Annotated in this window: 111 protein-coding genes, 1 rRNA gene and 3 pseudogenes (1 of these 115 cut by a window edge); 70 read left to right on the top strand and 45 right to left on the bottom strand. The window is 70.3% G+C overall.

Features of this window, described 5'->3' with window-relative positions; translation table 11 throughout:
* Window positions 1-145: 145 nt before the first annotated feature.
* The 9 genes from rrf to ACTMVF_RS32565 all read left to right on the top strand — a co-directional run bounded on the left by rrf (window position 146) and on the right by ACTMVF_RS32565 (window position 7,797).
* A 5S ribosomal RNA gene (gene rrf, locus ACTMVF_RS32525) occupies window positions 146-262 on the top strand.
* 75 nt (window positions 263-337) lie between these two features.
* Entirely contained in the window at window positions 338-982 is a 645-nt protein-coding gene (locus tag ACTMVF_RS32530; RefSeq protein ID WP_441274674.1) for an HAD family hydrolase, read from the top strand.
* Window positions 983-1,135: 153 nt separating this feature from the next.
* Window positions 1,136-2,371 (top strand): MFS transporter, encoded by a 1,236-nt coding sequence (locus tag ACTMVF_RS32535; protein ID WP_441274675.1) that lies wholly within the window; start codon window positions 1,136-1,138, stop codon window positions 2,369-2,371.
* Window positions 2,322-3,494, top strand: coding sequence for an acetoin utilization protein AcuC (locus ACTMVF_RS32540; protein ID WP_441274676.1), 1,173 nt, complete (start codon window positions 2,322-2,324; stop codon window positions 3,492-3,494). The genes ACTMVF_RS32535 and ACTMVF_RS32540 overlap by 50 nt, the downstream gene beginning before the upstream one ends.
* Before the next feature lie 416 nt (window positions 3,495-3,910).
* The gene (locus ACTMVF_RS32545) at window positions 3,911-4,726 is read left to right on the top strand and encodes a phosphatase (RefSeq protein WP_441274677.1); all 816 of its coding nucleotides are present in this window, start codon (window positions 3,911-3,913) and stop codon (window positions 4,724-4,726) included.
* A gap of 129 nt (window positions 4,727-4,855) precedes the next feature.
* Window positions 4,856-5,068, top strand: a complete 213-nt coding sequence (locus tag ACTMVF_RS32550; protein WP_004984898.1) for a helix-turn-helix domain-containing protein — start codon at window positions 4,856-4,858, stop codon at window positions 5,066-5,068.
* A gap of 157 nt (window positions 5,069-5,225) precedes the next feature.
* Window positions 5,226-5,324 carry a 30S ribosomal protein bS22 gene (locus ACTMVF_RS32555; protein ID WP_003948845.1) on the top strand — a complete coding sequence of 33 codons (99 nt, stop codon included), beginning with the start codon at window positions 5,226-5,228 and terminating at the stop codon, window positions 5,322-5,324.
* Between the two features lie 344 nt (window positions 5,325-5,668).
* A complete protein-coding gene (locus ACTMVF_RS32560; RefSeq protein ID WP_403338792.1) occupies window positions 5,669-6,730 on the top strand; it encodes an NAD-dependent epimerase/dehydratase family protein in 1,062 nt (353 codons plus the stop codon).
* 14 nt (window positions 6,731-6,744) lie between these two features.
* Window positions 6,745-7,797 carry a lysophospholipid acyltransferase family protein gene (locus ACTMVF_RS32565; protein WP_441274678.1) on the top strand — a complete coding sequence of 351 codons (1,053 nt, stop codon included), beginning with the start codon at window positions 6,745-6,747 and terminating at the stop codon, window positions 7,795-7,797.
* Between the two features lie 111 nt (window positions 7,798-7,908).
* Here the strand turns inward: ACTMVF_RS32565 and ACTMVF_RS32570 are convergent, their stop codons facing one another.
* From ACTMVF_RS32570 to ACTMVF_RS32580, 3 genes are all read right to left on the bottom strand, one after another.
* A complete protein-coding gene (locus ACTMVF_RS32570) occupies window positions 7,909-9,156 on the bottom strand; it encodes a DUF5667 domain-containing protein (RefSeq protein WP_441274679.1) in 1,248 nt (415 codons plus the stop codon).
* A gap of 251 nt (window positions 9,157-9,407) precedes the next feature.
* A complete protein-coding gene (locus ACTMVF_RS32575) occupies window positions 9,408-10,184 on the bottom strand; it encodes an ECF subfamily RNA polymerase sigma factor, BldN family (RefSeq protein ID WP_441274680.1) in 777 nt (258 codons plus the stop codon).
* A 903-nt stretch (window positions 10,185-11,087) separates the two neighbouring features.
* On the bottom strand, window positions 11,088-12,008 hold the full coding sequence (locus ACTMVF_RS32580) for an HAD family hydrolase (RefSeq protein ID WP_441274681.1): 921 nt from the start codon (window positions 12,006-12,008) through the stop codon (window positions 11,088-11,090).
* Window positions 12,009-12,151: 143 nt separating this feature from the next.
* On the opposite strand from ACTMVF_RS32580, the gene ACTMVF_RS32585 reads away from it, so the two are divergent.
* The 5 genes and pseudogenes from ACTMVF_RS32585 to ACTMVF_RS32605 all read left to right on the top strand — a co-directional run bounded on the left by ACTMVF_RS32585 (window position 12,152) and on the right by ACTMVF_RS32605 (window position 17,905).
* Window positions 12,152-12,439 carry a glutaredoxin family protein gene (locus tag ACTMVF_RS32585; protein WP_441274682.1) on the top strand — a complete coding sequence of 96 codons (288 nt, stop codon included), beginning with the start codon at window positions 12,152-12,154 and terminating at the stop codon, window positions 12,437-12,439.
* Between the two features lie 281 nt (window positions 12,440-12,720).
* A pseudogene (locus ACTMVF_RS32590) lies at window positions 12,721-13,501 on the top strand (redox-sensing transcriptional repressor Rex).
* Complete coding sequence (locus ACTMVF_RS32595; protein WP_441274683.1) at window positions 13,498-15,243, top strand: glutamyl-tRNA reductase; 1,746 nt, start codon at window positions 13,498-13,500, stop codon at window positions 15,241-15,243. The pseudogene ACTMVF_RS32590 and the gene ACTMVF_RS32595 overlap by 4 nt, the downstream one beginning before the upstream one ends.
* Window positions 15,240-16,199, top strand: coding sequence for a hydroxymethylbilane synthase (gene hemC, locus ACTMVF_RS32600; protein ID WP_441274684.1), 960 nt, complete (start codon window positions 15,240-15,242; stop codon window positions 16,197-16,199). The genes ACTMVF_RS32595 and hemC overlap by 4 nt, the downstream gene beginning before the upstream one ends.
* The gene (locus tag ACTMVF_RS32605) at window positions 16,196-17,905 is read left to right on the top strand and encodes a uroporphyrinogen-III synthase (protein WP_441274685.1); all 1,710 of its coding nucleotides are present in this window, start codon (window positions 16,196-16,198) and stop codon (window positions 17,903-17,905) included. The genes hemC and ACTMVF_RS32605 overlap by 4 nt, the downstream gene beginning before the upstream one ends.
* Window positions 17,906-18,056: 151 nt before the next feature.
* Here the strand turns inward: ACTMVF_RS32605 and ACTMVF_RS32610 are convergent, their stop codons facing one another.
* Window positions 18,057-19,445 carry an FAD-binding oxidoreductase gene (locus tag ACTMVF_RS32610; protein WP_441274686.1) on the bottom strand — a complete coding sequence of 463 codons (1,389 nt, stop codon included), beginning with the start codon at window positions 19,443-19,445 and terminating at the stop codon, window positions 18,057-18,059.
* Window positions 19,446-19,690: 245 nt separating this feature from the next.
* Here ACTMVF_RS32610 and hemB point away from each other — a divergent pair, with 245 nt between their 5' ends.
* Both hemB and ACTMVF_RS32620 read left to right on the top strand, forming a co-directional pair.
* Window positions 19,691-20,683 (top strand): porphobilinogen synthase, encoded by a 993-nt coding sequence (gene hemB / locus ACTMVF_RS32615; protein WP_441274687.1) that lies wholly within the window; start codon window positions 19,691-19,693, stop codon window positions 20,681-20,683.
* Between the two features lie 344 nt (window positions 20,684-21,027).
* Window positions 21,028-21,384 carry a DUF805 domain-containing protein gene (locus ACTMVF_RS32620; RefSeq protein ID WP_441274688.1) on the top strand — a complete coding sequence of 119 codons (357 nt, stop codon included), beginning with the start codon at window positions 21,028-21,030 and terminating at the stop codon, window positions 21,382-21,384.
* A gap of 25 nt (window positions 21,385-21,409) precedes the next feature.
* On the opposite strand, the gene ACTMVF_RS32625 is transcribed toward ACTMVF_RS32620, so the two are convergent.
* On the bottom strand, window positions 21,410-21,625 hold the full coding sequence (locus ACTMVF_RS32625) for a hypothetical protein (protein WP_441274689.1): 216 nt from the start codon (window positions 21,623-21,625) through the stop codon (window positions 21,410-21,412).
* A 316-nt stretch (window positions 21,626-21,941) separates the two neighbouring features.
* Here ACTMVF_RS32625 and ACTMVF_RS32630 point away from each other — a divergent pair, with 316 nt between their 5' ends.
* Together ACTMVF_RS32630 and ACTMVF_RS32635 are read left to right on the top strand one after the other, a co-directional pair.
* Window positions 21,942-23,150, top strand: coding sequence for a PLP-dependent aminotransferase family protein (locus ACTMVF_RS32630; RefSeq protein ID WP_441274690.1), 1,209 nt, complete (start codon window positions 21,942-21,944; stop codon window positions 23,148-23,150).
* A 71-nt stretch (window positions 23,151-23,221) separates the two neighbouring features.
* Window positions 23,222-24,055 (top strand): arylamine N-acetyltransferase family protein, encoded by an 834-nt coding sequence (locus ACTMVF_RS32635; protein WP_441274691.1) that lies wholly within the window; start codon window positions 23,222-23,224, stop codon window positions 24,053-24,055.
* 10 nt (window positions 24,056-24,065) lie between these two features.
* On the opposite strand, the gene ACTMVF_RS32640 is transcribed toward ACTMVF_RS32635, so the two are convergent.
* From ACTMVF_RS32640 to ACTMVF_RS32650, 3 genes are read right to left on the bottom strand one after another with little or no spacing between them, the layout of a single operon-like run.
* Entirely contained in the window at window positions 24,066-24,884 is an 819-nt protein-coding gene (locus ACTMVF_RS32640) for a DUF4253 domain-containing protein (RefSeq protein ID WP_441274692.1), read from the bottom strand.
* A 43-nt stretch (window positions 24,885-24,927) separates the two neighbouring features.
* Window positions 24,928-25,818 carry a helix-turn-helix domain-containing protein gene (locus ACTMVF_RS32645; RefSeq protein ID WP_441274693.1) on the bottom strand — a complete coding sequence of 297 codons (891 nt, stop codon included), beginning with the start codon at window positions 25,816-25,818 and terminating at the stop codon, window positions 24,928-24,930.
* Window positions 25,818-26,618 carry a peptidoglycan-binding protein gene (locus tag ACTMVF_RS32650; protein WP_441274694.1) on the bottom strand — a complete coding sequence of 267 codons (801 nt, stop codon included), beginning with the start codon at window positions 26,616-26,618 and terminating at the stop codon, window positions 25,818-25,820. The genes ACTMVF_RS32645 and ACTMVF_RS32650 overlap by 1 nt, the downstream gene beginning before the upstream one ends.
* Before the next feature lie 316 nt (window positions 26,619-26,934).
* On the opposite strand from ACTMVF_RS32650, the gene ACTMVF_RS32655 reads away from it, so the two are divergent.
* Window positions 26,935-27,387 (top strand): peptidoglycan-binding domain-containing protein, encoded by a 453-nt coding sequence (locus tag ACTMVF_RS32655; RefSeq protein ID WP_441274695.1) that lies wholly within the window; start codon window positions 26,935-26,937, stop codon window positions 27,385-27,387.
* An 85-nt stretch (window positions 27,388-27,472) separates the two neighbouring features.
* On the opposite strand, the gene argS is transcribed toward ACTMVF_RS32655, so the two are convergent.
* Entirely contained in the window at window positions 27,473-29,233 is a 1,761-nt protein-coding gene (gene argS, locus ACTMVF_RS32660; protein ID WP_441274696.1) for an arginine--tRNA ligase, read from the bottom strand.
* A 283-nt stretch (window positions 29,234-29,516) separates the two neighbouring features.
* Here argS and lysS point away from each other — a divergent pair, with 283 nt between their 5' ends.
* Window positions 29,517-31,259 carry a lysine--tRNA ligase gene (gene lysS / locus ACTMVF_RS32665; RefSeq protein ID WP_441274697.1) on the top strand — a complete coding sequence of 581 codons (1,743 nt, stop codon included), beginning with the start codon at window positions 29,517-29,519 and terminating at the stop codon, window positions 31,257-31,259.
* A gap of 65 nt (window positions 31,260-31,324) precedes the next feature.
* Here the strand turns inward: lysS and ACTMVF_RS32670 are convergent, their stop codons facing one another.
* The 3 genes from ACTMVF_RS32670 to ACTMVF_RS32680 form a co-directional block, all read right to left on the bottom strand.
* Complete coding sequence (locus tag ACTMVF_RS32670) at window positions 31,325-32,623, bottom strand: DUF2637 domain-containing protein (RefSeq protein WP_441274698.1); 1,299 nt, start codon at window positions 32,621-32,623, stop codon at window positions 31,325-31,327.
* Between the two features lie 194 nt (window positions 32,624-32,817).
* Window positions 32,818-33,723, bottom strand: a complete 906-nt coding sequence (locus tag ACTMVF_RS32675; protein WP_441274699.1) for a DUF3558 family protein — start codon at window positions 33,721-33,723, stop codon at window positions 32,818-32,820.
* A gap of 137 nt (window positions 33,724-33,860) precedes the next feature.
* Window positions 33,861-34,724, bottom strand: coding sequence for a DUF3558 domain-containing protein (locus tag ACTMVF_RS32680; RefSeq protein WP_441274700.1), 864 nt, complete (start codon window positions 34,722-34,724; stop codon window positions 33,861-33,863).
* A gap of 216 nt (window positions 34,725-34,940) precedes the next feature.
* Here ACTMVF_RS32680 and ACTMVF_RS32685 point away from each other — a divergent pair, with 216 nt between their 5' ends.
* Entirely contained in the window at window positions 34,941-36,134 is a 1,194-nt protein-coding gene (locus tag ACTMVF_RS32685) for an RtcB family protein (protein ID WP_441274701.1), read from the top strand.
* Between the two features lie 179 nt (window positions 36,135-36,313).
* Here the strand turns inward: ACTMVF_RS32685 and ACTMVF_RS32690 are convergent, their stop codons facing one another.
* Window positions 36,314-37,150, bottom strand: a complete 837-nt coding sequence (locus tag ACTMVF_RS32690) for an alpha/beta hydrolase (protein ID WP_441274867.1) — start codon at window positions 37,148-37,150, stop codon at window positions 36,314-36,316.
* Window positions 37,151-37,482: 332 nt separating this feature from the next.
* On the opposite strand from ACTMVF_RS32690, the pseudogene ACTMVF_RS32695 reads away from it, so the two are divergent.
* A pseudogene (locus tag ACTMVF_RS32695) lies at window positions 37,483-37,871 on the top strand (IS630 family transposase); the annotation flags it as partial.
* Between the two features lie 25 nt (window positions 37,872-37,896).
* Here ACTMVF_RS32695 and ACTMVF_RS32700 read toward each other — a convergent pair.
* Both ACTMVF_RS32700 and ACTMVF_RS32705 read right to left on the bottom strand, forming a co-directional pair.
* The gene (locus ACTMVF_RS32700) at window positions 37,897-38,046 is read right to left on the bottom strand and encodes a hypothetical protein (protein ID WP_441274702.1); all 150 of its coding nucleotides are present in this window, start codon (window positions 38,044-38,046) and stop codon (window positions 37,897-37,899) included.
* Window positions 38,046-38,822 (bottom strand): SDR family NAD(P)-dependent oxidoreductase, encoded by a 777-nt coding sequence (locus tag ACTMVF_RS32705; RefSeq protein WP_441274703.1) that lies wholly within the window; start codon window positions 38,820-38,822, stop codon window positions 38,046-38,048. Before ACTMVF_RS32705 ends, ACTMVF_RS32700 begins: the two co-directional genes overlap by 1 nt.
* A 177-nt stretch (window positions 38,823-38,999) precedes the next feature.
* On the opposite strand from ACTMVF_RS32705, the gene ACTMVF_RS32710 reads away from it, so the two are divergent.
* Entirely contained in the window at window positions 39,000-39,437 is a 438-nt protein-coding gene (locus ACTMVF_RS32710; RefSeq protein WP_441274868.1) for an ester cyclase, read from the top strand.
* A gap of 10 nt (window positions 39,438-39,447) precedes the next feature.
* Here the strand turns inward: ACTMVF_RS32710 and ACTMVF_RS32715 are convergent, their stop codons facing one another.
* On the bottom strand, window positions 39,448-39,786 hold the full coding sequence (locus ACTMVF_RS32715) for a YnfA family protein (RefSeq protein ID WP_441274704.1): 339 nt from the start codon (window positions 39,784-39,786) through the stop codon (window positions 39,448-39,450).
* Window positions 39,787-39,900: 114 nt separating this feature from the next.
* Here ACTMVF_RS32715 and ACTMVF_RS32720 point away from each other — a divergent pair, with 114 nt between their 5' ends.
* Window positions 39,901-40,389 carry a hypothetical protein gene (locus ACTMVF_RS32720; RefSeq protein WP_441274705.1) on the top strand — a complete coding sequence of 163 codons (489 nt, stop codon included), beginning with the start codon at window positions 39,901-39,903 and terminating at the stop codon, window positions 40,387-40,389.
* Between the two features lie 5 nt (window positions 40,390-40,394).
* Here the strand turns inward: ACTMVF_RS32720 and ACTMVF_RS32725 are convergent, their stop codons facing one another.
* Window positions 40,395-41,219 carry an AraC family transcriptional regulator gene (locus ACTMVF_RS32725; protein WP_441274706.1) on the bottom strand — a complete coding sequence of 275 codons (825 nt, stop codon included), beginning with the start codon at window positions 41,217-41,219 and terminating at the stop codon, window positions 40,395-40,397.
* 79 nt (window positions 41,220-41,298) lie between these two features.
* Here ACTMVF_RS32725 and ACTMVF_RS32730 point away from each other — a divergent pair, with 79 nt between their 5' ends.
* The 4 genes from ACTMVF_RS32730 (at window position 41,299) to ACTMVF_RS32745 (ending at window position 45,354) form a co-directional block, all read left to right on the top strand.
* Window positions 41,299-41,892, top strand: a complete 594-nt coding sequence (locus ACTMVF_RS32730; protein ID WP_441274707.1) for a TIGR03086 family metal-binding protein — start codon at window positions 41,299-41,301, stop codon at window positions 41,890-41,892.
* A gap of 72 nt (window positions 41,893-41,964) precedes the next feature.
* On the top strand, window positions 41,965-43,041 hold the full coding sequence (locus ACTMVF_RS32735; protein ID WP_441274708.1) for an LLM class flavin-dependent oxidoreductase: 1,077 nt from the start codon (window positions 41,965-41,967) through the stop codon (window positions 43,039-43,041).
* 162 nt (window positions 43,042-43,203) lie between these two features.
* Window positions 43,204-43,932 (top strand): response regulator transcription factor, encoded by a 729-nt coding sequence (locus ACTMVF_RS32740; protein ID WP_441274709.1) that lies wholly within the window; start codon window positions 43,204-43,206, stop codon window positions 43,930-43,932.
* Window positions 43,933-45,354, top strand: coding sequence for an ATP-binding protein (locus ACTMVF_RS32745; protein ID WP_441274710.1), 1,422 nt, complete (start codon window positions 43,933-43,935; stop codon window positions 45,352-45,354).
* 211 nt (window positions 45,355-45,565) lie between these two features.
* Here ACTMVF_RS32745 and ACTMVF_RS32750 read toward each other — a convergent pair whose 3' ends face one another.
* Window positions 45,566-46,162 carry an ABATE domain-containing protein gene (locus ACTMVF_RS32750; RefSeq protein WP_441274869.1) on the bottom strand — a complete coding sequence of 199 codons (597 nt, stop codon included), beginning with the start codon at window positions 46,160-46,162 and terminating at the stop codon, window positions 45,566-45,568.
* Between the two features lie 185 nt (window positions 46,163-46,347).
* Entirely contained in the window at window positions 46,348-46,932 is a 585-nt protein-coding gene (locus tag ACTMVF_RS32755) for a TetR/AcrR family transcriptional regulator (protein ID WP_441274711.1), read from the bottom strand.
* Window positions 46,933-47,079: 147 nt separating this feature from the next.
* Between ACTMVF_RS32755 and ACTMVF_RS32760 the strand changes: the two genes are divergently transcribed.
* From ACTMVF_RS32760 to ACTMVF_RS32770, 3 genes are all read left to right on the top strand, one after another.
* The gene (locus tag ACTMVF_RS32760) at window positions 47,080-47,520 is read left to right on the top strand and encodes a tautomerase family protein (RefSeq protein WP_441274712.1); all 441 of its coding nucleotides are present in this window, start codon (window positions 47,080-47,082) and stop codon (window positions 47,518-47,520) included.
* Window positions 47,513-48,523: a zinc-dependent alcohol dehydrogenase gene (locus tag ACTMVF_RS32765; RefSeq protein ID WP_441274713.1), complete on the top strand. Its 1,011-nt coding sequence runs from the start codon at window positions 47,513-47,515 to the stop codon at window positions 48,521-48,523. Before ACTMVF_RS32760 ends, ACTMVF_RS32765 begins: the two co-directional genes overlap by 8 nt.
* Before the next feature lie 65 nt (window positions 48,524-48,588).
* Window positions 48,589-49,275, top strand: a complete 687-nt coding sequence (locus ACTMVF_RS32770; protein ID WP_441274714.1) for a PaaI family thioesterase — start codon at window positions 48,589-48,591, stop codon at window positions 49,273-49,275.
* Window positions 49,276-49,300: 25 nt separating this feature from the next.
* On the opposite strand, the gene ACTMVF_RS32775 is transcribed toward ACTMVF_RS32770, so the two are convergent.
* The 5 genes from ACTMVF_RS32775 to ACTMVF_RS32795 form a co-directional block, all read right to left on the bottom strand.
* Window positions 49,301-50,404, bottom strand: a complete 1,104-nt coding sequence (locus ACTMVF_RS32775; protein ID WP_441274870.1) for an ABC transporter ATP-binding protein — start codon at window positions 50,402-50,404, stop codon at window positions 49,301-49,303.
* 20 nt (window positions 50,405-50,424) lie between these two features.
* The gene (gene modB / locus ACTMVF_RS32780; protein ID WP_441274871.1) at window positions 50,425-51,270 is read right to left on the bottom strand and encodes a molybdate ABC transporter permease subunit; all 846 of its coding nucleotides are present in this window, start codon (window positions 51,268-51,270) and stop codon (window positions 50,425-50,427) included.
* A gap of 92 nt (window positions 51,271-51,362) precedes the next feature.
* On the bottom strand, window positions 51,363-52,166 hold the full coding sequence (gene modA / locus ACTMVF_RS32785) for a molybdate ABC transporter substrate-binding protein (protein WP_441274715.1): 804 nt from the start codon (window positions 52,164-52,166) through the stop codon (window positions 51,363-51,365).
* Window positions 52,167-52,599: 433 nt separating this feature from the next.
* Complete coding sequence (locus tag ACTMVF_RS32790) at window positions 52,600-52,995, bottom strand: TOBE domain-containing protein (protein WP_441274716.1); 396 nt, start codon at window positions 52,993-52,995, stop codon at window positions 52,600-52,602.
* A 201-nt stretch (window positions 52,996-53,196) separates the two neighbouring features.
* A complete protein-coding gene (locus ACTMVF_RS32795) occupies window positions 53,197-53,634 on the bottom strand; it encodes a hypothetical protein (protein WP_003974483.1) in 438 nt (145 codons plus the stop codon).
* Window positions 53,635-54,276: 642 nt separating this feature from the next.
* On the opposite strand from ACTMVF_RS32795, the gene hemL reads away from it, so the two are divergent.
* The 10 genes from hemL (at window position 54,277) to ACTMVF_RS32845 (ending at window position 64,066) form a co-directional block, all read left to right on the top strand.
* Window positions 54,277-55,611 (top strand): glutamate-1-semialdehyde 2,1-aminomutase, encoded by a 1,335-nt coding sequence (gene hemL / locus ACTMVF_RS32800; protein ID WP_441274717.1) that lies wholly within the window; start codon window positions 54,277-54,279, stop codon window positions 55,609-55,611.
* Window positions 55,608-56,327, top strand: coding sequence for a histidine phosphatase family protein (locus ACTMVF_RS32805; RefSeq protein WP_441274718.1), 720 nt, complete (start codon window positions 55,608-55,610; stop codon window positions 56,325-56,327). Before hemL ends, ACTMVF_RS32805 begins: the two co-directional genes overlap by 4 nt.
* A 110-nt stretch (window positions 56,328-56,437) precedes the next feature.
* Window positions 56,438-57,736: a hypothetical protein gene (locus tag ACTMVF_RS32810; protein ID WP_441274719.1), complete on the top strand. Its 1,299-nt coding sequence runs from the start codon at window positions 56,438-56,440 to the stop codon at window positions 57,734-57,736.
* 66 nt (window positions 57,737-57,802) lie between these two features.
* Complete coding sequence (locus ACTMVF_RS32815) at window positions 57,803-58,420, top strand: TlpA family protein disulfide reductase (RefSeq protein ID WP_441274720.1); 618 nt, start codon at window positions 57,803-57,805, stop codon at window positions 58,418-58,420.
* Window position 58,421: 1 nt separating this feature from the next.
* Window positions 58,422-59,186: a cytochrome c biogenesis CcdA family protein gene (locus ACTMVF_RS32820; RefSeq protein WP_441274721.1), complete on the top strand. Its 765-nt coding sequence runs from the start codon at window positions 58,422-58,424 to the stop codon at window positions 59,184-59,186.
* A gap of 3 nt (window positions 59,187-59,189) precedes the next feature.
* Entirely contained in the window at window positions 59,190-60,929 is a 1,740-nt protein-coding gene (gene resB, locus ACTMVF_RS32825; protein ID WP_441274722.1) for a cytochrome c biogenesis protein ResB, read from the top strand.
* Window positions 60,926-62,026: a c-type cytochrome biogenesis protein CcsB gene (gene ccsB, locus ACTMVF_RS32830; RefSeq protein WP_441274723.1), complete on the top strand. Its 1,101-nt coding sequence runs from the start codon at window positions 60,926-60,928 to the stop codon at window positions 62,024-62,026. Before resB ends, ccsB begins: the two co-directional genes overlap by 4 nt.
* An 80-nt stretch (window positions 62,027-62,106) precedes the next feature.
* Window positions 62,107-62,712 (top strand): RNA polymerase sigma factor, encoded by a 606-nt coding sequence (locus tag ACTMVF_RS32835; protein WP_441274724.1) that lies wholly within the window; start codon window positions 62,107-62,109, stop codon window positions 62,710-62,712.
* Entirely contained in the window at window positions 62,709-63,623 is a 915-nt protein-coding gene (locus ACTMVF_RS32840; RefSeq protein WP_441274725.1) for a CU044_5270 family protein, read from the top strand. The genes ACTMVF_RS32835 and ACTMVF_RS32840 overlap by 4 nt, the downstream gene beginning before the upstream one ends.
* A 38-nt stretch (window positions 63,624-63,661) precedes the next feature.
* Window positions 63,662-64,066, top strand: a complete 405-nt coding sequence (locus tag ACTMVF_RS32845) for an SRPBCC domain-containing protein (protein ID WP_441274726.1) — start codon at window positions 63,662-63,664, stop codon at window positions 64,064-64,066.
* 28 nt (window positions 64,067-64,094) lie between these two features.
* On the opposite strand, the gene ACTMVF_RS32850 is transcribed toward ACTMVF_RS32845, so the two are convergent.
* The 6 genes from ACTMVF_RS32850 to ACTMVF_RS32875 form a co-directional block, all read right to left on the bottom strand.
* Window positions 64,095-65,474: a condensation domain-containing protein gene (locus tag ACTMVF_RS32850; protein WP_441274727.1), complete on the bottom strand. Its 1,380-nt coding sequence runs from the start codon at window positions 65,472-65,474 to the stop codon at window positions 64,095-64,097.
* Window positions 65,475-65,563: 89 nt separating this feature from the next.
* Window positions 65,564-66,538 carry an isopenicillin N synthase family dioxygenase gene (locus tag ACTMVF_RS32855; protein ID WP_441274728.1) on the bottom strand — a complete coding sequence of 325 codons (975 nt, stop codon included), beginning with the start codon at window positions 66,536-66,538 and terminating at the stop codon, window positions 65,564-65,566.
* Between the two features lie 16 nt (window positions 66,539-66,554).
* Window positions 66,555-67,013, bottom strand: a complete 459-nt coding sequence (locus tag ACTMVF_RS32860) for a nucleoside deaminase (RefSeq protein WP_441274729.1) — start codon at window positions 67,011-67,013, stop codon at window positions 66,555-66,557.
* Window positions 67,014-67,086: 73 nt separating this feature from the next.
* Window positions 67,087-68,046 (bottom strand): transglutaminase domain-containing protein, encoded by a 960-nt coding sequence (locus ACTMVF_RS32865; protein ID WP_441274730.1) that lies wholly within the window; start codon window positions 68,044-68,046, stop codon window positions 67,087-67,089.
* A gap of 112 nt (window positions 68,047-68,158) precedes the next feature.
* Window positions 68,159-68,518, bottom strand: a complete 360-nt coding sequence (locus tag ACTMVF_RS32870) for a hypothetical protein (protein ID WP_441274731.1) — start codon at window positions 68,516-68,518, stop codon at window positions 68,159-68,161.
* A complete protein-coding gene (locus ACTMVF_RS32875; protein ID WP_441274732.1) occupies window positions 68,515-69,120 on the bottom strand; it encodes a DUF6232 family protein in 606 nt (201 codons plus the stop codon). Before ACTMVF_RS32875 ends, ACTMVF_RS32870 begins: the two co-directional genes overlap by 4 nt.
* Window positions 69,121-69,294: 174 nt before the next feature.
* Between ACTMVF_RS32875 and ACTMVF_RS32880 the strand changes: the two genes are divergently transcribed.
* Window positions 69,295-69,912, top strand: a complete 618-nt coding sequence (locus ACTMVF_RS32880; protein ID WP_441274733.1) for a hypothetical protein — start codon at window positions 69,295-69,297, stop codon at window positions 69,910-69,912.
* 40 nt (window positions 69,913-69,952) lie between these two features.
* On the opposite strand, the gene ACTMVF_RS32885 is transcribed toward ACTMVF_RS32880, so the two are convergent.
* Window positions 69,953-70,288 (bottom strand): PLD nuclease N-terminal domain-containing protein, encoded by a 336-nt coding sequence (locus tag ACTMVF_RS32885; RefSeq protein WP_403338997.1) that lies wholly within the window; start codon window positions 70,286-70,288, stop codon window positions 69,953-69,955.
* Between the two features lie 88 nt (window positions 70,289-70,376).
* Here ACTMVF_RS32885 and ACTMVF_RS32890 point away from each other — a divergent pair, with 88 nt between their 5' ends.
* From ACTMVF_RS32890 to ACTMVF_RS32900, 3 genes and pseudogenes are all read left to right on the top strand, one after another.
* Window positions 70,377-71,834, top strand: coding sequence for a menaquinone biosynthesis decarboxylase (locus ACTMVF_RS32890; protein ID WP_441274734.1), 1,458 nt, complete (start codon window positions 70,377-70,379; stop codon window positions 71,832-71,834).
* Window positions 71,831-72,733: a menaquinone biosynthesis prenyltransferase MqnP gene (mqnP, locus tag ACTMVF_RS32895; RefSeq protein ID WP_441274735.1), complete on the top strand. Its 903-nt coding sequence runs from the start codon at window positions 71,831-71,833 to the stop codon at window positions 72,731-72,733. The genes ACTMVF_RS32890 and mqnP overlap by 4 nt, the downstream gene beginning before the upstream one ends.
* Window positions 72,734-72,735: 2 nt before the next feature.
* Window positions 72,736-73,182 (top strand): annotated as a pseudogene (locus ACTMVF_RS32900) (Uma2 family endonuclease); the annotation flags it as partial.
* Here ACTMVF_RS32900 and ACTMVF_RS32905 read toward each other — a convergent pair.
* Window positions 73,160-73,801: a rhomboid family intramembrane serine protease gene (locus ACTMVF_RS32905; RefSeq protein ID WP_441274736.1), complete on the bottom strand. Its 642-nt coding sequence runs from the start codon at window positions 73,799-73,801 to the stop codon at window positions 73,160-73,162. The pseudogene ACTMVF_RS32900 and the gene ACTMVF_RS32905 sit on opposite strands and share 23 nt — an antisense overlap.
* 91 nt (window positions 73,802-73,892) lie before the next feature.
* Here ACTMVF_RS32905 and ACTMVF_RS32910 point away from each other — a divergent pair, with 91 nt between their 5' ends.
* The 9 genes from ACTMVF_RS32910 to ACTMVF_RS32950 all read left to right on the top strand — a co-directional run bounded on the left by ACTMVF_RS32910 (window position 73,893) and on the right by ACTMVF_RS32950 (window position 81,874).
* Window positions 73,893-74,567, top strand: coding sequence for a UbiX family flavin prenyltransferase (locus ACTMVF_RS32910; RefSeq protein WP_441274737.1), 675 nt, complete (start codon window positions 73,893-73,895; stop codon window positions 74,565-74,567).
* Between the two features lie 68 nt (window positions 74,568-74,635).
* The gene (locus ACTMVF_RS32915) at window positions 74,636-75,097 is read left to right on the top strand and encodes an Lrp/AsnC family transcriptional regulator (RefSeq protein WP_441274738.1); all 462 of its coding nucleotides are present in this window, start codon (window positions 74,636-74,638) and stop codon (window positions 75,095-75,097) included.
* A 74-nt stretch (window positions 75,098-75,171) separates the two neighbouring features.
* Window positions 75,172-76,335 (top strand): aminofutalosine synthase MqnE, encoded by a 1,164-nt coding sequence (gene mqnE, locus ACTMVF_RS32920; protein ID WP_441274739.1) that lies wholly within the window; start codon window positions 75,172-75,174, stop codon window positions 76,333-76,335.
* Window positions 76,336-76,368: 33 nt separating this feature from the next.
* Window positions 76,369-77,028 carry a UdgX family uracil-DNA binding protein gene (locus ACTMVF_RS32925; protein ID WP_441274740.1) on the top strand — a complete coding sequence of 220 codons (660 nt, stop codon included), beginning with the start codon at window positions 76,369-76,371 and terminating at the stop codon, window positions 77,026-77,028.
* Between the two features lie 16 nt (window positions 77,029-77,044).
* Window positions 77,045-77,569, top strand: a complete 525-nt coding sequence (locus tag ACTMVF_RS32930) for an N-acetyltransferase family protein (RefSeq protein ID WP_441274741.1) — start codon at window positions 77,045-77,047, stop codon at window positions 77,567-77,569.
* Window positions 77,570-77,667: 98 nt separating this feature from the next.
* Window positions 77,668-77,982 carry a DUF4229 domain-containing protein gene (locus tag ACTMVF_RS32935; RefSeq protein ID WP_441274742.1) on the top strand — a complete coding sequence of 105 codons (315 nt, stop codon included), beginning with the start codon at window positions 77,668-77,670 and terminating at the stop codon, window positions 77,980-77,982.
* Window positions 77,983-78,169: 187 nt separating this feature from the next.
* Window positions 78,170-79,819: an SPFH domain-containing protein gene (locus ACTMVF_RS32940; RefSeq protein WP_441274743.1), complete on the top strand. Its 1,650-nt coding sequence runs from the start codon at window positions 78,170-78,172 to the stop codon at window positions 79,817-79,819.
* Window positions 79,816-81,156 carry an SPFH domain-containing protein gene (locus ACTMVF_RS32945; protein ID WP_441274744.1) on the top strand — a complete coding sequence of 447 codons (1,341 nt, stop codon included), beginning with the start codon at window positions 79,816-79,818 and terminating at the stop codon, window positions 81,154-81,156. The genes ACTMVF_RS32940 and ACTMVF_RS32945 overlap by 4 nt, the downstream gene beginning before the upstream one ends.
* A 55-nt stretch (window positions 81,157-81,211) precedes the next feature.
* On the top strand, window positions 81,212-81,874 hold the full coding sequence (locus ACTMVF_RS32950) for a TetR/AcrR family transcriptional regulator (protein ID WP_441274745.1): 663 nt from the start codon (window positions 81,212-81,214) through the stop codon (window positions 81,872-81,874).
* 4 nt (window positions 81,875-81,878) lie between these two features.
* On the opposite strand, the gene ACTMVF_RS32955 is transcribed toward ACTMVF_RS32950, so the two are convergent.
* Both ACTMVF_RS32955 and ACTMVF_RS32960 read right to left on the bottom strand, forming a co-directional pair.
* Window positions 81,879-82,736: a MaoC family dehydratase gene (locus ACTMVF_RS32955; protein ID WP_441274746.1), complete on the bottom strand. Its 858-nt coding sequence runs from the start codon at window positions 82,734-82,736 to the stop codon at window positions 81,879-81,881.
* Window positions 82,736-84,055 (bottom strand): 3-oxoacyl-ACP reductase, encoded by a 1,320-nt coding sequence (locus ACTMVF_RS32960; protein WP_441274747.1) that lies wholly within the window; start codon window positions 84,053-84,055, stop codon window positions 82,736-82,738. Before ACTMVF_RS32960 ends, ACTMVF_RS32955 begins: the two co-directional genes overlap by 1 nt.
* 87 nt (window positions 84,056-84,142) lie before the next feature.
* Here ACTMVF_RS32960 and ACTMVF_RS32965 point away from each other — a divergent pair, with 87 nt between their 5' ends.
* The 4 genes from ACTMVF_RS32965 to ACTMVF_RS32980 all read left to right on the top strand — a co-directional run bounded on the left by ACTMVF_RS32965 (window position 84,143) and on the right by ACTMVF_RS32980 (window position 89,291).
* On the top strand, window positions 84,143-85,429 hold the full coding sequence (locus tag ACTMVF_RS32965; RefSeq protein WP_441274748.1) for an acetyl-CoA C-acetyltransferase: 1,287 nt from the start codon (window positions 84,143-84,145) through the stop codon (window positions 85,427-85,429).
* 232 nt (window positions 85,430-85,661) lie between these two features.
* Window positions 85,662-87,590 carry an AMP-dependent synthetase/ligase gene (locus tag ACTMVF_RS32970; protein WP_441274749.1) on the top strand — a complete coding sequence of 643 codons (1,929 nt, stop codon included), beginning with the start codon at window positions 85,662-85,664 and terminating at the stop codon, window positions 87,588-87,590.
* A 113-nt stretch (window positions 87,591-87,703) separates the two neighbouring features.
* Window positions 87,704-88,351 (top strand): RNA polymerase sigma factor, encoded by a 648-nt coding sequence (locus tag ACTMVF_RS32975; protein WP_441274750.1) that lies wholly within the window; start codon window positions 87,704-87,706, stop codon window positions 88,349-88,351.
* Window positions 88,344-89,291, top strand: a complete 948-nt coding sequence (locus ACTMVF_RS32980) for a CU044_5270 family protein (protein WP_441274751.1) — start codon at window positions 88,344-88,346, stop codon at window positions 89,289-89,291. Before ACTMVF_RS32975 ends, ACTMVF_RS32980 begins: the two co-directional genes overlap by 8 nt.
* 8 nt (window positions 89,292-89,299) lie before the next feature.
* Here ACTMVF_RS32980 and ACTMVF_RS32985 read toward each other — a convergent pair whose 3' ends face one another.
* Together ACTMVF_RS32985 and ACTMVF_RS32990 are read right to left on the bottom strand one after the other, a co-directional pair.
* Window positions 89,300-89,818 (bottom strand): hypothetical protein, encoded by a 519-nt coding sequence (locus ACTMVF_RS32985; protein ID WP_441274752.1) that lies wholly within the window; start codon window positions 89,816-89,818, stop codon window positions 89,300-89,302.
* Window positions 89,819-89,944: 126 nt separating this feature from the next.
* Window positions 89,945-90,439 carry a hypothetical protein gene (locus ACTMVF_RS32990; protein ID WP_441274753.1) on the bottom strand — a complete coding sequence of 165 codons (495 nt, stop codon included), beginning with the start codon at window positions 90,437-90,439 and terminating at the stop codon, window positions 89,945-89,947.
* A gap of 272 nt (window positions 90,440-90,711) precedes the next feature.
* On the opposite strand from ACTMVF_RS32990, the gene ACTMVF_RS32995 reads away from it, so the two are divergent.
* Window positions 90,712-91,227 carry an EF-hand domain-containing protein gene (locus ACTMVF_RS32995; RefSeq protein WP_441274754.1) on the top strand — a complete coding sequence of 172 codons (516 nt, stop codon included), beginning with the start codon at window positions 90,712-90,714 and terminating at the stop codon, window positions 91,225-91,227.
* 8 nt (window positions 91,228-91,235) lie between these two features.
* On the opposite strand, the gene ACTMVF_RS33000 is transcribed toward ACTMVF_RS32995, so the two are convergent.
* Window positions 91,236-91,886 carry a dihydrofolate reductase family protein gene (locus ACTMVF_RS33000; RefSeq protein WP_441274755.1) on the bottom strand — a complete coding sequence of 217 codons (651 nt, stop codon included), beginning with the start codon at window positions 91,884-91,886 and terminating at the stop codon, window positions 91,236-91,238.
* Window positions 91,887-92,198: 312 nt separating this feature from the next.
* Between ACTMVF_RS33000 and ACTMVF_RS33005 the strand changes: the two genes are divergently transcribed.
* A complete protein-coding gene (locus tag ACTMVF_RS33005) occupies window positions 92,199-93,335 on the top strand; it encodes a sugar ABC transporter substrate-binding protein (protein WP_441274756.1) in 1,137 nt (378 codons plus the stop codon).
* Here the strand turns inward: ACTMVF_RS33005 and ACTMVF_RS33010 are convergent.
* Window positions 93,332-94,246: a LysR family transcriptional regulator gene (locus ACTMVF_RS33010; protein WP_441274757.1), complete on the bottom strand. Its 915-nt coding sequence runs from the start codon at window positions 94,244-94,246 to the stop codon at window positions 93,332-93,334. The two genes, ACTMVF_RS33005 and ACTMVF_RS33010, sit on opposite strands and share 4 nt — an antisense overlap.
* 186 nt (window positions 94,247-94,432) lie before the next feature.
* On the opposite strand from ACTMVF_RS33010, the gene ACTMVF_RS33015 reads away from it, so the two are divergent.
* Together ACTMVF_RS33015 and kstD are read left to right on the top strand one after the other, a co-directional pair.
* Window positions 94,433-95,059: a DUF6817 domain-containing protein gene (locus ACTMVF_RS33015; RefSeq protein WP_441274758.1), complete on the top strand. Its 627-nt coding sequence runs from the start codon at window positions 94,433-94,435 to the stop codon at window positions 95,057-95,059.
* Complete coding sequence (gene kstD / locus ACTMVF_RS33020) at window positions 95,049-96,812, top strand: 3-oxosteroid 1-dehydrogenase (RefSeq protein ID WP_441274759.1); 1,764 nt, start codon at window positions 95,049-95,051, stop codon at window positions 96,810-96,812. Before ACTMVF_RS33015 ends, kstD begins: the two co-directional genes overlap by 11 nt.
* Window positions 96,813-96,852: 40 nt before the next feature.
* Here kstD and ACTMVF_RS33025 read toward each other — a convergent pair whose 3' ends face one another.
* From ACTMVF_RS33025 to ACTMVF_RS33035, 3 genes are read right to left on the bottom strand one after another with little or no spacing between them, the layout of a single operon-like run.
* The gene (locus ACTMVF_RS33025) at window positions 96,853-97,500 is read right to left on the bottom strand and encodes a class I SAM-dependent DNA methyltransferase (RefSeq protein ID WP_441274760.1); all 648 of its coding nucleotides are present in this window, start codon (window positions 97,498-97,500) and stop codon (window positions 96,853-96,855) included.
* Between the two features lie 52 nt (window positions 97,501-97,552).
* Window positions 97,553-97,867 (bottom strand): AzlD domain-containing protein, encoded by a 315-nt coding sequence (locus ACTMVF_RS33030; RefSeq protein ID WP_441274761.1) that lies wholly within the window; start codon window positions 97,865-97,867, stop codon window positions 97,553-97,555.
* The gene (locus tag ACTMVF_RS33035; RefSeq protein WP_441274762.1) at window positions 97,864-98,526 is read right to left on the bottom strand and encodes an AzlC family ABC transporter permease; all 663 of its coding nucleotides are present in this window, start codon (window positions 98,524-98,526) and stop codon (window positions 97,864-97,866) included. The genes ACTMVF_RS33030 and ACTMVF_RS33035 overlap by 4 nt, the downstream gene beginning before the upstream one ends.
* A gap of 132 nt (window positions 98,527-98,658) precedes the next feature.
* On the opposite strand from ACTMVF_RS33035, the gene ACTMVF_RS33040 reads away from it, so the two are divergent.
* Window positions 98,659-99,207 (top strand): helix-turn-helix domain-containing protein, encoded by a 549-nt coding sequence (locus ACTMVF_RS33040; protein ID WP_441274763.1) that lies wholly within the window; start codon window positions 98,659-98,661, stop codon window positions 99,205-99,207.
* Between the two features lie 106 nt (window positions 99,208-99,313).
* On the opposite strand, the gene ACTMVF_RS33045 is transcribed toward ACTMVF_RS33040, so the two are convergent.
* Window positions 99,314-99,517: a cold-shock protein gene (locus ACTMVF_RS33045; RefSeq protein WP_003992177.1), complete on the bottom strand. Its 204-nt coding sequence runs from the start codon at window positions 99,515-99,517 to the stop codon at window positions 99,314-99,316.
* Window positions 99,518-99,827: 310 nt separating this feature from the next.
* On the opposite strand from ACTMVF_RS33045, the gene ACTMVF_RS33050 reads away from it, so the two are divergent.
* Window positions 99,828-100,676, top strand: a complete 849-nt coding sequence (locus ACTMVF_RS33050; protein ID WP_441274764.1) for a menaquinone biosynthetic enzyme MqnA/MqnD family protein — start codon at window positions 99,828-99,830, stop codon at window positions 100,674-100,676.
* An 81-nt stretch (window positions 100,677-100,757) separates the two neighbouring features.
* A complete protein-coding gene (locus ACTMVF_RS33055; protein WP_441274765.1) occupies window positions 100,758-102,467 on the top strand; it encodes a serine/threonine-protein kinase in 1,710 nt (569 codons plus the stop codon).
* Between the two features lie 33 nt (window positions 102,468-102,500).
* Here ACTMVF_RS33055 and ACTMVF_RS33060 read toward each other — a convergent pair whose 3' ends face one another.
* Window positions 102,501-104,027, bottom strand: coding sequence for a hypothetical protein (locus ACTMVF_RS33060; RefSeq protein WP_441274766.1), 1,527 nt, complete (start codon window positions 104,025-104,027; stop codon window positions 102,501-102,503).
* A gap of 193 nt (window positions 104,028-104,220) precedes the next feature.
* On the opposite strand from ACTMVF_RS33060, the gene ACTMVF_RS33065 reads away from it, so the two are divergent.
* The 4 genes from ACTMVF_RS33065 (at window position 104,221) to ACTMVF_RS33080 (ending at window position 107,811) form a co-directional block, all read left to right on the top strand.
* Window positions 104,221-104,967: a prepilin peptidase gene (locus ACTMVF_RS33065; protein ID WP_441274767.1), complete on the top strand. Its 747-nt coding sequence runs from the start codon at window positions 104,221-104,223 to the stop codon at window positions 104,965-104,967.
* Window positions 104,968-105,086: 119 nt separating this feature from the next.
* Window positions 105,087-106,286, top strand: coding sequence for a cyclic dehypoxanthinyl futalosine synthase (gene mqnC / locus ACTMVF_RS33070; protein WP_441274768.1), 1,200 nt, complete (start codon window positions 105,087-105,089; stop codon window positions 106,284-106,286).
* A 7-nt stretch (window positions 106,287-106,293) separates the two neighbouring features.
* Complete coding sequence (locus ACTMVF_RS33075; protein WP_441274769.1) at window positions 106,294-106,899, top strand: imidazolonepropionase-like domain-containing protein; 606 nt, start codon at window positions 106,294-106,296, stop codon at window positions 106,897-106,899.
* A 216-nt stretch (window positions 106,900-107,115) separates the two neighbouring features.
* Entirely contained in the window at window positions 107,116-107,811 is a 696-nt protein-coding gene (locus ACTMVF_RS33080) for a demethylmenaquinone methyltransferase (protein ID WP_441274770.1), read from the top strand.
* A gap of 10 nt (window positions 107,812-107,821) precedes the next feature.
* Here ACTMVF_RS33080 and ACTMVF_RS33085 read toward each other — a convergent pair whose 3' ends face one another.
* Together ACTMVF_RS33085 and ACTMVF_RS33090 are read right to left on the bottom strand one after the other, a co-directional pair.
* Window positions 107,822-108,133 (bottom strand): PASTA domain-containing protein, encoded by a 312-nt coding sequence (locus ACTMVF_RS33085; RefSeq protein ID WP_441274771.1) that lies wholly within the window; start codon window positions 108,131-108,133, stop codon window positions 107,822-107,824.
* 195 nt (window positions 108,134-108,328) lie between these two features.
* Window positions 108,329-108,835 (bottom strand): GNAT family N-acetyltransferase, encoded by a 507-nt coding sequence (locus ACTMVF_RS33090; protein ID WP_441274772.1) that lies wholly within the window; start codon window positions 108,833-108,835, stop codon window positions 108,329-108,331.
* A 98-nt stretch (window positions 108,836-108,933) separates the two neighbouring features.
* Here ACTMVF_RS33090 and ACTMVF_RS33095 point away from each other — a divergent pair, with 98 nt between their 5' ends.
* A protein-coding gene (locus tag ACTMVF_RS33095; RefSeq protein WP_441274773.1) for a geranylgeranyl reductase family protein crosses the window boundary here: on the top strand, window positions 108,934-110,098 show its 5' portion. 155 nt of this gene lie beyond the right edge of the window; only the first 1,165 of its 1,320 coding nucleotides appear in the window; its start codon is at window positions 108,934-108,936; its stop codon lies beyond the right edge, outside the window.

A 110,098-nucleotide genomic window follows, 5' to 3' on the forward strand; every position in this document is an offset into this window, starting at 1 on the left:
GAAGCACCGCAAGGTGTGGAGGTGACCGGTACTAATAGGCCGAGGGCTTGTCCTCAGTTGCTCGCGTCCACTGTGTTGGTTCTGAAACCACGAACAGCCCCATGCCAAGGTCACGGCATGGTGCGGCTGGACAGTTTCATAGTGTTTCGGTGGTTATAGCGTGAGGGAAACGCCCGGTTACATTCCGAACCCGGAAGCTAAGCCTTACAGCGCCGATGGTACTGCAGGGGGGACCCTGTGGGAGAGTAGGACGCCGCCGAACAAATTTTGAGAAAGCCCCCGGCCGGGGATACCGGCACGGGGGCTTTCTGCATTTCGGGGTCGATAGGGTCTGGGTATGCGCTATGACCTCGTTATCTTCGACAACGACGGTGTGCTTGTCGACAGCGAGCCCATCTCCAACAGGCTCCTCGCCGGCTATCTCACCGAGCTCGGGCATCCGACCTCGTACGAGGAGTCCCTGCGTGACTACATGGGCTCCGCCATGCACCGGATACACGATCTGGTGGAGGAACGGACCGGGCGGCGGTTGCCGGAGGACTTCGACGACGTCTTTCATGGGCGGGTTTTCGCCGCTTTCGAGCGGGAGTTGGAGCAGGTGGCCGGGGCTGTCGGGGTGCTGGAGAAGTTGGCTGCGGACGGGGTGCCGTACTGTGTCGCCTCCTCCGGAAGCCATGAGCGGATTCGGGTGGGGCATCGGACGACCGGGCTGGACCGGTGGTTCGATGACGGGCGGATCTTCAGTTCGCAGGATGTGGGGCGGGGGAAGCCGGCGCCGGATCTGTTTCTGTATGCCGCCGAGCGGATGGGGGTCGTACCGGCTCGGTGTGTGGTGATCGAGGACAGTCCGTTGGGGGTGAGGGCGGCTGTCGCGGCCGGGATGGATGTGTACGGGTTCACCGCGATGACGCCGACCGAGAGGCTGGTGGGGGCCACTCAACTCTTCTCTGACATGGGGGAGTTGGTTGACCTGCTGGTCTGACAGTGAGTGCGCGGCGAGGGCGGGGACCGTTCGGCCGTCGGCCCTGTTCCCGTGGCTGTGGGGGCCGTTGTCGAGTGGGTGACGTGAAGCTGAGGAGAATTCATCTTTGGCTGGATCTACCCACCAGTACGCCGGAGCCCTACGCTCGCCGCCATGACTGATGTGCTGCGGCGCGGTAGGGCCTCGTTGGCGTTCAGCTTCTTCGCTCAGGGCGTTGCCTTCGCGCTGCTCGTGACCCGGATCCCGGCCATCCAGGACCGGTACGGGGTCTCCGACGCGCTGCTGCCCGCCTTCCTCGCCGCAGTCCCGATCCTGGCCGGCGTCGGGAGCGTGACGACCGAGCGGCTGGTGAAGCGGATACCGCCCAGCCGGCTGCTGCGGTGGTCCCAGCCCGTCGTGCTCCTGGCCCTGCTCGGGGTCGGGGCGGGGGACCGGATGGTCGAACTGGGGATCTCGCTCGCGGCGTTCGGGCTGGCCGTGGGTGCGCTCGACGCCTCGATGAACATGCTCGGAGTGAGCCTGCAGCGGTCGTACGGGCGCAGCATCATGCTCAGTTTTCATGCGGTGTACAGCCTGGGCGGGATTGTGGGGGCCTCGCTGGCCTGGGTGGGAGCGCACTGGGATCTGGCGCTGGTCGTGTCGTATCTGCCGGTCGTCGTGGTGTTGTTGCCGGCCGCGTTGGTGGGGAGTCGGTGGTACGTCGACCGGGGGTCCGTGGCCGTACGTGTGGAGGGTGAGGGTGCGGCCGCGGGGCGGGCCGTCGCTTTCAAGGCGTTGTTGCCGCTGTGTCTGGTGATGACCTTCGCGTATATCGGGGATTCGACCGTCTCCAACTGGAGCGCGAAGTATCTGCAGGACGTGCTGGGGAGTTCGGAGCAGTTGGCGACCGTGCCGTACAACGTCTACATGGTGACCACGCTGCTGGGGCGGGCCATCGGGGACTTCGGGGTGCGGAAGTTCGGGGCTGTGGCCGTAGTGCGGGTGGGGGCGCTGGTGGCGGCCGTGGGGTTCGCGGTGGTGGCCGGGGCGCCCGGGGCGTGGGTCGGGATGCTGGGGTTCACGCTGCTCGGGCTCGGGCTGTGTGTGCTCGTGCCGCAGACGTTCGCGGCGGCCGGGCGGCACGCTGCTGAGGCGGGCGGGCCGGGGGCTTCGGATGCGGCCATTGCGCGGCTCAATGTGTTCAATTACGTAGGGTTTTTGATCGGTTCGCCCTTGGTGGGTGCGCTGGGCGATGCCTGGAACTATCGCGGGGCCATGCTTGTGCCGATGGTGTTGGTGCTGGTGACGCTTGTGTACGCCCGGTCGTTCGCCGCTCAACCGGACCGATACGGTGACGGGCATGAGCGGCCGCGCACAGCTGATGTGGGACGAGGCAGTAACGGGCTATGACTTCGGTCGGGACCATCCGATGGACCCGGTCCGGCTGGCCCTGACCAGGAGGCTCGTCGACGCCTTCGGGCTGGACAAGGACGTGGACGTCGTCTCGGCGCAGCCGGCCGGGGAGTCGACGTTGCGGCTGGTCCATCGGCAGGACTACATCGAGGCCGTGAAGGCGGCCTCGGTGGATCCGGGGGCGGCTGATCAGTCGTACGGGATCGGGACGCTGGATGATCCTGCGTTCGTGGGGATGCACGAGGTGTCCGCGCTCATCGCCGGGCAGTCGGTGGGGGCTGCGGAGGCCGTGTGGCGGGGGGAGGCGCTGCATGCGGTGAACTTCGCGGGCGGGTTGCACCATGCGATGCCGGGGGGTGCGTCGGGGTTCTGTATCTACAACGATGCCTCGCTGGCCATTGCCCGGCTGTTGGAGCTGGGGGCCGAGCGGGTCGCCTACATCGATGTGGATGTGCATCACGGGGATGGGGTGCAGGCCGCCTTCTGGGAGGATCCGCGGGTGCTGACGGTTTCGCTGCATGAGCATCCTCGTACGTTGTTTCCGCAGACCGGGTGGCCGGAGGAGACCGGCGGCGAGTCCGCGGAGGGTACGGCCGTGAATGTGGCGTTGCCGGCCGGGACCGGGGATGCGGGGTGGCTGCGGGCGTTCCATGCGGTGGTGCCGGAGGTGATCGCTGACTTCCGGCCGCAGGTGTTGGTGACGCAGCATGGGGCCGATACGCACTTCGAGGATCCGCTGGCGCACCTTGCCGTTTCGCTGGACGCGCAGCGGGCCGTGCAGGTGGCCTGTCATGATCTGGCGCACGAGTACGCCGACGGGAAGTGGGTCGCGCTGGGTGGGGGCGGGTATGCCGTGGTGGAGGTTGTGCCGCGGTCGTGGACGCATCTGGTGGGCGTCGCGGCGGGGCGGGCGATTGAGCCCGCGGCGATGATTCCGGAGGGGTGGCGGCAGGAGGTTTTTGCGCGGACTCGGCAGTTGGGGCCGGCGCGGATGACCGATGGGCGGTGGCCTGTGTCTTGGGCTGGTTGGGAAGCGGGGTATGACCCTGCGGATCGGCTGGATCAGGCGGTGTTGGCGACTCGGCGGGCTGTGTTTCCGTTGCGGGGGATGTTGGCGTAGGTGGGGGTGGGTGCTGGGTGGGGTTTCGCCCCCGCCGCCCCTACCCGTCCCATCCTGAAGGGGCTCCGCCCCTTAGACCCCGCCAGGGGGCTGGCGCCCCCTGGACCCCTGCTGCGGCCCTGAACGGGCCTCGTCCTCAAATTCCCCCAGGGGGCACCCCCAGACGGGCTGAGATGCCTGGACCGGCCTCAAGAGGTGAAGCCCCCCGTGGGTGGGTGGTGGGGCTCGGGACGGTGCGGCCTTGGTCTCGGACGCCGGGCGGGCTGAAATGCCTGGACCTGTGCTGGGAAATGATCGTTCGTGGTGCGTGGGTGTCGTGCTGGGAGGTGCAGCTCGGACCGGGCTCATTAGCCCAACTGTGCGGTGTTTTCCCGTTCCCATGCCTCCGTGCCCTCCCGTGCGTCACCATCGCTCTCGTGCTGAGTACCGGAGCCCTTCGTGCCCATCTTCTGGCCGCTCGGCTTGCCGGGACCGTGGCTACTTCTCGGGAGGAGAGCCTCAGGAGTTATCGGCTTTTCGCTGCTCGCGACCCTCGTGTGCTCATCGGGCTCGATCCGGAAGGGGCTTGGCGGCAGCGGGATTTGATCGAGTTGATGGCGGCGAAGTGTGGGGTTTCGGCCGATCCAGAGTGTGTCTCCGGCCGTGATGTGATCGATCCGGAGCGGACTTTGACCGCTCTGGATGCCTTCGCCGACCGGGTCGCGGCTGCCGCCCAGCGCGGCGAGGCCGTGCTGCTGGGAACCGGGCATCCGCATCGGCTGCTCGGTTTCTACGCCGCCTTGGCGGACGCGTTGTCGGCGGCGGGGTGTGCCGTCCTCAGTCCCGCGCATGGTCGCTGTGTCGACATAACGACCCGGTTCGGCCTACGCACGTACAACCTTGACTACGTACGAGGAGTCGCGTTGGTGCGGGAAGCCGGCGTTCCGAGCACCCGGCGTGAGCCCGGCGCACACACGCATTCTCCCCTCCCGGTTCGTGTCGCGCTCGCCGCCGCCGCGGAGGTCGGCGGGCCGTTGCCTGAGCTGGTGATCGGGGACCACGGTTGGGTCTGCGGGGCAGGTCAGCTGGGGTTTGAGGCCATTGGTCTTGCCGATACGAATGACCCGGCGCTCTTTGTGGGGGAGGCGGAGGGGGTTGTGTCCGTCGTCGTTCCGGTTGATGACGGTGTGCGGTCTGATTACTACCGGCCGCTTACCCGCTACGTACTCAATCGAGCGTGTCTGTCACAGTAGGCCGTTGATGGGTGCACCTCTTCCCCACTCGCATCACCCGCCCCTACATTGGGGAGTGAGCACGCAGCGACGAAGAGTCACCGGAAGGGGAAGCCGGTGGCCGTCGAGTGCGGAAGGTTCAGGTGTGTCATGGCTGCAGCTGGCGAGAGGCCTCTGAACGAGGTTCAGTTCCTTACCGTGGCGGAAGTCGCCTCGGTGATGCGAGTGTCGAAGATGACCGTGTACCGGCTGGTGCACAGCGGTCATCTGCCCGCGATCCGGGTGGGGCGGTCGTTCCGCGTCCCCGAGCAAGCGGTTCACGAATACCTCCGCGAGAGCTATGTGGGGGTGGAAACCGCCTGACGGCAGTGGGTGAGGGGGAGCCTCAGGGCTGTTCAGGATTCCCCCTCACCGCTCTCGATTACGACCTCAGCGCTCGGGCGGGTAGGCTAGCCCCTCGTAGGTCGTGTGGGCCCATGGCGCCCAAACACCGAGTGATGAGAAGTGAGCGAGGGTAGTCGTGGGCTCTGTTATCAAGAAGCGGCGCAAGCGGATGGCCAAGAAGAAGCACCGCAAGCTGCTCAAGCGCACGCGCGTTCAGCGTCGCAACAAGAAGTAAGCGCGGCGCGCCGCGAAAGTGGCGTGCTTTGTGGCCCCCCACCAGATCCGAGATCCGGTGGGGGGCCACATGTGTATCGCGTGTGTATCGCGGTCACGTGGACCGGCGGCTGTGGAGGTTGCGTGTCGCGTGGATCTCTCGCGGATGCGTGTGTCGAGGTCGTTGTGCGAAGGTTCGAACGCTGTGCATATGACTGGACAGAGACGTGAGCCGTCTGGTCGTACGCATGGAATTCTCGTCACTTCATGCATTGGGCGGTCATCACAGCGCAACACCGAACCGCTAAGTTGGCCGCACACGGGGAACTCGGCAGGGGTACGAGTGCTGGAAGGAAGGCGCTGATCTTGGGCAAGGTCGTGCTCGTGACCGGAGTGGCCCGTCAACTGGGGGGCCGGTTCGTACGACGGATCCAGCGTGACCCACAGGTGGACCGGGTGGTCGCCGTGGACGCGGTTCCGCCCGAGCATCATCTGGGCGGTGCCGATTTCATCCAGGCCGACATCCGGCAGCCCACCATCGCGCGGGTGCTGGCCGAGAGCGGCGCCGACACCGTCGTACACATGGACGTGACCGGGACCGCGCTCGGCAGCGGCAGCCGGACCACGGTCAAGGAGACCAACGTCATCGGGACGATGCAGCTGCTCGGCGCCTGCCAGAAGTCCCCGAACGTCAAGCGGTTGGTCGTGAAGTCCAGTACGAACGTGTACGGGTCCGCGCCCCGCGATCCGGCCGTCTTCACCGAGACCACCCCGCCCAAATCCCTGCCCAGCGGCGGCTTCGCCAAGGATGCGGTCGAGGTGGAGGGCTATGTGCGCGGGTTCGCGCGGCGCAGGCCCGATGTCGCCGTGTGCGTGCTGCGGTTCGCCAACATCCTCGGCCCGAGCGCGGACACGCCGCTCGCCTCGTACTTCTCGCTGCCGGTGCTGCCGACCGTGTTCGGCTACGACCCGCGGCTGCAGTTCGTGCACGAGGACGACGTGATCGAGGTGCTGCGCATCGGCTCGCACGAGCCGGAGCGGGGCACGCTCAACAGCGGCACCTTCAACATCGCCGGCGACGGCGTCCTGCTGCTCTCGCAGTGCTCCCGGCGGCTGGGCCGCCCGACCGTGCCGCTCCTGCTCCCCGCGGTCACCTGGGCGGGCTCCCTGGTGCGTACCCTGGGCATGTCGGACTTCTCGCCCGAGCAGATCCGGCTGCTCACGCACGGCCGGGTGGTGTCGACGGTCCAGATGCGAGAGACGCTCGGATTCAAGCCGAAGTACACGACGGCGGAGACGTTCGCGGACTTCGCGAAGAGCCGCGGTCCCGGACTCCTGCCGCCGGAGGCCCTTGCGGGGGCCGTCGACCGGATCGCCGCGCTGCCCGTCCTGGGCGGCGGCAACCCCCCGACGCAGAGCGCCAACTGAGGAGCGCATCAACGATGGCGGACGCCAAGGTCATTCCGTTCGACGACGACCGGTCCCGCGGGAGCGCCGTGCAGCGGCCGCAGCGGCGCCGGAGTGCGGGGAGCCGGCGCAAGAACGGTGAATCCGCGCTGGTAGGTGAGGTCCAGCCCCTCCCCGGACGGTCCTTCGCGCAGGATGATGTTCCTGTGACACGTGAGGAACAGCCGCCCCCCAAGCCCCAGGACGACGGCGGCCTGGAGCGGCGTATCGCGAGTGGCCTGGCCTTCCTGCGCCGCCGCCTCACCGGGGACTACGAGGTCGACGACTTCGGGTACGACGAGGAGCTCACCGACCAGGTCCTGATGTCCCTGCTGCGCCCGGTGTACGAGAACTACTTCCGGGTCGAGGTGAAGGGTGTCGAGAACATCCCGGCCGAGGGCGGCGCGCTGATCGTCGCCAACCATTCCGGGACGCTGCCGCTGGACGGCCTGATGATGCAGGTCGCCGTGCACGACCACCACCCGGCGGGCCGGCACCTGCGCCTCCTCGCGGCTGACCTGGTCTTCATGCTGCCGGTGGTCAACGAACTCGCCCGCAAGCTCGGCCACACCCTCGCCTGCGCCGAGGACGCCGAGCGGCTGCTGGGCCAGGGCGAGCTGGTCGGCGTGATGCCGGAGGGCTTCAAGGGCATCGGCAAGCCCTTCAGCGAGCGCTACAAGCTGCAGCGCTTCGGCCGGGGCGGCTTCGTCTCCACGGCACTGCGCCAGGGCGCCCCGATCATCCCGTGCTCGATCGTCGGGGCCGAGGAGATCTACCCGATGATCGGCAACGCGAAGACGCTGGCCCGTCTGCTGGGCTTCCCGTACTTCCCGCTGACGCCGACCTTCCCGTGGCTGGGTCCGCTGGGTGCGATTCCCCTGCCGACCAAGTGGACGATCCAGTTCGGCGAGCCGATCCCTACGGACGGGTATCCGCCGGAGGCCGCGGAGGATCCGATGCTCATGTTCAACCTGACCGACCAGGTGAGGGAGCAGATCCAGCACACCCTGTACAAGTTGTTGGTGCAGCGGCGGTCGGTGTTCTTCTGACGGAGCAGCGTTTGACGGAGAAACGTTGGTACGACAGCGGGGGCGCCCCTCGAGTGAGGGACGCCCCCGCTGTCGTACGACTCGCTGCTCTGCAAGCGCTGGTTGCGGGCGCTAGTTCGCGTCCTCGCCTTCGATGCCCAGGCCGGGGAGCAGGCCGGGGAGCAGTGGGGGCAGGGTGACGGCGGGCTCGGTGCTCGGGGTCGATGTGGAGGGTGAGGCGCCGGTGTTGCCGGTGTCCTTCGGTGGGTCGAGCAGGCCGCCGGTGTTTCCGCCGAGCAGGCCCTCGCTCTCGCTGCCGGAGCTCTCGGCCGAATTGCTGGGGCGGCTGGACCGGTGGCCGTCGGAGGAGCCGCTTCCGTCGGCGCTGGGGTGAGCCGGTCGGTCGGAGCCGGAGGTACCGGTGGACGTCGATCCGGAACCGCCCCGCCGCTTGCCGTCGCCGTCCTGTGCCGGAGCCGGCGGGAGGAGGGACTCCAGCGGGGCGACCTCTTCGTCTATGGCGTCGAACACCGACGACACCTGCTCACTGACGTCCCCGAGCTGGAGGGGAAGCCGCTCGCGCAGGTGGCCCCAGACCTCGCGGTGGGAGCGCGAGAAGGCGGAGAGGGCCTGGATGGGCCCCAGGGAGCCCGGGTCGCGCTCGTAGGCCTCACGGAGCAGGCGATGCCCCTCCGAGGCGTCGTGGCGCATCCCGGACAGGGCACGGCGGATCTCGCCGAGCGACTCGTGGTCGAGTCGGCCGCCGCGATCACGCTCCATCAATCTGCGGGCCTCGCTCAGCCGGATGGAGGCCTGGTCGAGATATGTTCGCCCGCGCTCGTCGTCGCCGTCGGCCATGACATTGAGCTTGAAGTCCTCGATGCCGCGCTTGAGGGGATAGAGGGAGTCACCGGGCAGGGCGTCGGAACTCGCCGCGGCCACTCCACCGAAGGCTCCCGCCGCGACACCGACGCTGAGCCCGCCTGCGGCCAGGCCTTTGGTCAGCCGCGAACGCGGCCGCAACTTCCCCAGCGGGGAGGCCCGGTGGGCGCCCGGTGCCCGATTCGAGCGCTGCCCGGGTACGGCTGGATCCGCCTCGCCCCCCGCCGTGCCCTCCTGCAGCATGGCCTCCATCGCGGCGACGAGCTGGGCCCGCTGAACGACCTTGACCTCGGGGTCGAGTACGGGCTTGGGCAGCTCGTCGAGACTCGCGGTGACGGCCAACAGGCGTCCCTGCTCGGTCTGTTCCGCAGCAGCCGATGCTGGTGCCGATCCATCTGGCTGCTCGGCCTGCTCGGCCGCCGAGCCCCGGTCGGTCAGCTCCTCCAGGGCCTGGGCGAAGGCGTTCGCCCGCCGGTGCGCCGATACGTTCGCGATCACTGGCGGCACCTCCTCTCGTGATGACGGTCGACTCCCCAGGGGGTCCTGAGGGTTGCACGCCCTGACCAAATCCACACGATCGAGTGATCGAAGTCGGTCAGGGAGTGACCACAGGGAGCCTGCATCCCGCACAACGAGCGGCGCGGCACTTGGGTTACGGACAGCGGATGAACGGACCGCGAAGTCAACGGACTTTCACCGACGGTGAGTTGATGGTTGCGGAGAGTACTGCTTCGGTGGGGGTGACGCGGTCAGCGCGCGTCGTCCGGGAGCAGCCGGGCGAGGGTGCGGACGGCCCGGTACTGGAGGGTCTTGATGGCGCCCTCGTTCTTGCCCATGACGCGGGCCGTCTCGGCGACGGAGAGGCCCTGGAGGAAACGGAGAGTGACGCACTCCTGCTGCTGGGGGTTGAGGCGTCGTACGGCGTCGAGCAGGGCGGCGTTGGAGAGTGACTCGAGGACGGAGTCTTCGGGGGATCGCTCGACCTCGTTGGCGTCGAGCATCTCCCCGGTGGTCACCTCCAGGCGGAACCGGCTGGACTTGAAGTGGTCGGCGACGAGGTTGCGGGCGATGGTGACGAGCCATGCCCCGAAGTCCCGACCCTGCCAGGTGAAGGTGCCGATCCTGCGGAGTGCCCGCAGAAAGGTCTCGCTCGTGAGGTCTTCGGCGGTGGCCTTCCCTCCGACTCGGTAGTAGATGTAGCGATAGACGGTGTCGCTGTATTGGTCGTAGAGCCGTCCGAACGCGTCGGCCTCGCCGGCCTGTGCGCGTTCCACGAGATCCATCATTCGAGCGCTGTCGCTGTCAGCGGCAGGCCGACGAGCGGTTGTCGCCGTACCGGCCGAGCGGCCCCGTCTGCCGACGGCGGCGCTGCCGTCGGCGAGCGCGTAGCACGGGCCTACGGGCGCGGTGGTTACGGCGAGGGCGGGGACGGCGTACGCGGTGGGGACGAAGCCGCGCAACAGGTCTTTGACCGTTGCGCGCAGCGTAGCCAGGCCCGAGGCGTCAACCCCGACGTGTGGGTACACGGGACTCCCAGAGGCAGAGCTTCCATCACGTGCAGTGCGGGACCGTTCACCCGTCGTAGCGACGGAGGGGTACCGGTTTGCGTCTGAGGAGAATAACGCTTCGTGCAGGCACTGCTACGCCCAGTTGCTCAAATCACCGATTGCGTCTCTTCTGTAACCGATTGACGCCCGATCAAGTGCCGGAGAGTGACCGGTTGTTGATCGAATCCGTCCGTGTTCCGGCTGACTCCGGGGCGTGTTGTGGCCGTGTGCAGCCAAGGGGACTGGACAGGGGGTTGTGGGGGTAGGGGGTGCGGATTGGGTGTTCGGCCCGGGCGTGGCCCAAAAGCGGTCCTCGCCCCCGCCGCCCCTACCCGTCCCATCCTCCAGGGGCGCTGCCCCTTCGACCCCGCGCTCCTGGAGGCCTGCGGCCCCCAGACCCCCGCTTCGGCCCTGAACGGGCCTCGTCCTCAAACGCCGGACGGGCTGAGGGCGCGGGCCGGCGTTTGAAGGCCAAGCCCCTATGGGTGGGTGGGTGGGTGGGTGGGGCTGGGGATGGTGTGGCGTCGTCCCCGCGCGCTGGGCGGGCTGGAATGCCTGGAGTGCCGGCGCCCTGGGGGCTTGCGGATGGCCTCGCCTCGTCCTCGAACGTCGGGCGGGCTGAGATGCCTGGATCGGTGATGGAAAGTGATCGACCTGCGTCGAGCGCCCAGCCCCGCGGGCCCGCAGTCGCGTACGGCGAGAAGGGGACGTGCCGGGGGTGTCCGCCCGCAGTGGCCGGCGTCAACGCGCGGGACCTTCTGGCCGACAGCGACCGCCGGACCGAGGACGGACACCCCCGGCACGGCCGCCGACCCGCAACCGACCCCGCAGGCGCTACGCGAACCCCCACCCCACGCCCGCGGGGCCCCGTCCGTCGGCGAGCTACCGTCGGCGCCTGTGCAGCGCGATCGCCGCGGCTGTGCCGCCGGCCACCGCACCCACTCCCGCGGCCGCCGGAATGCCGACCTTGGCTGCCTTTCGGCCCGTGCGGTAGTCGCGTAGGCGCCAGTCCAGCTTGCGGGCGTGTTTGCGGAGCTTGGTGTCGGGGTTGATGGCGTAGGGGTGGCCGACCAGGGAGAGCATCGGGATGTCGTTGTGCGAGTCGCTGTATGCCGCGCAGCGGGAGAGGTCCAGGCCCTCCGCGGCGGCCAGGGCGCGGACTGCCTCCGCCTTCGCCGGGCCGTGGAGCGGTTCGCCGACCAGTTTGCCGGTGTAGACGCCGTCCACCGATTCCGCCACCGTGCCCAGGGCGCCCGTCAGGCCGAGGCGGCGGGCGATCACCTGGGCGATCTCCACGGGGGCCGCCGTCACCAGCCATACCTTCTGGCCCGCGTCCAGGTGTGCCTGGGCGAGGGCGCGTGTGCCGGGCCAGATGCGCTCGGCCATGTACTCGTCGTAGATCTCCTCGCCGATCGACTGGAGCTCGGCGACGCGGTGGCCCTGCACGATCGACAGTGCCGAGTCGCGGGCCTCCTGCATGTGCTCCGGGTCCTCGACCCCGGCCAGCCTGAACCACGCCTGCTGCCAGGCGAACTTGGCGAGGTCGCGCGTCTCGAAGAACTTCCGCTTGTACAGGCCCCGCCCGAAGTGGAAGAGGGCGGCACCTTGCATCACGGTGTTGTCCAGGTCGAAGAACGCGGCGGCCTTCTCGTCGCCGAGTACCGGGAACTCCGGTTCGGCGTCGGAGACCTCCGTCGCTTCCTGCGACGACTTGCGCGCTGCCTCCGCCGAAGCCTCGCCAGCCAACACGCTCCGCGCCGTGGCGGAGCGCCTACGGGGAGTGAGCCATCCAAGAGCGGCCATGACCGTGAGCATAGCCAGTTTGTTCGGTGCTTCCGGAGTCGAGAGGTTTGAAGGTTGTGAACTCTCCGCGACCGCGCAGTTAAACAGCGTGGTGGCGACGCGGGGGGTGCATCCGTTCGGTCCTGGGGTGTCGGCGCGCGAGAATGGCTGACATGAGTCCCCTCTTTCGTCGTGCCGCGGCCAAGTCCCCCGAGGACCGGCTCGTCACCCTCATCGGAAAGCCCGCGTGCCATCTGTGTGATGACGCACAGACCGTCGTCGAGAAGGTCTGTGCCGAGCTGGGGGTTCCGTGGGAGCTGAAGGACATCAACCAGGACCCTCAACTCCACGACCAGTACTGGGAACAGATCCCTGTCGTCCTCGTCGACGGTGCCCAGCACACCTTCTGGCGCGTGGACGAGAATCGCCTCCGCAAAGCACTGACTGAGTAGTCCAACTGGTCCGGGAAGTCGCTTAGGATCGACGGCGACTTGGTCTGGGGGGCGGGGATCGTTGAGGAGAGTGTGCGGTTTTGCCCCCAAGAGCAGAGGAACGGTGGTGCGAATGCGCCGGTTCCATACCCGTGCGCCGGGCGTGCGTGAGCCCGGTCACGTTGGGCGGGCAAATCGGACACCATCTTTGTGCACGCGTTCACAAAGACATAGCCTGCTGTCGACGGGGCGGTCTGGGTACGTGTGACCGCCTACAGCCCCGCTCTACCCGCAGGAGCACCGTGGCAACTGGCCGAACTCACCGACCGGCGACCCGCAGCCGAGGGATTCCCGAGGCCACCGTCGCCCGGCTTCCGCTGTACCTCCGAGCCCTGACGGCGCTGTCGGAGCGCTCGGTGCCCACGGTCTCGTCCGAGGAGCTCGCGGCCGCGGCGGGGGTCAATGGGGGTCAATTCCGCGAAGCTGCGCAAGGACTTCTCGTACCTCGGGTCGTACGGGACCAGGGGTGTCGGTTACGACGTCGAGTATCTCGTCTACCAGATCTCCCGTGAGCTGGGGCTGACCCAGGACTGGCCGGTTGTGATCGTCGGTATCGGTAACCTCGGCGCCGCGCTCGCCAACTACGGCGGATTCGCCTCCCGGGGGTTCCGGGTCGCCGCGCTCATCGACGCCGACCCCGCGATGGCCGGAAAGCCCGTCGCCGGGATCCCGGTGCAGCACTCCGACGACCTCGAGAAGATCATCCAGGACAACGGCGTGTCCATCGGTGTCATCGCCACCCCCGCCGGTGCCGCCCAGGCGGTCTGCGACCGGCTCGTGGCCGCCGGGGTCACCTCCATCCTGAACTTCGCGCCGACCGTGCTGTCCGTCCCGGACGGCGTCGACGTGCGCAAGGTCGATCTGTCGATCGAGCTGCAGATCCTCGCCTTCCACGAGCAGCGCAAGGCCGGCGAGGAAGCTGCCTCCGACGGCGCCGGCCCGGCCGCCGTCACCCGCGAGGAGTCCGACGCATCCGCCGACCAGGGGCCCGACGGGGACGTACCCGCCGTGATGCCGGCATGAGTCTCCTCGTCGTGGGGCTGAGCCACCGCAGCGCCCCGGTCAGCGTCCTGGAGCGCGCGGCGCTGAGCGCGGACGCCCAGATCAAGCTGCTGCAGGACACCGTCGCCGCCGAGCCCGCTACCGAGGCCGCGGTGCTCGCCACCTGCAACCGCATCGAGCTGTACGCCGACGTGGACAAGTTCCACGCCGGAGTCGCCGAGCTGTCCACGCTGCTCGCCCAGCACAGCGGGGTGGGGCTGGACGAGCTCACGCCCTACCTGTACGTGCACTACGAGGACCGGGCCGTCCATCATCTGTTCTCGGTGGCCTGTGGGCTCGACTCCATGGTCGTCGGGGAAGGGCAGATCCTCGGGCAGATCAAGGACTCCCTCGCCAAGGCGCAGGAGCTGCACAGCGCCGGACGGCTGCTGAACGACCTGTTCCAGCAGGCCCTGCGCGTCGGCAAGCGCGCCCACTCCGAGACCGGCATCGACCGCGCCGGACAGTCCCTGGTCACCTTCGGCCTGGAGCAGCTGTCCTCCGGTCGGCCCGTCGAGGACTGGGCCCGCGGCAAGAAGGCCCTGGTCATCGGCGCCGGCTCGATGTCCTCCCTGGCCGCGGCCACGCTCGCGCGTGCCGGGGTCGCCGAGATCGTCGTCGCCAACCGCACCTTCGACCGCGCCGAGCGGCTCGCGCAGATCCTTGTCGAGGCCGACGAAGTGGACGTGCTGGCCCGCGCGGTACCGATGGAGTCGGTGCCGGTCGAGCTGACACGTGCCGACGTCGCCGTCTCCTGCACCGGCGCCACCGGGCTCGTCCTCACGGCCGAGCAGGTCGCGGCGGCGGTCGACGGCCGTACCGGGCGGGCGGTCGCCTTCGAGGGGGCCGACGGCAGCGGTCGTACGGCGGCCAAGGCGCCCGCCGCCAGGGCCAACGCCGACGGCGGCGACGTACGGCAGACTCCGCTGCCGCCCACCAGCGTCGGCAGCGACGAGGGCTGTCCGCTGGACCTGACCGCCGTGCAGGGAGGCTTCTCCGTGATGGGGGAGGCCGCCGTCGCCGGTATGGACGCGGCCACGCTGGAGCAGCACGCGGCCTGGGCTGCGGGCAGCGCCGTCGACCGGCGTGAGGCCGCCCGGCGCAGCCCCGAGGCCGACGCCGAGCTGATCACCGCGCTCGCCGCGACGGTGGCGACCGTCGGCCGGATCCCCGAGCGCCGCAAGCCCGAGCCCGTCGTCGAGGCGCCCCGCCCCGCGCCGGCCCTCGCCCTTCTCGACCTCGCCATGCCGCGCGACATCGACGCCGCCGTGCACCGGCTGGCCGGGGTGCGGCTGGTGGACATCGAGTCGCTGGCCGAGGCGTCCGCGGACGCTCCGATGGCGGCCGACGTCGACCAGGTCCGCCGTATCGTTTCCGACGAGGTCGCGGCCTTCGGGGCGGCGCAGCGGGCCGCGCACATCACGCCCACCGTCGTCGCGCTGCGCACCATGGCCGCCGATGTGGTGGCGAACGAGATCGCCCGTCTGGAGGGCCGCCTCCCGGGCCTCGACGACAAGCACCGCAGCGAGATCACGCAGACCGTGCGGCGGGTGGTGGACAAGCTGCTGCACGCCCCGACCGTGCGGGTCAAGCAGCTCGCGGCCGAGCCCGGCGGCGCCGGATACGCGGACGCGCTGCGGACCCTGTTCGACCTCGACCAGGAGACGGTGGCCTCCGTCTCGCGGGCCGAGGACAGCACCGACAAGAACCGAGGCCCACGATGACTCAGCAGCCACTACGGCTCGGCACCAGGCGCAGCAAGCTCGCCATGGCCCAGTCCGGGCAGGTCGCGGACGCCGTGAGCCAGGTGACCGGACGGCCCGTCGAACTCGTCGAGATCACCACGTACGGCGATGTCTCGCGCGAGGCCCTCGCGCAGATCGGCGGCACCGGCGTGTTCGTCACCGCTCTGCGCGACGCGCTCCTCAAGGGCGAGGTCGACTTCGCGGTGCACTCCCTGAAGGACCTGCCGACCGCACAGCCCGAGGAACTGGTCCTGGCGGCCGTTCCGCAGCGGGAGGACCCGCGCGATGTGATCGTCGCGCGGGACGCCCTGAAGCTCACCGACCTGCCGCGCGGAGCGCGCATCGGTACGGGTTCGCCGCGCCGGATGGCGCAGCTGAACGCGTACGCGCGCAGCCACGGGCTGGACATGGAGACCGTGCCGATCCGCGGCAACGTGGATACGCGCATCCGGTATGTGCGCGATGGTGAGCTGGATGCGGTGGTGCTGGCCGCGGCCGGGTTGCAGCGCATCGGCCGCATCGATGAGGTGACTGATTTTCTGTCAGTCGACACGGTTTTGCCCGCCCCCGGCCAGGGGGCCCTGGCGATCGAATGCACCGCGGACCACGCGGACCTGATCGCCGCGCTCGGCGAACTCGACGACCCGTTCACGCGGGTCGCCGTGACCGCCGAGCGATCACTGCTCGCCGCCCTGGAGGCCGGCTGCTCCGCCCCTGTGGGCGCGCTGGCCGACCTGCTGGCCGACGGGCAGATTGTCAAGGAAATGCGCCTGCGCGGCGTCGTCGGCACGACCGACGGCACTCGCATGGTGCAGCTGTCCACCACCGGTCCCGTGCCCGAGACGCACGACCAAGCGCTGGCGCTCGGTCGCGAACTCGCTACCGAGATGCTTGTCCAGGGCGCGGCCGGTCTGATGGGGGAGCGAGCACAGTGAGCCCCACCACCCTTCCCGCCGCCGGTCCTGAACACGGGCACGTCACCTTCCTCGGTGCCGGACCCGGGGATCCGGGACTGCTGACTCTGCGCGCTGTCGAGGCGCTGGCGAACGCGGACGTACTCGTCGCCGAGCACGAGGTGCTCGACGTCGTACGCCAGCACGCCAGATCCGGTGTCGCCGAAGTGCATACGGATACGGGTCCCGATTCGGACCCCGTTCCGGGCACAGGCACGCCTCAGCTAGCGGTTGTTGACGGCGCGTCAACGACCGCTGCGCTACCCGCGGTGCGGGATGCCGCACATCTTGTCATGGAGGCCGCGCGCAACGGCAGGCGGGTCGTGCGTGCGGTGTCCGGGGATCCCGGGCTCGACGCGTACGCCGCCGAGGAGATGCTCGCGTGCGCCGCGGCGGGCGTGCCGTTCGAGGTCGTGCCGGGTGTGGCCGCGGCCGTGGGCGTGCCGGCGTATGCCGGGGTGCCGTTGCGGGACGCTCAGGGCGCGGACGTGCGGTTCGTGGACGCGCGGACGGCGTCCGACCGGTGCTGGACCGAGGTCGGGGCGTCGGACGGGACCGTCGTCGTCTCGACGACGCTGGATGCTGTCGGTGCGGCTGCGGGTGAGCTGGTGTCCGCGGGGCGTAAGCCTGATACGCCGATGACGGTCACGGTCGCCGGTACGACCACGCGTCAGCGGACCTGGACCGCGACGCTCGGGACCATCGCGCAGACGCTGAAGCAGGCCAAGGTGCTGCCCTCGCCGGAGGGCGGGCGGCCGGTGATAGCCGTGGTCGGTGAGCGTTCTGCCGCTGCTCAGCGTGAGCAGTTGTCGTGGTTCGAGTCCAAGCCGCTCTTCGGGTGGCGGGTGCTCGTTCCGCGCACGAAGGAGCAGGCTGCTTCGCTCTCCGACCAGTTGCGGTCGTACGGGGCCGTGCCGCACGAGGTGCCGACGATCGCCGTCGAGCCGCCGCGGACGCCTCAGCAGATGGAGCGGGCGGTCAAGGGGCTCGTCACCGGGCGGTACGAGTGGATCGCGTTTACGTCGGTCAACGCGGTCAAGGCCGTGCGGGAGAAGTTCGAGGAGTACGGGCTCGATGCCCGTGCCTTTGCCGGGATCAAGGTCGCCGCGGTGGGGGAGCAGACCGCGAAGGCGTTGATCGCCTTTGGTGTGAAGCCGGATCTTGTGCCCAGTGGGGAGCAGTCGGCTGCGGGGCTGCTCGAGGACTGGCCGCCGTATGACCCCGTTTTTGATCCGATCGACCGGGTGTTCCTGCCTCGGGCGGACATTGCTACGGAGACGCTGGTCGCTGGGCTCATCGAGCTCGGCTGGGAGGTCGATGACGTCACGGCCTATCGGACCGTGCGGGCTTCGCCGCCGCCGGCCGAGACGCGGGAGGCGATCAAGGGGGGTGGCTTTGATGCCGTTCTCTTCACGTCGTCGTCGACTGTGCGGAATCTGGTGGGGATCGCCGGTAAGCCGCACAACGTGACGGTGATCGCTTGTATCGGGCCCGCTACCGCGAAGACCGCTGAGGAGCATGGGCTTCGGGTGGATGTGATGGCTCCGGAGCCGTCTGTGCACAAGTTGGCTGAGGCGTTGGCCGACTTCGGGATGCGGCGGCGGGCTGCTGCGGTGGAGGCCGGGGATCCGGTTACTCGGCCGAGTGAGCGGCGGCCGGGGGCTCGGCGTCGGCGGTCCACCACGTAGGTGTTGGGGGGTGGTGGGGTTCGCCCCCGCCGCCCCTACCCGTCCCCTCCTTGAAGGGGCTCCGCCCCTTCGACTCCGCTGGGGCTGCCGCCCCAGACCCCGCTTCGGCCCTGAACGGGCCTCGTTACGGGCTGGGGTGCCTGGACCGGCGTTATGCCGTGACCGTGTGGCCGAAGCGGAGCAGGTTGGCTGGGTCGTAGGTGGACTTGTCCTTGCGTAGGCGGTCGTAGACCTCTGGGGTCCAGGCTCGGGCGCGGTCGGTGGCGTCGCCCGGGGTGCCGTGGATGTTGACCATCGTGTAGCCCGTGCCGTAGGGGGCCATTGCTGCGTGCAGGGCCCTCGTCGCCTGTTCTATGGCTTCGGCTGCCGGGGGTGCGGCCAGGACGCCGACCGTTTCCAGGAAGTAGTTCGCGTCTCGGGCGCAGATCGCGTCCTCCAGGCGGGCGGGGCGGGCGAGGGCGCCGCCCATGTGGCGGATCTCCACCAGGAGGAGGGGGCAGTCGGGGACCTCGGGGCCCACCTGGGCCAGGAAGGTGTCGATGGCGTCCGGAGTGAGGTCGCGCAGCAGGGCGCACGACTCGCGGGCGGGGAGCGGGTCCTGCGGCTCCATGTGGATGCGGTCCAGGGCCGCGTAGGGCATCACCTCGATCGTGTCGACCGCTACCGGGGCCGCCGCGCGGATCGGGGCGAGCAGGCGTTCGCCCTCGGCCGGGTCTCCGGGCCAGGCGATCGCGACACGGGCCCAGAAGCCGCCGCGCAGCGGTTCGGGGATCTCCGGGATGGGGGGCAGGCGCAGGAGGGTGAAGGCGCTGCACATCTCGTCGGGCAGGGTTCGGGTCCAGTCGGTCCAGGTGCGCAGCAGGGCCTCGGCGTGCTCGCCGGGGCAGTGGACGCCGCCGCCGAGGAGTGTGGGGACGGGCAGCAGCTCGCAGACCATGGAGGTCACCACGCCCACGTTGCCCTTGCCGCCGCGCAGCGCCCAGAACAGCTCCGGCTCATGGTCGGGGTCGCTGTCGCGGAGCGTGCCGTCGGGCGTGACGACCTGGAAGGAGCGGACCAGGTCGGCCGCGTAGCCGTAGGCCCGGCCCATCACCGGGAGTCCGCCGCCCAGCGTGTAGCCGACCGCGCCCGCGTCCGTGGACGTGCCGCAGAGTGCGGCGAGGCCGTGCGGTGCGGCCGCCTCCAGGACGTGCCGCCATTTCGCTCCGGCCGCGATGGTCGCGAGGCGCTCCGCCGGGTTGATCCGTACGTCGGTCATGCGGGCCGTGTTGATGAGCAGGCCGTGGTCGATGGGGAAGTTCGCGCCGTGGCCGGTCGACTGGACGGCGACCGGGGTGCCCGTGGCTGACGCCCAGCGCAGCGCGGTCACGACGTCATCGACGCCCGTCGCGCCCACCACCACGTCGGGGGTGTGCAGCGCGGCCAGGTTGAAGCCGGTGACCTCGTCGGCGTAGCCCTCGTCGCCGGGGCGCAGGACCGGGCCGTGGATCTCGGAGAGGGCGAAGAGATCGGGGGTGTTGAGGTGGCGGGCGGCAGTCATCGCGTCCTCCGCGGTGTACGTACGGTACGGAGGGACGGCGGCGGCGAGGCGGGGTGGGGCGGGGCCGTCGGGGTCCTTGTGTTCGGGGCCGGCTCAGGAGGGCCTGGGCCTTCGGGCCCTTTCTTCAGGATGGACCCGTGGGGTGGGGGCCGCATGCGGGGCCGCCACGGCCGTACGGGCCCGTCCCGGCCGTCCCGACGTCCCGTCGGCAAAGGCGCTGCCGGGGCGGGCGTAGCGTAGGTGGCATGACGACGTACGGATCCTTCCCCGGCACGCGGCCGCGGCGTCTGCGGACCAGCCCCGTCATGCGGCGCATGGTCGCCGAGACCAGGCTGCATCCCGCCGACTTCATCCTCCCGGCCTTCGTGCGCGAGGGCGTCAGTGAGCCGGTGCCGATCGCCGCCATGCCGGGCGTGGTCCAGCACACGCGGGACAGCCTGAAGAAGGCCGCGGCGGAGGCGGTGGAGGCCGGTATCTCCGGGATCATGCTCTTCGGGGTGCCCGAGGAGGAGAAGAAGGACGCGCTGGGGACGCCCGGTACCGATCCGGACGGGATTCTGCAGGTCGCCATCCGGGATGTGCGGGCCGAGGTGGGGGACGAGCTGCTCGTCATGTCCGACCTGTGCCTCGACGAGACCATCGATCACGGGCATTGCGGGGTGCTGGACGCCGAAGGGCGCGTCGACAACGACGCCACCCTGGAGCGGTACGCCGAGATGGCGCAGGTGCAGGCCGACGCGGGCGCGCATGTCGTCGGGCCCAGCGGGATGATGGACGGGCAGATCGGGGTCGTCCGGGACGCCCTTGATCAGATCGGGCGTGAGGATGTCGCCATCCTCGCCTACACCGCCAAGTACGCCTCCGCCTTCTACGGGCCCTTCCGGGAGGCCGTCGCCTCGTCGCTGAAGGGTGACCGCAAGACGTATCAGCAGGATCCGGCGAATGCGCGGGAGTCCCTGCGCGAGCTCGCCCTCGACCTGGAGGAGGGCGCCGACATGGTGATGGTCAAGCCGGCCGGGCCCTACCTCGACATCCTGGCCCGGGTCGCCGACGCGGTGGACGTGCCGGTCGCGGCCTATCAGATCTCCGGTGAGTACTCGATGATCGAGGCCGCCGCGGAGAAGGGCTGGATCGACCGGGACCGGGCCATCCTCGAGACGCTGACCGGCATCAAGCGGGCGGGGGCACGGAACATTCTGACGTACTGGGCGGTCGAGGCCGCACGCCGACTGGTCTGACGCCGCTCTCGCGGGTGGCTGCCGGGCTACGGTTCCGGCTCGTTCCGGCATCGGATCGATCAAGGGCTGACATCGGTACGCGCTCGGTTCGGCAACGGCCGGAACTCGGTCCGAGGAAGGTTCGGTGGCCGCCCGGGGAGGCCGTGGGGATCACGCGGCGATCTTCGGTGGTTCTGTCCTGAAATCGACGTCGGCGGCGGGGCACATTCGGGGAGTTGGGTGCTGCCCGGCTCGATGAGCTGCAGGAACAAAGGGAATTGACGAGTTCTCGTCATCATCCCTACGTTCTGCGCTTGGCCTGATCCGTTCCGGAGGGTCTCACGTTCGATCCCTGGGGGGATGCAATGAGCTGGTTCATCGAGGCGCTCAAGAAGTACGCGGTCTTCGGCGGGCGTGCGCGCCGCAAGGAATACTGGATGTACATGCTGTTCAACAGCATCTTCTACATCGTGTTCGCCGGCGTCGGCTTCGCTATCGACTTCCCCGCCCTCGCGGGCATCTTCGTGGTCGCGACCCTGCTGCCCAGCCTGGGCGTCACCATTCGCCGACTGCACGACACGGGCCGCTCCGGCTGGTGGATCCTCATCTCGGTGATTCCGCTCGTCGGCTTCATCGTCATGCTGGTCTTCACGTGCTCGGACAGCGCGGCGGGCGAGAACCAGTACGGCCCGAACCCGAAGGAGGTCCCGGCGTTCGCGTAATGCCGTACGCCGCGTGACCTGTGCTTCATGGCCTGGAGGCCGCCCGGATGTCGTCCGGGCGGCCTTTCGCCTTTCCGGGGTCGTGGTGGGCGGCGGCCGGCTCGTGGACGGTGGACGGGCCCTCGTCGCGCAGGCCCTCGCCGTCGTCGCACGCGGTGAGCGTGAGCGAGGCGATCGCCACCAGCGTGGCGGCCAACAGCCGGGCGCGGGGGTGACGGGCGGACGGTGCTGACGCGGACATGGGGGCCCTCTCCGTGGGTGGGGGTTGGGGTCGGGGGTCAGCCTGCGTGATCATCCGTGCCGAGCGCCACCTTCGGCCGGGAATGTGGGACGCCCGAGTGGTGGGACCGCTGCTGACCTGCGGGGATGGCATGTCCCGCAGCCTCGGCGTGGGACGCCTGAGGCCGGAGTATTCGACGGCGGGCGTCGCCGACGGCGGCGGGCGGTCCGTATCCCGGAAACCTGCTTGTAGGTGGCATGTAGTTCTCTAGGCTGCCCGGCACGAGCCGTCACCCGTCACCTGCCGCTCTTGCCCTCGCAGCCGAAGGAGCCGTGTCATGACCGTCATCCAGCCCGCGCCCCACCCCGCCCGAGCCGCCGTGCCGTCGCTCGCCGCGCGGGCCCGGTCGGCCGGTGGCTCGCCCGTGCGGGACATCCTCGCCGTCACCGCGCGCCCCGAGGTCATCAACTTCGCGGGCGGACTGCCGGCGCCGGAACTGTTCGACCGGGAGGGCATCGCGGCCGCCTTCCGTGACGTACTCGCCGAGACGCCGGCACAGGCACTCCAGTACTCCACGACCGAGGGCGAGCCCAGCCTGCGCGCCGGGCTCGCCGCCCGCATCTCGGCACGCGGCCTCGCGACCGACGCCGACGACCTGCTCATCACCACCGGCTCCCAGCAGGGCCTGTCCCTCCTGGCCACCGCGCTGCTGGACCCCGGTGACACCGTCCTCGTCGAAGACCCCTGCTATCTGGCGGCACTTCAGGCCTTCGGCTTCGCGGGAGCGCGGGTCGTCGCCGTGCCGGGGGACGCGCACGGGGTGGATCCGCGGGCGCTGGAGGAGCTGGTCACGCGGGAGCGGCCGAAGCTCTTCTACACCGTGCCCACCTTCCAGAACCCGACCGGCAGAACCCTGCCCGCCGAGCGCAGGGCGGCCGTCGCGGAGGTCGCCGCGCGGTGCGGGCTGTGGATCGTCGAGGACGACCCGTACGGCGAACTCCGCTACGAGGGCGGGCGCGTGCCCTGGATCGCCTCCTACCCGGGCGCGGAGGACCGTACCGTGCTGCTCGGCTCGTTCTCCAAGGTGATGGCGCCGGGTGTACGGCTGGGCTGGCTGCGCGCGCCCGCCGCTCCCCGGCGCGCGTGCGTCGTCGCCAAACAGGCCGCCGACCTGCACACCCCGACCGTCAACCAGCTCGCCGCCGCCCGCTACCTCCCCGGCCTCGACGCACACGTGGCCCGCGTCAGGGACGCCTACCGAGAACGCCGCGACGCGATGCTGGCGGGCCTGCCCGGTGCCCTCCCGGAGGGCTCCACCTGGCACCGTCCCGAGGGCGGCATGTTCCTCTGGGCCCGCCTGCCGGAGTCGTACGACACGACGGCCCTGTTGCCGACGGTGGTGCGGCAGGACGTGGCGTACGTCCCCGGCGCGCCCTTCTACGCCGGCGAGCCCGACCGGTCGACGCTGCGGCTGTGCTTCGTGACGCAGACGCCGGAGGAGATCGGGGAGGGACTGAGGCGGCTGGGTAAGGGGCTGCGGTCCTAGGGCCAAGGGCCCAGGGCCGGTCGGGCTGCGGACCGCAGACGGGGCGGGGTGCGTGTTCCTAAGGTGACGCCATGTCCGACACCATGCGGTTCGATGCAGACGCGTATCTCCGGCGGATCGGTTGGGAGGGGGAGCGGCGGGCCGACACGGCGACGCTGCGGGGAGTGCACCTGGCGCACATGCGGGCCATTCCCTTCGAGAACCTGGACGCCCTGCGGCGTACGGCCCCGTCCCTCGACCCGGCCGATCTGATGGCCAAGCTGGTGCACAGCCGGCGCGGCGGCTACTGCTACGAGCACAACACGCTGTTCGCGTGCGCGTTGGAGGCGCTGGGCTTCACGGTGAGGCGACTGGCCGCGCGCGTCGTCGTGGGCGCGGACCGCATCGAGAGCCGCCCACGCACCCACATGGCGCTGCTCGTCGAGGCCCCCGGCGATCCACAGCCGTATCTCGCGGACGTCGGCTTCGGCGCGATCGGCGCACTGCTGGAGCCGGTGCCGCTGACGGAAGGTGTCGAGTTCCGGGACGCGGAGCGCCGGCACCGGCTCGCCCATGCGCCGCACGACGGGCCGCTGCAGCTGTGGCTGCTCCAGGCCCACGACCGGGCGAAGGACGACTGGACGGACCAGTACGCGTTCACGCTGGAGCCGTTCGAGAAGCCCGACTTCGAGGTCATCAACTGGCACATCGGGACCAACCCGAGCTCGCCCTTCACCCAGCGCGTCTACGTCCAGAGCGTCACCGCCGAGCGGCACCTCCTCCTCCACGGCCGGCTCCTGACGGAGACGCGCGTGGACGGGGCGGTCGTCGAGCGCGAGGTGATCGAGGAGGCGGAGGCGCGGCGGCTGTTGGACGAGGAGTTCGGGATCGACGTGCCGGAGGGGATGCGGCTGCTGCCACAGTGAGGGGACTGGGTCAGTCCCACCAGAAGTACCAGGCCGGCTGGTTCAGGAGCTGGTTCTCGGCGTAGGCGCGGAGGGTCGTGTCGCTGCCCTGCCAGATGTTGTCCGGGCAGAACGCGAAGTGCTCGGCGGCCAGGGCCTCCGCCTCGGCGAGGGTGGTGGGTGGGGCGGCGACGGACACCAGCAGCGTGTCGAAGCCGAGGGACACGACCCGTATGCCGAAGCGGTCCTCCCAGGAGCGGAGCACCGCGGACAGCCGGCCGGTGTCGTTCTCGTGGTTCGCCGGACCCATCCAGCCGATCGCCGTGGGGATGTCGGCGCTGCGGCGGGCCGGGACGAGGGCGAGGCGGGGCTCCTTGAGGGGGCCGCGGCCGTCGAGGAGGGAGTCCACGACGTCGCAGGCGACGGACTCGGGGTCCCCGGCCGCGTCTTCAGCGCCTGTCGCGGCGTCTTCGGGGTCCGTGGCGGCGTCGGTGCGCTCGGTGTCGACCAGACCGGGCCAGTCCACGTCCTCCTCCGCGTACTCGTCCCAGAACTCCTTCAGCACCTCCTCCGCGTCGTGATCCCCGGGGTACGACATCTCCGCGGGCATCAACTCCCACAACTCCGGCCCGCCGTGACCGGCGCCGACGTCGAGGACGACCGGGAGCAGACCTACCGCCGGTGCCGTCCGCCGCAGCGCGGCCCAGCCGTCGGGAGCCGCCCGGTCGTCCGCCAGCCACAGCAGCGGCTCGTGCCACGGCCCGTCGTCCGTCGCGTCGACCAGCCCGCCGGGCGGGAGTTGCAGACCGAGGGACGCGAGCCTCGGCAGAGGGTTCGGAAGTGTCGCCATGTCGGTGAACTGTAGGCGGCGGCACTGACAATGAGCAGCGCCCTCAGTCGGTCACCCGGGCGTCGAAGCAGTCCCCCTCGCCGCCCGCCGCCGGCCGGAAGCAGGCCCGGACGACGGTTCCGGGGTGAGTCGCGGTCATGGGGGTGTAGACGTAGGTGTCCGCGGCCACGTCGTCCTCGACCTCCGCGCTGCGGACGCGACCCTCACGGCCGTCACGACCGCCCGCCGTCATGTCGATCCGGTCGCCGACCCGCGTCCCCCACATCCGGGCCCAACTCGTCCCGCACTCCTCGCTGTAACGCAGTTCCATCCAGGCTCCGGAGCCGGTGCGGAGCGAGGCCAGGGTCGCCGGCGCCGTGTCGCACTTCATGTGCATCGGGCTCTTGCCCTCACAGACCGCTCCCCGGCAGCCGGGACCGGTCGCCGAGGGGGGCTGGGACAGCGACGAACGCGGTTCGCCGCCCGGGTGCGGCAACAGGAGAGCCACCGCCGCCACGCCCCCGACGACCACGGCACACACCGAGACGAGCACCGCCACGGCCGCCGCACTCCGGTGAACGGCACCGTCGGCGGCGGGGCTGCCGGAGTGCGTGGCCTCCCGCGGAGGCGGAGGCGGAGGCGGAGGAGGGGGCGGGGCCGGGGTCGGGGTCGGGGTCGGGGCCGGGGAGCGCGGACCTTCCTTCGCCCGCCCGCTCCACTGCGACTCCACGATCTCCCACAGGGCCAGACAGCGCCCCTCCGGTTCTCCGGCGAGACGGCACAGCTCCTGCACCGCGTCGCGCGGAGGGAGCGTCCGGCCGTTGAGGTAGCGGTCCCAGGACGACTTGCTGAACGAGGTCTTCGCCGCGAGGCCGGCCAGGCTCAGACCGGTGCGTTCCTTCAACTCCCGTAGCGCGGCCGCCAGTCGGGCCCGTTCCGGCGGCGACGCCGTCATCACCGTAGGGCCTTCCAGGTGTGCGGTCCGATGACGCCGTCCACGACCAGCCCCGCCCGCTTCTGCGCCTCCTTGACCGCGCGCTCCGTCATCGGACCGAAGATCCCGTCGATACCGCCCGGCGAGATGCCCGCTCGGCGCAGCAGACACTGCGCCTCGGCGACCTCCGGACCCGCGTGGCCGTTCCCCAGGACGGCGTCCTGGGTGCGGCTGTGGCCCGCGTACCAGCGGCCGTCGATCCGCTCGACACGGCAGGTGTACGCGGGTGCCGACCGCGTGGCCGACGCGGACGCCGACGTGACGGACACGGCGACGGGGGGCTCCGACCGTTCGGCCTCGCCGCCGCCCAGCCGTACGACGAGGAGGACCGCCGCGGCGACGGCCAGCACCAGCGCCATGGCCCCCGCGACCAATGCGACACGCAGCGAACGCCAGGGCGACCGTAGTGCAGCGGCCTCGGCGGAGAGGGTCTGCGGCTGTGCTGTCGTCACTTCCGCTGCGGGCGCCTCCGCTTCGGCCGCGTCCGCCCGTCCGTTCCCCCACGCCTCCGCGGCCACCTCGTGCAGCGCCAGCAACCGAGTCGGATCCTCACCCCCGATCCGGGCCAGTGCCTCGACGGCCTCCCGGGGCGGCAGCGACCGGCCGCCCAGATACCGTTCCCACGACTTCGGGCTGTACCCCGTCCTCGCGGCCAGCTGCCGCAGGCTCAGCCCGCTGTGATCCTTCAGACGGCGCAGTCGCACCACCAACTGCCGCACGCGCGGATCCAGTTCCGCGGGCAGCACTGCCCAACGCGACATGTTCCCCCCACTCGCGTTCACGGTCCGGGCCGGCGGTCCGTGGTCGGCGGTCCGCGCGCCCCGTCGCATTCTGCATCAGCATCCACGGACTCAAGCGGAACCCGGTTCCCGCACCGGTACGGAATCGGCCAACGCCCGCCCCAGGCGTCCCGCCGTGACGTCCCAGTCGACGGTGTTCCCGCAGGTCAGTGGGCGGGACGTCCCGTGACGACGTCTCTTACGCGGCAACTGTGGCAACCCTCGCCGCCCGCCCCGCACTCTCGTGTCGTCAGTCGGCGGCACGTCAGGTGCCGCTCCACGACCCCTAGGGGGAAGCATGCGATCGAACGCGTTGACGAGGACCGTCGTCAGCCTCACCGCCGTCGTCGGGCTCGCCGCCGGAACGGTGGCGGCCGCGGGCACCGGCTTCGCCGCGCCCCAGCAGGCCGACAAGCCCGCGGTGAGCACCCAGGACGTCTCCGTCCTCGCCGTGAACAACCTCGGCCTGAACAAGGAGCGGGCCGAGAACTGGCAGTGCTGGCTGCACGTGCGGGGTTACAACCCCGGCACGATCGACGGGCAGCTGGGCACCAAGAGCTGGAAGGCCGCGCAGAAGATGTTCAACGACGAGGGCCACAACGCGGGCCAGGAGGACGGAAAGGTCGGTCCCAAGACGATCGCGGCGCTGCAGCGCTACCTGAACGCATGGGGCTACAACGCAGGTGACGACGACGGGATCGCCGGACCGCAGACCAAGCGCGCGTTCTGGGACTTCAACAAGAACTGCTGACCGAGCCTGACGACCGCACACACGCCGCGGCCCGTCTTCCCTGCGGGGGAGAGGACGGGCCGCGGTGCTCGTTCTTCAGGGCAGGTCAGAGCCGCTCGGGCGTCCGGATGCCCAGCAGGGCCATGCCCTGGTGGAGGGTGCGGGCCGTCAGGTCGACCAGGAACAGGCGGTTCTCCGTCTGCTCCGGGGTCTCGGCCTTGAGGACCGGGCACTGGTCGTAGAAGGTCGTCAGGTGCGAGGCCAGCTGGTACAGGTACGCGGCCAGCTTGTGCGGTGCGTACTCCGCTGCCGCCTCGAAGACCGTGTCGCCGAACGCGTCCAAGTGCAGGCCCAACGCCCGCTCAGCCGGAGCGAGTTCGAGCTCCGGGTGAGCGACCGGGGCCGCCCCCTCCGCCTTGCGCAGGATCGACTTGATGCGGGCGTACGCGTACTGGAGGTAGACCGACGTGTCGCCGTTCAGCGACACCATCTGGTCCAGGTCGAACTTGTAGTCACGGTTCGGCGACGTCGACAGGTCCGCGTACTTCACGGCGCCGATCCCGACGTACCGCCCGTTCTCGACGATCTCCTCCTCGGTCAGGCCCACCTTCTCGGCCTTCTCACGCACGACCGCCGTCGCCCGCTCGACCGCCTCGTCCAGCAGGTCCTCCAGCCGTACGGTCTCGCCCTCACGCGTCTTGAACGGCTTGCCGTCCGCGCCCAGCACCGTGCCGTAGCCCATGTTGTGCGCGGTGACATGCTCGGTCAGCCAGCCGGCCCGGCGCGCCGTCTCGAAGACCATCTTGAAGTGCAGCGACTGGCGTACGTCCACGACGTACAGCAGCGTCGTCGCGTGCAGGTCGAAGACGCGGTTGCGGATCGCGGTCAGGTCGGAGGCCGCGTAACCGAAGCCGCCGTCCGCCTTCTGCACGATCAGCGGGACCGGCTGGTCGTCCTTGCCGCGGATCTCGTCGAAGAACACCACCAGCGCGCCCTCGGAGCGCACCGCGACGCCCATCTCCTCCAGGAGGCGGGCCGTCTCGGGCATGCCCTCGTTGTACGCGGACTCGCCGACGATCTCCTCGTCGCGGATCTCCATGTCCAGCTTCTCGAAGACCGAGTAGAAGTAGACCTTCGACTCGTCCACGAACTGCTGCCACAGTTCGAGGGTCTCCTTGTCGCCGGACTGCAGGGCGACGACCCGCTTGCGGGCCCGCTCCTTGAACTCCTCGTCCGAGTCGAAGACGGCACGCGACGCCTTGTACACCCGGTTGAGGTTCGACATGGCCTGCTCGCCGTCGACGTCCTGCGGCGGGGCCAGCTCGCCGGGGTGCTCGAACAGGTACTGGATGAGCATGCCGAACTGGGTGCCCCAGTCGCCGATGTGGTGCCGGCCGATCGTCTTCTCGCCGGTGAAGTCGAGCATGCCGCGCAGGGCGTCGCCGATCACCGCCGAGCGGAGGTGGCCGACGTGCATCTCCTTCGCCACGTTCGGCTGGGCGTAGTCGACGATGGTGACGCCGGGGTTGTCCTTGAGGGGGACGCCGAGACGGTCGCCGTCCGCCGCGCGCGCCGCGAGGGTCTCGGTGATCGCCTTGTCGGTGACGGTGATGTTGAGGAAGCCGGGGCCGGAGACCTCGACGTCCTTGAACAGGTCGGGGGCGGTGATCTTCTCGACGACCTGGGTGGCCAGCTCCCGGGGGTTGGCCTTGGCCTTCTTGGCGAGGGCGAGGATGCCGTTCGCCTGGTAGTCGGCCCTGTCGCTACGTCGCAGCAACGGGTCGCCGACGGTCTCCGGAAGGGCTTCCGTGAGGGCGTCGGAGAGGTGCTGGGCGACGTTGGCGGTGATGGACGTGACCGGGGCCATGGGTATGGGTGCCGTTCTGGTCGGGGCTGGTGTGAGAGTCACGGTCAGTATCCCACGGGGCAGCAAAGGGGTTTTCTGGTTCGTGGTCGACTGCGGGCCGGTGGTGGGGGGCTGGTCGCGCCCACGCGGCGGAGCCGCATATCGATACAGCCCCGCGCCCCTGGAAGGCGGCCGCGTCGCCTGTCGGGGCGGTCGTGTAAAGGCGTTTTCGTGGTTGCCGTCCTTGCTGGGACAATGAGGGCGCCAGCCGTTGACCGTACGGCTGCCCTGGAGAAAGAAGGACGTGCCGATCGTGGCTCAGAGCACCGAGACCACCGACTGGGTCTCCCGTTTCGCGGATGAGGTCATCGAGGAGTCGGAGCGTCGGGCCCCGGGCAAACCGGTCGTCGTCGCGTCCGGACTCTCCCCCTCGGGCCCCATCCACCTCGGCAACCTGCGCGAGGTCATGACCCCGCACCTCGTCGCCGACGAGATCCGGCGGCGCGGACACCAGGTCCGGCACCTGATCTCCTGGGACGACTACGACCGCTACCGCAAGGTGCCGGCCGGGATCGCCGGGGTCGACGAGTCGTGGGCCCAGCACATCGGCAAGCCGCTGACCTCCGTCCCGGCGCCGAAGGGCTCGACGTACCCGAACTGGGCCGAGCACTTCAAGGCGGCGATGGTCGAGGCGCTCGCCGAGCTGGGCGTGGAGTTCGACGGGATCAGCCAGACCGCGCAGTACACCTCGGGCGTGTACCGCGAGCAGATCCTGCACGCCATGAAGCACCGCGGCGACATCGACGCCATCCTCGCCCAGTACCGCACCAAGCCCAAGGGCGGCGCCAAGAAGTCGCAGAAGCCCGTCGACGAGGCCGAGCTGGAGGCCGCCGAGGGGTCGGGGGCGGCCGGCGAGGACGACGGCAGCTCCGGCTCCGCCGGGTACTTCCCGTACAAGCCCTACTGCGGCAACTGCGAGAAGGACCTCACCACCGTCACCTCGTACATCGACGACACCACCGAGCTGTCGTACACCTGCAACGAGTGCGGCTTCGCCGAGACCGTCCGGCTCAACGAGTTCAACCGCGGCAAGCTGGTCTGGAAGGTCGACTGGCCCATGCGCTGGGCGTACGAGGGCGTCGTCTTCGAGCCCAGCGGCGTCGACCACTCCTCGCCGGGGTCGAGCTTCCAGGTGGGCGGCCAGATCGTCGGGATCTTCGGCGGCAAGCAGCCCATCGGGCCCATGTACGCCTTCGTCGGGATCTCCGGGATGGCGAAGATGTCGTCCTCGCGGGGTGGGGTGCCCACCCCCGCCGACGCGCTGAAGATCATGGAGCCGCAGCTCCTGCGCTGGCTCTACGCCCGCCGCAGGCCCAACCAGTCCTTCAAGATCGCCTTCGACCAGGAGATCCAGCGGCTCTACGACGAGTGGGACAAGCTCGACGCGAAGGTCGCCGACGGGTCCGCTCTGCCGGGCGACGTCGCCGCCCACTCGCGTGCGGTGCGCACGGCGGGCGGGGAGCTGCCGCGCACGGCGCGTCCGCTGCCGTACCGGACCCTCGCCTCCGTCGCCGACATCACCGCCGGACACCAGGACCAGGCACTGCGGATCCTCTCCGAGCTGGACCCGGAGAACCCGCTGGGCGCACTGGACGAGGCCCGCCCCCGGTACGACAAGGCCGAGGCGTGGATCAACACGCAGGTGCCCGCCGACCAGCGGACCATCGTGCGGGACGAGCCCGACGTCGAGCTGCTGAAGTCCCTCGACGAGGCGTCCCAGCAGTCGCTGCGGCTGCTCCTCGACGGCCTGGAGTCGCACTGGTCGCTGGACGGCCTGACCCACCTCGTGTACGGCGTGCCCAAGGTCCAGGCCGGATTCTCCGCGGACGCCACGCCCAAGGAGCTGCCGCCGGAGATCAAGACCGCGCAGAGGTCGTTCTTCGCCCTGCTGTACCACCTGCTGGTCGGGCGGGACACGGGGCCGCGGCTGCCCACGCTGCTGCTCGCGGTGGGGCAGGAGCGGGTACGGCGCCTGCTCGGCGAGTAAGCGAGTGAACGAGTAAGCAGATACAGGAAAGGGGCCCTCCGGCGAGGGCCCCTTTCTGCTGCACATCAGGCGATGTGGTTCTCTTCCAGCTCCGCGTTGTAGAGATTCGTGAACCGGGTCACCATGCGCTTGGCCTCGTCCGGCAGGAGCGCGGTGCCGAACTCCGCCTCGACGTTCTCGCTGAACTCGCGCGGCGTCGGGTAGCCCGTGCCGCCTATCGACTTCTTGAAGACCTGGTAGTAGTCCTCCTCGGTCGGATCCGCCGGTTCCGGTGTGCCGCCGCCCTCACCGAGCTGACGGGTACGGCCCCGGCTCACCGGGATCGGGAAGGTGCCGGTGTCCTCCGGAGAGGGCTCCGGGACGGGAGGCTCCTCCTGGAACTGCTCCTGGTACTGCTCGGCCTGGAGCTGCTCCTCGTACCACTGCTCGTACTGTTCCTGCGGGTTGTACGCCGGGTCGTAGCCACCCTGGTACTCCACGTTGCGGGGCGTGTTGAACCAGTCCTGCACGTACTCCGGCTGCTCCGGGCCGGGCGTGGCGACCAACTCCGGGCGCTCCTCGCGGGCAGGCGCCGCCGTCTGCTGCGGCACGGGCGCCGCCACAGCGGCACGACCGCCCGCAGCCGACACCGTCTCCGGCGCCACGTCCGCCACGGGCGCCGCGTCCAGCGCCTGCTTCGGCGCCGGCGGCAGCAAGGCCGGCTCGATGCCCGCCGCCGCCAGCCCCGCCGGAGCCGTCTCCGCCAGCGGGACCCCGTACCGCGCCAGCCGCAGCGGCATCAGCGACTCCACCGGCGCCTTCCGCCGCCACGCCCGGCCGAAGCGAGAACGCAGGCGGGCCTGGTACACCAGCCGCTCCTGCTCCAGCTTGATGACCTGCTCGTACGAGCGGAGCTCCCACAGCTTCATACGGCGCCACAGCAGGAACGTCGGCACCGGAGAGAGCAGCCAGCGGGTGAGGCGTACGCCCTCCATGTGCTTGTCGGCCGTGATGTCCGCTATCCGGCCGATCGCGTGGCGGGCCGCCTCCACCGACACCACGAACAGGATCGGGATCACGCCGTGCATGCCGACGCCCAGCGGGTCCGGCCAGGCCGCCGCGCCGTTGAAGGCGATCGTCGCCGCCGTCAGCAGCCAGGCCGTCTGACGCAGCAGCGGGAACGGGATACGGATCCACGTCAGGAGAAGGTCGAGGGCGAGCAGCACACAGATGCCCGCGTCGATGCCGATCGGGAAGACATAGCTGAAGTTCCCGAAGCCCTTCTGGATGGCCAGCTCGCGGACGGCCGCGTAGGAACCGGCGAAGCCGATGCCGGCGATGATCACGGCGCCGAACACGACCACACCGATGAGAATGCGGTGCATCCGAGTCAGCTGCAGTGGCGCGGCCACTCGTACTCCCCTCCCAGTGCATGTTGTTGCGCGCAACAGAGTGGCACATCCGTGCGGCGTACGGATTCACGTACGACAGGAGCCCGGTCCCTGGAGGGGGGCCGGGCTCTTGCAACAGGCGGGGCTGAGCTGCGCGTTCTGGCGCAGCGATGGGGCAGGTGTGACGGTTAGCTCTTCTTCGACGCTGACTTCGAAGGGGAGCTGGACGCCGCCTTCGAGGCACTGGCGGACGGAGATTTCGAGGGAGACTTCGACGCCGACTTCGAAGGGGTGCTGCTCGGCGTGCCCGCGCTGCCGCTGTCGCCGCCGTTCGCCTTCGTCACCGCGGCGACCGCCTCCTTGATCGCCTTCTGCGCGAGCTTGTTCAGGGCGTTCGCGCTCGGAGTCTTGTCACCGGCGTAGCCCGCGCCGTTGTAGTCGAGCGTGACGACCACGTTCTCCACCCGGGCGACAACCGTCTCCTGCTTGAAGGCGCCCTCCTTCTTCTTCAGGTCGTAGCGCACCGCCGTCGCCTCGTCGCCCACCCCCGCGACCGGCTCCGACTTCACGTTCTTCGCACCGGACACCGAACGGGCGTCTTGCACCTGAGTCTCGTAGTACTCCCGCCCAAGCTTCTCGCCCGACCCGCGCGTGACATCCGAGTCGAAGCGCAGCAGCGAGACGTTGAGCCAGCGGAACTGCGAGCCCTTCACACCGTTGTTGTCGAGGCTGCTCCAGGAGCAGGAACCACGCGTCGACGCGTCGTCCGACTTGCCCGCCTTACCGGACTTCGCCTCCGGAACCAGGTCCTCCAGCGTCTTCTTCGACAGGACCTTGCACGACTGCGGAAGCGACTTGTACACGGCCGCCTGCACCGTCGGCGACGGACTCGCGGACGCCGACGCCGACGACGAGACCTGCGCACCGTCGCCGGCTCCGGCTCCGTCGTCCGAACCGGAGTCCGAGGAACAGCCCGTGGCGATCAGCATCACGGGCACGGCCGCCGCGCAGACAAGGAATCGGTGAAGGCCCTTCACTCGCTTCTCACGCTCGTCACGCCGGAAACGCTGGTCTCGCTCTGCTGCTCGCTGCATGGTTCCTTCACTCATGACTGACACTCGTGGTTCCTGCGGTCGGATCGGGTCCGAGGGGCCACGGTACGCGGTGAAGAAGGTGTGTGGTCTCGTTTCGGTTACGTCGCACCCGGGCGTACGGGGGTGGCCCAGGGGCGTCACTCCGCCAGCGCGTCCGCCAGCTGCGCCGCCAGTTTCTGGGCCCTGTCCTGCATTTCCTCGCTGTCCGGGACCGTGCCGACGGTCGTCGGCTGCTCCTCGTACTCGATCCGTACGACCACGTTGGACGTGCGGAACACCACAGTCACCGTGCGCTGCTGAGCCGTCGACCCGGAGCTGCTGAGCTCGTCGTCGAGGAAGGCCTCGTCGCCGAGATCCTCCAGGACACGGGGCTGGAGCTCGGCGGGAGTCGTCCCGTCGGCGGAACCGGAGCCGGAGGGGGAGGCGGAGGAGGACGGCGAGGCGGACGCCGCCCCGGAAGCCGAGGTCGAGGGCGAAGAGGAGGGCGAGTCGCTCGCGCCGGTGGTGGACGTGGACGTGTCCTCCCCACTGACGGTCGCGGAACGCGTCGGCTCGGGAAGGTCGGCCGCCTCCTGCTGGCGCGCGAAGAGCTCCTGCGCCTCGCTGTCGTCGCTGACCGCCCCCTCGTACGACACCACACGCTCGAAGTCGACGAAGAGATGGTCGGTGGCGTCGGTCGACTCCACCTTCCAACGGCAGCCCACCTTGCGGTCGGTGTCGAACGTCAGCGTCGGCGTGCCCTCGTACGCCTTCTCGCGCTGCTCCTCGTCCGGGAGTTCCTTGACGCCGGGCAGGAGCGAGTCGAGGGTCTCCTCACCGACCGCGTCACAGGGGTCCGGCAGGATGCGGTACCGGCCGGGCTCGGCCGCCGCGGTCACCGCGCCCGAGTCGCCGGGGTTGGAGTCGTCGGTCGTGCCGCCGCTGTCGGAGCTGCCGGTGCAGCCGGCCAGCAACGCCGCGAGGAGCGCGGCGACGCCGGATACATACGCCTTCCGCTGCACGGTCAGGCTCCTCTCAACGGTGGCTTGTGGTCGGTCCGTTGCCGGTGTGGTCGGTGTCCCCGCTGGTTATTCGCTTGCAGCGCGGGGGCGACCCCTGGAGACAATGTCTATCGCACGCACTGCCGTGGACGCCGGTCCGTTATCCCATTTCGTCGATCCTGGCCCCGGTTTTGCGATTTCAGACTTGTAGTTTGTTTCCGGGGGATTGAGGGCGATATGTCGTACGTGGAGATGCCGGGCGCGAAGGTTCCCATCCGTATGTGGACCGACCCGGCGACGGTCGAGGACGGGGCGCTGCAGCAGCTGCGCAACGTCGCGACGCTGCCGTGGATCAAGGGGCTGGCGGTCATGCCGGACGTCCACTACGGCAAGGGCGCGACGGTCGGGTCCGTCATCGCCATGCAGGGGGCTGTGTGTCCTGCGGCGGTGGGGGTGGACATCGGGTGCGGGATGTCGGCGGTGAAGACGTCGTTGACGGCGAATGACCTGCCGGGGGATCTGTCGCGGTTGCGGTCGAAGATCGAGCAGGCGATTCCGGTGGGGCGGGGGATGCATGACAGTCCTGTTGAGCCGGGGCGGTTCCATGGGTTGGCCACTGCGGGGTGGGATGACTTTTGGGGGCGGTTCGATCAGGTCGCCGAGGCGGTGAAGTTCCGTAGGGGGCGGGCGGTTGCGCAAATGGGAACCCTTGGCCAAGGGAATCATTTCTGGGAGCTTTGCCTCGACTCTGACAATTCGGTCTGGGTCATGTTGCATTCCGGATCTCGGAACATCGGCAAGGAGCTGGCCGAGCACCACATCGGGGTGGCTCAGAAGCTGCCGCACAACCAGGGCCTGGTCGACAGGGATCTCGCGGTGTTCGTGGCCGACACTCCTCAGATGGCGGCGTACCGGCATGACCTGTTCTGGGCGCAGGAGTATGCGAAGTACAACCGCGCCCTCATGATGGCGCTTTCCAAGGATGTGATCCGCCGTGAGTTCAAGAAGGCGAAGGTCACCTTCGAACCGGAGATCAGCTGCCATCACAACTACGTGAATGTCGAGCGCTACGAAGGCATGGACCTGCTCGTCACCCGCAAGGGGGCGATCAGCGCCAGGGCCGGGGAGTACGGCATCATCCCGGGTTCGATGGGCACCGGTTCGTACATCGTGAAGGGCCTCGGCAACGAAAAGGCCTTCAATTCGGCGTCCCATGGCGCGGGTCGGCGCATGAGCCGTAACGCGGCCAAGCGTCGCTTCACGACGAAGGACCTGGAGGAGCAGACGCGAGGCGTGGAGTGCCGTAAGGACTCCGGTGTCGTGGACGAGATTCCGGGTGCGTACAAGCCGATCGAGCAGGTAATCGATCAGCAGCGGGACCTTGTTCAGGTCGTGGCGAAGCTGAAGCAGGTTGTCTGCGTCAAGGGCTGACGCAGGAGGCCCCCGGGGGACTGGGGGCCTCACTCACGTGGTGGGAGTCCGCCGCTGCGCGCTTGCGCTCCAGGGGGAGGCTGAACTCGTGGAGTCCGGTGGTCCGGTGGTGAGCCGAAGCGCGATAGGTGTCACCAAGGCAGCGTGTTGATACAAGGACTGTCGGCCCTTGTCAGCGGTCAGGCGGTGAGTGCCGTGCGCAGGGTGGTGGCCATCAGATCGATGGCTTCCTTCCCGGCCGGTACCGGGCCGGTGTGGGTGAAGTAGTGGTCGACGCCCTCGAAGCAACGGTGGGTGACCGGGACGCCGGCAGCTTCCAGGGCCTTGGCGTACGCATCGCCCTCGTCGCGCAGGCGATCGTTCTCCGCGGTGATGACCAGGGCGGGCGGCAGTCCGGCGAGGTCGTCGGCCAGTCCGGGCGACACCAGCGGATGGGCCAGGTCGGCGGGATCAGAGACGTAGGCGGCGGTGAAGACCCGCATGAGCTGAGGGGTAAGCAGGGGCTTGGTGATGGGTGACTGCTTGGTGGCCGGGTCGGCGAGCTGGTCGAGCAGCGCGGAGTCGATGATCTGGAGGCGGGGCGTGAAGGTGCCGCGTTCCCGGGCCGTGCGGCAGACCGCGGCGGTCAGGTTGGCCCCGGCGCTGTGTCCGCCCACGGCGAGTCGCGAGCCGTCCCAGTTGTTGGCGGGGCCGTTCTCGGCCACCCAGGCGGTGACGTCGTACGCCTGGGTGACGGGTACGGGGTACGGCCGCTGCGGGGCGACGGCGTAGTCCACGTTGATCACCACGCAGCCGGCCGTGGCGGCTATGTAGCGGCAGATGTGGTCGTCCTGCTCGTGGCGAGCGACCACGAAACCGCCGCCGTGGAAATTGACGTACACGGGGGCAGGGTCCGCTACGGCGGCCGAAGGGCGGTAGACGGTGCAGGTCACCGGGCCGGCGCCGGTTTCCACCCGGACTGATTCCGTGTGCTTCGGGATGTCGGTGAAGCGCAGATCCTTGTGCACGCGGCTCATCATTCGGCCGAGCAGCAGCTGAACCCCTCTGGCCTGGATTCTGGGCCTGAATGACATGACTGGACCCAATCGCTACAAAGTTAAAGTATCAGGATTCCTGATAATGGAGGCTCGTCACTGATCACGCAAGGGGCAACCGCGAGCCGACTGCCGAAGGGGGTGGACGGACGCTCCAGCCGTAGCGCCCCGCCTGTTCGTCCAGGCCCCGCCGAATGCCTCGTTGGTGCCAACAGGGCTGCCTCGCCCCGTCCTGTCGGCCAGCTCATCCGGCTTCACCGGTGACAAGTACTGGGTTTCGGCTGGCCGTGACGGTTCTTGATCGTTGCGGTACGACGTCGCGATCGGTGCGACGTTGGCGGCGGGAGTGGGAGGAGGGCGGTGCGGACGCCCTGCGCTCGAAGGGGCAGGCCTCGGTGGAACGGTTGAGTTCCCGTCAGTGGGAGCGGCTGGAGCGGGAGTTGCAGCGAGGCCCGCTCGTGCACGGCTGGGACGACGAGGCGATCGAGCTGTGGAAGGCTAAGGTGTGGCCGCAGGTAAAAGGACCGCGGCGGACCTGGGCTCCCACATCTGCTTCGAGGACGAGGCAGGCCAGGGGCTGAGGCCGCCGAAGGGACACACCTGGGCACCGCGTGGAGCACGGCCGGTGGTGCGGGTGCGCGGACGCAACCGAGGACGGGTCAACATCGCCGGCGTGGTCTGCTACCGCGCCGGACACCGCTCCCCCACAGCCCGCCGTACCTGGCCTTTTACTTCGGCGCGTGTGTCACCGCGTAGATCATCACGAACGCCACGATGTGGATGCCGAAGAGGAAGTAGCCGAGCCACCACCACATCTGGCGTTCGTTGTGCGGGTCCTTGGCCTTGTCCTTGCCATTGCCCGTGTCGCCGTCCGGCACTACAGCTCCCTGTGGACCTTCGTGTTGGACGCCTGGGCGCGTGGGCGGACGACCAGGAGGTCGATGTTGACGTGGCTGGGGCGGGTGACGGCCCAGGTGATGGTGTCGGCGACGTCGTCGGCCGTGAGGGGGTCGGCCACGCCCTGGTAGACCTTCGCCGCCTTTTCCTCGTCGCCGGAGAAGCGGGTCAGGGCGAACTCGTCCGTCTTGACCATGCCGGGCGCGACCTCGATGACGCGGACCGGGCGGCCGACGATCTCCAGACGGAGGGTCTCGGCGAGGACGTGGGCGCCGTGCTTGGCGGCGACGTAGCCCGCGCCGCCCTCGTACGTGCCGTGGCCGGCCGTGGAGGAGACGACGACGATCGTGCCGTCGCCGCTCGCGTCCAGCTTGGGGAGCAGGGCCTGGGTGAGGTTCAGGGTGCCGATGACGTTCGTCTCGTACATCGTGCGCCAGTCGGCCGGGTCGCCGGTGGCCACGGGGTCGGCGCCCAGGGCGCCGCCCGCGTTGTTGACGAGGACGCCGATCGTCTGGAAGGCCGTCGCGAACTCGTCGACCGCCGCGCGGTCGGTGACGTCCAGCTGGTACGCCGCCGCCGATCCGCCGGCCGTCGTGATCTCTTCTGCCAGCGCCTCGATACGGTCCTTGCGGCGGGCGGTCAGGACGACCCGGTAGCCGGCCGCGGCGAGCTGCCGTGCCGTGGCGGCGCCGATTCCGCTGCTCGCACCGGTGACGACGGCGATGCGGGAGGCGGCGGACGGTGCGGCGGTGGCCATGAGCTGCTCCTCTTGCGTGGTCCGGACGGCGTGATCGCACGCCTGTCCGGCCAGGATAGGCGGGCGCGGTGGTGGGGCAGGGTGGCGGGGAGGTTCGTGGGCCGGCGTTCCGGTCGGCCTCCACGGCGTTCGCGTGGGACCATGGGAGGGGTGATTCTCCAGGTCAGGAGGCGAATCATGGGACAGGCACGTGAGGTCATGGACCGGCTCACCGAGGCGGTCACCACGCATGCGGACGCCAAGACCATCGGCGAGCTCTACGCACCGGACGCGGTCGCTTACACCCCCGACGAAGGGGAGATCCGCGGGCGCGACAACATCGCCGAGTACTGGCGTCAGATGACGGACGCGATTCCCGATGGGGCGTACGAGACGGTGCACTCGTACGAGATCGGGAACACGGCCATCGACGAGGGGTACTTCAGCGGGCGGAACACGGGGCCGATCCAGCTGCCTTCCGGGGACACGCTGCCCCCGACGCAGAAGGAGGTCCGGATCCGCGGGGTGGACCTCGCCACCATCGATGCCAGCGGACGGATCGTCGACTACCGGCTCTACTTCGACGAGATGGAGTTCCTGGGCCAGCTGGGGCTGCTGCCCGAAGAGCCTTCGTGAGCGTGCTCCGTCAGCCGCCGTTCCTCGGCGCCCACATGATCACGGCCATGCCGGCGAGGCAGATCAGCGCCCCGGTGACGTCCCAGTGGTCGGGGCGGTAGCCGTCGGCGACCATGCCCCAGGCCAGCGAGCCGGCGACGAAGACACCGCCGTACGCGGCGAGGATACGGCCGAAGTGGGCGTCGGGCTGGAGGGTGGCGACGAAGCCGTACGCGCCGAGGGCCATGACACCCGCGCCGATCCACAGCCGGCCGCGGTGCTCGCGCACGCCCTGCCAGACCAGCCAGGCGCCGCCGATCTCGAAGAGGGCGGCGACGACGAAGAGGGCGGCGGAGCGGAGGATGAGCATGCGGGCAGCTTGCCATGGGGCTTCGTGACGGCTCGCGTCACCTGTTGGACGGCGCCTGCCGGCCGCTCCACGTGGGATACATCCGTCGACCACGGTGGAGTGAGGAGCGGCGGTATGCGGCGGATGCGGGTGGCTGGGGTGTGCGGTGCGGCCGTCGTGGCCGCGGTCGGTGGGGTGGCGCCGTATGCCGCGGCTGTGGATGCCGGGGCGGGGGGCCGTCCTGAGGCCGGGCTCGCCTATCACGGTTCCGCCGTCCTGTCCGGCGGCCGGGTCGACGTACGGTTCACGCCGCACAATCACGGGCCGAGCGCCCTGCCGGCCTCGGCGGTACGGCTGCGCTGGTCGGAGCCGTTGGCGGAGCGGCAGGTGCTGCCGGAGGGGTGTGGGCGGGCGGGGGAGCGGATGGTGATGTGCCGGGTCGGGGCGTTGGACGCGGCCGGGGCGGGGAAGCGGATCGGTCTGCGGGTGGCGCTGCGGGGCGCGCCGTCGGAGGTGCTGCTGGAGTTCGGCACGGTGCGGCGGGGTGGGGCGGCGGACGGCCACCGCGGGACGGACCAGCAGCGGGTGTTGGTGCTGGATACGGGGGACGCGTACTACTTCTGACGCCCCTAACCCCCGGCCCCCGCCTCCGCGGCGTACGCCGTGGGCGGCACGCCCACCGTCGCCGTGAAGTCCCGTACCAGATGGGCCTGGTCGGCGTAGCCGAGGTCGGTGGCGAGGGTGGCCCAGTCGACGTCGGAGCGGGCGCCGGCGTGTTCCAGGGCCTCATGGATGCGGTAGCGGAGGATCACCCACTTCGGGCTGACGCCGACGTAGTTCGAGAAGAGCCGTTGCAGCGCCCGCACCGACAGGCCCTGCGCCCGGGCGAAGTCGCCGACGCGGCGGACCGTGCGGTCGGCGCGGATGTGCTGGACGAGGGCCGTGGCGAGGTCGGCCTGGGGGTCCGGGGTGCGGGGGAGGGCGTGGAGGAAGGCGTCGAGGGCGGCGACGCGGGCGTGGTCGTCGGCGGGGGTGACGATCGCGTGGGCGGCGTCGCCCGTCGCCTGCGGGAACACCTCCTGGGCGGGCAGCGCGCGGCCCGTCCACCGGGACACCGGTGCCTCGGGGGTGTACGGCCGGAATCCGCCGGGCCGGAACTTCACCCCGCAGACCCGGCCCTGTCCGGTCAGCTTCCGGGTGTACAGACCGAGCGCGACCCCCGTGACCTCGCCGTACGGCGGGCCCTCATCCTCGTCCCACTGGAAGGTGAGGTTGACGGCCGGGTGCGGAACGATGTGGGAGGCGTAGGGCGTGGGCAGGTCCCAGTCGATCAGCCAGTACCACTCGACGTACCGGCGCAACGGCTCGGCGGGCTCGTGGCGGCGGAACCGTACGCGGTTCAGCAGGCCGGACGGGTCGACGATCCCGCGGGTGTCGTGGCGGGGTGCCTCCATGGCCGGATCGTACGTCGGGTTTCGGCGGGCGTCGCGTTTCTTCAAGAAGGGCGAGGGGCGGTTTTCCTACGGTCGAGGCATGGACACGAACGAGGCGAAGACGTACGGCATCGGTGAGCTGCTGGCCATGGCGCGCGAGCGGGCGGTTCCGGTGGTCCGGGGGATCCCGGACACGGCCCTCGGCGCTCGCACGCCGTGCACGGAGTACGACGTGAAGGCGCTGGTCAATCACGTCTTCCAGGTGATCGTGCAGTTCCAGCGGCTGGCCGCGAAGGAGGCGTCGCAGTTCGGGCAGAGCACGCCCGACCGGGTGGCCGAGGGGCCGGACTGGCGGGAGCGGCTCCTGGCCGAGGCGGACCGGCTGGTGGCGGCCTGGTCGGCGCCCGGCGCCGAGGAGGGCACCACCGGGGCGATGGACATGCCCGCGCGGCTGGTCGGCTCGATGGCGTTGCTCGATCTGACCGTCCATGTGTGGGACCTGGCGCGGGCGACGGGCCAGGACTACCCGGGTGCCGATGAAGCGGTCGTGGCGGAGCTGGCCGGCGCGGTGGACGAGCTGGCGCCTACGGCCAGGAGGATGGGGGTGTTCGGGGAGCCGGTACCGCAGGCGGAGGGTGCCTCGGCGTTCGAGCGGCTGCTGGCGCGGACCGGGCGGGATCCGCGCTGGGAATAGGCCTCGGCGGGTCGTCGTTCTCCGGGCACGCGGTTATGGTTGAACCGTAAACAACCTGGAGGGTGAGCGACCATGCAGTTCGGGATCTTCAGCGTCGGCGACGTCACGCCGGACCCCACCACGGGCCGTACGCCGACCGAGCGTGACCGCATCAAGGCCATGGTCGCCATCGCGCTGAAGGCCGAGGAGGTCGGGCTCGACGTCTTCGCGACCGGCGAGCACCACAACCCGCCGTTCGTGCCGTCGTCGCCGACGACGATGCTCGGCTACATCGCGGCGCGGACGGAGCGGCTGATCCTCTCCACCGCCACCACCCTGATCACCACCAACGACCCGGTGAAGATCGCCGAGGACTTCGCGATGCTCCAGCACCTGGCCGACGGCCGGGTCGACCTGATGCTGGGCCGCGGCAACACCGGACCGGTCTACCCGTGGTTCGGCCAGGACATCCGGCAGGGCATCAACCTCGCCATCGAGAACTACGCCCTGCTGCACCGGCTGTGGCGCGAGGACGTCGTGAACTGGGAGGGCAAGTTCCGTACGCCCCTGCAGGGCTTCACCTCCACCCCGCGCCCGCTGGACGGCGTACCGCCGTTCGTCTGGCACGGCTCCATCCGCTCGCCGGAGATCGCCGAGCAGGCCGCGTACTACGGCGACGGCTTCTTTCACAACAACATCTTCTGGCCGGCCGACCACACCAAGCGGATGGTCGAGCTGTACCGGACCCGGTACGCCCACCACGGGCACGGCACGCCCGAGCAGGCGATCGTCGGGCTGGGCGGCCACGTCTTCATGCGCCGCAACTCCCAGGACGCGGTGCGTGAGTTCCGGCCGTACTTCGACGTCGCGCCGGTGTACGGGCACGGGCCGTCGCTGGAGGACTTCACCGCCCAGACGCCGCTGACCGTCGGGACGCCGGAGCAGGTCATCGAGAAGACCCTGACCTTCCGCGAGTACGCGGGCGACTACCAGCGCCAGCTGTTCCTCGTCGACCACGCCGGGCTGCCGCTGAAGACCGTCCTGGAGCAGATCGACATGCTCGGGGAGGAGGTCGTACCGGTGCTGCGTAAGGAGTTCGCGTCCGGGCGGCCGGCGGAGGTGCCGGAGGCGCCCACGCACCCGGCGCTTTCCAGCCCGTCCGGCGATTGAGGACGAGGCCGTTCAGGTCGAACGGGGGCCGAAGGGGGGCCGTATGGGGGTCCGGGGCGGAGCCCCCAGGGGCGGCCCTGTGAGGGTGAGAGCCCAGTAAGAAGGGTGATCGTAAGCTCCCTCACACGGCCGAACCGCCGGAGGCCTTGGCACACTGAACCCGTGCCCCAGACTGTTCTCCTCGCCGAAGACGACCGCGCCATCCGCAACGCCCTGGAGCGCGCGCTGACCCTGGAGGGTTACCGGGTCACCGCGGTCGCCGACGGAGTCGAGGCGCTCGCGCAGGCTCACAAGACGCCCCCGGACGTGCTCGTCCTCGATGTGATGATGCCCGGCATCGACGGGCTGCAGGTGTGCCGGGTGCTGCGTGCCGAGGGCGACCGCACCCCGATCCTGATGCTGACGGCGCTCGTGGAGACCCAGGACCGTATCGCCGGCCTGGACGCGGGCGCCGACGACTACGTCGTGAAGCCCTTCGACGTCGAGGAGGTCTTCGCCCGGCTGCGCGCCCTGCTGCGCCGCACCAGTGAGGCGAACGGCGCCCTCGTCGACGTACCGAAGCAGGCCCCCGAGGCCCCCGAGACGTCGGGCCGGCTGATCGAGGCGGCCGGGCTGCGGATGGACCCGCAGGCGCGGCGCGCGTGGCGGGGGGCGCGGGAGCTGGAACTGACGCGGACCGAGTTCGAGCTGCTGGAGCTGCTGGTCCGCAACGCCGGCATCGTCCTGGACCACTCCACCATCTACGACCGTATCTGGGGCTACGACTTCGGCCCCGGCTCCAAGAACCTCGCCGTCTACGTCGGCTACCTGCGCCGCAAGCTCGACGATCCGGGCGCGCCGCAGCTGATCCACACGGTGCGCGGCGTGGGTTACGTGCTGCGGGAGGACTGAGTGGGCGCGGCCCGCCGTCGGCTGGAGCGTCTCCTGACCGGTCGCCGCAGATCGGGACTCGGCACCACCTTCGCCGTGTCCTTCGCGGCCGTGACCGCCGTCGTCACCGTCCTGGTGGGTCTCCTGTCGTACACCGCCGCCGCCCGGCTGGTGCGGGTGGACCAGGAGTCCGTGTTCGACGAGGTCGTGCAGGATCTGCGGGGCGAGGTGCGGGAGCGGCCGATGACGACGGAGGACTTCTCGTCCTCCGCGCCCGGGCATGATCTCGTACGGCCGGCCCGGACCGATGTGCAGGTGCTGGGCCCGGACGGTGCCGTCGTCGACCCGGGACGGCCGGGGCTGCCGGTCACGGCCGGCGACCGGCGGATCGCGGCCGACGGGACGGCCGGGCGGATGGTCCAGCACAAGGACGTCGACGTCGGCAACGACGTCTACCGCGTCGCGACCGTCGCGCTCGGCGGCGGGCGCGGTGCCGTGCAGGTGGCCCAGGAGTTCAGCGACACGGAGGACCTGCTGCGGGCGCTGCAACAGCGGACGCTGGTGCTGATGGCGGCGGTGGTGACGCTCGCGGGACTCTTCGGCTGGTGGCTGGCCCGGCGCATCACGCGCCGTCTGGTCGTCCTCACCACCGCCGCCGAGGACGTCGCCCGCACCCGGCGGCTCGGCATCCAGGTGCCGGTCACCGGATACGACGAGGTCGGCCGCCTGGGCCGCGCCTTCGACCGCATGCTGGGCCGGCTGGCCCAGTCGGAGGAGGACCAGCGGCGACTGGTGCAGGACGCGGGCCACGAACTCCGTACGCCGCTGACGTCCCTGCGCACGAACATCTCCCTGCTGCGCCGCATCGACGAGCTGCCGCCCGCCACCCGCGACGAACTGGTGGCCGACCTGGGCCAGGAGGCGCGCGAACTCACCGACCTGGTCAACGAGTTGGTCGACCTGGCGGCCGGGCAGTCCGACGCCGAGCCGGTCCAGCGGATGGACCTCGCCGACATCGCCGAAGAGGTCGCGGGGGTCGCCCGACGGCGTACGGGGCGGCGGATCGTGGTCCGCGCGAGCGGCGACACGACGACGGACGGGCGGCCGGGGATGCTCCAGCGCGCGGTGACCAACCTCGTCGAGAACGCGGCGAAGTTCGACCGCGACGGCTTCGCGCCGATCGAGATCAACGTCGCCGGGCCGGCGCGGCCCGGGACGGTTCGGGTGGAGGTGCTCGACCGGGGGCCGGGTATCGCGGAGGACGACCTGATCCGGGTCTTCGACCGCTTCTACCGTGCCGCCGACGCGCGGTCGCTGCCCGGTTCGGGGCTGGGGCTGTCGATCGTGCGGGAGGTGGCGCTGTCGCACGGGGGAGCGCCGTTCGCCTTTCGGCGGGACGGGGGTGGGGCGGTGATCGGGTTCACGGTGGGGGGTTCGGCCTGAGTGGCTTCGCCCTCGGTCCTCCCCGGGTATGGGTGGCCAATGGGGGCACGGCCCCGCCGTGCCGTACGGGAAAGCCGTATGGTTCGACCTCGCTGTGAGGGCGCCCGCGCCCGTGCACTGAGAGTCCTGGCCGCGGTCTAACGGGCAGCAGGCGCGGTGCTTGTCGCCCGCGCGTGGGTCTCTCGCGACCCGCCGCAGGCACCGCCTGTTATCAGTCCGCCGCCGACCGCGTCCGCCGGGCGTACGCCCGAGCCGCCCGGGCCCGGTCCCCGCAGCGCGTGCAGCACCAGTGGCGGCGGCCGTGCCGGAGCAGGTAGCGGTTGCAGGGCGGGGAGCCGCAGGCCGTGAGACGTTCGGCGTCGGGGGAGGTGAGCAGGTCGGCGGCGTCGGCGGCGAGGGTCGCCAGGGCGTGGTCGACGACCTCGGTGGTGGGGTGCGGGGCCGCGCGGTAGGGGCCGGTCTTCTCGTCCCACTGCAGGAGCCGGGCCGTAGGTACCCGGGTGAGGGCGTCGTTCACGGCGGCCAGGGCGGCGGGGAGAGCGGGCAGCGCCTCGACCCGCGAGGCGAAAAGCGCCCGGATCTGCTCCCGCAGCGAGCGCAGCTGTGCGGCGCACATGTCCCGCATGCCGGCGTCGACCGGAGCGAGGCCACGGTCGGTGAGCCACCGGTTCGCCGCGGCCGGGGTGCCGATGAGGTCGACGAACTGCCCACCCGGCACCGCGATGACGCTGTTGACGAGGGCGAGCGACGGATACTGCTCCGCACCCGGCGCGGGCGGCAGCGGGGGCTCGATGGTCTCGGGCTCCAGGGCGGCGGGTTCCAGGGTGGCGGGGTCCCGGGTGGCGGGGTCCTTGGCCGCGGTCTCCTTCACGGGGCTCACGATACGGCCCGTCGGAGGGGACGTATCGCGCGGATGACCGGCTGCCCAAGCAGGGCACCCCCGTCGATCAGCCGGTCCGACGACCCTCCTGATCAGCCTGGTGACCCTCCCGATCAGTCCTTGATCGTGGTGAGGATGAGTGCCTGCAACTGCTCGGCGGTCCGGTCCAGGGGCTGGGTGCTGCGCTTGGCGCGGCACATGGCCACGGTCCCCTCGACGGCCGCGACGATGAGCGTCGCGAGCTGTGCGGCCTGCTCGGGCTCGGCGCCGTGCTCGCGCAGCGAGGCGGCCAGCAGCTCTTCCCACTCGTCGAAGACCTCGGCGGCGGCCGTCAGGGCGGTCGGCGTCTCGTCGGTGGGGGGCTCCTCGATCGAGACGGCGAGCACCGGGCAGCCGGCCCGGAAGTCGCTGTCGACGACGATCTTGCGCCACAGGCCGAGGAACGCGCGCAACCCGGCGACCGGCCCGGCTTCGAGCTCCTTGCGCAGGACACGGGCGACCCACGCGCCCGTGTAGCGGACGGCCTCGGTGGCCAACTGCTGCTTGCCGTCCGGGAAGTAGTGGTACGTCGAGCCGAGCGGCGCCCTCGCGTACTTGGCCGTCTCGCGGATGCTCGTCGCGTTCAGGCCGCGCCGACTGATCATGTCGGCCGCGCCGGCGACGATCCGATCGCGCGCCGTGGGGCTGGGCTTGGTCACGTACACGGTCCCTTCCGACCTCACTGGCTATAACGACCGTCATAGTCTAGCGTGACTGCCGTCTATAACGACTGTCATAGACGGGCGTCGCCGTATGCGACGACGAAGAAGCCGTAGGGGACGAAGAAGGAAGACAGAGGTGTGCCCATGCCGATGATCCGGCTCACAGCTCCCGCCGGCGCCCTGACCGACCAGGGCCGCCAGAGCGTTCAGCGTGACCTCGCCGCCGTACTGCTGCGCTGGGAGGGCGCGCCCGACACGGCGTTCTTCCGCGCCCAGGCATGGAGTTACCTCGTCGAGGTGCCGGACGGCGCCCAGACCACCGCCGAGGACGACGCGCCGCGCTTCCTCGTGGAGGTCACCGTCCCGCAAGGCGCCCTGTCCGAGCGTCGTAAGGCGGGGCTGGTCGAGGAGGCGACGAAGACCGTGCTGGCCGCGGCCGGTCTCGCCGCCGAGGACGCCCCGCGGGTGTGGGTGCTGGTGCACGAACAGCCCGACGGCACCTGGGGCGCGGGCGGCTCCGTCATCCGTTACGCCGACCTCGTGGCCCTGGCTCGGCAAGGCGAGGGGGACAAGGCCGATGCGTGAACTCACCTACGTGGCCAAGCGCACCGTCGAGTGGCGTGAGGCGCCCGACCCGAAGCTTCAGTCGGACCGGGAGGTGATCGTCGCACCGGTGGCGGCCACGCCCTGCGACGTGGACTCGTCCATCCTGGCAGGTCATGGCTTCATCGACCCGCCCTTCGCCCTCGGCCACGAATGCGTCGCCCGGGTCGTCGAGACCGGCGACGCCGTCACCGCCGTAGCCCCCGGCGACCTGGTCGTCGTCCCCTGGTCCATCAACTGCGGCACCTGCGACCGCTGCCGGGCCGGGCTGACCGCGCACTGCGCCGCCGTGCCGTACATGGCGATGTACGGCGCCCCGATCGGCGGGACCTGGGGCGGGCTCTTCTCCGACCTGGTCCGCGTGCCCTACGCCGACGCCATGCTCGTACCGCTGCCCACCGGCCTGGACCCGGTCGCCATGGCCTCGGCCAGCGACAACTGGTCCCTGGCCCGGCGCCTGGTCGCCCCCCACCTCGAGGCCCGCCCCGGCGCCCGGGTTCTGGTCGTCGCGCGCGGCAGCATCGGCCTGTACGTGTGCGACATCGCCCGCGCGCTGGGCGCCTCAGACGTCCTCTACGTCGACCCCGATCCCGAACACCGCGCTCTCGCCCGTGCCTTCGGGGCCGCCACCGCCGAATCCCTGGACCCGCTCCCGCAGGGCTTCGACATCGCCGTGGAGGCCACCGGCCGAGTCGACCAGCTCGCCCTGGTCGTCAAGTGCCTGTCCCCGGAAGGCATCTGCGAGAGCGCCGGCAACCACTTCCGCCCCGGCGAGCTCCCCCTGCTCGACATGTACCTCACCGGCGTCACCCTGCGCATCGCCCGCGACAACGTCCGCGCCCACATCCCCGACGCCCTCGCGCTCGCCGCCTCCGGCAAGGTCGCCCCCGAACGCGTCGTCTCCCACGTCATCGACTGGGAGGACCTGCCGACGGCACTGCCGGAGAAACACCTCAAGCCGGTCTTCGTACGGTCCGGCAGCTGACCAGTCCCCTTTCCCTGCCCTGCCCTGCCCTGCCCCGCGCGGGGCCGCCCCCCCCGAGAAACCCGATGCACACCTCCCTGACCGACCCGCCACCTTCCGAACCCACCCCATCGCGCTCCGAGGCACTGGAACACCAGAAGGCGGCCATCACCCGCCTCGGCCACGAACTGCGCGCTCTCGTGGAAGCCACCGTCCGCACCACCGCCTCCCCCGACACCCTCCACCGCGTGGCGGACGGCGTCCGTCACGTCACCGGCCGGCTGACGGGGCGACAGCGCGCACGGGCGGAGATCCCGGAGGTGGACGAATTCCCCGACGGCGTACGGATGTACAGCCCCGTCAGCGGCCCCGGCAGCCCGCTCGCCCCTCCCCTGCACATCACGCCCGCCGCCGACGGCCTGGTGGGCCACTGCACCCTCGGCATCGCCCACGAAGGCCCGCCCGGCTACGGCCACGGCGGCATGAGCGCCATGCTCCTGGACGAACTCATGGGCCGTGCCTGCGCGGCAGCCGGGACGGCCGGCCTGACCGTCTCCCTGCGGATGCGCTACCACCGCCCCGTCCCGCTGGAGACGCCCTTGCGGGTCCTCGCCCGCGTCACCGGCACGGACGAACGAAAGATCTCCGTGAGCGGGTCGATCAGCACCCGCACGGACCCGGACGCACACCTCGTCACCGCCGACGGGATCTTCGTCACCCCCGACCCCGACCGCGCTCGCGCCCTGTTCCCGGGCCTGCGTCCGCAGCACTGACCCCGATCCGCCGTAGCGGAGGGCCTCAGGCGGGATACGCGTGTGTCTGGGCCGCCTTGACCGTCGCCCAGACCGTGGCGCCGGGGCGGAGGTCGAGTTCGGCGGCGGCGATGGTGGTGAGGTCGGCGGCCAGGGGGAGTTCGCCGGTGAGGGCGGCGCGGATCTGGTCGCCGTGGGTCTCCAGTCCGGCCACCTCGCAGCGCCAGAGGTTGCGGGCGCTGGAGCCGGTGGGGCGGTCGCGGTGGAGGGTGACCGCGCTGGGCGGGAAGGCCACGAAGGCCGGGCCGGTGAGGGCCTCCGTGGTCGTGATCGTGACTTCGGGTCCGCCGTCGACGTGCACCGTGTGCCCTTCGGCCTGTCCCCGGTAGAGGTTGAGGCCGACCAGGTGGGCGATGTAGTCGGTGCGCGGGTGGCGGGCGATGTCGGCGGGGGTGCCCTCCTGGACGATGCGGCCGTCCTCGATGACGACGAGGTGGTCGGCCAGGACCATGGCGTCCAGCGGATCGTGCGTGACGAGTACGGCGACCGCCTCGAAGTCGGCCAGGTGGTGGCGGAGTTGGGCGCGTACGTCGAGGCGGGTGCGGGCGTCGAGGGCGGCGAGGGGCTCGTCGAGGAGGAGCAGCCGGGGGTGGGTGGCCAGGGCGCGGGCGAGGGCCACGCGCTGGGCCTGGCCGCCGGAGAGTCGGCGGGGCTTGGCACCGGCGTGGGCGGCGAGACCCATACGCTCCAGCCACTCGGCGGCCTGGGCGCGGGACTCCGCCTTGCCGACGCCGTGGCAGCGCGGCCCGAAGGCCACGTTGTCCAGTGCGGTGAGATGAGGGAAGAGCAGGTAGTCCTGGAAGACGACCCCGACCGGGCGGGACTCCGGCGGCGTACGGTCCAACTCCGCGCCGTCCAGCCGCAGATGACCGGCGGTGAGCGGGATGAGGCCGGCGAGTGCGCGCAGGGCGGTGGTCTTGCCGGCGCCGTTGGGCCCGAGCAGCGCGACCACGTCACCGGGGGCCGCGGTCAGCGCCACGTCCAGGCGGAAGGAGCCGCGCTCGACCACCAGCCGGGCGTCGAGCCCCTCACCGGCAGGACCTGGTGCCCCGACGGTGTCCTGAGCGGTGGTCTTCTCGATGTCGGTCATGAGGCGGTCATCCAGATCGGTCATGAGGCGGTCATCCAGCGATCACGCAGTCCCGCCAGGACCGCGATGGACACGGCCAGCAGGACGAGGCTGAGGGCGATCGCGGCCTCCGGGTCACTCTGCAACGCCAGATACACGGCGAGCGGCATGGTCTGCGTACGCCCGGGGAAGTTGCCGGCGAAGGTGATGGTCGCGCCGAACTCGCCGAGCGCCCGGGCCCAGGCCAGTACGGCGCCGGCCGCGATGCCGGGCGCGATCAGCGGCAGCGTGACCCGGCGGAACGCGGTGAAGCGGGAGGCGCCCAGGGTGGTGGCGGCCTCCTCGTAGCGGGGGTCGGCGGCCCGCAGGGTGCCCTCCACGCTGATCACGAGGAACGGCATGGCGACGAACGCCTCCGCGACCACGACCCCGGCGGTGGTGAAGGGCAGGGTGATCCCGAACCATGCGTCCAGCCACTTTCCGATGACGCCGTTGCGGCCGAGCGCCATCAGCAGAGCCACACCCCCGACCACCGGGGGCAGCACCAGGGGCAGGGTGACGAGGGCCCGTACAATCCCTCGCCCGGGGAACTCGACCCGGGCCAGCAGCCAGGCCAGCGGCACCCCGAGCACCAGGCTCACCGCGGTCGCCGCCGTCGCGCAGACCAGCGACAACTGGAGCGCCTGCCACACCTCCGTGCTGGTCAGCAGGTCCGGCATGCTCCGCCACGGAGCCCGGATCAGCAGCGCGACGAGCGGGAGGACCAGGAACGCCAGGCCGATCAGCGCGGGCAGGAGGAGCGGCAGCGGGGCACCCCCGCGAGCCCCTGGTCTCCCCTGACCCCCACGGAGCCCGCGGATGCGGCGGCGCCGCGGGCCACCGGTCAGGGTGTCCGCGGCGCTGGCTTTGTCCTGGGAGGAGGGGGACGACGGGGGAGACGAGGACGACGGGGAGGACGGCGCGGGGGAGGGCGGGGAGGTCACGGCTTGAGGAATCCGGCCGCGTTCAGGACCTTCTGGCCCTCGGCGGACCGCACCAGCGCGATGAACGCCTTGGCGGCCCCGGCGTTCGGCGCGTCCTTGAGCAGGGTGATCGGGTAGTCGTTGATGGCGTCGGCCGACTCGGGGAAGTCCACGCCCTCCACCCTGTCACCCGCTGCCTTCACATCGGTCTTGTAGACGACCGCGGCGTCGGCCTCCTTCAGCACCACCTTGTTCAGGGCGGCCTTGACGTCCTCCTCGTAGGACACCGGGGTGAGCTTCTGCTTGCTCGCGTCCAGGGCTTTCTGGGCGGCGGTACCGCACGGCACCGCCTTGTCGCACAGCACGACCTTCAGGTCGGGGTTGGTGAGGTCCTTCAGCGAGGTGACCTTGTCGGGGTTGCCCGGCAGGGTGGCGATCTCCAGCTGGTTGCGCACGAAGGTGGCGGGCGTGCCGGAGGCGTCACCGGCGTCGGTGACGATCTTCATCGTCTTGGGGCTGGCCGAGGCGAACACGTCCGCCGGGGCGCCGCCGGTGATGCTCGCGGCGAGTGCGTCACTGCCGCCGAAGCTGAAGGTCACCTTGGTGCCCGGGTGGGCCTTCTCGAACTCCTTGCCCAGCGTCGTGAAGCTCTCCTTCAGCGAGGCGGCGGCGAAGACGGTCACCGTGCCGGACAGCTTGCCCGAGGCGGACGCCGACGAGGAGTCGCCCGAGGAGGTGCAGGCGCTCAGGGCCAGCAGGGCGGCGGCGCCCGCGCCGGCCACCTGCAGCGTCCGACGGGTCCGGCGCACGGAACGGGTCATCACGGGGCCACTCCCTCTGCTCCTGAACGGACGCCTCACGGCGTGCACGACGCAGATGATAATGCCGCAAGTACGAGGGAGAAGTCCCCTGTCGCATCGCATGAGCCGGACTCTCTGTCCACTGGCCTGGCATGTGCGTTTCTACGGGACCGGCCTTCGGATAACTCGTCCTCACCGGCGATCCGATCCCGTCCGACCCGCCGTCCACGCTGATGACCGCGAACAGCCCGGACGCGGGCGCCCGCCTGTGGCCCGGTTCGACAGACGGACACCATTTACGCTCCGCGGCAGCCCAGCCGCCCGCTTGCTCGGCGGCACTTGGCCGCCGGCACGCTCGGCGGCACTCAGCCTCTCGCCTGCCGGCAGCGCTCAGCCGCCCACCCACGTTCGACAGCGGCCTCTCGCGGTAACGGCCGCCACCACCCAGCCCGGCTCAGACGCGGTCGATATGCACGTTCGTCGACTTCACCCGGGCGGTGGCCTCCATCCCGACCTCCAGCCCCAGCTCCTCCACGGCCTCCCGCGTGAGCAGCGAGACGAGCCGGTGCGGCCCGGCCTGAATCTCCACCTGCGCCGCCACGTCACCGAGCTTGATCGCGGTGACGATGCCGGGGAACGCGTTGCGGGCCGAGGTGTAGGAGGACTCCTCCTCCCCGCTCCCGCCCTGGGCGAGCTCCACGGAGAAGGCGGCCAGGTCCTTCCCGTCGATGAGCCGCCTCCCACCCTCGTCGCGATGGGTCGCCACCCGGCCCGCGTCCGCCCATCGCCGCGCGGTGTCCGGACTCACGCCGAGCAGCCGCGCCGCCTGGCCGATCGTGTATGACTGCATGGGCGACAAGATAGGTCAGGGGTGGGCAGGGGAACGCATGAGCCGGGCCACGTCGGCTGTGCAGACCGCTCACGGCACACCAGGCAGTAGGTAGTACGGCTGGTGCGATGTGCCCTCGCCCTTTGACGACCTCTCCCGGCACATGACGAAGGCGGAGCCCGAAAGCCCCGCCCGAATCCCCCGAACTCCCCGAAATCCAACTCAGGGCCACACCAGGCAATAAGGCTGATGCCCCGCCTCATGCAACCGATGGCTGAAGTCCTGCCACTCGTGCAGCAGCTGATACACGTTGAACGCATCCCGAGGCCCACCCCGGTCCGGCACAGTCGACCAGATGAAAGCGGCCGCGCCCACCGCTTCCTCTCCTATACCCCGCAGCGGGTCCACCACCGTCATCGGCAGCTTGACCACGGCGTAGTCGGGGTGCAGGACGACCAGTTCCAGCGGCGGCACCTTGTGGAGCGGGACGCCTTCGATGCCCGTCAGGACCATCGCGGCCATCGTCTCCGGCTTGATCTTGGTGAACATGCCGTTCATGCCGAGCTCGTCGCCGCCGAGTTCTTCGGGGCGCATCGAGATCGGGACGCGGGCCGCGGTCGCGCCGTCGGGCGCGCCGAAGTACTTGTACGTCACCCCCACCCGACCACCATTCCTGCTCGCCCTCAGCCGATCGCGATCGATGTTGCGTCGGTCGGCCCGCTCTGACTCGTTCGGTACACCCGGCATATCCGGTACTACGTGTCCCTGACGGGCTTCGTTCGAATCCTCCGCGTCGCGCCGGTGCCTTCCCCGCCGGGCACGTCGAGGACCCAGGTCATCAGTCCCCTCGCCCAGTCCGCCACCGCGATGCATATCTCCACCCGACTGCTTTTCTAGGACGCGTGGCGCCCGCCGCGCAACCCGATCATCGTGTCAGTGACCTCCCCCACGGCCGCCCGCCGAAACGTGCGTTGAAACACCTGTCCGCAGGATCTTTTCAGTCCCCGACCATCACGCCCCGCATGAGCTGTGTGTATCACGTCCAGTCTCGCAGATCGCGGGGAGGGGACGGGTGGTGCTCGGGGGCGGTGGGGCGTGACAGGGGGAGTGGAGGGGGCGGGGAGGGGTGGGAAGGGGGCGGGGAGACCGGTCGCCGGTTCGGTAGCAGCCCACTGCCCCCAGCCGCCGGTTCAGTGCGGCCCACTGCCCCGCCCGCCCCCTGGCCTACCCTGAGGAGGTCACTGGCAACCGGAGTCCGAGATCATCGGAGTAGGTCAGAGAAGGTCGGAGTAGTCGCAGGTCATGAGCGAAGCGCCCTCTTCAGGAACGCCCTATCCATACGATGCGCCTGCCTCGCAGGCTCTGTTCGACCGTGCGGCCGCCGTCACGCCGGGCGGCGTGAACTCCCCGGTGCGCGCCTTCCGGGCCGTGGGCGGTACGCCCCGGTTCATGGTGTCCGGCACGGGTCCGTATCTGACCGACGCCGACGGGCGCGAGTACGTCGACCTCGTCTGCTCCTGGGGGCCCATGATCCTCGGGCACTCCCACCCGGCCGTCATCGCCGCCGTCCAGGACGCCGTCTCCCGCGGCACCTCCTTCGGCACGCCCGGTGAGGGCGAGGTGGCGCTCGCCGAGGAGATGGTCGACCGGATCGCACCGCTCGAGCAGGTGCGGCTCGTCTCCAGCGGGACCGAGGCCACCATGTCCGCCATCCGGCTCGCCCGCGGCTTCACCCGGCGCACGAAGGTGATCAAGTTCGCCGGGTGTTACCACGGGCACGTCGACTCGCTGCTCGCCTCCGCCGGCTCCGGTGTCGCCACCTTCGCCCTGCCCGACACCCCCGGCGTCACCGGCGCCCAGGCCGGCGACACCATCGTCCTTCCCTACAACGACCTCGAGGCGGTGCAGGAGGCCTTCCACCGGCACCCCGGTGAGATCGCCTGTGTGATCACCGAGGCCTCGCCCGGCAACATGGGCGTCGTCCCGCCGCTCCCCGGCTTCAACCAGGGGCTGAAGGACGCCTGTCGGCGCAACGGAGCCCTCTACATCTCCGACGAGGTCATGACCGGGTTCAGGACCAGCCGCGCCGGGTGGTACGGCATCGACGGGGTCGAGCCCGACCTCATGACCTTCGGCAAGGTGATGGGGGGCGGCTTCCCGGCCGCCGCCTTCGGTGGCCGTGCGGACGTGATGGCGCACCTCGCGCCCGCCGGGCCCGTCTACCAGGCCGGCACCCTCTCCGGGAACCCGGTCGCCACCGCCGCCGGCCTCGCCCAGCTGCGGCTCCTCGACGAGGCCGCGTACGACACCGTCAACGCCGTCTCCGCGCAGATCCAGTCCCTCGTCACCGAGGCCCTCGCCAAGGAAGGCGTCGCGCACCGCCTGCAGACCGCCTCCAACATGTTCTCCGTCTTCTTCACGGACCGGGAAGTGCGCAACTACGAGGACGCCAAGCGGCAGGAGTCCTTCCGCTTCACCGCCTTCTTCCACTCGATGCTGGCGCAGGGCGTCTATCTGCCGCCCTCGTCCTTCGAGTCCTGGTTCGTCTCCACGGCACACGACGAGCAGGCCGTCCAGCGGATCGCCGACGCCCTCCCGGCGGCGGCCCGAGCGGCGGCGGAGGCCACGGCGGCATGAGCGGCGACATCGACAAGAGCGGCAGCGGCGTCGACAAGAGCGACAGCGACATCACCGTCGTACACCTCATGCGGCACGGTGAGGTGGCCAACCCCGACGGGATTCTCTACGGCCGTCTCGCGGGGTATCACCTGTCCGAGCTCGGGCGGCAGATGGCCGACCGGGTCGCAGAGCACCTGGCCTCCCGTGACATCACGTACGTCTGCTCCTCCCCGCTGGAGCGGGCGCAGGAGACCGCGACGCCGATCGCCAAGGCGCACGGGCTCGACCTCGCGACCGACGCGCGTCTCATCGAGGCCGACAACGTCTTCCAGGGCAAGACCTTCGGCGTGGGGGACGGGGCCCTGAAGAGGCCCGGGAACTGGAAGCATCTCGTCAACCCCTTCAAGCCGTCCTGGGGTGAGCCGTACGTCGAGCAGGTCATCCGCATGATGGGCGCGCTCGACTCCGCCAAGGACGCCGCGCGGGGGCACGAGGCCGTGCTGGTCAGCCATCAGCTGCCGATCTGGATCGTGCGGAGCTATGTCGAGAAGCGGCGGCTGTGGCACGACCCGCGCAAGCGGCAGTGCACGCTCGCGTCGGTGACGAGCTTCACGTACCAGGGCGACAAGATCGTGTCCGTCGGCTACTCCGAGCCCGCCATCGACCTCGTCCCCGCCCATCTCCGCGCCGGCGCCAAGCCGGTGAAGGGGAAGGACAAGGCCTTCGGCGCCTAAGACACGTTTGTGACATTTGTTGCGAATCCTCCGTGATCCGGAGGAACCTCCCCGTTCGTCGTGCCCTCTGACTGGGTGACCACCAGCAAAGCACGACGGATGGGGCAGGAATGGGCAACTTCAGCCGAAGGGGAGTTATCGGACTCGGTGCCGGGGCGGCCGCCGGCCTCGGGCTCGCGGGGTGCGGCACGCTCACGTCGTCAGACGGGTCGAACGACGCCGGAGGTTCCACGGACGGCGCAGACAACAAGCCCGGCACCCAGGCCAACCGTGCCCGCCCCATCGGCGACGGCTCCACCTCCTACACCGGCAGGCAGCCGAACCAGCCGGGCAAGCCCGAGCCGCTGGAGCCGGGCCAGAAGCCGCCGCAGTTCGTCGTCTTCTCCTGGGACGGCGCCGGCGAGGTGGGCAACGGCCTCTTCCCGCGCTTCCTCGACCTCGCCAAGGAACACGGCGCGCACATGACCTTCTTCCTCTCGGGGCTGTATCTGCTCCCCGAGTCGAAGAAGCGGCTCTACGAGCCCCCGAACAACCCGCGCGGCGCCTCCGACATCGGCTACCTCACCGACGAGCACATCAAGGCGACGCTGAAGAACGTCCGCCGCGCCTGGCTCGACGGCCATGAGATAGGTACCCACTTCAACGGTCACTTCTGCGCCGGCACCGGCACCGTCGGCAACTGGACCGCGCGGCAGTGGCGCAGCGAGATCGAGCAGGCGAAGGCCTTCGTGAAGGAGTGGCGGACCAACTCCGGCTGGACCGATCTGCCCTCCCTGCCCTTCGACTACGACAAGGAGCTCGTCGGCGGCCGCACGCCCTGCCTCCTCGGCCAGGACAACCTGCTGCCCACCGCCCGCGAGCTGGGCTGGCGCTACGACGCCTCCTCGCCGGGCGGCCGCCAGGTGTGGCCGCAGAAGAGGCAGGGGCTGTGGGACCTGCCGTTGCAGCAGATACCTTTCCCCGGACGTTCGTTCGAGGTCCTTTCCATGGACTACAACATGCTCGCCAATCAGTCGGTCAACTCCACGAACGCGCCCAGCTACAACTACCCGGGCTGGCGCAAGCAGTCGGCGCAGGCGTACATCCAGGGCTTCAAGCGGGCATACGAGACAAACCGCGCACCCTTCTTCGTCGGCAACCACTTCGAGCAGTGGAACGGCGGCATCTACATGGAGGCTGTCGAGGAAGCCCTGAAGCACATCGCGCGGGAGAAGGAGAAAGGCGAGGACATACGGCTGGTCTCCTTCCGGCAGTTCGTGGACTGGATGGACGTACAGAAGCCGGAGGTGCTCGACCGGCTGCGGACGCTCGACGTCGGACAGGAGCCCGTCGGTGGCTGGAACACGTTCCTCAAGGGCAGCTCCGCCAACTCCACGGGCTCCCCGGAGAGCACCGCGAACGCCGCCTGAAATGCGGGTTTACGTCCGCGAGGGGGGTGCGCAAGATCCCCAGAACGGGCATGCGAAACTTTTCACATGAGTGCCGCCAGCCGTGCCCCCCTGCGCTCGAACCGCAGCCGTGCCGTCCTGCTCACCGCGACAGCCGCGGCCGCCGCGCTGACCCTGTCCGCGTGCAGTTCCGGCGGCACGTCGGGCGGCGGCGGTGACACCAACTTCGTCACCGGAGACAACGGCATCGACACGGTCCCCGAGAGCTCGCGAACGGCGGCGCCCGTGCTGTCCGGCGAGACCATCGACGGCAAGCAGCTCACCACCGCCGACTACAAGGGCAAGGTCCTCGTCATCAACGTCTGGGGATCGTGGTGCCCGCCCTGCCGGGCCGAGGCGAAGAACTTCCAGACCGTCTACAAGGACCTCAAGGGCCAGGGCGTCGAGTTCGTCGGCATCAACACCCGGGACACCAGCACCACCCCGGCGGTCGCCTTCGAGAAGGAGTTCGGGGTCACCTACCCCAGCCTGTACGACCCCACGGGCAAGCAGATGCTCCGCTTCGAGAAGGGCACGCTCAACCCGCAGCTGATCCCGTCCACCCTCGTCCTCGACCGCCAGGGCAGGATCGCGGTGCGCGCGCTCCAGCCGCTCAGCGAGGACACGCTGCGCAGCATGATCAAGCCCGTCCTCGCGGAGAAGTGACGTGAGCGCAGTCACCACGCTCGCCGCATACAACGGCACCGTGATGAACGGTGCCCTGGTGCTCGCGCTTCCCATCGCCGTGCTCGGCGGACTCGTCTCCTTCTTCTCGCCCTGCGTCCTGCCGCTCGTCCCCGGTTACCTCTCCTACGTCACCGGGGTCAGCGGCACCGATCTGGCCGAGGCCCGGCGCGGGCGGATGGTCGCCGGTGCCTCCCTCTTCGTGCTCGGTTTCACCATCGTGTTCGTCTCCGGCGGGGCGCTGTTCGGCTACTGGGGTTCGACCCTCCAGGAGAACAAGGACGTCCTGACGAAGGTCCTGGGCGTGCTCATGGTCCTGATGGGCGTCTTCTTCATGGGCCTGATGCCCTGGCTCACCCAGCGCGAGTTCCGCTTCCACAAGCGGCCCGCCGCCGGACTGGTCGGCGCCCCGTTCCTCGGCGCCCTCTTCGGGATCGGCTGGACGCCGTGCATCGGTCCGACGCTCGCCTCCGTGCAGACGCTGGCCATGCAGCAGGCCAGTGCCGGTCGCGGCGCCATACTGACCATCGCCTACTGCCTCGGCCTCGGTATCCCCTTCGTGCTCGCCGCCGTAGCCTTCCGCAAGGCGCTCGGCGCCTTCACCTGGGTCAAGCGCCACTATGTCTGGGTGATGCGCATCGGCGGCACGATGATGATCGTGACCGGTGTGCTGCTGCTGACCGGCGCGTGGGACCGCATCGTGCAGGAGATGCAGGTCTGGTCCAACGGCTTCACTGTGGGGATCTGATCGATGAGCAACACCAAGACCAGCGCGCCCGACAACACCTCGGGACCGGCCGACGACCAGGACCTGGGCGCCGCCGGCTCCCAGCTCTCCACCGCCCCCACCGAGGAGATCGCGGGCCTGCCCTCCCTCGGCGTCATCGGCTGGGTCCGCTGGTTCTGGCGGCAACTCACCTCCATGCGGGTCGCGCTGCTGCTCCTCCTGTTGCTGTCGCTCGGCGCGATCCCCGGCTCGCTCATCCCGCAGACCGGCATCGACGAGACGAAGGTCGCCGAGTTCCGCAAGGCGCACGAGACGCTCGCGCCGATCTACGACAAGCTCGGCCTCTTCCACGTCTACAGCTCGGTGTGGTTCTCCGCGATCTACATCCTGCTGTTCGTCTCCCTCATCGGCTGCATCGTCCCGCGCACCTGGCAGTTCGTCGGCCAGCTGCGCGGCCGTCCGCCGGGCGCCCCCAGGCGCCTGACCCGGCTGCCCGCCTACACCACCTGGCGCACCGAGGCCGAGCCCGAGCAGGTCCGCGAGGCCGCGCTCGCCCTGCTGAAGAAGCGCCGCTTCCGCGCCCACCTCACCGGTGACGCCGTCGCCGCCGAGAAGGGCTATCTGCGCGAGGTCGGCAACCTCGCCTTCCACATCGCCCTGATCGTGATGCTGATCGCCTTCGCCTGGGGCCAGCTGTTCAAGTCCGAGGGCAACAAACTGATCGTCGAGGGCGACGGCTTCTCCAACACCCTCACCCAGTACGACGACTTCAAGTCCGGCAGCCTCTTCAGCCAGGACGACCTGGATCCGTTCAGCTTCACCCTGAAGAACTTCAAGGGCACCTACGAGACGACCGGACCCAACCGCGGCACCCCGCGCACCTACGAGGCCGACCTCACCTACAGCGTCGGCGCGTACGGCAAGGACAAGAAGACCACCGTCAAGGTCAACGAGCCGCTGGAGATCGGCGACTCGAAGGTCTACCTCGTCAGCCACGGCTACGCCCCCGTCATCACGGTCCGCGACGGCAAGGGCAACGTCGTCTACCACGACGCCGTGCCCCTCCTTCCGCTCGACGGCAACGTCACCTCCACGGGCGCGATCAAGGTCATGGACGGCTACCGGGACGCCCAGGGCAAGTGGGACCAGCTCGGCTTCCAGGCCTTCTTCCTGCCGTCGTACGGCGGCTCGGGCAGCGCGGTGGTCTCGCAGTTCCCGGCGCTGCTCAACCCGGTGCTGAACCTGGAGGCCTACCACGGCGACCTCGGTGTCAACTCCGGCCTCCCGCAGAGCGTGTACCAGCTGAACAAGAAGAACCTGAAGGGGTTCAAGGACTCCAAGGGCGCGCAGCTCAGGGAGAACCTGAAGCCCGGCGAGACCATGAAGCTCCCCGGCGGCGCCGGCTCGGTCACCTTCGAGAAGGAGATCAAGGAGTGGGCCGGCTTCCAGGTCGCCCGCCAGCCCGGCAGCGGCTGGGCGCTCGCCGGAGCCATCGCCGCGATCTTCGGCCTCGCCGCCTCCCTGTTCATCCAGCGCCGCCGCGTGTGGGTGCGGGCGGTGCGGGGCGCCGACGGAGTGACGGTCGTCGAGATGGCCGGCCTCGGCCGCAGCGAGTCCGCCAAGGTCCCCGAGGAACTCGGCGACCTCGCCGGGATCCTGTACGAGCAGGCACCGGGCGCGCCCGACCCCGACGACGACCCCGCAGATTCCGAAGCTTCCCCCGACCCCCAAGTCGCACCCGCCGAAGGGGCTGAGACCAAGTGACTCTCGCCGCCGCAACCGAGCTGGCCGCCGCCACCAACGAAAACCTCGCGAGCATCAGCAACACGCTGATCTACTCGTCGATGGCCGTCTACACCCTGGCCTTCTTCGCGTACATCGCCGAATGGCTCCTCGGCAGCCGCAGCAAGGTCGGCCGCACGGCCGCCGCGCTCACCCCGGCGAAGGCCAGGAAGGCCGACGCGCCCGCCGTCACCGTGAAGCAAGGGGGCGCCACCGCCGTACTGGAGCGGCCGAAGGTCGTCGTGCGGGCCACGGCCGGTCAGCGGGACGTGCCGGACGGGCCCGGGGCGCACGGCGGGGACGCGCAGGGCGACCTCTACGGGCGTATCGCCATCTCCCTCACCGTCCTCGCCTTCCTGATCGAGTTCGGCGGTGTGCTCACGCGGGCTCTGTCGGTGCAGCGGGCGCCGTGGGGCAACATGTACGAGTTCAACATCACCTTCTCCACGGTCGCCGTCGGCGTGTACCTCTCGCTGCTCGCGCTGAAGAAGAACGTGCGCTGGCTCGGGCTGTTCCTGATCACCACGGTCCTCCTCGATCTCGGCCTCGCCGTCACTGTCTTGTACACCGCCAGCGACCAGTTGGTTCCCGCCCTTCACTCGTACTGGCTGTACATCCACGTCTCCACGGCGATCTTCTGCGGCGCGGTGTTCTACGTCGGCGCGGTCTCCACGCTGCTGTACCTCTTCAAGGACAGCTACGAGAACAAGCTGGCGAACGGCGGCACCCCCGGCCGCTTCGCGAACTCCGTCCTCGACCGGCTGCCCGCCTCGGCGTCCCTGGACAAGTTCTCCTACCGGGTCAACGCCGCCGTCTTCCCGCTGTGGACGTTCACGATCATCGCGGGCGCCATCTGGGCGGGCGACGCGTGGGGCCGCTACTGGGGCTGGGACCCCAAGGAGACCTGGTCCTTCATCACCTGGGTCGCCTACGCCTGCTACCTGCACGCCCGCGCCACGGCCGGCTGGAAGGGCCGCAAGGCCGCCTACCTGGCCCTGATCGCCTTCGGCTGCTGGCTGTTCAACTACTACGGCGTGAACATCTTCGTCTCCGGCAAGCACTCGTACGCCGGGGTCTGACACCCTCGTACCAACCAGGGCCGGTTCCTGTGACCTGAGTCACGGGAACCGGCCTTCGCCGTACGGACAGACAGAGAGACGTGGATACGAATCTGCGGAAACGCATCCGCGCGGGGGACCACAATGCTTTCGGTGAGCTCTTCGACGCGTACGCACGCTCCGTCTACAACCATGCCTTCCGGCTCACGGGCGAGTGGTCGACGGCCGAGGACGTCGTCTCGCTGACCTTCCTGGAGGCCTGGCGGCTGCGCGAGAGGCTCGACGAGGAGGGCGGCTCACCGCGCCCCTGGCTCCTCGGCATCGCCACCAACGTCACGCGCAACACCCGCCGTGCGGCCCGAAGACATGCCGCCGCCCTGGCCCGGCTGCCACGCGAGGAGACGGTGCGCGACTTCGCCGACGAGGTCGCCGAGCGCCTCGACGACTCGGCGCAACTGGCCGTCGTACGCACCGCCCTGGGCAGGCTGCGGCGGGCCGAGCGTGAGGTGCTGGCGCTGTGCGTGTGGTCCGGGCTGGACTACGGGGCGGCGGCGCAGGCGCTGGGGGTGCCGGTGGGGACCGTACGGTCGCGGCTGTCGCGGGCGCGGACAAAACTCGTGAAGCATATGGAACTCCCCCAACGGCGCGGACAGATGAGAGGAGACCGCACCACCGCGGTCGGGCCCCTGAGGGAGGGAAACCGATGAACCAGCTTCCGGAGCTTCCGGACAGAGAGCTTCCGCCGGGCCGTCACCGACTCCTCAAGGAGCATCTGATGACCGAGATCCGGCAGGAACCGTCCGAAGCCCCCGTGCGCAGGCGCTTCCTGCGCACCGCCCTGGTCGCGGGCGCCGTCGCGGCCGTCACCGCCGTCGCCGTCACGCTCACCGTGCCGTCCGGCGACCCCGCGCCGCCGTCCGCCTCCGCGGAGGCCGCGGCCCTGCTGGAGGACATCGCGCTCGCGGCCGCGCACAGTGACGTTCCGAAGGACATCCGCGACGACCAGTTCGTGTACATCAAGAGCAAGGTCGGCTGGAGCGTGTATGAGGAGGGCAAGCCCCCGAGGCTCGAACCGATCCACCAGCGCGAGGTGTGGAAGTCGGTGGACGGCACCCGGAAGGGCCTGCTGCGCGACGCCGACGCCGGGTTCGCCGACCAACCGCTGGACGCGGACAGCCCCGACGATCCGTCCAGCACGAACTACCGCAACCTCCAGACCCTGCCGACCGACCCCGACAAGATGTACGACTGGCTGAACAGCGTCAGCCAGGGCAGCAGCAAGGACGAGGCCAACTTCGTCCTGGTCGGCGACCTCGCCCGCGAGTCCCTGATGCCGCCCGCGCAGGCCGCCGCCCTCTACCGGGCCGCCGCCAGGATCTCCGGCGTCTTCGTGATCGACGACGCCGTGGACGCGGCAGGCCGGCACGGTGTGGCGGTGGCGCGGGTGGACGACGGGGAGCGCCAGGAGCTGATCTTCGACAAGAAGACGAAGGAATTCCTCGGCGAGCGGGCCGTGGCCGTCGAGGACATGAAGGGGGGCTTCAAGAAGGGCGACGTCACCGCCCGCACCGCCGTCCTGGACCGCACAGTCGTCGACAAGGCAGGTCAGCGGCCGTAAGGGTCGCGCATCGTGCCCGGCGGAGTCAGGCTGGTGTCATGACCGGTTCCATCGAACAGGGCACCAGCCAGACGCACGGGAACACGCACATCCTGCACTTCCTGGTGCGGCTGCCCGGGCCCATGGAGACAGCCTGGCCGGCGTTCAGCACCCCGGAGGGGCTCGCGGCCTGGTTCACCTCCGCAGACGTCCTGGAACCCCACCTCGGCGGCGCGGTCACCCTGCGTGAGCTGGGCAGCGGGCGGGTCACCGCCTGGGACGTGGACCGGGTCGCCGAGTACACGGTCGAGGGCGGCGGCCGGATCCGCTTCCACCTGGAACGGGACGGCGACGCGGGCGCCGCCCTGCGCTTCACCCATGAGTTCCAGGGTGAGACGGAGTCGGAGCAGCGTTGGCGGGCCCGGTTCGAGAGGCTGATCGACGTACTCGAATCGGGCCCGTGACCGTCACGCCGGGCGATGGTCGGGGCGGTTACGAAACCGTCGACATGATGATGTCCCGCAGCCGCTCCACATACAGCCGCATGTTCTTGTACGCGATGTCGGTGTCCGGGTAGCGGCACGTGAACCACAGGCCCTCGTGGAGCCGGTTGAACCACACGTACACCTTGTCGCCGTACGTCACCCTGCCCAGCCCGTACGCCTTCAGATCGGTCCACCGCGCGGAGCCGGCGACGCCCCGGGCATCGAGGAACGAGACGACCGAGTACAGGTCGGGCGACGTCGGGCGGAAGTCCGAGCCGAGCAGGTCCAGGACCCGGGCGAGCGGGATGCGGGCCAGCGGCCGGTTGGTCCGCAACTCGGCGCGCACCGCTTTCAGGGCGCTGTCGAGGTCGGGTGCGGCCGCCACGGGAATCTCGATCGGCGCGGCCCCGACGAACCAGCCCACGGAGCCCGACCACTCGGCCTTGTCCCGGGTGTGGAACGGCACGACCGTGCGGTAGACGGGTTCGCCGCCGAGGTCGTGCACGACGAGGCTGGTGGCGGCCAGAACGCCGACCAGGCTTCCGCCGTAGGGACGGCAGTACGCCTCGAACGCCGCGGCGGCGTCGGCGTCCACGATCATCTCGCGCATGAGCTTCTGCGGGTGCAGGCCGGTGGGGTCGATGCCCAGCTCGACGGGGAAGTTCGGCAACTGTCCGTCGCAGCGGCTGATGAACTCCCGCCAACGAGCCACGATCGCATGGTCGTCGGCGATCCGATCCGCCGCCACCCGCTCGATCTCGCAGAAGTCGACGTAACTGGCGACCGGCGACTCCTCCGCCGGGCGGCCCTCGACGGCTGCCGCGTAGAGGTCGTGGATCTCGGCGGGGATGCGCATGATCGAGTAGCCGTCGACATTGCTGTGATCGAAAGCCATGTACACGCTGGTGCAGTCGTCCCGGACGACCGCCGCGTAGATGAAGTTCGGCCAGCGAAGCGCGTACGCCGCCGCGTCGAAGCGATCCTGGAGGTGCTGGACCAGTTCCGCCGCGTCGGGAAAGTCGCCGATCACTTCGCGCCGGAGCGACACGGTCTCGGCGTCGACCGTGAACCGGTGCATCTCGCCGTCGGTCCAGCGGAAGCCGCTGCGCAGCGTCTCGTGCCGGAGCGTCCAGCGGTGCAGCGCCTCCTGCAGCGCGTCGAGATCGACCTGCCCCGGGACGTCGAACGCCGTACCGAGCCAGGTCGGCAGGAACAGGCCGTCCGCACGCACGGAGTGGACCGTTTTGAGGTGCGACTCCTGGACGTACGCCGGCGGCCGGGAGTCCTCCGGCAGGCCCCTCGCCGTCGCCACCGTCGCCGGACTGAGCGTCCATTCGACGAGCCGTCCGGGCCGGACCTCGCAGCGCTGGATGTCAGTCATTCGCACGGGCGGCTCCATTCGCGGCGGGGGACACACCCAAACGGGTGGTATCCCGCCCAACGAGGCAACCCTTACTCAGAAACGGTTCGCAGTGGTCAGCCGACGGTGATCGAGTCCAGCTTCTCCCGCAGATACACATGCGAGTCGACCGGCTCGTACGCCACCCGCCCCACCGGAGCCGGTACGGACTCCACGAGGGTGCCCGGCGTGCACTCCCCGAAGTAGACGAGGGACATCAGCTCCTCGCTCGGCGCGTCCGCGGGCGGCGGCAGCACCCGGTGCCGCCCCGACCGCCACCGGTCACCGGTCCAACGGGCCATCAGGTCACCGATGTTGATGGTGAACGCCTCCGGGTCGTACGGCGCGTCCTCCCATCCGCCCTCGTCCGTATAGACCTGCAGCCCGCCCTTCCCGGCCTGCCGGTCGAGGATCGTCACCGTCCCGAAGTCGGTGTGCGGCCCGATCCGGAACTGGCCCGGCGCCGGTTCCCCGATGACCTCCGTCCCCGGATACCAGTTGATGTTGAAGCCGTACGTCGGATGGTCCATGTGCCGTGAGAAGAAGTCGGGTTCGAGGCCGAGGGCCTCACCGAGCAGGGAGAGGAGCTGCCTCTCCAGCTCGCCCATGCGCTCCAGGTACTCCTCGCACAGCGACCGGAGTTCGGGCACCTCCGCCGGCCACACGTTGGGCGCGTACCACTCGGCGTTGACGACGGGGTCCTCGAAGGGCTCGTGGGTCGCGAAGGTCAGCGACTCCTTGAGGTCCGGCGGGGTCTCGGTGCCCTCCGCGTGCCCGTTGGCCTCCGCGCCCGGCCCGAGCCAGCCGCGCCCGCCGACCTTCGCCTCGTACGGCTGCTTCACCTCGACGGGGAGTACGAAGAAGGTACGGGCGGCCGCCCGGATCCGCGCGCGCAGCGCCGGGTCGACGCCGTGGCCGGTGACCAGCAGGAAACCTGCGGTCTGGAGGGCCTCGTCGACGGTACGGGCGATCGTCCTGCGCGTCTCGGGGTCACCTTCGTGCCAGGGCTCCAGGTCGATCGTGGGGATGCGGGGCATACGTGCCCGGGTCATGCCGGTCCTGCGGGGCTCACTCACCGATGTCCTCGTTCCACAGTGCGGGATGGTCCTTGATGAAGTCGCGCATGATCCCGACACACTCGGGATCGTCGAGGAGCACGATCTCGACCCCGTGCTCGGCCAGCCAGTCGTGCCCGCCATGAAAGGTGACCGCCTCCCCGATCACCACCCGGGAGATCCCGAACTGCCGGACCAGGCCGGAGCAGTACCAGCACGGCGAGAGCGTGGTCACCATGGTCGTTCCGCGGTACGACCGCTGGCGGCCCGCCGCCCGGAAGGCGGCCGTCTCCGCGTGCATGGACGGGTCGCCGTCCTGGACACGCCGGTTGTGCCCACGCCCGAGCGGCGTCCCGTCGGCCCCGTACAGCGCGGCCCCGATCGGGATGCCGCCTTCGCCGAGCCCGACGCGGGCCTCGGCGACGGCGGTGGCTAGCCAGGTACGGGCGGTCGCCTGGTCCAAGAGCTCCATGTCTCTCACTCTCCTGTGGGCGACACGCGAGGGCAACGTGCGGAACCCACCCACGCCCCGTGCCCGACGTGCCTCAGCGGCGGAGCGTCACGCGGCTCTCCCCGTTGAAGGGGGCGAAGCACGTCACCGTGTCCGGCGTGCGCAGGGTGTCGTCCTCGGCGAAGAGCCGCCGTGCCCCCTCGAAGGGCACGTCGTCGCAGGCGACGCGGGAGGCGCGGTCGTACAGCCCACGAGTCGCGTCCGGCAGGGGCTGCTCCAGGGCGCCCTCCTCCTCGCCCCACACGTCCCACAGCAGCGTCTCCACCTTGTTGAGCGCCGCGAGGTCGAGCCGCACATTGCCCGCGATGAACCGCTCCCCCCAGAACGGTCCCTCCTGCGGCGGATGGAGCCCGAACGTCCTGTGGTCCGCCCCCTCCTCGCGGATGGCCCGCCATGCCCTGCCCGCGACCAGGAAACGGTCGCGCGGCACGTCCATCGGGTCGAAGTCCACGTGCCAGTTGCCCGTGATCGCCGGGTCGGCGAGCTGGGCGTCGGCGAGGAGCCAGGCCCCCCGTTTGTCGTCCCAGTACTCGGTGACGACGTGGTCGAAGTGGAAGGTGTCGGAGCCGTTCCTGCCGAAGTAGTCGGCGAAGCCGGACCGGATGCGGGCCGGGACGCCCATGTGGCGGAGGAAGGAGCAGTGCAGCAACGCGAAGTCCCGGCAGACGCCGACGAACCGGTCGCCGACCTCGCGCCGCCGGTCGAGCGGGGCGTCGTCGCGGGCGACGAGGATCCGCAGGATGTCGTCGACGTAGCGGGTCTCGGCGTCGTCGTGGAGCCGGTCGGTCACGATGGTGTGCCCGAAGAGCTCGCCTTCTTCGCGATGGATGAGCAAGTCCCGTACGACACGGGCGAGTCGGCTCGGTTCGGACGGCAGGCCGGCGTACCGGGGTGCGAGGTCCCCGGGGTCGGAGAACGGGCTCTGCGCGGTGTAGAAGGCGGCGGCCTCCGGCGCGAGGGCGGGGGCCGGGACGGGGGCAGGGGTCGTGGACACGGCTGTACTCCCGAGAGGCATCGACCGCGCGTTCGATTACGGGTCGGTGCGCCTCACCGTGCCAAAATTCGCGCCGAATTGTCCAGAGTGGCTTGCTGATGAGGGCCTGCCCCTACTGGCCGCCGAGCAGTCCGAGGACCCTGTTGACCGCCTCCAGGACCGGCTGGCCCACGGCGCCCACCGTCGCGGCGATACCGGCGATGGCCATCAGGGCGCGGTGCCGCTCCTGCGGTGCCGCCTCGGCGTCGGCGCTGATGACCGGCAGGGAGTCGTCGATGGTCCGGACGCTCGTGGCCGGGACCTGGGCGCGCAGTTCCTCGACGAGCCGCAGCAACTCCTGGACCGCCGACAGCATCTCGGCGGACGCCGGCGACGCGTCGTCGGACACCGCCTGCCTCTTGTCGATGCCGACGTTGTTCCGGCCGCCGTGCATGGTCACGCTGTCGCCGAAGTAGTAGTTGTCGCCGCTCACGCGTGCGCCACCCCCACGTTGCCCGTGCCGCCGTACATGTTGACGTTGTCTCCGAAGTAGTAGTTACGGGGATTGACCATGAGCCGGTCGACCCTGACCTGGAACTCCACCTCGGGGTTCTCGATCGCCTGCACGATCGAGCCGACGAGTTGGTCCAGTTGGCGCGGGTCGGCGCTCGTGACCATGGCGATGGACGGGCCGGCGGTCTCGACGGCCAGCACGTACTGCGAGGGCGCCGAGAGGACCCCCACCAGCTCCACGATGCTGAAGACCAGCGCGGCCAGCGCGCCCAGCCAGACGAACGTGAGGATCGTGCTGCCCGCGCCCTCGCTCGCGATGGTCGTGATGCCGCCGAGGATCGTCAGGGCGACCGCCACCGACACGATGATCCCCACGCGCTTCACGAAGAGCAGCGTGGCTTCCTTGCGCCTGGGCGTGAGCGTGTACGTGTACACCCGCGTGACGTTCTCCAGCGGATATGCCGCCCCGTCGACCCACAGCAGCCGCTTGCCGACCCGCAGGTCGACCGCGGTCGCCGTCCGCGGCGGAACCGCGGGTGGTGGCGGTATGTCGTGGTGTCCGGGCGGTTCGGTTCTCTCCATCGGTCCCCCTGAGATCTCACTGCCTGATGGTCATTAACCACTCAAGCCGCTCTGGGGTGCAAGCGAGTATCCACAGTCAACTGTGAGGCTGTTGTGGAGAGTTGACTCCGCGAGAACCGAACCCCCGCGCCCCCGCCGACGTCACAGTGCTGACGGAAACGGACGGAGGGGGACATGAAGGAATCAAGGTACGTGGTGCTCGTACCGGTGGCCGTCGCCATGGCGGTCGGCGCGCTTCAGGGCTGTGGGGGCACCGAGAGCGCGGGGGCCGGTCGCCAGGCCGAGCCCAGGAACGAGACCTCGACCGGCAAGGCGGCCACGTGTGTCGGTACCCGGCCCGTCGGCAGCCTCCCCGGGAGACCGGACTCCACCCCGCTGGACCGGGTGCTCGACCATGTACGGGAGAAGATCCAGACGCGTCACTCCGACGTCTTCACCGGCTTCTCGGTCGACGCGGAGAGCAACGCCGCGAACGTGTACCGCATCCCCTCCCGGGCCCTCGACGACGACATCTGCGGTGCCGCCGAGAAGGGCGTGACCGTGCGGCTGCACGACTCCGGCATCAACCGGAGGGACCTGAACGCCCTGTCCGCGCGGATCAGCGCCGACATGCACCGCTGGGACGGCACCTTCCAACTGCGCGAGGTCGGCGCCGACTCGGCAGGTTACGTGTACGTGGGCGTCGACGACCCCGCGAAGGCCGAGGCCGCCCTGGAGGAGGCCTTCGGCGCGGACGACATGAAGCACGTCAGGATCGAGCACGTCGAGCAGGCGCACACGCTTCCCGGTTGAGGGGGCGGGAGTTTCGAGCGCGACGAACCGTCGACCCCCGTCAGGGCTCGTCGCGCTTCGGCCCGTCGTCCTTCTTCCCGTCCCGCTTGTCGTCGTCCTCGTCCAGGGACTTCAGGAACTCGGGATTGTCGTCCGGGGCCACCCACTGCTGCCGCCGACGCTGGTCCCGTACGCCGGACCAGCCCTCGGCGGCCGGGCTGCGCTTCTTGCCCGCGATCAGCCAGGAGATCGAGCCGACGAGCGGGAACAGCAGGACGAGGATCGCCCACAGCGGTTTGGGCATGTGGCGGATGTCGTCCTCCTTCGTGCTGATGCAATCGATGAACGCGTACACGCTCAGCGCCAGTGGCACGAGGAACATCAGCACCCGGAGCATGGGTCCTCTCCAGCGAAACGGTCGTCGGGACCGGGGGCGAGGCCCCCGGGTTCAGGGTCAGGGTAGCCGCTCGGGGATACTTGACCCCATGGCTTACGACGATCTTCGTTCCCTGCTCAGGGCGCTGGAGCGCGAAGGCGACCTCAAGCGCGTCAAGGCTGAGGTCGATCCGTATCTGGAGGTCGGGGAGATCGTCGACCGCGTGCAGAAGTCCGGCGGTCCCGCGCTGCTCTTCGAGAACGTGAAGGGGTCGTCGATGCCCCTCGCGATGAACGTCTTCGGGACCGACCGGAGGCTGCTGAAGGCGCTGGGCCTGAAGTCGTACGGCGACATCTCCGACAAGATCGGCGGACTGCTCAAGCCCGAGCTGCCGCACGGGTTCGTCGGGGTACGCGAGGCCTTCGGGAAGCTCGGCGCCATGGCGCACGTCCCGCCGAAGAAGGTGAAGTCGGACAGCGCGCCGGTGCAGGAGGTCGTGCTGCACGGTGACGAGGTGGATCTGGACCGTCTCCCGGCCCTGTTCACCTGGCCCAAGGACGGCGGCTCCTTCTTCAACCTGGGGCTCACGCACACCAAGGACCCGGAGTCCGGCGTACGGAATCTGGGGCTGTACCGCCTCCAGCGCCACGACAAGCGCACCATCGGCATGCACTGGCAGATCCACAAGGACAGCCGGAACCACTACCAGGTGGCGGCGCGGAGGGGAGAGCGGCTGCCCGTCGCCATCGCCTTCGGGTGCCCGCCCGCCGTGACGTACGCCTCCACCGCGCCGCTCCCCGGTGACATCGACGAGTACCTGTTCGCGGGGTTCGTCGCGGGCAAGCGGATCGAGATGGTGGACTGCAAGACGGTGCCGTTGCAGGTGCCGGCGCAGGCAGAGGTCGTGCTGGAGGGGTGGCTGGAGCCCGGCGAGATGCTGCCGGAAGGTCCCTTCGGTGACCACACCGGTTTCTACACGCCGCAGGAGCCCTTCCCCGCGCTGAGGATCGACTGCGTGACGATGCGGCGGCGGCCGCTGCTCCAGTCGATCGTCGTGGGCCGGCCCCCGACCGAGGACGGTCCCCTGGGGCGGGCGACGGAACGCTTCTTCCTCCCCCTGCTGAAGATCATCGTCCCGGACATCGTGGACTACCACCTGCCGGAAGCCGGCGGTTTCCACAACTGCGCGATCGTGTCGATCGACAAGAAGTACCCCAAGCACGCGCAGAAGACGATGCACGCGATCTGGGGCGCCCACATGATGTCCCTGACCAAGCTGATCGTGGTCGTCGACTCCGACTGCGACGTCCACGACCTGCACGAGGTCGCCTGGCGGGCGCTCGGCAACACCGACTACGCCCGTGACCTCACGGTCGTCGAAGGCCCCGTCGACCACCTCGACCACGCCTCCTACCAGCAGTTCTGGGGCGGCAAGGCGGGCATCGACGCGACAAAGAAGTGGCCCGAGGAGGGCTACACCCGCGACGGCGGCTGGCCCGACATGGTGGAGTCGGATCCGGATACGGCGGCGAAGGTCGACCGCCGCTGGAAGGAGTACGGCCTGTGAGCAGCGCCTCCGCCGCGATTCCGCAGCCAGGACGCACGAAGGCGTTCCTCCGCCTCGTCATGATCGAGCACTCGGTGTTCGCGCTGCCCTTCGCGTACATCGCCGCGCTCACCGCGATGTTCCAGCTGGACAAGAACATCCACTGGGGCCGGCTGCTCCTGGTGACCATCTGCATGGTCGGCCTGCGTACCTTCGCGATGGCCGTGAACCGGATCATCGACCGCGAGATCGACGCACGGAACCCGCGCACCGCCCATCGCGAGCTGGTGACCGGCGCGATGTCGGTCCGCCACGCCTGGACGGGCGCCCTCATCGCCCTGGTGATCTTCCTGGGCTCGGCGGCCCTGCTGAACCCTCTGTGCCTGGCCCTGGCCCCCATCGCTGTGATCCCGATGGTGGTCTACCCCTACGGCAAACGGTTCACCAACTTCCCCCAGGCCATCCTGGGTCTCGCCCAGGCGATGGGCCCGGTCGGCGGCTGGCTGGCCGTCACCGGCTCCTGGTCCTGGGACGCCGTGATCCTCGGCCTGGCGGTGGGCATCTGGATCGGCGGCTTCGACCTGATCTACGCCTGCCAGGACGTCGACACCGACCGCGAGATCGGCGTCATGTCGGTGCCGGCCCGCTTCGGCATCCCGGCGGCGATCTGGGGCGCGCGGGTCTGCCATGCGATCACGACGGCCCTGTTCGTCTGGTACGCGCTCGCCACGGACGCGGGCGCGTTCTTCTGGCTGGGCCTGCTGATCGTGGCCGGCGCGTTCGTGTACGAGCACTCGATCGTGCGGCCGCATGACCTGTCTCGGGTCAACCGGGCGTTCTTCAGCGTCAATGGGTTCATCGGGATTGCCCTGTTCGTGTGCGCGCTGCTTGACCTCTTGGTTCGGGGTCTGACCGTGTAAGGAAGACGATCCTGAGGGTGTCGGCGAACATCGAGGGGCAACTTCCGCCGGAGTGGGAGCTGGTGAGCGATGTGGCGTTCCCCTTCGACGATGCCACCGAGTTCTGCCCGGACATCGCCGTCATCCCCGCTGAGGCGGAGGCCGAGAACCGCAGCTCCTACCCCGCCGATCTGATCGAGTTCGTGGCCGAAGTGGTGTCGCCGGAGAGTGTCCGCCGTGACTACGAGGTCAAGCCCCGCTGGTACGCCGCGCGCGGCATCGCCAACTACTTGATCTTCGACCCGCTGAAGGGCCACTGCGTCACGATGTGGAACCCCGGCCCCGACGGCTACCGAGGCCGCGACACCATCCCTTACGGTCCCGACGTCACCGTCGACTCCCCGCTCGGCAAGCTGACCGTCCCCACCGCCGGCCTCCCCGTCGACCCTAAAGCGCGCCCCCGGCCCTGAGCGCCGCCCCGCCCGCCCGGCGGCGCAGCACGAACGCCGCCGCCACCCCCGCCACCAGCCCCACTAGATGGCCCTGCCAGCTGACGCCGGACTGGGTCGGGGCGAGGCCCGCCAGTATGGAGCCGCCCCAGACCGCGGCGACCAGCAGGCCGACCAGGACGCCGAGCGGGCGGCGCTCGACGAAGCCGGTGACCACGAGGAAGCCGAAGAGGCCGAAGATCAGGCCGGAGGCGCCCGCGGTGTTGGTGCCGGGCGGGGATATCAGCCACACGCCGAGACCGTCGGCGACGACGATCAGGGCGCAGACGGCGGCGAACCGGCGTATGCCGCCGAGGGCGGCCAGGAACCCGAGGACCAGCAGCGGCACGCTGTTCGCGGCGACGTGGGCGAAGCCGAAGTGGATGAAGGAGGCCGGGACGACGTCCACCAGCTCGGACGGGGTGCGCGGGACGATGCCGAAGCCGTCCAGGGCGTGCCCGCTGATCACGTCGGCCACTTCCAGCAGCCACAGCAGCGCCACCCAGCCCAGCATCAGCTTGGCCGCCGCCCTCGCACGGTCGCCCCGCGACCACTCGCGCCGCGCACCCCATGTACCCGACACACCCGACGTACCCGCCATGGCAACCCCACCGCCCAACTCGTCCCCCCTGGGGAACGCCTGGCCCCCCTTGGTCGGTTCCCACCCCGTACGGCCGGATAGGCTCGGTGTCGTGAACCCAGTCAAGCCAGGAGAGACGGCGCGAACGCCTTGGATCGTAGGGGTGTCCGGCGCTTCCGGCACCCCATACGCCGCCGCGGTGCTGCGCGCGCTCCTCGCCGCGGGGGAGAGCGTCGACCTGGTCGTCAGCCGGGCGTCGCGGCTGACGCTGCTCGACGAGACGGGGATCTCGTTCCGAGACGCCCACTGGGAGGCCGACCTGCGGGAATGGCTGTCCCGCGGGGCCGACGGCAAGCCCGGGTCCTTCCAGGTCGACATCGCCGGCGTACGGCACTGGAGCGCGGGGGACCTCGCGGCCGGGCCGTCGTCCGGGTCGTACCCCGTCAAGGGCATGCTGATCGTGCCCGCATCGACGGCCTGTGTCGCGGGAGTCGCCCTCGGGCTGTCCAAGGATCTCCTCCAGCGGGCGGCGAGCGTCACTCTCAAGGAACGCCGCAAGCTGGTCGTGGCCGTGCGGGAAACCCCGTTGAACGGCCAGACCCTCCGGCATCTCGTCGCGCTGGACGACGCCGGAGCGAGTGTCGTACCGGCCTCTCCGGGCTTCTACGCGGGCGCGACCCACATCCAGGACCTCGTGGACTTCGTCGCCGGACGCGTGCTGGACGCGGCGGGCGTGGAGCACGGTCTGTACCGGCGGTGGAACGGCGAGCTGGGAAACGGCACTTAGAGCAAGTCGCGCACGTGGCAGTACCTCTCATCACTTCTGGAACTCTTCAGCGGAAGGCTTCGAATCGCATGGACGCGGTGGACAGGCAGCTCATCCAGGCCCTGAGGGAGAACGGCCGGGCCTCCTACGCGGAGCTGGGACGCCTCGTCGGCCTGTCGGGACCCAGCGTCACCGACCGCATCAACCGGCTGGAGGCGGCCGGTGTCATCACCGGCTACCGCGCCACCGTCGACGCCGCCTCGCTCGGCCTCGGCGTCACCGCCCTGATCGGCATCTCGCTCTCCGACGCCACCGACCACGAGGACGTGGCGGACCGCCTGCGGGACCTGGGCGAGATCGAGGACTGCTGGTTCATCGCGGGCGACGACTCCTACATGCTCAAGGTGCGCGCGGCCGACGTGGACGGCCTGGAGAAGATCATCCGCCGGCTCAGCGGCACCGTGGGCGTCTCCCGGACCCGTACGACGATCGTGCTCTCCACCAAATGGGAGAACCGGGTGGGTGAGCTGCCGGAGGAAGCGGGCGCGTAGCGCCGTATGGGGGTCCACCTGCCCGAAAGGTGGGGGAGTACGGTTGACGAAGTCTGTCTGAGAGAGGTGCACGCATGGACGTCGGGCTCAAGCGCGAGCTGGAGGAGAAGGTCCGCTCCGGTGAGCGGCTGTCCCGTGAGGACGGCATCGCGCTGTACGAGTCGGACGACCTGGCATGGCTCGGCGGCCTCGCGCACGAGGTGCGCACGCGCAAGAACGGCGACGTCGTCCACTTCAACGTCAACCGTCACCTCAACATGACCAACGTCTGTACGGCCTCCTGCGCGTACTGCTCCTTCCAGCGCAAGCCGGGGGAGAAGGACGCGTACACGATGCGCATCGAGGAGGCCGTCAAGCTCGCCAAGGCGATGGAGTCGGAGAACCTCACCGAGCTCCACATCGTCAACGGGCTCCACCCGAACCTCCCGTGGCGCTACTACCCGCGTTCGCTGCGCGAGCTGAAGGCCGCCCTGCCGAACGTCTCGCTGAAGGCCTTCACGGCCACGGAGATCCACCACTTCGAGACGATCAGCGGTCTGTCGGCCTCCGAGATCCTCGACGAGCTGATCGACGCCGGGCTGGAGTCCCTCACCGGCGGCGGCGCCGAGATCTTCGACTGGGAGGTCCGGCAGCACATCGTGGACCACCGGACCCACTGGGAGGACTGGTCCCGCATCCACCGCCTGGCGCACGAGAAGGGTCTGAAGACCCCGTGCACCATGCTGTACGGCCACATCGAGGAGCCCCGCCACCGCGTCGACCACGTCCTGCGCCTGCGCGAGCTGCAGGACGAGACGAACGGCTTCCAGGTCTTCATCCCGCTGCGCTACCAGCACGACTTCGTCGACATGAAGGACGGCAAGGTACGCAACCGCCTCCAGGCCAGGACCCAGATGGCGACCGGCGCCGAGGCCCTGAAGACGTTCGCGGTGTCGCGGCTGCTCTTCGACAACGTCCCGCACGTCAAGGTCTTCTGGGTCATGCACGGCGTCCAGACCGCGCAGCTGGCCCTGCAGCACGGCGCCGACGACATGGACGGCTCGGTCGTCGAGTACAAGATCACGCATGACGCCGACAACTACGGCACCCCGAACAAGCTGACCCGCGAGGACCTGCTGGACCTGATCCGGGACGCGGGCTTCCGTCCGGTGGAGCGGAACACGCGGTACGAGGTCATTCGGGAGTACGACGGCCCGGACCCGCTGCGTCGCGAGTCCCCCCAGCCGATGCGGGTGTGATTCCAGGGGGCGGGGCCGTGGTACTCGTCCGCCATGGTGAGCACGAAGGCACCCGAGGACGCCTACACCGCTGAACCTTTCGTCCCTGACCGTGGCGGTCTCCCCGCCCTTCGCCGTGCGGCCGCCGACTGCCGTGGCTGCCCCCTGCACCGGGACGCCACGCAGACCGTGTTCGGCGCCGGGACGGCACACGCGCGCGTGATGCTCGTCGGCGAACAACCCGGCGACCAGGAGGACCGCCAGGGCAAGCCGTTCGTCGGCCCCGCCGGCCGCCTCCTGGACCGCGCGTTGGAAGAGGCCGGTATCGACCCCGCCGAGGCTTACGTCACCAACGCCGTCAAGCACTTCAAGTTCACGCAGGCCGAACCCCGCAAGCGCCGTATCCACAAGGCACCGACCCTGCGCGAGATGACCGCGTGCGGGCCTTGGCTGGCCGCCGAACTGGCCGTCGTGGAGCCCGAGCTGATCGTGCTCCTCGGCGCGAGCGCGGGCAAGGCGCTGCTCGGGTCGTCGTTCCGGGTCGGCGAGGTGCGCGGGGCACTGCTGGAGCGGGAGATCCACGGCCGGCAGGAGAAGCTGGTGGCGACGGTGCATCCGTCGTCGGTGCTGCGGGCCCAGGACGACGCGGACCGGAAGGCGGCGTACGAGGGGCTGGTCTCGGACCTGAAGGTGGCGGCGCGGGCGCTGTCGTAATGGTTACGATGGCTCGGTGTCCCTTACCTTCACTCTCGATCCCGCCGTCACTCCCGACCTGCGCGACGGCATCCTCGACCTGTGGACCGACGTCACTGACGCGGGCGGAGCCGTCGGCTTCGTGCCGCCTGTGACGCGGGAGGCGATCCGGCCGGAGATGATGCGGTACCTCGTCCAGATGGCGGAGGGGCGCACCCGGCTGCTGGTCGGGCACGACGACGTGGGCGAGGTGGCCGCCACGGCCTTCCTCACCTTCAACACGCACCGGCTGATGACGCACTGGGCATGGCTGTACACGGTGATGGTGCACCCCCGGCACCAGGGCAAGGGCTACGGCCGCGACCTGCTGGCGGCCGCCGAGCAGGCCGCCCGCGGCATCGACGGCATCGAGGCGCTCCGGCTCACCTGCCGCGGCGGCCTCGGCCTGGAACGCTTCTACGGCTCCTGCGGCTACAAGGAGGTCGGCCGGGTGCCGGGCGCCATCCGCGTCGGGCCGGGCGACGACCGCGACGACGTGATCATGCTGCTGCCGCTCACCTGACCCACTGCCGACCGCCCTGCCGACCCCCCTGCAAGATCGGTGGTCCCGCATGCTTCACTGGACACTGGCCCTTTTTGGAATCGGAAGAGTGGATTGAGATGCTCCGCTACACACTGATGCGCCTCGGAATCTTCGTGGGCTGCCTCGTGGTCGTCTGGGGTCTCGTCTACTCCGGCCTCGCCCCGCGCGGGCTCGGCGACTCCAACGGCATGTGGATCATCCTCCTCGCCCTGCTGATCTCGGCGCCCATCAGCTTCGTCGCCCTGCGCAAGGAGCGCGACCGCGCCTCCGTGCGGATCGTCCAGAAGGTCGACCGTGTGAAGGCCAACCTGGAGGCCAACCGCAGCCAGGAGGACGACGTGGTCGACGAAGCGGCTCGGGCTCAGGGGCAGGCTTCCTCCCAGGCCTCGTAGGACCGCCCCGCCGTTCCCGCCGTACGAACGCGCCCCGACCCGGCAGTGATACCGATGGGTAACTGCACGGGTCGCCCCCTTACCCTTGGCCGGATCATGATGTGGGATGACTGGAACCACATCGGGGTGACCGGTGTATCAGCAATAGGACCCGCATCCAACGGGCAACGGAACACAAGGGGGAACCGTGGCACGAGCGCGCGCCAAGCAGGGCGCACGACGCGTGGCCGAGGCCGTCGCATCCGGCACCGATCCGCGGACGGCCGCGCAGGAGGAACTGCAGCGGCAGATCGGCGGACGCGGGACACGGGCGGACGGCGGCGGGGGCTACGACGCGCAAGGCCAGGGCATCGACCCGGCCGACTTCCCGGCCGCCCGGGAACAGGGCGGCTCCACCGCCACCGTCATGCGGCAGAAGACCGTGCCGCTGGACGAGGCCGGGGAGGCGCTCGGCCGTAGCGAGCAGGTGCGCGAGGGCACCGAGATGGTGCACGCCATCTGCCCGATGGTGATCCCCAAGGGCCGCTCGATCTTCTCCATGCTGCCGGTGCTGACGCTGCTCGTGCTGGGCGCGGTGGGTGCGGCAATCGTGGGGGCGGCAGGATCCGACGTCCTGACCAACCCGCTGTTCGGCGTGCACTACTGGGTCATCTCGCTGCTCGCCGTCGCCTTCGTGTGGTGGCGGCAGGGCATGGTCATGGTGCCGGACGGCTGCCAGGCGCTGATCACCCGGTTCGGCAAGCTGGAGAAGATCGTCGGACCCGGCCGGGTCGTGCTGCTGAGCCCGTGGAAGCGGGTGTCGTACATCGTCAACACCACCATCGAGTACCCGTTCAACGCGCCGGTGCGCGAGGCGCCGACGAAGGGTGGCGTGAAGGCGTCGATCGACCTGTTCATCCAGTTCCGGATCAGCGACCCCACCGAGTTCGTCTACACGCTGGGCGCGGTGCGCGGCTTCGAGGAGAAGCTGAGCAACGCGGTGAGCGAGACGATCCGCAGCCTCATCTACGAGCAGGAGGCCGCCGGTATCTACGACATGGTCGGTGAGGACACCGGCCGCCTGCTGGAGCAGCTCAACCAGCAGTTCCGCCCGGCCGTCGAGCTGACCAACGCCAACATCACCCACGCCGAGCCCTCCGATCAGCGCTACCGCATGGACCTGGCGGCGCCCGAGATGGTGCGGGTGGCCAAGGAGGCGTACACGCACGAGTACGCGCTCCAGCTCCGCAAGGAGCAGGACGAGGGCGACCTCACCCGGGAACTCGCCTCCAGCCTGGAGACGCTCTCCGCGATCCAGGCCGACATCGCCCAGTACCAGGCGCAGATGGACACCGCCGTCGAGCGCGAGACCAACCGCGCCGAGGCGCTCGCCCGGCAGCGCTACGTCCAGGCCGAGTCGGAGGCGAAGGCGAACGCGGCCCTCCTGGAGGCGCAAGCCCTCGACATCCGCGCGGTGACCGCGGCGGAGGCGCCGGAGATCCTGGAGTACCGCTACCAGCAGCAGGTGCTGGACACGCTGGAGCAGGTCGCCGACCACCTGCCGCGGCTGGTGCGCATCGGCGGCACGGCGGACGCGGGGATCGACTTCCTGGAGCTGGCCCGCGAGCTGATCGGCGAGCGCGGCACGGAACTGTTCACCGAGGAGGACACGGCCGCCGTACGGGCGCGTCTCGCCGAGGTGTCCGAGCGGATCGCCGCGCGCGAGGCGGAGATCGGCGCGCTGCTGGCCGCAGATCGGCCCACGGTGCCGCAGGCGCCCGACCAGCCCGACCAGCCCGACCCCGAGTCGGCCCACAGCTCCGACAGCTCCGACGTCTCCGAGGAGGCCGCCCAGTGAGCACCGTCCGTTCCAACCGCCGGTCGGTCATCTCCGAGAAGGTCGCCCCCTGGAGCGACATCGCGCGGCTCCTGCGCGGCGGCGAGGCCGACACCCTGATCCCGGTCATCATCCCCCGTCACCGGCGCCGCCTGTGGTGGATGCTGCCGCTGTGGCTCGGCGTCTACGCCCTGCTCATGGGCGTGATGCTGACGCTGGGGGAGGCGGACTCCGAGTCGGCCGCCGGGGACTTCGCCTACGGCACCCTCGCCACCCTCTCCTACGTCGGCGGCGTCGTGCTGCTGCTGATCGGCGCGCTGTGGTGGTGGCGCTCCTCGATCGTCGAGATCGAGCAGGGCACCAACGGCGTGCTGACCCGCTACGGCGCGGTCGTGCGCACCCTGGACGCCGGCCGCCACTATCTGTGGCACCCGTGGTCGCGGGTGGACTTCGTCGTCGACGTGGCCACAGAGATCCCGTACTCCGCGCCGGTGATGGCCTGCCCGACGCAGGAGAACGTCCCTCTCCGCTCCATCGAGTTCTTCCTGAAGTTCCGCATCACCGACGCCGTGCTGTTCGTCCGCACCATCGGCGCGGGCAACTTCGACCTGGTGCTCTCCAGCGCCGTACAGGACGCGATCCGGCAGCGGGCACGCAAGATGCGCACCGAGCGCGCCTACGACCTGCGCGGCTCGGACGTGGCCGACATGCAGGAACTGCTCAACCGTCAGCTGTCCGGCTACGGCGTGCGCATCACCGGCTCCAACATCCCGGACGTCCAGCTGCCGACGCAGTACCAGCAGCACCTCGCCACCCGGGAGCGGGTCGCCAAGGAGCGCACCGCTTACGAGCAGGAGTGGGGCCTGATCCGCAAGCGCCGGATCGACCAGCTGGGCATGGACATCGAGCGCGCCAAGAAGGTGCGGGACGCCCGGATCGTCGAGGTCAGGGCCGCGCTGAACCGGGCCCGCGAAGAGGTCGCCCAGCTGCTCGAACAGCAGGAGACCAACGCCCAGCGCGTGCGGTTCGAGATCGAGACGCGGGGCCGCAGCGGCCTGATCGCCGCCGAGAACGAGGCCCGCGCCCAGCGCGCCCTCGCCACCGCCTACCGCGACAACCGCGCCGTCCTGCAGTACGAACTGGCCCGTCGCCGCCTGGAGGTGGGCGCGAAGCTCGCCGGCAAGGCCCCGCAGCCGGTGGTGGTACGGACCGACGGCACGAGCGCCGACACCTCGGCCCTGACCACCCTCCTCACCGCGCAGCTGCTGCCCCGGCTGACGGCTCAGCCGTCGGTCGACGCGCGGCAGTGGGCCCATCAGTTGGCGCGCTTCGAGGACGACGGAAGCGGCGAGGAGTAGGACAGCGTGGCCGCGGGCCGGGTGGGATCTCCCTTCCGGCCCGTAGGCTGACGGCATGGGTGCCGTGAAGACCAAGCGGATGCCGCGGGCCGTCCGTGAACAGCAGATGCTGGACGCCGCTGTGCGGACCTTCGGCCAACGGGGGTACATGGCCGCGTCGATGGACGAGATCGCCGAACTCGCGGGCGTCTCCAAGCCGTTGGTGTACCTGTACCTCAACTCGAAGGAGGACCTTTTCACCGCCTGCATACGGCGGGAGGCGGCCGCGCTCACCGAGGCCGTCCGTGCGGGCGTCCGGCGCGACGCGCCCGCCGACCGCCAACTCTGGGAAGGGCTCGGCGCGTTCTTCACGCACACCGCGCAGAACCCGGACGGCTGGTCCGTCCTGCACCTGCAGGCCCGCACCCATGGCGAGCCCTTCGCCGCCGAGGTCGCCGCGATGCGCGCGGAGATCGTCGCGTTCGTCACGCAGCTGATCCTCGCGGCGGCTCGGGAGGCCCATCGCGACCCCGACCTCCCCGAGAGCGAGGTCGCCGGTCTCGCCGAAGCCCTGGTGGGTGCCGCCGAGTCGCTGGCGGCCTGGGCCAACGCCACGCCGGGCGTGACGGCGAGACAGGCGGCGGCCACCTTGATGAACTTCGCGTGGGCGGGCCTCGGCAACCTCATGGACGGCCGGCCCTGGACGCCGCCGGACGCCCCTCACGAGGCGAGCGGATAGACCCTCACGAGGCGAGCGGGTAGACCTCGCCGGCCAGGTGGACGCGATCCCCACCGCCGCCCCGCAGCTCGAACCGCCCGCCCTCCGCCGCGTACGTCACCGTCCCCGGCAGCAGCACCGGCGCCTTGAACTCCGCCCGTACCAGCACCGCCTCCGGTGTGCCGTGCGCGGCGAGGCAGCGGGCCACCGTCCACATGCCGTGCGCGATGGCCCGGGGGAAGCCGAACAGGCGGGCGGTGAGGGGGTGGAGGTGGATGGGGTTCCGGTCGCCGGAGGCCGCACCGTAGCGGCGTCCGACATCGGCGGCTAGCCGCCATCCGGCGACGGCGGGCAGGGGTTTGTGCTCCTCCCGGACGTCCGTCACCGGCGATGCCGCCTGACGGCCGTCCGTGCGATGCCGGGCCAGATAGGTGCTCCGGGACTCCCACACGACCTGCTCGCCCGACCGCACCGAGGTGACCACGCTCGCCTCCGTGCCCCGCCGGTGGGGCGCCAACTCATCGACGTGCACGGCGAGTTCGTACTCTCCGGTGGCCGTCAGTGCCGTGTACCGGGTGATCTCGATCGACGTGTGGACGAGTCCCAGCAGCGGCAGCGGAAAGTCTCTGCCGCTCATCAGCCGCATGGCGAGCGGGAAGCCCAGCACATGGGGATACGTCAGTGGCAGCGAGTCGTCGCCGGTCGGGAAGCCGCACACCCGCTCGTACGCGGCGAGCCGCGTCAGGTCGATGCGCACACCGGGCAGTTCGAGCCGGGTGCGCGGGTAGTCGGCGTCCGGGCGGGGCCGCTTGAAGGGGGACAGGAGGGCGCCCCGCGCGAGGAGGGGGCCGAGCGCCGGGGAACTGGTCAGTGTGGTCTGCATCAGGCCCCCAGCAGGCTCTGGCCGCACACCCGGACGACCTGCCCGTTGACCGCGCCCGACGCCGGATCGGCCAGCCAGGCGGTCGTCTCGGCGACATCGATCGGCAGCCCGCCTTGCGCGAGTGAGTTCATGCGCCGGCCCGCCTCGCGGATGAACAGGGGAATCGCGGCGGTCATCTTCGTCTCGATGAAGCCGGGCGCCACCGCGTTGACCGTCACCCCGTGCTCGGCGAGTGCGCGCGGCGCGAGGGAGCGGACCAGACCGACGATCCCCGCCTTGCTCGCCCCGTAGTTGGTCTGCCCGGCGTTCCCCGCCAGCCCCGCGATCGACGCGGTCGCCACGATCCGGCCGCCCCGCTTGAGCGTCCCGCTCGCCAGCAGCGCGTCCGTCGTGCGCAGCACGCTCGCGAGATTGACGTCGAGCACCGAACTCCAGCGCTCGGCGGGCATGTTGACCAGTCGGCGGTCGCGCGTGATGCCGGCGTTGTGGACCAGGACGTCCAGCCCGTCGGGCAGCGCGGCCGCGATGCGCTCGCCCGCGTCGGGGGCGGTGATGTCGAGCGCGAGGGCGGAGCCGCCGAGCCGTTCGGCCACCCGCCGCGCGTCCTGTTCGGCCTGCGGGACGTCGAGTACGACGACCCGGGCGCCGTCCCTGGCCAGCGTCTCGGCGACCGCCTCGCCGATGCCGCGCGCGCCGCCGGTGACGAGGGCGGTGCGGCCGGTGAGGGGGCGGTCGGGGTCGGCGGGCGCCGCGCTCTCGTCGTGGGCACCCACCTCGATCACCTGGCCGCTGACGTACGCCGACTTGGGGGAGAGGAGGAAACGCAGGGTCGACTCGGCGGCACGCGCGTCCGCCAGCCGTACGAGATTCACCGTCCGGCCCCGCCCGATCTCCTTGCCGAGGGAGCGTGTGAAACCCTCCAGGGCCTGCTGGGTGGCCGCCTGGTGATGGTCGGCGGGGTCCAGGAAGGCGCCGAGCACCACGACCCGGCCGCTCTCGGTGACCGATCGCACCACGGGGTGCAGGGCCGCGTGCACCTCGGCGAGCGTCTCGACGTCCCGCACCCCTGTGGCGTCCAGGACGACTGCGGCGGGCTTCTCGGTGGAACCCGTCAGCGCGAGGCCCGTGCCGGTCAGGCCGAGGCTCGTATCCGTCAGGTCGAGGGCCGACTTGCCGGCGGTGAGCAGGAGCTGGTCGCCCTGCAACCCGGGCCGCTCCGGTGACCAGCGTTTCAGCGGTGCGGGCTGCGGCAACCCGAGCCGGCGGGTGAGGAAGCGGCCGGGCGCGGTGCCGGTGAAGCTCAGATAGCGGTCGGCCATGTCAGTCCCACTCCCAGTGCGCTCCGTACTGACTCCGGAGTAAGGTTACCCGAGGTAAGGCATGGCAGGCGTGAGGAGTGGGTGGAGATGAGCCCCGTGAAACCACCAGCGGTCCGGCGCGTCGCGATCATCGGCGGCACCCGCATCCCGTTCGCCCGCTCCGACGGCCCGTACGCCACCGCCTCCAACCAGGACATGCTCACGGCCGTGGTCGACGGCCTGACCGTGCGGTACCGGCTCGGCGATCCGGGCGCGGTCGGCGAGGTGGTCGCCGGGGCCGTCCTCAAGCACAGCCGGGACTTCAATCTCGCCCGCGAGACCGTCCTCGGCTCGAAGCTGGACCCGCGCACACCCGCGTACGACATCCAGCAGGCCTGCGGCACGGGCCTGCAGGCCGTCATCGCCGCCGCCAACAAGATCGCGCTCGGCCAGACCGAGTCGGCGATCGCGGGCGGCGCGGACACGGCCAGCGACGCACCCCTCGGTGTCAACGACGAGCTGCGCCGCATCCTGCTGGCGGCACGGCGGGCCAAGTCGCCGGGCGGGCGACTCAAGGCGCTGGCGGGCGTACGGCCGTCCCACCTGATCCCCGACATCCCGCGCAACGCCGAGCCCCGCACGCACCTCTCCATGGGCGAGCACGCCGCCGTCACCGCCCGAGCCTGGGGAATCTCCCGCGAGGCCCAGGACGAGCTGGCGGCGACGAGTCACCAGCGGCTGGCGGCGGCGTACGAACGTGGCTTCTTCCAGGACCTGGTCGTGCCCTTCCGGGGGCTGGACCGTGACCAGAACATGCGGCCCGGTTCAACGCCGGAGAAACTCGCCGCGCTCAAGCCGGTGTTCGGCCTCGACAGGCCCGATCCGACCATGACGGCGGGCAATTCGACGCCGCTCACGGACGGGGCGGCGGTGGTGCTGCTGGCGAGCGAGGAGTGGGCGCAGGCGCGGGGGCTGGAACCCCTGGCGTACCTCACCGCGTACGAGACGGCGGCCGTGGACTTCGTACGGGGCGATGTCGCGGGCGGTGAGGACGGACTGCTGATGGCACCGGCGTACGGGGTCCCCCGCATGCTGGAGCGGGCCGGACTCACCCTCACCGACTTCGACTTCGTCGAGATCCATGAGGCCTTCGCCTCCCAGGTGCTGGCCACACTGGCGGCGTGGGAGAAGCGCGGGCTCGCCCCCGTGGACCGTGCCCGGCTGAACGTGGCGGGCTCGTCCCTGGCCACCGGGCACCCCTTCGCCGCGACCGGTGCGCGGATCGTGGCGACGCTGGGCAAGTTGCTGGCGGAGAAGGGCGGTTCGGGTCGCGGACTGATCTCGGTCTGCGCGGCGGGCGGGCAGGGCGTGACGGCTGTCCTGGAGCGAAGGTAAGGGAAGGGAGACGAAGCTGAGGGTCCCTCACATAACCCCCGACGTTGCACATTCCCGGCCCGGGACCACCCCCGAACCCGCACAACCCCCACACGCGGGCCCCGTACGATCGCCTGCCTAACCAGCGGTAACCCTTTCCGCAGGCCTCGGCAGGTGAACGCCACGGTGCGCGAGGCACGTACGTCATGCAGCAAGCAGTTTCGTCGCTGCACGCCCGCCGCAGGAGCCGCCCGTGTCCACCCCGCTTCCCTCGTTCGCCCCTTCAGCAGCCTTCGACGACGCTCCCGGACCCACCCTGGTGCATCCCGAGACACGGCGGCTGGACGGCGTCGTACGGGAGGTGTACGTACCGCCGTTCGCGCCGCCGGTGACCCACGGGTCGCTCGCGGACCTGCCCTTCGACAACGCGGCCGCGGCCCCGGACGCGGTGGTCCTCAGCCGTAAGGGCGGGAACGGGCAGTGGACGGATGTGACGGCGGCCGAGTTCGCCGAGCAGGTGCAGGCGGTGGCCAAGGGGCTCGTCGCCGAGGGGCTGATGCCCGGGGACCGGATCGCCGTCATGTCGCGGACGCGGTACGAGTGGACACTCCTCGACTTCGGCGCGTGGGCGGCGGGCCTGGTGACGGTTCCCGTCTACCCCACGTCCTCCGTCTTCCAGACCCGCTGGATCCTCCAGGACTCCGGTGCGGTGGCCCTGGTCGCCGAGACCGCCGCCCAAGCGGCCGCCCTCGGCCCCGAACTGGACCGCGTACCCGATCTGCGCCACATGTGGGTGATGGAGAAGGGGCACGTGGAGCGGCTGGCGGAGCTGGGCCGGCAGCAGCCGGACGGCGAAGTGGGCGTACGGCGCGGCATGCTGGTGCCGGACACGCTGGCGACGCTGATCTACACATCGGGCACGACGGGCCGCCCCAAGGGCTGCGCGCTGACCCACGGCAACTTCTTCGCCGAGGTGGACAACGCGATCGAACTCCTCTACCCGATCTTCAAGGCGAGGACGAGCGAGGAGGCGTCGGTGTTGCTGTTCCTGCCGATGTCGCACGTCTTCGGACGCATGGTGGCGGTGGCCTGCGTCCGGGCCAGGGTCCGCCTCGGCCACGCCCCGAGCATCAAGGCGGAGCACCTGCTGCCGGACCTGGCGGCCTTCCGCCCGACCTGTCTGCTGACCATCCCCTACATGCTGGAGAAGGTCTTCAACAGCGCCCGCGCCAAGGCCGAGGCGGGCGGCCGCGCCTCGTCCTTCGACCGCGCGGCGTCGGTGGCCGAGCGCTACGGCGAGGCGATGGAGGCCCGGCACGCGGGGACGGGCGGCGGCCCGAGCGCGACGCTCAAAACGGCCCGCGCCTTCTACGACCCCCTGGTCTACCGCCGTATCCGCAACGCCATGGGCGGCCGGGTGAGGTACGCGATCTGCGGCGGCTCACCGCTCGGCCGCCGACTGGCCGCCTTCTTCGCCGGCGCGGGCATCGAGATCTACGAGGGCTACGGGCTGACGGAGACCACGGGCGCCTCGACGGTGACCCCGCCCCTGAAGCCCCGCCTGGGCACGGTGGGCTGGCCTCTGCCCGGCACCCGGATACGCATCGCGGCGGACGGCGAGATCCTCATCGCCGGCGACCAGGTGTTGCGCGGCTACTGGGACCCGGCGGCGGGCGGCGTGGTCCCGGCCGCGGCGGACGGCTGGCTGGCCACGGGGGACATCGGCGCCCTGGACGACGAGGGCTACCTCACGATCACCGGCCGCAAGAAGGAACTGCTGATCACGGCCGGCGGCAAGAGCGTGGCCCCCGCGCCCCTGGAGAACTGGCTCCGCTCGCACCCTCTCATCTCCCAGTGCATCGTCCTGGGCGACCGCCGCCCTTACGTCTCCGCCCTGATCACCCTGGACATGGACGGCGTCACCCACTGGCGCCGGATGAACGGCAAGCACCCGGTCCCCGCCGAACTCCTCGTCGACGACGACGAGTTGCGGGCGATCCTGCAGCGCGCCGTGGACGAGGCCAACAAGCTGGTCTCCCGCCCGGAGTCCATCCGCCGCTTCGCGATCCTGCCGGCCGACTTCACGGAGATGGACGGCCATCTGACACCGTCGATGAAGCTGCGGCGGGAGGCGGTCATGCGGGACTTCGCGGCGGAGGTGGAGGCGTTGTACGCCAAGTAGCGTGTGATTCACGTCACTGTGCGGGGTGGAACTCGACGGCGGGTGTCGGCGAACAGCAGGAGACCATGACACCCGGTCTTCGAGGGATACCACATGAACCACAGAGGTAGGACGTGACGCTCGCGCCGAGCTCGGGCGCCGCCTTCGCCGCGGCAACGGCGGCGCACGACGGCTCCGACAGCTCGGTCATCGAACGGTCCTGGGAGACGCCCGACACGTTCGCCGTGATCTTCGACCGCTACGCCGACGACATCCACCGCTACATCGCACGACGTCTGGGCTCCGACACCGCCGACGACCTGATGGCGGAGACCTTCGTGATCGCCTTCCAGCGGCGTCGCCGCTACGACCTGTCGCACGCCCACGCCCGGCCCTGGCTGTACGGCATCGCCACCAACCTGATCGGCCGTCACCGCAGAGAGGAAGCCCGCCGGCTGCGGGCACTGTCACGCATGGCGGCGCTGCCTCCGGCCCGGCAGGACAGCGGTCCCGAGCACACGGTCACCGAGAAGCTGGGCGCCGGGGGGACCCACGGCGCGTTGGCCGGGGCGCTCGCCGAACTGCCCGCCCGGTACCGGGACGTGCTGTTCGTCATCGCCTGGGGAGACCTCGACTACGAGGAGGCCGCGCAGGCCCTGGGCGTACCCGTCGGCACGGTGCGCTCCCGCCTGCACAGAGCCCGCACCAGGCTGCGACGGGCCCTGGGCGGACCGGATCGCACCCCCTCGACCGCACCTCAGAAGGAGACCGACCGTGGATGAACTGACGAGGGTGCGCGCATGGGAAGCCGCCCCGAACGGACCTTCCGACCAGGCCCGCGCCGCCGCCCGAGCCCGCCTCCAAACCGCCATGGACGAGGAGTCCCGCAGCCTCGCATTCCGCGGCCGTGCGCTGAGCCGACGCCTCATGTTCCGTGCCTCGCTCGCCGGGCTGGGCGCGGCGGCCGTGGGCGTCGCCGTCGTCGTGGCACGCGGCGACGAGGACGACAGCACGCCTCGTCTGCGCACGGTCAGCGCGACGGAGGTGCTGCGCAGGGCCGCCGAGCGGACCCGCACCCAGGGCAGCGATCTGCCCGTGCCGCGCGACGACCAGTACTTCTACACCCTGACCTACATCACGCGGACGCCGGTGAAGGGCGGCAGGACCAGAACGTGGACCGACGAGAGCTGGATGTCGGTCGACGGTTCCAAGCCCTCGCGGCGGGAGGAGTACGGAAAGGTCCACAACGATCCCCCGCTCGGCGAGCACGAGGTGCGTTGGCCTCCCACCGTCTACTCCAAGCTCCAGAAGCTGCCGACGGACCCCGACAAGCTCCTGGACCGCTTCAGGTTCGGCCAGAAGGTGTCACCGGAGACCGACAGGCACGCGTTCATGGAGGGATGCATGCTGATGATGGGGCCGCGTGTGATGCCCCCCGGCCTGCAGGCCGCCGCCTTCGAAGCGCTGTCGAAGCTGCCCCGGATCCGCCTGGACTACGACGACGTGGACGTCGACGGCCGGAGCGCGGTCGGCGTCTCGTACCCCGAGCTGGACTGGACCTTCCTCTTCGATCGCCGGACCTACGACTACTTGGGCCTGCGCACCAAGGGGAGCGTTCCGAAGAAGGTGGGCAAGGACGACTGGGTGCAGACCGGCTGGTACTGGGAGACCAGGACCCTGCAGGACATCCAGGTGGTCGACCGCATCGGACAGCAGGGCTGAGCCACGGCTCAGGCGGAACCGTTCGCGGTCTTCAGCGCCCGCTCCAGCAAGCGGTCGGCCAGATCGGTGAAGGCCGTGCTCAGGGCTTTGTCCGTGGTCTGCCGGGCGTAGGACTGGAAGACCAGGGCGGCCGTGGCCTGCACGGCGGGGGAGACATGCTTCGCATCGATGTGGAGCTCCCGTTGCAGCTGCAGGGGTACGGGCCACCTCCTCGGCCAGGGCACCTTCGGCGGCTCGGGGCAGATGTCGTCTCCGACCTCCCTGAGCACCTCGGCGGGCCTGCGTCCCGCCAGACTCGCGGCGATCGTCGCTTCCGCCACCGAGACGGACATGTCCCGGACGGCGTTCCACAGGCCGTCCTGCTGCTCCGGCGGCAGTGGCTGCGGGTTGAGCGGCACCCCGCCGACAACGGGATGGGGAGGCACGTACGGCGGGCGCGACTCGACGAGCGGCCACAACCGCGGGTTCAAATGGGCCAGCAGCCTCAGGACGTCAATGGTCGTCGCCGCGCGCTTGACGGTTGCCACAGTGGTTTCCTTCCCTGGATCTCGGTGACAGCGTGAGACCGTAGGGCGTCCTGGTACGGCTGTTCGGGCATTGGCCCTTTCGAGGGCGCGGCCGTCAAGAGCGCGGCCGCGCCCGGCGACACCGCGCTACGGCAGGATCTCCAGCCGCACCGCGCTTTCGGTGCCCCGCAGGCCGGAGGCCAGGCAGTCCGTGGGCAGTTGCCGGGGCAACGAGGTCACGGTCCGGCGTACGGCGTGGCCTTCGCCGCGTCCCTCCACGACCCGGCCGGACTGCAGGACGACCAGTACGCCGGCGACCCGGACGGTGGTGGCGCCGTCGATGACGACCAGCGACCGGCCGCCGTCGGCATAGCGGACGGTTTCGGTGCCGTGCGCGCCGGTCAGCGAGACGCAGGACGCCGACGGCGCGACGGCGTGGAAGGAGCCGGCGGCCGCCGAGGTGTGGCCGGAGACGGTGGTGCAGGTGTAGCTCACGTCCGCGTGGTTGTGGGTCTTACGGGGCTGGAGGGTCAGCGGTGGGTCGTAGCGGCTACTGGCGTTGCCCGCGCAGGTGACGGACTCGTGCCCGCCTGTACCGGCCTGACTGGCCGGCGCCCCCGACAGCGATGAGACAAGGAGCACCAGTGCCCCCAGCGTGACCGCCCTACCGTGCCTGCTCGACACATGCCCTCCCGCAAGTCGTCCAGCGTTACCCGTGCTTCAACCGCCTGGAGGAATCCGCCGCTTCGGGCGCGCGGAAGCGCGCCGACGGCACGCACCCGCCACATGCGCTGTCACGCGCGCGTCTGTTCCAGACGGGGCGCAGTGGGTTGCTTGGAGCCCGGCACAAGGCGGGTAGGAAGCGCCGGACGTCCTCGTCCAGGGCGCATGAACCCGAGCAGGAGGAGATCCGAGTGAGCCGTACGACCGCCGACGCCGCGACGACCGCGCGCGTGCGCGTGTTCGCCATGATGGACGCCGACGGGGACCGGGTCGTCACGCGGCACGACTACCTCTCCCGGATCGACCGGACCGTCGTGGCCACCGGGCGTACGGAGGACGATCCGCTCGTCGTCGCCGCCCGCGCGGAGGGCGTCAAGGCATGGAGTGAGATGGACGCCGACGGCGACGGGCAGCTGACCTTCGACGAGTACAACGCGTGGGTGGGCGCCGACAAGTTCGACAACGTCTGCCGGTTCGCGCTGGGCGCGCTCTTCGACCTCGCTGACGCGGACGGCGACGGCGCTCTGGACAAGGCGCAGTTCACGACGCTGCGCACCGCACTGAACAATTCCCCCGGCAACGCCGCCGCCGCGTTCGACGCGCTGGACGCCGACGGCGACGGCCGGGTCGCCCGCGACGCGTACCTGGCGTCGATCCGCGCGTACATCGTGGGCGACAGCTCACCGATGGGCGAAGTCCTGTACTGAGGCGTGTCTCACCCGGGACCCACACGGGTGAACGTCAGATGCGTGACTCCGCTGGGCGAGGAGGCGGCCTCGACCTCGTAGTCCTTCTCGACGTCCGCCAGGCCGTCCCAGAGGCGCACGCCCCGCCCGAGCAGGATCGGGACCACCGCGACGTGCAGGTGGTCGATGAGCCCGGCGGCGAGGAAGTCGCGGATCACGGTGGGGCCCCCGCCGATGCGCACGTCCTGCCCGCCCGCGGCCTTGCGGGCCGTCTCCAGCGCCTCGGCGGGCGAAGCGTCGAGGAAGTGGAACGTCGTGCCGCCCTCCATCTCGATCGACGGGCGCTGCTGATGGGTGAGGACGAAGGCCGGTGTGTGGAACGGCGGGTTGGGCCCCCACCACCCCTTCCACTCCGGGTCCTCGTGCCATCCGGGGTGGCCGAACTTCCCGGCGCCCATGATCTCGGCACCGATCCCCGGCGCGAACTGCCGCGCGAAGGCGTCGTCGAGGCCGCCGCTCCCGCCGGGCCGGCCGGTCATCTCGTGCCACCACCGCGTGGCGAACATCCACTCGTGCAGCCGTTCCCCGGCGTGACCGAACGGCGCGTCAAGACTCAGACCCTCACCGGTGCCGAAGCCGTCGAGCGAGATGGAGAAGTTGTGGACGCGGGCGAGTGACATGACCGGCGACTCCTTTCCTTCTGCTGGCTCTTCCTTCTGCTGGTCACGACTCATGAAACAGCCCCTGGCGCGGGAGGTCGAGGAAGGCGAGCCTTTGATCCTCGTTCAACTTCTCGCTCCGACCTGGAGTGTTTCCGAGCGCGACGTCGGGAAGACGGTCCGGGCGGAACTCATGCTTGAGGAAGGGGAATCATGATCATGGAAAACGGTTGCCGTCTCGTTACGACAACTGCTTGACGTGACATGCCGCGGCCGCGTTGGCTACCGCCACCCGGGTAGCAACGCCGCACCTCCGCTCGGAAGGCACCTGTAGTGAACGCACGTACCCCCCACACGCCCGTTGTACGCCGTATCGCCATAGCCCTGGCCGCGTCCGCCTCGGCGCTCTCGCTCACCGCGTGCGGTGTCATCGACGGGATCGGGGGTGGTGACAGCTCCGCGTCTCCCGAGAAGGGCGACGACATCACGGTGGGTCTCCTCCTGCCGGACAAGGACACGGCCCGCTTCGAGAAGTTCGACTACCCCCTCATCAAGAAGGAGGTCGGCGACCTCACCAACGGCAAGGGCAAGGTCGCCTACGCCAACGCCGAGGCGAGCGCGGACAAGCAGAGCCGGCAGTTCCAGCAGATGATCGACGACCAGGTGGACGTGATCCTGGTGGACGCGTTGGACGCCAAGGCCATCGCGTCGGACGTGCAGAAGGCCAAGGACGCGGGCATTCCCGTCATCGCCTACGACCGGCTCGCCGAGGGACCGATCGACGCGTACGTCTCGCACGACAACGAGCTCGTCGGCGAGGTGCAGGGCCGCTCGCTCGTCCAGGAACTCGGCTCGAAGGCCGCCTCCAGCAAGGTCGTCATGATGAACGGCGACCCCGACGACCCGAACACGGCGCGTTTCAAGGAGGGTGCGCTCGACGAGCTCCAGGGCGAGGTGAACATCGTCAAGCAGTACGACACCGACAAGTGGTCGCCGGAGGTCGCCAAGGCGAACATGGAGAAGGCGATCAAGGCCGTCGGGCTCTCCGACATCGCCGCCGTCTACTCGGCGAACGACGGCATGGCCGGCGCCGTCATAGACGCGCTGAAGGAGGCGGGCGCCACCAGGATTCCGCCGGTGACGGGGCAGGACGCGAATCTGGACGCGGTGCAGCGGATCGTCGCGGGCGAGCAGTTCATGACCGTGTACAAATCGTTCCTGCTGGAGGCGACCAACGCCGCGAAGATGGCCGTGTACAAGGTCCAGGGACGCGACATCGAGTTCGACGCGCTGACCGCGGACTCGGTCGACAGCCCGACACAGAAGAACATCCCGGCCCAGCTGGTGCCCGTGGTCGCCCTCACGAAGGACAACATCGAGGACACGGTGATCCAGGACGGGGTCTACACCGTCAAGCAGATCTGCACCGCTGAGTACGCGGCGGACTGTGCGGCGATCGGCCTGAATTAGCCATTGCCCCGGCGACAGCCCTCCACCAGGTCCGCGAACGCCCGGGCCGGCGGGCTCAGCGCCTCCCAGCGGCGTACGGCCCAGCCGACGGGCAGGGGCCGCAGGGCGGGCAGGGGGATGAGACGCAGGTCGCGGCCGCCGGCGCCGTGGCTGTCGCCGGGCACGGGCAGTCCGGGCAGTGCGGGGACCACCGCCCGCCCGACCCCCAGCTCGGCCAGCAGCAGTGCCGTGTCCCAGTCGGCGACGCTCGTGTCGTGCGCGAACCGGACGCCCAACTCGGCGCAGGCGGCGTCCAGATGAGCCGCCGAGGCGGAGTTCGGCGGCAGCCGGATCAGCCGTACGTCCCGAAGGTCGGCGCCGACATCGACGTGACGCCGCTCGGCCAGCGGATCGTCGGCCCGTACCGCCAGCACCCACGGCAGCTCCACCACCGGCCGCTGCTCGATACCGCGCACCGGCGGCCCCAGGGTGATCCAGGCCAGGTCGAGCGTGCCGTCGGCCAGCGCGTCGAAGCTGCCGCGGCCCGAACTCACCGTGCGGAACTCCAGGTTGACCTTGGGGTGCCGCCGCCGGTAAGCGACGACCGCCTCCGACATGAAGTGCCGTACGGTCGTCGCCCCCGTCGCCACCCGCACGTACCCGCTCTCCCCGTCGACGAGATCCCGCAGCTGCCGTACCGCCAGATCCAGCCCGGAGATCCCCTCGGCGGCGGCCGCCTCCAGCACCCGCCCGGCCTGCGTCGGCACGACCCCCCGAGGCTGCCGCTCCAGCAACGCGACCCCGGTCTCCCGCTCCAGCCGCTTCACATGCTGACTCACCGCGGACTGGGTGCATCCGAGCTCCCGGGCCACCGAACTGAGGCTCCCGGCCCGGCACACGGCCACGAACACGCGCAGATCATCGAGGGTCATGACCCCCAAGTTAATCCTTGGGTTCAGCGACAAATCCCAAGGATTGACTGGACTTTGCCCGATGTACGACGATCCTGAACGGGCCCGGGCGGCAACCCGCTCCCCACCCTCGCCGGAGTCCGGACCGGTGCGGGGGAGGGAGCGGGTGCCGACCCAAGACGACCGCAAGCGCCGAAAGGACGGCACGTGTCGACTCCCGCCGCTCAAGCCGAGTCCTGGCTGGAGGATCTCGGCGCCGCGAACATCCCGCACCCCGGAGGCACCCTCCTCGCCCACCTGAACCGAGTGCACGCCCGCCTCGCCACCTGGAACGCCCGCCCCGCCCTCCGACTCGCCGGTCTGTGCCACGCGTTCTACGGCACCGACGGATTCCCGAAGGCCCTGCTGACCCTCGACCGCCGTAGCGAGCTGGTGGAGGTGATCGGTGCGGAGGCGGAGTCGATCGTGTACTTCTACGGCGCCTGCGACCGCGAGTCCACGTATCCGATCCTCGCGGACCAGGGCTCCGGCCTCCGTGATCGCTTCACGGGCCGCTCCCATCGAGCGGACGTGCGTCTGCGCCGCGACTTCGCCGAGCTCACCGCCGCCAACGAGCTCGACCTCGCCGACCATGATCCGAGGTTCCGTGAACAGTACGGCGCTGATCTGTTCGCCTTGTTCAGCCGCTTCCGGCCGTTGTTGAGCCGGTCGGCCTGGCAGGACTGCCTGACCCTTGACTTCACAGGACGATCGCGTCACATTCGCATTTCTGACACATCGTCAGGGTCAATCGACGGTCTGGGTCCAGGCGGGAGCGGCAATCATGACCACTGACGCGAACCCCTCACGAAGACACGTGCTCGCCGTGGGCACGACTGCGGCGGCCCTCGGCGTCGTCGGTACGTCCCAACAGAGCGTCCACGCCGCCGACTTACCCCTCCTCGGCACCTGCGACGTCGTCGTCATCGGCTCCGGTGCCGCCGGCATGACCGCCGCCCTGACCGCCGCCAAGCAGGGCCTGAGCTGTGTGGTGCTGGAGAAGGCGCCCACCTTCGGCGGGTCCGCCGCCCGGTCCGGGGCCGGGATCTGGATTCCCAACAACTCGGTGATCCTGGCGGCCGGCGTCCCGGACACCCCCGCGAAGGCCGCCGCCTACCTCGCCGCCGTGGTCGGCCCGGACGTCCCCGTCGAGCGGCAGCAGGCCTTCCTCGCCCACGGCCCGGCGATGCTCTCCTTCGTCATGGCCAACAGCCCGCTCCGGTTCCGCTGGATGGAGGGGTACAGCGACTACTACCCCGAGCTGCCGGGCGGCCTGCCGAACGGCCGCTCCATCGAGCCCGACCAGCTCGACGGCAACCTGCTCGGTGCCGAACTGGCCCGGCTGAACCCGCCGTACATGGACGTGCCCGCCGGCATGGTCGTCTTCAGTGCCGACTACAAGTGGCTGGCCCTGGCCGCGGTGAACGCCAAGGGTGCGGCCGTGGCGGCGGAGTGTCTCGCGCGCGGTACGGCTGCCGCGCTGCGCGGGGAGAAGCCGCTGACCATGGGGCAGTCGCTGGCGGCCGGCCTGCGCGTCGGGCTGCGGTCGGCCGGAGTTCCGGTGTGGCTGGGCACGCCGCTCACCGACCTGTACGTCGAGAGCGGCGCCGTAGCCGGAGCGGTCGTCACCCGGGACGGCGCCCCCGCCCTGGTCCGCGCCCGCCGAGGCGTGATCGTCGGCTCGGGCGGCTTCGAGCACAACGCGGCGATGCGCGACCGCTATCAGCGCGCGCCCATCGGCACGGACTGGACGGTGGGCGCGAAGGAGAACACCGGTGACGGCATCCAGGCGGGCGCACGGCTCGGCGCCGCCCTCGGGCTCATGGACGACGCCTGGTGGGGCCCGTCGATCCCGCTCCCCGACCAGCCGTACTTCTGCCTCGCCGAACGCACCCTCCCCGGCGGCCTGTTGATCAATGCGGCCGGGGCGCGGTTCGTCAACGAGGCGGCTCCTTACAGCGATGTCGTCCACACCATGTACGACGTCCACGACACGAGCCCCGCCATCCCGTCCTGGCTGATCGTCGACCAGAACTACCGCAACCGGTACCTCTTCAAGGACGTCCTGCCGGCCCTGCCCCTCCCCGCCGCCTGGTACGACTCCGGCGCCGCGCACAAAGCCTGGACCCTGGACGCGCTCGCCACCTCGATCGGCGTCCCGGCGACGGCCCTGCGGACGACGGTGGACCGCTTCAACTCCCAGGCACTGCGCGGCGAGGACCCCGACTTCCACCGGGGCGACAGCGCCTACGACCACTACTACACGGACCCGTCGGTCCGGCCCGACTCATGCCTGGCCCCGCTCTGGCTGCCTCCCTACTACGCCTTCCGGATCGTCCCGGGCGACCTGGGCACGAAGGGCGGCCTCCTCACGGACGCCCGCGCCCGCGTCCTGCGGGAGGACGGCTCGGTGATCCGCGGCCTGTACGCCGCCGGCAACGCGAGCGCGGCGGTCATGGGCCACAGTTACGCGGGCGCGGGCTCGACGATCGGTCCGGCGATGACGTTCGGGTACATAGCCGCGAGGGACATCGCCGGGAACCTCTAGGCGGGGGTCAGACGGGGGTCAGACAGGAGCCAGGCGGGGGTCAGGCGGGCTTGCGGGCGATCAGGAACGCCTGCGGGGACACCTCGTCGAGCGCCGGGTCCGGTTCGCGCACCGTCCGGGACACGAGGGCGAAGCCGGCCGACGTCAGCAGGTCGGCGATGTGTTCCGGGCGGCGGCGCCGGAACGTGAGCGAGACCGGGTGACCGAAGGGCCGGTCGTGGTGCCGGTGTTCGTCGCCGGCCTGGAAGGCGACCAGCAGAGGCGCGCCGGGCGCCAGCACGCGGTGGAACTCGGCGAAGAGCGCCGGGAGTTGGTCCAAGGGGGTGTGGATGGAGGAGTAGAAGGACAGGGCACCGGCCAGTGTGCCGTCCGGGACGTCCAGCTCCAGCATCGAACCCTGCTCGAAGCGCAGCCCCGGGTTCTCGCGGCGGGCGATCGCGAGCATCGACTCCGACAGGTCGAGCCCGAAGACGTTCAGGCCCAGGGAAGCGAGGCGGGCGGTCGTCCGACCGGGACCACACCCCAGGTCGGCCACCGGGCCGTCCCCCTCGACGAGTTCGGCGAACACGCCCAGCACCGCTCGTTCCAGGGGCCTGCTCGCGAGCTCGTCCCGGAAGAGGTCCGCGTAGTCCTCGGCGATGGCGTCGTAGAAGGTGCGGGTGGTGGTCAGGAAGTCGGCGTCGGTCATGGCCGGGGACCCTATCGAAGGCGGCCCCGGCCATGCCCCCATGGGGGGCTCCTCAGGCCACCCCCACCGCCCGAAGCACCGCCGTGACCCCGGCCGCCCCCAGCACCACCACCGGGAACGGCGCCCGCCGCCACGCCAGTACGCCACCCACCAGCACCCCGGCCGGCCGCGCCCACCCCGCGAAGCCGCCGCCCTCGGTCAGCGCACCCGTGGCCAGCAGGGCCACCAGCAGGACGATCGCGCCCGCCGACAGCAACTCCTGCACCCGCGGCGAGAGCTCGACGCGCCCGTGGAGCACCGGCCCGGCCAGCCGGAAGGCGTACGTCCCGACCGCCAGCGTCAGGATCATGGCCACCGTCGCGCTCATGCCGTACGCCTCCCGCCGCCACGTCCGTGGACGGCGAGCCCCGCCAGCGCCACCAGTACCGGCACCCCCGCCGGGACGGCCGGCGTCACGGCCAGCGCCAGCCCCGCACCGAGCAGCGCGGACCGCCGGACGGCCGAGCCGTCGCGCAGGGCGGGCAGCACCAGGGCGGCCAGGACGGCGGGGAAGGCCGCGTCCAGACCGTAGGTGCCGGTGTCGCCCAACGCGCCTCCGGCCAGGCCTCCGGCCAGGACGCCGAGGTTCCACACGGCGAACAGGCCGAGCCCGGAGATCCAGAAGGCCGCCCGCCGCCGTGCCGGATCCGGCTGGGCGAGGGCGAAGGCCACCGTCTCGTCGGTCACCAGATGGGCGCCCAGGAGGCGGGCGAGGCGGCCCCGGCCGATGACGTCCGCCACAGCCAGGCTGAAGGCCGCCGTGCGCGTGTTGAGCAGCAGCCCGGTGGCCGCCGCCGCGAACGGCCCGCCCCCGGCCAGCAGCACACCGACCGCACTGAACTGCGCCGATCCCGCGTACACCACCAGCGACATCAGCACCGGCACCCACACCGGCAGCCCACCGGCCACCGAGATCGCGCCGAAGGACACGCCGACAACACCGCTCGCGAGCCAGACGAGTGCGCTGTCGCGCACCAGAGGTGCCATCAGAGGTCTCATCAGAGGTGCCATCATGGGTGTTCGGAGTAGCGAACGCATGTTTTCCAGAATGAACAAGCGGCCGCTGTTCGTCAAGGCGAACGAACATACCGGTAGAGCGAACGACGGGAAGTGAACCGCATGAGCGAGCCCCTCACCTGGATCGCCGCCTCCCTGCGGCGCGAGCGCACCCGGGCCGGGCTGTCACTGTCCGAGCTGGCCAAGCGGGCCGGGATCGCGAAGTCCACGCTGTCCCAGCTGGAGGCGGGCAGCGGGAACCCCAGCGTGGAGACGCTGTGGGCGCTGGGAGTGGCGCTGGGGGTGCCCTTCAGCGCTCTGGTGGAGCCGCCGACTCCGGCGGTCCAGGTGATCCGGGCGGGCGAGGGGCCCACGGTCGCCTCGGAGCGGGCGGACTACGTGGCCACGCTGCTCTCCGCCAGCCCGCCCGGCGCCCGGCGGGACATCTACCACCTGCGCGCCGAGCCGGGCCCGGCCCGAGAGTCGGAGCCGCACATTCCGGGGTCCGTGGAGCATCTGATCGTCGGCACGGGGCGGGTGAAGGCGGGTCCGCGGGGTGAAGAGGTCGATCTGGGGCCCGGCGACTACATGTCGTATCGCGGGGATGTGCCGCACTCGTACGAGGCTCTGGCGCCCGGGACGACGTTCGTCCTGGTCATGCAGCACGTGTGAGGCGGCGCGTACAAGGCGGCACACATAAGGCAGGAGCCCCTGCGCCGGATGGCGAGGGGCTCCTTGGGTACTGCTCTCAGACGTCTTCAGAGGGGCATCCCTCGGATCAGACGGGGGTGACGTTCTCCGCCTGCGGACCCTTCGGGCCCTGCGTCACGTCGAAGGAGACCTGCTGGTTCTCCTCCAGCGAACGGAAGCCGCTCGCGTTGATGGCGGAGTAGTGAACGAAGACGTCGGGGCCGCCGCCTTCCTGGGCGATGAAGCCAAAGCCCTTTTCGGCGTTGAACCACTTCACGGTTCCGGTAGCCATAAGCCCTCCTTGGGCCCAAAGGGTTGCCCTGCTCCAGAACCCTGCAAGTGTGAAAACAAGATGCCGCACAACTGCATACGTCTGAAAACGACGAGAGCCCGCGGTCACATGCTCCGCAGGCTCTGTACTGCAAGGGAAACCAAACTGCAACTTGCGGCGAGCCTAGCACGCGGGCAGCCGAAAGCAATAGAGGTCAAGATCACGTCACTCGGACGTTTGAAGGGTGCGTGTCGGGGTTGACGAGAAGGGTTTGTCACCTGGACGCGACCCTGAAGCCTGCACGGTACCCCATAGGGTCTAGCCTCGCGATGTGGACAATTCTCGCACCCGGCCACGCGTAGGCCACATCCAGTTCCTCAACTGCCTGCCCCTGTACTGGGGGCTCGCGAGAACGGGCACACTCCTCGACTTCGAGCTGACCAAGGACACCCCGGAGAAGCTCAGCGAGCAGCTGGTGCGGGGCGACCTCGACATCGGGCCGATCACCCTCGTCGAGTTCCTGCGCAACGCCGACGACCTGGTCGCCTTCCCCGACATCGCGGTCGGCTGCGACGGCCCGGTGATGTCCTGCGTGATCGTCTCGCAGGTACCGCTGGACGAGCTGGACGGCGCCCGCGTCGCCCTCGGCTCCACCTCGCGCACCTCGGTCCGCCTGGCCCAGCTGCTACTGGCCGAACGCTACGGCGTACGGCCCGACTACTACACGTGCCCGCCCGACCTCAGCCTGATGATGCAGGAGGCGGAGGCAGCCGTACTCATCGGGGACGCGGCGCTGCGGGCCAACCTGCTCGACGGCCCGCGCTACGGCCTGGAGGTGCACGACCTCGGCGCGCTCTGGAAGGAGTGGACCGGCCTGCCCTTCGTCTTCGCGGTCTGGGCGGCCCGCCGGGACTACCTGGAGCGCGAGCCGGTCATCACCCGCAAGGTCCACGAGGCCTTCCTCGCCTCCCGCAATCTCTCCCTGGACGAGGTCGGCAAGGTCGCCGAGCAGGCGGCCCGCTGGGAGGCCTTCGACGAGCGGATCCTGGAGCGGTACTTCACGACTCTCGACTTCCGGTTCGGCGGCGAGCAGCTGGCGGCGGTAGCGGAGTTCGCGCGGCGGGTGGGGCCGACCACGGGATTCCCGGCGGATGTGAAGGTGGATCTGCTTCAGCCGTAGCGGGTCTTCCGCCGTAGCGGGTGGGGTGCGCCGGTTCCGCACTAACCTGCTGGGGAGTCCTACGGGGGAGGGGTGGACGCCATGCAGCCGCTCGGAGTCGACGAGCCGTCCGTCGTCGGGCCGTACCGGCTGCTCGGCCGGCTCGGCTCCGGCGGGATGGGGCGGGTGTACCTGGGCCGCAGCGCAGGCGGTCGTACGGTCGCCGTGAAGATCGTTCACCCGCACTTCGCCCTCGACGAGGAGTTCCGGGCGCGCTTTCGCCGGGAGGTGGCGGCGGCGCGCCGGGTGGGCGGTGCCTGGACGGCTCCCGTGCTGGACGCGGATCCCGAGGCCGCGGTGCCGTGGGTGGCCACCGCGTATGCGGCGGGCCCGTCGCTGGCGACTGCGGTGACGGACTCGGGTGGTCCGATGCCGGCGCACACCGTACGCGCGCTGGGCGCCGGGCTGGCCGAGGCGCTGGCGGCGGTGCACGAGCTGGGGCTGGTGCACCGGGACGTGAAGCCGTCGAACGTGCTGCTGACGCTGGACGGCCCCTTGCTGATCGACTTCGGTATCGCGCGGGCCACGGACGGCACGGCGTCCCTGACGTCGACCGGCGTCTCCGTCGGCTCGCCCGGTTACATGTCGCCCGAGCAGATCCTGGGCAAGGGGATCACGGGGGCCGCGGACGTCTTCTCGCTGGGCGCGGTGCTGGCGTACGCGGCGACCGGGGAGCCGCCGTTTCGCGGGGACTCGTCGGCGGCGCTGCTGTACAAGGTCGTGCACGAGGAGCCCGAACTCGACGCGCTGGACGGTGAGTTGCGGGAACTGGTGGAGGCCTGCCTGGCGAAGGAGCCGGGTGCGCGGCCCACGCCGGGCGAGGTGGCGCGGCGACTGGCTCCGGACGGGGCGGCTCGGCTGGTGTCGGGCGGGTGGCTGCCGGGGGCGCTGGTCGAGCAGGTCAGTCGTAGTGCCGTACGGCTGCTGAACCTGGAGACGGGACAGGAGGTCCTGTCGGGGCCGGTCGGATTCGACCGGCAGCCGGCAGGCGGGGAGTTCGGGCCGCCGCCGGTGATGCCGGGGGCGGCAGCGTCGGGGGCGGTGTCCGTGCCGGTGGCCGCGGCTCCGGCTGACGCACCCGTCATCGCCCCCGAACCGCGCGATGCCCCGCCTTCCCACGACACCGCCCCGCCTCTCCCGGACACCGCCCCGCCGTCCGGCCACCGTCCCGGCAAGTACTCCCTCTCCGTCGCGGCGGCCTCGACGCCGGGGGAGGCGGGCCGTGGGCGGCGAGTGAGCTGCACCGTGGCGCTCGCGGTGGCGGGGGCGCTGGCCGCGGTGACCGTGGGGTCGGTGTTCGTGTTTGAGCTGTTGCCGGGCGGGGACCAGGACACCAACGCGGGTTCCGACGCCGTCTCGTCCCAGTCGCCGGGTGCGGGCGCCGACACCTCGTTCGAGGGTGCCGTGCCCGCCGGCTACCTCGGCACCTGGGAGGGCCGGGCTGCCGCCCTGGACGGTGCGCTCCCGGCGGGCACGTACCGGCTCACCGTGCACAAGACCGAGGTAGGCAAGGAGTTGGGCACCCTCCGGCAGACGGATGTGCTCGGCCTCGTGTGCACCGACGTACTGACCCTGAAGAAGGCGACGGCGAAGGAGCTCGTCGTGACGGCCGTGGGCAGGAAGACCAACCACGGCGGCTGCAACCCGGCACCGCACACCGTCCGGATCACGCCGGCGGGCGACGACCTGGTGTACCGCTCGGAGAGCGACGCGGAGGGCAAGCCCGAGGCTCGGTTGTCGAAGGTCGAGTAGCGGTGCGGGGCACCGCCTTCGGCAAGTGCCGGGCTACGCCGAGACCGGCTCCGGATTCCGGCGCCGCAGCACCCTGCGGACGATCCCCAGCAGACCGGCCGCCAGCCCGAAGGCCAGCCCGGCCGCCGGCACGCCCATCAGCAGGCCCGGCCAGAAGTCGGTGCCGAAGAGCGGCGGCAGTTCGTCCTCGGTGACCGGATCCGTCACCGGGTACGGGTCGCCGGGGGAGTTGGGTTCGTCCGTGCGCGGGGTCTTGTCGAGGATCGTCATCAGGGCGTTGAGGCGTTCGCCCAGGAAGTGGTCCTCGGCCTCGTCCGCCTTGTCGTCGCCGTATGTGATGGATTCCGGCAGGTCGTACAGGAGGCTGTAACCGTCCAGCTGCAGGCCGTGGTTGAAGGCGTTGATGTACCCGCTCGCCGGGTCGGCCACGACGTACACCCCGTCCTCGCCCAGCTTGTCGTGGACCGCCGCGGCGAACGCCTCCTCGTCGCCGCCCGACTCGTCCTCCGTCAGCTGCGGGACGAGCGCGACGAAGACCGGGCCGCCGTCCTGTGACCGTGCGAACGCGCGGATGCGCTCGTGGAGGCGGGCCGACTGGGCGGAGTCCAGCACCCGCGGGGTCTCCGGGTCCGCGTACACCGGGTCCTGCGCCAGGCCCTCCGCCACCCGGTCGAGGCGGGCGTTGAGGTCGATCGCCCTGGGCCTGGGAGACCAGCTCGACCTGGTCTCGTCGAAGACGAGGGGGGCGGCCACGGCGATCGCGACGGCGGAGCCGAGGGCCAGGACCGGCAGGGTCCAGCGCAGCACGCGGCTCGCCTTGACCTCCTTACGCCAGGCGGCCCCCTTGGCCCCGGCGGCCTTCGGGAGGCGGTGCCACCAGCGTCGTACGTACGGAACGAGCAGCAGAATCAGCAGCGGTACGCCGGTGAGCAGGACCCCGGTGAGGGACGACTGGTCGCCGCGGTCGGACGGACCGATGTACAGGGCCGCGGGCTCTTCGCCGGCGTCGTACTTCGCCCGCGCCGCCTCCGCCCGCGCCGCGGCGGCCTTCTCATCGCCCTGCGCGATGACCTCGGCGAAGCGCTCGAAGCGGCGCAACGGGCCCGCGTCGTAGGGGACTTCGTAGAGGGCGACCGTCCAGGCGTCGTCCGCCGGGACGTCGACTCCGTGCGCCATGGCATCCGCCACCTGCGACTCGTCGATGAGCACGTACAGCCCGTCCCGGCCGAGTCGCTCGTGCACCGCGTCGAGCAGGTCCGGGCCCGCGGTGCTCAGGGCCGGGAGGACGATGACGTACGTCGGTACGCCGGTGCGCTCGGCCACCTCGGCGAAGGCGGGGGCCGTGGACTGCGGGACCTCGCGGGGGAGTTGGTCGGTGACGTAGACCGGGTTCGTACGAAGGTGCTCTGCGAGATGGGCGGCCTGGGCGGTGCTGTCGGTCGCCGCCCGGGCCGGGGTGGTGGCGGTTGCGAACAGGGTGGCCAGGGCGCAGCAGAGGAGGCAGAAGCGGAGAAGGACGCGTCGGTTTCCGCGTATGCCGTAAACCCTGCCTGCACGCACTGCTGTCGTCCCCCGTGTCCCGCCCAACTGCTGTATCCCGGCACTCTACTGAGCGCGGCTTCGCTGCTGCGAAACGGATCGAGGCAGGGGTCCGGTATGCCTTGAAAGCCTGCTGGGAGGCCTGTATGGGGAGGCATGTACAGGGCTGATACGGTGCCACGTTCATGAGCACAGCGAGTGGTGGTACGGCCGCATGAGCACTGCCCTGCTGGTCCTCATCGCCGCGCTCTGGGGCGCGGCGTCGGGGGCGTTGCTGCCGAAGGCCGCCTATCGGTTCTCCGTTCCGGAGGAGGAGGGCCGGCGGGAGGCGTGTCCGGGTGGGCACGCGATCGGCGGACGGTTCGGCGGGTGGCTCGGGCGGGCCCGGTGCGGGCAGTGCGGCACCGACATACCACCGTACGGTCCCGGCGCCCCGATGCCCGCCGCCGTCACCGCCCTCGTCTGCGCCGCCCTCGCCGCCGCCACGGACACCCGGCCCGAGCTGGGCGTCTGGCTGCTGCTGGCGCCCGTCGGTGTACTGCTCACGATCGTCGACTTCCGGGTACGGCGGCTGCCCAACCCGCTGACCCTCACACTGGCGGTCGCCGCGCTCGCCCTGCTCGGCCTGGTCGCCCTCGTCCCCGAGCACGCCGGGGACTGGCCCACCGCCCTGTGGGCCGCGCTCGCGCTCGGCGCCGGCTACTACGTGCTGTACCGGATCAACCCCGGCGGCATGGGCTTCGGCGATGTGAAGCTGGCGCTGGGGGCGGGGGCGGTGCTGGGCTGGTACGGCTGGTCGACGGTCATGCTCGGCACCTTCGCCGGGTTCCTGTTCGGGGCGCTGTACGGCTGGGGACTTGTCCTCCTGCGCAGGGCCGGTCGCAAGACGGCGATCCCGTTCGGGCCGTTCCTGATCGGCGGGGCGTTCGTGGGGTTGCTGATCGGGGCGTATACGGCGTGACCGAGGGCGTGGGCGTGCCTTGGCCGGTGGCGTGGGGCGCGGCCTGAGGTCGGCCGTCCAAAACGCCTGGCGTAGGCTGGTTCGGTCCGTCCAACCCCTTGACGAAAGGGACGCCCCCGGTGACCGAGAAGGCCGACCTTCAGTCCGTCCTCGACCGTGCCGCAGCGGGCGGACGCATCACTCCAGAGGAAGCGCTCGACCTCTACCGCGACGCCCCGCTGCACGCGCTGGGCGCCGCCGCCGACGCCGTACGCCGCCGCAAGTACGCGGGCACCGAGCACATCGCGACGTACATCATCGAGCGCAACATCAACTACACGAACGTATGCGTCACGGCGTGCAAGTTCTGCGCCTTCTACGCCGCCCCCAAGGACAAGGCCAAGGGCTGGACCCGCGACCTGGACGACATCCTGCGGCGCTGCGCCGAGACGGTGGAACTGGGCGGCACCCAGATCATGTTCCAGGGCGGTCACCACCCGGACTACGGCGTCGAGTACTACGAGAAGCACTTCCGCGCCATCAAGGAAGCCTTCCCGCAGCTCGTCATCCACAGCCTGGGGGCGAGCGAGGTCGAGCACATGGCCCGGATCTCCGGTGTGTCGGTCGAGGAGGCCATCACCCGGATCCACGAGGCCGGCCTCGACTCCTTCGCGGGTGCCGGCGCCGAGCTGCTGCCCGCGCGGCCGCGCAAGGCCATCGCCCCGCTGAAGGAGAGCGGTGAGCGCTGGCTGGAGATCATGGAGATCGCGCACGGCCTCGGCGTCGAGTCGACGTCGACCATGCTGATGGGCACCGGCGAGACCAACGCCGAGCGCATCGAGCACCTGCGGATGATCCGTGACGTCCAGGACCGCACGGGCGGCTTCCGGGCCTTCATCCCGTACACCTACCAGCCCGAGAACAACCACCTGAAGGGCCGTACGCAGGCCACGCTCTTCGAGTACCTGCGGATGATCGCCATCGCGCGGCTGTTCATGGACAACATCCAGCACATCCAGGGCTCCTGGCTGACCACCGGCAAGGAGATCGGCCAGCTGTCGCTGCACTACGGCGCCGACGACCTCGGCTCGATCATGCTGGAGGAGAACGTCGTCTCCTCGGCCGGCGCCAAGCACCGCTCCAACCGGCTGGAGATCATCGACCTGATCCGCAAGGCGGGGCGGGTGCCGGCCCAGCGGACCACGACGTACGAGCACATCATGGTGCACGACGACCCGGCGAACGACCCCGTCGACGAGCGGGTCGCGTCCCACATCTCGTCGACGGCGATCGAGGGCGGCACGGCCCACCCCGAGCTGAAGCTCCTGGCCTCCAACTGACGTACTCGTGCTGACGATTCACGCCGACTCCAGGGGCCATGCGCTCGTCGTCCAGGGCGAGTGGATCGCCGACGCCGGGCCGCTGGAGGAGCTCGTCGCCGCCCATCCGCGGGCGCGGGTGCGGCAGTGGCCCGGCATTCTGACGCCCGGGCTGATCAACATCCACGGCAACGAGCTGCTGGAGGAGGCGTACCACCCCGATCCGCGCGAGGCCGACGAACTGGGCACCGAGCCGCTGACCGGGGACGCGTTGGCGGCGCTGGACATGGACGACGCGCGGTGGGGTGCGAGTGCCCGGCGGGCGGTACAGCGGATGCTGGCACACGGCACGGTCCGGGCGGCCTGCGAGTCACTGACCAACCGCGCGGTGCGCGACGCCGTGCACCGCTCCGGCCTGGCGGTCACGGGCCGACTCGGCCGCCCCGGCGGAACTCCCGCGCTCGATCCGTACGATGCCGAGTGGCCGGTGATGTTCGCGGAGCCGAGGGAGCGTCACTCCGCAGCCCGGTTCGCGGTGTTTGACGTACGGGACGAGACGGAACTGGCCGAGCGCGGTGCGGGGACGTGCGTGGCGACGGTGGCGGCAGGCCGGATCGTCTACCGTCGACGGTGAGGGGAGCGCCCCTTCAGGGGCGCGGGGCTGTATCGATGTACGGCTCCGCCGCGCGGTCACGATCTACCTCTGGCACGAGATCGCCCTGATCCTCGCCGTGCCGCTGGGTGGAGGACGTGGCCGGGAAGAAGAAGCCCAAGCCCGTCCCGTGATGGCCTCGGCCGCTTGCATGAGGGCCTCGGCCGCTTCCGTGCGGGCGGCTGCAAGAATGGGCACGTGACCCGCGCTTCCCTGAACAAGCAGCCGCACGAAGTCGCCTCGATGTTCGACGACGTGGCGGAACGGTACGACCTGACGAACGACGTGCTGTCGCTCGGCCAGGACCGGGTGTGGCGCAAGGAGGTGGCGAAGGCGGTCGACGCCCGCCCCGCGCAGAAGATCCTCGACCTGGCGGCCGGCACGGCCACCTCGTCCCTGCCCTTCGCGCGGACGGGCGCGTACGTCGTCCCCTGCGACTTCTCCCTCGGCATGCTCCAGGTAGGCAAGAGGAAGCACCCGTGGCTGCCGCTCACGGCGGGCGACGCGACGAAGCTGCCGTTCAGGGACGACACCTTCGACGCGGTCACCATCTCCTTCGGGCTGCGCAACGTCCAGGACTTCGATGCCGCCCTGCGCGAGATGTACCGGGTGACGCGGCCCGGCGGCCGGGTTGTGATCTGCGAGTTCTCGCACCCGACCTGGGCGCCCTTCCGCACGGTCTACACCGAGTACCTGATGCGCGCCCTGCCCCCGGTCGCCCGCGCCGTGTCCTCGAACCCCGACGCCTACGTCTACCTCGCAGAGTCGATCCGCGCCTGGCCCGACCAGCCGGCCCTCGCCGAACGCCTGCGCAAGGCCGGCTGGTCGAAGGTGGCCTGGCGGAACCTGACGGGCGGGGTGGTGGCCCTGCACCGGGGCTTCAAGCAGAGCTGAGCGGCAGGCTTCAAGCGGAGCTGACGACGGGGTACGGGTCTCCGGGCTCGTCGAGTTCGCGCTCCATCCCGCCCTTCGGCGGCCACGGGATGCGTGGCTCGCGTACGCCTCCGCCACCCTCACCCTCGCCGAAGTCGAACCAGACGTAGACCATCGAGTCCCGCGGCACCTCGGCGCCAGGCTGGGGGTATTGGCGTACGACGTAGTCGACGACGGTGCGATGGAAGTCCGGCCGGTCCGGCGCGTTGAGGAGCAGGCCGTGCGACTTCGCTGCCTCGCGCGCGTCCATGGCCATCAGTCCGACGAACCTCGGTACGCGCACCTCGGGCGTTTTGGGTGTTATACGCACAGATGTCACCCCCAGCGGTACAGGCAGGGTAACCGTCCGAGGGTGTCACCCGGAAGCGTCAAGTACCTTTCTGTAGCAGTCGATTACTCAGGGTCACAAATGGCCCGCGAAGAGCCGTGCCACGCAGAGCCGAGCCGCGCAGAGCCGAGCCGAGCCGCGAATCCGGCGTCACAGATCGAGCCGGTAGCAGTGCCCCTGCTGCCGCGCATCCGGTGTGGCGAACACCTCGGCGAGCCGCATCTCCAGCCGCCGCGTCACCGCGATCGACCGCTCGTTGCGGGCGTCGACCATCGCCACCACGCTCGGCACCCCGGCCGCCCGCACCCGCTCCAGCGTCAACCGCGCGGCCGCCGTGACGTATCCCTTGCCCCAGTACTCCCGCCCGAGTCGCCACCCGATCTCGATCTCCCCCGTGGGTCCCCAGGGCCGCTCCCACGGCTGGGCTCCGGTGAAGCCGACGACCTGCTCGTTCTCGTCGAGCATGGTCCACAGGCAGAACCCGAGCACGGCGTCGTGCCGGCGCTGGCGGGCGGTGAGCTCCTCGTAGACGGACAGCTCCGCGGCCCGGCCGCCGTGAAACTCCATGACATCGGGGTGGGCGAACACCCGGTGCCAGGCGACGGCGTCCTCGTCGGTGGGGACACGGAGCCGTACGACAGGGAGAGCTCGGTTCACGGAGGTAGCCCTTCAGCCGGGTGATCAATGCTGCTGAATAGACTGCCCATGTCCAGTGCCGGTCGGCACACAGATTTCGAACTTGGGGAGATCCCGACGTGACCGACGTGACCGAGCCACTCTCCTCACCTGACTCCCCGCCCCTCTCCGAGAACACCGCCGATGTGATCGTCGTGGGCGCGGGGCCGGCCGGCTCCACGACGGCGTACCACCTGGCCAAGTCCGGCCTCGACGTCCTCCTGCTGGAGAAGACCGAGTTCCCGAGGGAGAAGGTCTGCGGTGACGGCCTCACCCCGCGTGCGGTCAAACAACTGGTGGCGATGGGCATCGACATCTCCGAGGAAGCCGGCTGGCTGCGCAACAAGGGCCTGCGGATCATCGGCGGCGGCGTTCGCCTCCAGCTGGACTGGCCCGACCTCGCCTCCTTCCCCGACTACGGCCTCGTCCGCAAGCGCGACGACTTCGACGAGCAACTCGCCCGCCAGGCCCAGAAGGCCGGCGCCCGGCTGTACGAGCGCTGCAACGTCGGCGCCCCGATCATCGACGACCGCACCGGCCGCATCACCGGCGTCCACGCCAAGCTCGGCGAGGAGAAGCGCGAGGTCACCTTCCACGCGCCCCTGGTGGTCGCCGCAGACGGCAACTCCACGCGCCTGTCCCTGGCGATGGGCCTGCACCGCCGCGAGGACCGCCCGATGGGCGTGGCCGTACGGACGTATTTCGAAAGTCCCCGCCACGAGGACGACTACCTGGAGTCCTGGCTGGAACTGTGGGACCGCCGCGGCCCCGGCGAGGACCGCCTCCTCCCCGGCTACGGCTGGATCTTCGGCATGGGCGACGGTACGTCGAACGTCGGCCTCGGCGTCCTGAACACCTCCGACTCCTTCAAGGAACTGGACTGGCGCGAGGTCCTGAAGGCCTGGTGCGCCTCCATGCCGGAGGACTGGGGCTACACCCCGGACAACATGACCGGCCCGATCCGCGGCGCCGCCCTCCCCATGGCCTTCAACCGCCAACCGCACTACACCAAGGGCCTGCTGCTGGTCGGCGACGCCGGCGGTCTGGTGAACCCCTTCAACGGCGAGGGCATCGCCTACGCCATGGAGTCCGGCCAGATCGCCGCCGACGTCATCGTCCAGGCCCACGCCCGCTCGACCCCGGCCGGGCGTGAACTCGCCCTCCAGCGCTACCCGCGCGTCCTGAAGGACACCTACGGCGGCTACTACACGCTGGGCCGCGCTTTCGTGAAGCTCATCGGCAACC

Origin of the sequence: Streptomyces sp. SD31 (assembly GCF_052068475.1) — a bacterium.
In the GTDB taxonomy this organism is placed as follows: Bacteria; Actinomycetota; Actinomycetes; order Streptomycetales; family Streptomycetaceae; genus Streptomyces.

What these genes read in the sequence shown, in the direction of transcription:
- ACTMVF_RS33025 (WP_441274760.1), bottom strand. Translation starts at nt 97,500, where the DNA reads ATGACCGACGCCGACTTCCTGACCACCACCCGCACCTTCTACGACGCC.
- argS (WP_441274696.1), bottom strand. Translation starts at nt 29,233, where the DNA reads ATGGCCCCGGTCACGTCCATCACCGCCAACGTCGCCCAGCACCTCTCC.
- ACTMVF_RS32915 (WP_441274738.1), top strand. Translation starts at nt 74,636, where the DNA reads ATGGACGCGGTGGACAGGCAGCTCATCCAGGCCCTGAGGGAGAACGGC.
- ACTMVF_RS32735 (WP_441274708.1), top strand. Translation starts at nt 41,965, where the DNA reads ATGCAGTTCGGGATCTTCAGCGTCGGCGACGTCACGCCGGACCCCACC.
- ACTMVF_RS32875 (WP_441274732.1), bottom strand. Translation starts at nt 69,120, where the DNA reads ATGGAGAGAACCGAACCGCCCGGACACCACGACATACCGCCACCACCC.
- ACTMVF_RS32550 (WP_004984898.1), top strand. Translation starts at nt 4,856, where the DNA reads ATGGCTGCAGCTGGCGAGAGGCCTCTGAACGAGGTTCAGTTCCTTACC.
- ACTMVF_RS32790 (WP_441274716.1), bottom strand. Translation starts at nt 52,995, where the DNA reads ATGCAGTCATACACGATCGGCCAGGCGGCGCGGCTGCTCGGCGTGAGT.
- ACTMVF_RS32535 (WP_441274675.1), top strand. Translation starts at nt 1,136, where the DNA reads ATGACTGATGTGCTGCGGCGCGGTAGGGCCTCGTTGGCGTTCAGCTTC.
- ACTMVF_RS32595 (WP_441274683.1), top strand. Translation starts at nt 13,498, where the DNA reads ATGAGTCTCCTCGTCGTGGGGCTGAGCCACCGCAGCGCCCCGGTCAGC.
- ACTMVF_RS32585 (WP_441274682.1), top strand. Translation starts at nt 12,152, where the DNA reads ATGGCTGACATGAGTCCCCTCTTTCGTCGTGCCGCGGCCAAGTCCCCC.
- ACTMVF_RS32655 (WP_441274695.1), top strand. Translation starts at nt 26,935, where the DNA reads ATGCGATCGAACGCGTTGACGAGGACCGTCGTCAGCCTCACCGCCGTC.
- ACTMVF_RS32770 (WP_441274714.1), top strand. Translation starts at nt 48,589, where the DNA reads ATGCACACCTCCCTGACCGACCCGCCACCTTCCGAACCCACCCCATCG.
- ACTMVF_RS32815 (WP_441274720.1), top strand. Translation starts at nt 57,803, where the DNA reads ATGAGTGCCGCCAGCCGTGCCCCCCTGCGCTCGAACCGCAGCCGTGCC.
- ACTMVF_RS32730 (WP_441274707.1), top strand. Translation starts at nt 41,299, where the DNA reads ATGGACACGAACGAGGCGAAGACGTACGGCATCGGTGAGCTGCTGGCC.
- ACTMVF_RS32610 (WP_441274686.1), bottom strand. Translation starts at nt 19,445, where the DNA reads ATGACTGCCGCCCGCCACCTCAACACCCCCGATCTCTTCGCCCTCTCC.
- ACTMVF_RS32805 (WP_441274718.1), top strand. Translation starts at nt 55,608, where the DNA reads ATGAGCGGCGACATCGACAAGAGCGGCAGCGGCGTCGACAAGAGCGAC.
- ACTMVF_RS32675 (WP_441274699.1), bottom strand. Translation starts at nt 33,723, where the DNA reads ATGCAGCGAGCAGCAGAGCGAGACCAGCGTTTCCGGCGTGACGAGCGT.
- ACTMVF_RS32720 (WP_441274705.1), top strand. Translation starts at nt 39,901, where the DNA reads ATGCGGCGGATGCGGGTGGCTGGGGTGTGCGGTGCGGCCGTCGTGGCC.
- ACTMVF_RS32530 (WP_441274674.1), top strand. Translation starts at nt 338, where the DNA reads ATGCGCTATGACCTCGTTATCTTCGACAACGACGGTGTGCTTGTCGAC.
- ACTMVF_RS32705 (WP_441274703.1), bottom strand. Translation starts at nt 38,822, where the DNA reads ATGGCCACCGCCGCACCGTCCGCCGCCTCCCGCATCGCCGTCGTCACC.
- ACTMVF_RS32715 (WP_441274704.1), bottom strand. Translation starts at nt 39,786, where the DNA reads ATGCTCATCCTCCGCTCCGCCGCCCTCTTCGTCGTCGCCGCCCTCTTC.
- ACTMVF_RS33045 (WP_003992177.1), bottom strand. Translation starts at nt 99,517, where the DNA reads ATGGCTACCGGAACCGTGAAGTGGTTCAACGCCGAAAAGGGCTTTGGC.
- ACTMVF_RS33030 (WP_441274761.1), bottom strand. Translation starts at nt 97,867, where the DNA reads ATGAGCGCGACGGTGGCCATGATCCTGACGCTGGCGGTCGGGACGTAC.
- ACTMVF_RS32840 (WP_441274725.1), top strand. Translation starts at nt 62,709, where the DNA reads ATGAACCAGCTTCCGGAGCTTCCGGACAGAGAGCTTCCGCCGGGCCGT.
- ACTMVF_RS32710 (WP_441274868.1), top strand. Translation starts at nt 39,000, where the DNA reads ATGGGACAGGCACGTGAGGTCATGGACCGGCTCACCGAGGCGGTCACC.
- ACTMVF_RS33055 (WP_441274765.1), top strand. Translation starts at nt 100,758, where the DNA reads ATGCAGCCGCTCGGAGTCGACGAGCCGTCCGTCGTCGGGCCGTACCGG.
- hemB (WP_441274687.1), top strand. Translation starts at nt 19,691, where the DNA reads ATGACGACGTACGGATCCTTCCCCGGCACGCGGCCGCGGCGTCTGCGG.
- ACTMVF_RS32640 (WP_441274692.1), bottom strand. Translation starts at nt 24,884, where the DNA reads ATGGCGACACTTCCGAACCCTCTGCCGAGGCTCGCGTCCCTCGGTCTG.
- ACTMVF_RS33065 (WP_441274767.1), top strand. Translation starts at nt 104,221, where the DNA reads ATGAGCACTGCCCTGCTGGTCCTCATCGCCGCGCTCTGGGGCGCGGCG.
- ACTMVF_RS33010 (WP_441274757.1), bottom strand. Translation starts at nt 94,246, where the DNA reads ATGACCCTCGATGATCTGCGCGTGTTCGTGGCCGTGTGCCGGGCCGGG.
- ACTMVF_RS32635 (WP_441274691.1), top strand. Translation starts at nt 23,222, where the DNA reads ATGTCCGACACCATGCGGTTCGATGCAGACGCGTATCTCCGGCGGATC.
- hemL (WP_441274717.1), top strand. Translation starts at nt 54,277, where the DNA reads ATGAGCGAAGCGCCCTCTTCAGGAACGCCCTATCCATACGATGCGCCT.
- ACTMVF_RS32880 (WP_441274733.1), top strand. Translation starts at nt 69,295, where the DNA reads ATGAAGGAATCAAGGTACGTGGTGCTCGTACCGGTGGCCGTCGCCATG.
- kstD (WP_441274759.1), top strand. Translation starts at nt 95,049, where the DNA reads ATGACCACTGACGCGAACCCCTCACGAAGACACGTGCTCGCCGTGGGC.
- ACTMVF_RS32855 (WP_441274728.1), bottom strand. Translation starts at nt 66,538, where the DNA reads ATGACCCGGGCACGTATGCCCCGCATCCCCACGATCGACCTGGAGCCC.
- ACTMVF_RS32935 (WP_441274742.1), top strand. Translation starts at nt 77,668, where the DNA reads ATGCTCCGCTACACACTGATGCGCCTCGGAATCTTCGTGGGCTGCCTC.
- ACTMVF_RS32965 (WP_441274748.1), top strand. Translation starts at nt 84,143, where the DNA reads ATGAGCCCCGTGAAACCACCAGCGGTCCGGCGCGTCGCGATCATCGGC.
- ACTMVF_RS32725 (WP_441274706.1), bottom strand. Translation starts at nt 41,219, where the DNA reads ATGGAGGCACCCCGCCACGACACCCGCGGGATCGTCGACCCGTCCGGC.
- ACTMVF_RS32620 (WP_441274688.1), top strand. Translation starts at nt 21,028, where the DNA reads ATGAGCTGGTTCATCGAGGCGCTCAAGAAGTACGCGGTCTTCGGCGGG.
- ACTMVF_RS32565 (WP_441274678.1), top strand. Translation starts at nt 6,745, where the DNA reads ATGGCGGACGCCAAGGTCATTCCGTTCGACGACGACCGGTCCCGCGGG.
- ACTMVF_RS32760 (WP_441274712.1), top strand. Translation starts at nt 47,080, where the DNA reads ATGCCGATGATCCGGCTCACAGCTCCCGCCGGCGCCCTGACCGACCAG.
- ACTMVF_RS32690 (WP_441274867.1), bottom strand. Translation starts at nt 37,150, where the DNA reads ATGAGCCGCGTGCACAAGGATCTGCGCTTCACCGACATCCCGAAGCAC.
- ACTMVF_RS32860 (WP_441274729.1), bottom strand. Translation starts at nt 67,013, where the DNA reads ATGGAGCTCTTGGACCAGGCGACCGCCCGTACCTGGCTAGCCACCGCC.
- ACTMVF_RS32890 (WP_441274734.1), top strand. Translation starts at nt 70,377, where the DNA reads ATGGCTTACGACGATCTTCGTTCCCTGCTCAGGGCGCTGGAGCGCGAA.
- ACTMVF_RS32540 (WP_441274676.1), top strand. Translation starts at nt 2,322, where the DNA reads ATGAGCGGCCGCGCACAGCTGATGTGGGACGAGGCAGTAACGGGCTAT.
- ACTMVF_RS32960 (WP_441274747.1), bottom strand. Translation starts at nt 84,055, where the DNA reads ATGGCCGACCGCTATCTGAGCTTCACCGGCACCGCGCCCGGCCGCTTC.
- ACTMVF_RS32625 (WP_441274689.1), bottom strand. Translation starts at nt 21,625, where the DNA reads ATGTCCGCGTCAGCACCGTCCGCCCGTCACCCCCGCGCCCGGCTGTTG.
- ACTMVF_RS33040 (WP_441274763.1), top strand. Translation starts at nt 98,659, where the DNA reads ATGAGCGAGCCCCTCACCTGGATCGCCGCCTCCCTGCGGCGCGAGCGC.
- ACTMVF_RS32905 (WP_441274736.1), bottom strand. Translation starts at nt 73,801, where the DNA reads ATGGCGGGTACGTCGGGTGTGTCGGGTACATGGGGTGCGCGGCGCGAG.
- ACTMVF_RS32810 (WP_441274719.1), top strand. Translation starts at nt 56,438, where the DNA reads ATGGGCAACTTCAGCCGAAGGGGAGTTATCGGACTCGGTGCCGGGGCG.
- ACTMVF_RS32845 (WP_441274726.1), top strand. Translation starts at nt 63,662, where the DNA reads ATGACCGGTTCCATCGAACAGGGCACCAGCCAGACGCACGGGAACACG.
- ACTMVF_RS32650 (WP_441274694.1), bottom strand. Translation starts at nt 26,618, where the DNA reads ATGTCGCGTTGGGCAGTGCTGCCCGCGGAACTGGATCCGCGCGTGCGG.
- ACTMVF_RS32885 (WP_403338997.1), bottom strand. Translation starts at nt 70,288, where the DNA reads ATGCTCCGGGTGCTGATGTTCCTCGTGCCACTGGCGCTGAGCGTGTAC.
- ACTMVF_RS32580 (WP_441274681.1), bottom strand. Translation starts at nt 12,008, where the DNA reads ATGGCCGCTCTTGGATGGCTCACTCCCCGTAGGCGCTCCGCCACGGCG.
- ACTMVF_RS32955 (WP_441274746.1), bottom strand. Translation starts at nt 82,736, where the DNA reads ATGCAGACCACACTGACCAGTTCCCCGGCGCTCGGCCCCCTCCTCGCG.
- ACTMVF_RS32645 (WP_441274693.1), bottom strand. Translation starts at nt 25,818, where the DNA reads ATGACGGCGTCGCCGCCGGAACGGGCCCGACTGGCGGCCGCGCTACGG.
- ACTMVF_RS32950 (WP_441274745.1), top strand. Translation starts at nt 81,212, where the DNA reads ATGGGTGCCGTGAAGACCAAGCGGATGCCGCGGGCCGTCCGTGAACAG.
- resB (WP_441274722.1), top strand. Translation starts at nt 59,190, where the DNA reads ATGAGCAACACCAAGACCAGCGCGCCCGACAACACCTCGGGACCGGCC.
- ACTMVF_RS32765 (WP_441274713.1), top strand. Translation starts at nt 47,513, where the DNA reads ATGCGTGAACTCACCTACGTGGCCAAGCGCACCGTCGAGTGGCGTGAG.
- ACTMVF_RS32670 (WP_441274698.1), bottom strand. Translation starts at nt 32,623, where the DNA reads ATGCACCGCATTCTCATCGGTGTGGTCGTGTTCGGCGCCGTGATCATC.
- ACTMVF_RS33000 (WP_441274755.1), bottom strand. Translation starts at nt 91,886, where the DNA reads ATGTCACTCGCCCGCGTCCACAACTTCTCCATCTCGCTCGACGGCTTC.
- hemC (WP_441274684.1), top strand. Translation starts at nt 15,240, where the DNA reads ATGACTCAGCAGCCACTACGGCTCGGCACCAGGCGCAGCAAGCTCGCC.
- ACTMVF_RS33035 (WP_441274762.1), bottom strand. Translation starts at nt 98,526, where the DNA reads ATGGCACCTCTGGTGCGCGACAGCGCACTCGTCTGGCTCGCGAGCGGT.
- modA (WP_441274715.1), bottom strand. Translation starts at nt 52,166, where the DNA reads ATGACCCGTTCCGTGCGCCGGACCCGTCGGACGCTGCAGGTGGCCGGC.
- ACTMVF_RS32925 (WP_441274740.1), top strand. Translation starts at nt 76,369, where the DNA reads ATGGTGAGCACGAAGGCACCCGAGGACGCCTACACCGCTGAACCTTTC.
- ACTMVF_RS32630 (WP_441274690.1), top strand. Translation starts at nt 21,942, where the DNA reads ATGACCGTCATCCAGCCCGCGCCCCACCCCGCCCGAGCCGCCGTGCCG.
- ACTMVF_RS32685 (WP_441274701.1), top strand. Translation starts at nt 34,941, where the DNA reads ATGTCGTACGTGGAGATGCCGGGCGCGAAGGTTCCCATCCGTATGTGG.
- mqnE (WP_441274739.1), top strand. Translation starts at nt 75,172, where the DNA reads ATGGACGTCGGGCTCAAGCGCGAGCTGGAGGAGAAGGTCCGCTCCGGT.
- ACTMVF_RS32775 (WP_441274870.1), bottom strand. Translation starts at nt 50,404, where the DNA reads ATGACCGACATCGAGAAGACCACCGCTCAGGACACCGTCGGGGCACCA.